The sequence below is a fragment of the Pseudokineococcus sp. 5B2Z-1 genome, assembly GCF_037482305.1.
In the GTDB taxonomy this organism is placed as follows: Bacteria; Actinomycetota; Actinomycetes; order Actinomycetales; family Quadrisphaeraceae; genus Pseudokineococcus.
Map to the genome: position 1 here is coordinate 19,383 of NZ_JBBHZG010000001.1, position 115,343 is coordinate 134,725.

Here is a 115,343-nt window from a genome sequence, read left to right on the forward strand (position 1 = left end):
CGCGGCTCGAGGCGGTAGGGCCGCTCGTCGAGGACCTCGACGCCGAGGTTGGCGAGCACGGGCAGCACGCTCGTCAGCGGCAGCGGCGAGCGGCGCAGGAGCGACAGGCGGTGCTCGTCCGGCCCCGCGTCCGGGGGCGTGCGCAGGTGCAGGACGGTGTCGGCCTCCCCCGCCTCGACGCGCTCGAGCCGGGCGAGGTCGGCGACGGCGTCGGCCGCGGTGAAGTCCTCCTTGTACGCCTCGGGGAACGCGCTGCCCCAGCGGCGCAGCCGTCGCCCGGCGGCCTCCTGGCCGACCTCGGCGGCCAGCGCCACGGCCAGGTCGTCCTCCCACGTGCGCACGACGCGGGCGAGGTCGTCGACCAGGCGCGCCTCGTCGACGTCGGCGAGGCCGCCCTCCCCCTCCGGGGCGCGGACGACGAAGTGGATGCGGGAGAGGACCGAGCTCGCGACCCAGACGTAGTACTCGACCTGCTCGGCGCGGAAGGCGCGGCGCAGCAGCTCGGAGACCCGCAGGCGCACGGCCGTCGTGTAGCGGTCGCGCGGCATGTAGACGAGCACGGAGACGTACCGGCCCCACGGGTCGGCCCGCAGGAAGGCGCTCGGCGCCCGGCGGTTCTGCAGGCCGAGGACGGCGAGGGCCGTGCTCGCCAGCTCCTCGACCCCCGCGAGGCGCAGCTCCTCGCGGGGGAAGGTGTCGAGGACGGCGAGCAGGTCGCGCCCGGTGTGGCTGTCGGCGGGGACGTCGGCGAGGCGGAGCACCTCGGCGGCGCGGCGGTCGAGCAGCGGCACCGTGAGCAGGGACTGGGTCGAGGACCCGGGCGCGTACAGCCCGATGACGCGCAGCTCCCCCGCCCGCTCGCCCGCCTCGTCGTGGAGGGCCGCCACGACGTGGTCCACGTGGTCGCGCCGGGCCACGCGCGAGCGGACGTCGCCGAGGGCCAGGCGCAGCTCCTCGTCGTCGCGCAGGGGCGCGGCGAGGGCCGGCGGCAGGGCGTCGACGGGCCGGCCGCCCGCCGCACCGGGGGCGTCGGCCCGCTCGGGGCGCAGGAGGCCGAGGCCCCGGGGCTCCGCGCCCGGGCGCAGGACGCGCGCGCCGAGGACGACGAGGTTGCCGTCCGCGACCCAGCGCAGGTAGCGCGCGGCCTCCTGCGCCGCGTCCCCGGCGGGCATGGCGTCGGCGGCGGCCCTCAGCAGCCCGAGCACCTCGCCCGTGTCGGCGGCGGCGGCCCGGACGTCGGCCACGACGCCGCGGACGCCGGCCACGACGGCGTCGAGGCGCTCCTCGTCGACCGGGTCGACCTCGACGTGGATCCACGAGACCGGGTCGGCGCCCTCGCCGGGGCGCAGCACCGGGTGCACGACGGCGCGGACGCCGAGGCCCTGCCGCTCGAGCTCGGCGAGCACGGAGTCGACGAGGTGGGCCACGTCGTCGGTGACGACCTCGACGACGGCGTGCAGGCCGCGCCACTGCGACCCGGCCGGCAGCGCGCGCACGCGGGTGGTGCCCGGCTCGAGCCCGGCGGCCAGCTCGGCGTGGCTGCGGGCGGCCCCGACGAGCTCCTCCGGCGAGCGCTCGGCGAGGTCGGCCAGCGGCGCGCGGCCCCAGTAGGCCAGGAGCAGCTCGCGCAGGTCACCACCGGCGCTCCCCGGCCCGACGCCGCCCGAGGAGCCGACGGCCTGCGCCGCCACGTCCGAGAGGAGCTCCTCGACCCGCCCGTCAACCCCGCCGCGCAGCATGCCCGCGACCCTACCGACGGGCGCCCGGCGCGCCCGGTCGCCACCCGTGGCCCCCCTGCGGGCCCCGCCGGTACCGTCCGGCCATGCGCCTCTCCGCCGACGTCCGCTACCCCGCCAGCGCCGCCGAGGTGGGGCGGATGCTCGCCGACCCGGGCTTCGTCGACGCCCGCGACGAGGCGACGCACCCCCTGTCCCACTCCGCGCGGGTCGAGGGCTCGCCCGAGGGCGCCTTCGTCGTCCGCAGCACCCGGGTGATGCCGACCGACGACGTGCCGCAGGTCGCCCGCCGCCTCGTCGGCGACAGCCTCGAGCTGCACCAGACGGACAGCTGGACGGCCCCCGCGGCCGACGGCGCGCGCACCGGGACGATGACGATCGAGGTCGTCGGGGCGCCCGTCGTCCTGCGCGCCGACCTGCGCCTGGAGCCCGACGGCGACGGCGCGTGCACCGAGCGCATGGCGGGCGACCTCAAGGCCTCGGTGCCCCTCGTCGGCGGCGCGCTGGAGAAGGCCGCCGAGCCGGCCGTGCGCGCGGCGATCCGCAGCGAGGAGGCCGTGGGCCGCCGCTGGCTGGCCGAGCGCGCCGGCTGAGCGCGTCCGGCTGAGCGGGTCCGGCCCGCAGGACCGGTCCCGCGGCGCCTCAGCCCCCGGCGACGAGGTCGCGCAGCTCGGCGGCGTCGTACCAGAGCAGGTCGCCGTCCTCGGCGCCGTCGACGACGAAGGCGGCGTCCTCGTCGCCCGCACGGGCGGCGGGCAGCGCCTCCGCGGCCGCCCGCACGGCCCCCTCCGCGGCGGCCTCGTCGCAGTGGGCGCTGACCACCGCGCGCAGCGGCACGGGGGCGCCGAGCTCGACGGCCGAGGGCGGCTCGTCGTCGCCGGGCCCGCCGAGGGCCCGCGCGTCGCCGTCCGGGACGTCGGCGGCGAGCACGAGGCGACGGCGCGGCGCCGCGACGTCCTCGGCGAGGAGCGCGAGGGAGTCGGTGGCCGCGTCGAGCAGGGCCGAGAACTCGAGCTCCTCGTCGTCGCCCTCGACGTACCACTCGCGCAGCGCGGGCGTGGCGGCGCGGGCCCGGCCGGGCGGCACCTCGCCGGCCTCGAGCCAGGCGGCGAGCAGCGGGAGGGTCGCGGGGACGTAGACGCGCACGGGGCCATCCTGCCGCCCCGGGCGGGCGCGACGGCGCCGCGGCGGGGGCGGGCGGCTCAGCGGCTCAGCGGTTCAACGACCGGGCGAGGCGGTGGCGTCGACGAGCTCGGCGAGCGCGTCGGTGACGCACGCGGCGAGGACGTCGAGGTCGGGGACGCCGTCCCGGTCGGCGTTGAGGCCGTAGGAGACGACGCCGTCGTAGCTGGTGACGCCGACGGCCAGGCCCTGCCCCGCCGCGAGCGGGATGACGGGGTACGCGGCCCGCAGGAGCACCGGTCCGACGTAGAGCGGGTGCTGGGGGCCCGGGGCGTTCGTCACGACGAGGTTGAAGACGCGGTGGCTCAGCGAGCCGGCGACGCGCACACCGAGGGAGTGCAGCGTGGGCGGCGCGAAGCCCGCGAGGCCGGCGAGCTGGCGCGCGCCGACGCGGCGGCCGCCGGCTCCGTCGCGCATGGCGAAGGACAGCTGCTGCAGCCGGACGACCGGGTCGGGCTCGCCGACGGGGAGGTCGACGAGGTGGCCGACGACGCTCGTGGCGGGCAGGACGGCGCCCGTGGGCGCCTCCCCCGGCTCCCTCGTCGCTCCGCCGGCGTCCCCGTCGGCGGACCGCACGCTCACCGGGACGAGGGTGCGCACCACGGTCGAGGGGCCCACCGGCAGGCCGCGCGCGAGCATCCAGCCGCGCAGGGCGCCCGCGAGGACGCCGAGGACGACGTCGTGCAGGTCGGTGCGGGTGGACAGGCGCGGCGGCTCGGCCTGGCCGCCGGCCCCCCGCTGCTCCCCGGGCCTCCCGGTGCGGGCGGCGGCCCGGCGGCGGGGCCGCGCCTCGAGGGCGCTCCGCACGGCGCGGTAGTCGTCGAGGTCGGTGTCGACGGCGGCGAAGCGGCGCTGCTCGCCGACGACGACGTCGAGGGGGCTGCCCTGCGGGCCCGTCGCGGTCGTCGCGGCCCGCGCCAGCCCGCCGGCCGTGCCCGCCGCGCGGTGCAGCGACGCCCGCAGCCCCGCCGCTCCGGAGCGCAGCGCCTCGAGCACCTCCGGCGGTCGCCGCACCGCGTCGACGACGGCGCCCGCCACGAGCTCGACGGGCGTGGGCTCCGGCGCGGGGCGCCACGTCGTCCCCGGGACGGCGCCGCTGCCGGGCGCGTCGTCCCACAGCACGTGGCCGAGGTCGACGGCCGCGACGCCGTCGACCATCGCCTGGTGGGTCTTCGTGATGACGGCGAGACCGCCGCCCTCGAGGCCCTCGACGAGGTAGACCTCCCACAGCGGGCGCGTGCGGTCCAGGCGCCGGGGCTGGACGCGCGCGACGAGCTCCGCGAGCTGGTCGCGCGAGCCGGGACGCGGCAGGGCCGTGCGACGGACGTGGTGGGCGAGGTCGAAGCGCTCGTCGTCGACCCACACCGGGTTGGCGAGGTGGCCCGGCACCGAGCGCAGCCGCTGGCGGTAGCGGGGGATGTAGGCGATGCGCGCGCCCACCCAGCGGGCGAGGTCCTCGACGTCGAAGCCCTCCGGCGGCGGCTCGAGCACCATCACCGAGCCGATGTGCATGACGGTGGAGGCGTCCTCGAGGTAGAGGAAGGACGCGTCCAGGGCGCTCAGCCGCTCGGGCACCGCCGCTCCTCTCCCCGCCCGGCGGGTCGCCCGGGACGCCCGACAGCCTGCCCCACCCGGACGACCGCCGGTGCGCGACCGCGGCGGCGCTCAGCCCGCGCGACGCCGGGAGCGGGCCCGGCGCACCGCCGCGCGGGCGCGCCGCGCGGCTCGCGCCCCGCGGCCCGTGGCGCGGCGCTCGGCCGCACGGCCCCGGTCCGGGCCACCACGGTCCCCGGGGACGGACCCCTCCGGCCGCGCGCCGCGCAGCGCCGCGGCGAGCGCGGCCACGGCCAGGCGCGAGGGCGAGCGCGGCGCCGTCTCCACCAGCGTGCGCCCGGCGAGCAGCGCCGCGTCGTGGGCCGCCCGGTCGTCCGGCACGAGGGTGACGTCGTGGGCGCCCGCGAAGCGCGCGAGGGCGTCGCGGACGCGGCGCTCCGGCGGCGACCCCACCGCGGACGCGCGCACCCGGGTGACGACCACGCGCGGCGGCGGCGCCGCGGGCACCGCCTCGGCGAGGTCGGCCAGCCCGCGGACGAGGCGCTGCAGGCCCACGGCGTCGGCGGCGCCGACGACGAGCACCTCGTCCGCGGCCGCCAGGGCGCTGAGCGCGGCGCCGTTGCGCCGGGGCGCGGCCGTGTCGTAGCTGAGCTCCTCGTCGGCCTCGAGCGGTGAGCCGAGGTCGACCACCACCCAGTCCGCCTGCGCGCGCGCCACCTCCCAGACGCGCTCGAGGGAGGCGGGCGCGAGCTCCGGCCAGCGCGAGCTGCGGCTGACGCCCCCGAGCAGGCGCAGGCCGGGCGAGACCTGCACGGCGGCCCGCGCCAGCGCCCGACCGTCGAGGGCGCCGGAGGCGGCGGACCGGCACGCTGCCGCGAGGCCGGGCGACTCGTCGAGCAGCCCGAGGACCTGCGCGGCGCTCGCCGCGTGGGTGTCGGCGTCCGCGAGGAGCACCTGGTCGCCCGCGGCGGCCAGCTCGGCCGCGAGGCCCGTCGCCACCGTCGTGCGCCCCGGCGCTCCCGGAGGCCCCCACACGGCCACGAACCGCCCGGCCCGGCCCTGGCCCTCGGGAGGCGCGACGGCGAGGTGGAGCTCCGCCGCGTCGTCGGGTGCCGAGGGCAGGGCGTCGGCCGGGTCGGACGTGCCCGCCCGGTCTGCGGTCCGCAGCACGGCCGGGGCGGGCTCCGGGCGCGCGCCCGCAGCACCGGCGGCGCGGGCGCCCTCCGAGGGGTGGGGGCCGGCGTCGGCGTCGGAGGGATCGACCGGGCCGGCGCCGTGACGGCCCGCACCGCTCGCCGCCGTCGGGGAGCCCTCGTCGGCCGCGCGCCGCCGCGCCCCCTCGACGAGCTCCTCGAGACGCGCCGCGGGCACGTCCGCCGGCACGACGACGTCCACGCCAAGGGCGCGCAGCCGCGGCTCCTGCTCGCGCAGGGCGGCCGGGGCGGCGAGCCCGACGACGACGAGCCCGCACTCGCGCAGCCGCACCACGGCGGGGCGGTCGAGGCGGTGCAGGTCGGCGGAGACGAGGGCGGCGCCGGCGCGACCGGTGGCCGCCACGGCCAGCAGCTCGGGGAGGTCGGCGCAGCGACGGAGCACGACGAGGGAGCGGCTGGCGCCGATGGCCGCGACGAGCGGCGCCTCCCACGCCCCGGTGACGGCCACGAGGACCCCGGTCTCAGCCACCGGTGCTGTCCCCCGGCGTCGCGCCGCCCGCGGTCCCGCCGTCCGTGGCCCCGACACCGGCGTCGCCGTCGGCCGGCGCCGCCCCGGGCGCCGCTCCCCCATCCACCGGCGCACCCGCCGTCGGCTCCGCAGCCGGCCGCGCCGCCCCGTCACCGCTCTCGGAGGCCCCGGGCGCCGCGCCCGTCGGTGACGCGCCCGAGGAGGTCGTCGTGGGAGGCGCGGGCGCACGGGTCGCGGGAGCCGCGGCCGTGGGGGCGTCCGTATGGGCGGGGGCGGCGGCCTGGTCGGCGGCGTCCCGGGACCCGACGGGGTCGAGGTCGTCGGCCCCGTCGTCGCCGCCCCCGGGGGACAGCACGAGCTGCACCTCGGCGTCCGCGGCGAGCGCGGCGAGGACGTCGGGCAGCTCGTCGGTGCCCACGAGGACCTGCACGGTCGTCGTGGCGGCGGAGCCGAGGGCGCCGGGACCGGCGTCGACCTCGGACACGGGGGCGGCGACGACGACCCGTCGCGGCTCGAGCAGCGCCCCCGGCGAGCCCAGGTCGACGGCCGTGACCCACACGTCGACGAGCGCGCCGGGCACGAGGTCGGCGGGCAGCGCCCCCTCGACGGGGACGCCGACGGGCCGCACGTCGAGCACGCCGGGGTCGCCCAGGGCCGCCGCGGGCACCAGCTCGCCGGCGCCGACGCCGCGCAGGGCGACGAGCTCGCCCTCCGGCGGGCGGGCGGCCGACAGGTAGGCCGCCGCCCCGCCCCCGCCGTCGAGGCGCAGGCGCACGACCTGGAGCTGGTCGGCCCCGACGCGCTCGCCCGGGGTGAGGGCCTCGGCGGCCGCGAAGACCGGGACGGTGCGGTCCGCCGACGCGACGAGCCGGGCGCCGGCGACGACGGCCGCGAGCACGAGCAGGACGCCGACCACCAGCCGCGGGTCCCGCCACGACGGCAGCGCCACCCTCCGGGCGGGTCCGCCCCCGACCTCCGCCGCCCTCGTGACCGCCGCCACCCGTCCTCCTGCGCGTCGCGTCGCCCGGCCCCCGCGGCCGCCCGCCGGGGCGCCGTCGTGGCGGGCCGGCGAGCGCGACCCGGCGATCGTGCCAGCGCCGACGCCGCGCCCCGCCCCGTCGTCCACAGGGTCACCCGACCGGGCCGCAGGGTCCTCCGACCGCGTGCCAGACTCCGGCCGCGGCGCCCCCTCCGGGGCCCGCCGGCCGCCGCGGGGCAGCCCGCCGGCGCCGCGCCCGACCCGAGGAGGACGCGTGCCCGCCCGATTCCTGCCGCTGGCGGACGTCGCCGAGATCCTCTCCATCTCCTCGGCGCAGGCCTACGCCCTCGTGCGCTCCGGCGACCTCCCGGCCATCAAGGTGGGCGGCCGCGGCCAGTGGCGGGTCGAGACCACCGAGCTCGAGTCCTACATCCAGCGCATGTACTCCCAGACGCGAGCCCTGGTCGAGCGCGGCGGGCTGGACGAGGCGGCCGAGGCCGCCGCCGCGGACGGGCTCGAGCGCGGTTGATCGGGCTCTGAGCCGCCCGGTCGGTCGGCTCGCGCCGGGCACCCCCGGGCTCGGCGCCCCGCGCTCGACCTCCCGGCTGCGGAGCCGGGGCGGCGTCAGGCGCTGCGGACCGCGAGCAGCGCCCCGATCGCGACCGCCCGCACCTCGAGGACGGCACCCGCCCGCCGCGGCTCCCCCGGGGCGTGCAGGGCCAGGTCGACGTGGTCGCCCGCGACCCGGTCGATCGTGCCCGCGAGCTCCGCGCCCGCGACCGCCACGCGCACGGCGGCGCGGTCGCGGGCGAGCGCCCTCAGCGCGGTCCGCAGGGAGGTGCGCCGCAGCACCTCGCCCGCCGGCGGGGCGACACGGCGCGGCAGGCCGGCGACGGACGCCACCGAGGCCAGCGGGACGAGGGCCTGACCGCGGGCCTCCGCCAGGACGACCCACTCCGGGGCCGCGTCGTCCACGCGCCCCGCCACCACGGCGCCGTCGCGCAGGTGCAGCGCGACCTCCAGGGCGCCCGCGGCCCGCAGGCGGTCGGCGAGCCAGACGTCCGCCTGCTCGGCCCGCGTGCGGTCGGCCACCTCGGCGCGCAGCTCGGCCGCGGCCTCCTGCTCGAGCTGGGCCTCGAGGTCCTCGAACAGCCGCTGCCAGCGCACCACCGCACCGTACCGGCGAGTGCCACCGACGACCGAAGGGCCCTGCACCACACTGAAGAGTGGTCGTCGACACCAAACGACACCAAACGATGGTCATCGACGGGTCGGTCGAGGTAGGACTGCTCCCACCACGCCGGAGGTGCGGGCTCGCTCGACGCCCGCGCACCACCCGGTCGGCCCAGCGGCCGGCCCCTCCGGCCGACGACGTCCTCGAGGAGCTGCCGTGAGCACCACCCGCCCCGACCCCCGCGACGCCCGGGGACCGGCGTCCCCCACGGCGTCCGGCCGCACCCCGTCCGGCCGTGGCCGGGCGCTGCTCGTCCTGCTCGCCGCCGCGGCCCTCGCGGTCGCGGGGGTGGCAGCCCTGGCGACCGCCGTCGCGGGCCCGGGCACGGGCACGGGGACGTGGACGGCGACGGGGCAGGTGCCGTGGCCCCTCGCCCCCGCCACCACGGCGCAGGACCTCCTCGTCGCGGCCGCGACCGGCGCGGCCGGCGCACTGGCGACGGCGTGGGGCCTGGCGGCCGGAGCGGTGGCGACGGCGCGGCTCGCGCCCGGGGCCGGCGCTGCGGACGCCGTGGCCGGCGCCGCGTCCCGCCTCCTGCCGGCCGTGCTCCGCGGCGCGCTCGTCGCGGCCCTCGGCGCGGGGCCGCTCCTCGCCGCGGGCCCGGCGAGCGCCGCCCCGGCCGCCGTCACCCCCGCCGCCGTCGCCCCTGCCCTCGTCGCCCCTGCCCTCGTCGCCGCAGCCCCCCTGGACGTCGCTCCGGTCGCCGCGCCGCTCGTCGCCGCCGGGCCGGCGACGACGTCGGCGCTCGACGGCACGACCACGGCGGTGACGGCGACGTCCGGTGCGTCGTCCGCGGGCGCGGACGGCGCGCCCGACGTCACCTGGAGGCCGGCAGCGCCGCCCCGCCCGGTCGCCCCGCACGTCGAGGCGTCCGGCGGCCTGCTCGTGCCGTCGCCGCGGGAGTCCGCCACCGCGGACGAGGCGGGCGCCGTCGTCGTCGTGCGCGGGGACACGCTGTGGGACATCGCCCGTCGGCACCTGCCCCCCGGGGCCGACGACGCCGAGGTGGCGGCCGCGTGGCCCGCCTGGTACGCGACGAACCGCGCCGTCGTGGGCGACGACCCCGACCGGCTCCTGCCGGGACAGCGCCTCGTGCCGCCCGCGGCGACGACCGGCGGCCTCCGGTGACCGCGGTGCCGGTGGACGTCGCGGCGACGAGGAGGGCCCCCGCTCCGCCGACGCCCCCGCGCCCCCGCACGTCGCCCGTCAGGCGGCGTCACGCCCCCGCCGGGGCGCCCCGGCCGACGGCCGACGACGCCGCCGCACGGACGGGCGCAGCGGCCGGGACGTCGCGCGTGCGGCTCGCCCCCGCGCCGCGGACCGAGCCGGAGCCGCTGCCCGGCACGGGCCCCGACGCCCTCGCCGCCCGCCGGGCGTGCACCGCCCCTCCCGGCCAGCAGGTGCTCGTCCTCGCGCCTCCCCGCCGCTGCGCCGGCGCCGCGCCCGACGTCGACCCCCTCGTGGCGCCGCGCCCGAGCGCGGACGACGAGCTGAGCGACCCGGGGCCGACGTGCGCCGCCCTCGCGAGCGCCGTCGTCGAGGTGCTGTCCGGGCACCGCCCGGCGGCCCAGCTCGTCCGCTGGACCACCCTCGAGGTGCACGAGGGGCTCGTGCGGCGGGCCGCCCTGGCCGCTCGGCTGCGCCGCCCTCGCCCGGGCGCACCCGGGCCGACGCGCTCGGGCCGGCCCGCCGTCGTCCGTCGCGTCCGGGTGTGCCGGCCCGCGGAGGGCGTCGTCGAGGCCTCGGCGGTCGTCGTCGACGGCGACCGGGTCCGTGCGGTCGCCCTGCGGCTGGAGGGCTGGGACCGCCGGTGGCGGGCGACCGCCGTCGAGGTGGGCTGACAGCCGCCCCGCTGTCCCGTACGGCACCACCGTGGACGGCAGCGCCGCGAGCGGCGCCGCACGGACGACGACGGCCGGGCCCCCTGCGGGGACCCGGCCGTCGTCGCCGCGCGTGCGCGGGTGCTCAGCCCTGGCGGCGCGCCTGCCGGCGCTGGGCGCGGTTGCCGTCGCCCGAGACGCGGGTGCCGTCGGCGTTCTCGACCTTCTGCTCGACGCCGCCCTCCTCGTCGACCGACCCGGCGCTGTAGGCCAGGCGCTGCGGCGTCGTCGGCTCGTCGAGGCCCTTGGCCTTGAGCTGCGGCGCGGCGGCGGCGATGCCGGCGGCCAGGGCGCCGGAGGCGGCCCCGGACGGCGCGGCCTGCTCGGGCGCGGGCGGCGCCACCTGCACCTCGAGGTTGAAGAGGTAGCCGACCGACTCCTCCTTGATGGCGTCCATCATCGCCGTGAAGAGCAGGTAGCCCTCGCGCTGGTACTCCACGAGCGGGTCGCGCTGGGCCATCGAGCGCAGCGAGATGCCCTCCTGCAGGTAGTCCATCTCGTAGAGGTGCTCACGCCACTTGCGGTCGAGCACCGACAGGACGACGCGGCGCTCGAGCTGGCGCACCGCCTCCTCGCCGAGCTGCTCCTCGCGGCGCTCGTAGGCGAGCCGCACGTCGCTGAGCACCTCCTCGAGCAGCATCTCCTTGGTGATCCGGTTCCGGCCGCCGGCCTCCTCCTCGAGGTCGGCCACGGTGAGGCTGATCGGGTAGAGGGTGCCGAGGGCCGTGACGAGCTGGTCGAGGTCCCAGTCCTCGGCGAAGCCGTCGGCCGTCGCCGCCGTGATGTACCCGGTGACGACGTCGGTGACGAAGTGCGAGACCTGCTCCTGCAGGTCCTCGCCCTCGAGCACGCGCCGCCGCTCGTCGTAGATGACCTGGCGCTGGCGGTTGAGCACGTCGTCGTACTTGAGGACGTTCTTGCGGATCTCGAAGTTGCGGGCCTCCACCTGGCCCTGCGCGCTCTGGATGGCGCGGCTGACGACCTTGCTCTCCAGCGGCATGTCGTCGGGGAACCCGGTGCGGGCCATGAGCGACTCGGCGGCGCCGGAGTTGAACAGCCGCATGAGGTCGTCGCGCAGGGAGAGGTAGAAGCGCGACTCCCCCGGGTCGCCCTGGCGGCCCGAGCGCCCCCGCAGCTGGTTGTCGATGCGCCGCGACTCGTGCCGCTCCGTGCCGAGCACGTAGAGGCCGCCGAGCTCGGTGACCTCGTCGTGGCCGGACTTGACGGCGTCCTCGGCCTCGGCGAGCACCTCGGGCCACAGGGCCTCGTACTCCTCGGGCTTCTCGGCCGGGTCGAGGCCGCGCTCGTGCATGCGGCTGACGGCGAGGAACTCGGCGTTGCCGCCGAGCATGATGTCGGTGCCGCGGCCGGCCATGTTCGTGGCGACCGTGACGGCGCCCTTTCGCCCGGCCATCGCCACGATGGCCGCCTCCCGCGCGTGCTGCTTGGCGTTGAGCACCTCGTGGCGCACGCCCCGCTTCGCCAGCTGGTTGGACAGGCGCTCGCTCTTGCTCACGCTCGTCGTGCCGACGAGGACGGGCTGGCCCTTCTCGTGGCGCTCGGCGATGTCCTCGACGACCGCGTCGAGCTTGGCCTCCTCGGTCTTGAAGACGAGGTCGCTCTGGTCCACGCGCTGCATCGGGCGGTTCGTCGGGATGGGGATGACGCCGAGGGAGTAGGTGCCGTTGAACTCGGCCGCCTCGGTCGTGGCGGTGCCCGTCATCCCGGACAGCTTGTCGTACATGCGGAAGTAGTTCTGCAGCGTGATGGTGGCGAGGGTCTGGTTCTCGGCCTTGACCTCCACGCCCTCCTTGGCCTCGATGGCCTGGTGCATGCCCTCGTTGTAGCGGCGCCCCGCGAGGATGCGGCCGGTGTGCTCGTCGACGATGAGGACCTCGCCGTCGGTGACGACGTAGTCCTTGTCGCGCGTGAACAGCTCCTTCGCCTTCACCGCGTTGTTGAGGTAGCCGACGTACGGGGTGTTCACCGAGTCGTAGAGGTTGGAGATGCCGAGCCGGTCCTCGACCTTCTCGATGCCGCTCTCGAGGACGCCGACGGTGCGCTTCTTCTCGTCGACCTCGTAGTCGACGTCGAGCTTGAGGGTCCTCGCGACCTTCGCGAACTCGGCGTACCAGCGTGTCGCGTCGCCCTGCGCGGGGCCCGAGATGATGAGCGGCGTGCGGGCCTCGTCGATGAGGATCGAGTCGACCTCGTCGACGATGGCGAAGGCGTGGCCGCGCTGGACCATCTCCGCCGTCTGCCACGCCATGTTGTCGCGCAGGTAGTCGAAGCCGAACTGGGTGTTCGTGCCGTAGGTGATGTCGTTGGCGTACTGCTCGCGCCGCTGCTCCGGGCGCATGCCGTCGGTGATGCAGCCGGACGTCACCCCGAGGAAGCGGAAGACGCGCCCCATGAGCTCGCTCTGGTAGGACGCGAGGAAGTCGTTCACGGTGATGACGTGGACGCCCTTGCCCGTGAGCGCGTTGAGGTACGCCGGCAGCGTCGCGACGAGGGTCTTGCCCTCGCCGGTCTTCATCTCGGCGATGTTGCCGAGGTGCAGCGCGGCCCCGCCCATGACCTGGACGTCGAAGTGCCGCTGCCCCAGGCTGCGGCGGGAGGCCTCCCGGCAGTTGGCGAAGGCCTCGGGCAGGAGGTGGTCGAGCGACTCGCCGTCGGCCACGCGCTCGCGGAAGCGGTCGGTCTCCTCGCGGATCTCCGCGTCGGAGAGCTTCTCGAAGTCCTCCTCGAGGGCGTTGACCTGGTCGGCCAGGCCCTGCAGCCGCCGCACGGCGCGGCCCTCGCCGGCCCTCAGCAGCTTCTCGAGCATCCCCACGTCGCGAACTCCCTCGTCGTCCGCGCGCACGGGCTCCCCCGGAGGGCTCCCGCGGCGCTGGTCAGGTCGGCCGTCATGCTACGCACGCAGCGCTCACCGGCCGTCGCGCCGCGACGGTCCCGCCCGGGTCGGACGCGCCTCAGCCCGCGACGAGGTCCTGCTGGTCGGGGTGGCGCTCCAGCCACGCGGCCACGTAGGGGCAGTCCGGGCGCACGCGCAGGCCGCGCTGCCGCAGGTCGTCCATCGCGGCGCCGACGAGCCGCCCCGCGAGCCCCTCGCCCTGCCGGTCGGGGTCGGTCTCCGTGCTCACCAGGGCGACGACGCCGTCGTCCACCGGCCGGCCCACGAGCTGCACGAGCTCGCGCCCCTCCTCCAGCAGGACGTAGCCGTCCCCGCGCCGCTCCACCGTCGTCGTCTCGTCCGCCATGCGGCCAGCGTGCCGCGGCGCGCCCGCCCCCGCCCGCGGGAGGCGGTGCGTCGACGGGAACGTCGTTGCCCGGGGCCGTCGACGGCGGCAGGGTCGACCCCATGTCGTCCTCCGCACCGATCGACGCCGTGCCGCCGCGCCCGGTGGCCGCCGCCCTCCCGACCGCGGCGCCCCACCTCGGGGCCGGCGGGGGCGTGCGGCTGCGCGCCTACCGGGAGGACGACGTCGACGCCGTGCTGGCGATGGCGTCGGAGGCGGAGTTCGCCCGCTGGACGACCGTGCCGGTGCCCTACGGGCGCGGGGACGCCGAGGCCTTCGTCCGCGAGGTCGTGCCGGCGGGATGGGCCTCCGGCGAGGCGATGACGTGGGCGCTGGACGTCGACGGCGAGCACGCGGGCAACGTGGCACTGCGCCCGACGGGCACCGACGGCGTGCTGTCGGTCGGTTACGGCCTCGACGTCCGCTACCGCGGCCGCGGCGCGGTCTCGGCGGCGCTGCGGGTGCTCCTGCCGTGGGCGGCCGAGCACGGGGCCGCCGCCGTCCGCTGGAGCGCCCAGCTCGGCAACTGGCCGAGCCGCCGCGCCGCCTGGGCCGCAGGCTTCCGCGTCGAGGGCGCCGTCCGGCGGGCGGAGCTCCAGCGCGGCGAGCTGCGCGACTGCTGGGTCGGCACCTGGGCGGCGGGCGACCCGACCGCGCCGGCCGCCCCGTGGCTCGACGTCCCGCGCGTCGACCTCGGCGACGTCGTCCTGCGGCCGTGGCACGACGACGACGCGGGCCGCGTCGTCGAGGCCTGCACCGACCCCCTCACGCGACGCTGGCTGCCGCGGCTGCCGGAGCACTACGGGCTGCAGGACGCGCGGGACTTCGTCGAGGGGATGCGGCGGGACGCGGCCGAGGGGCACGCCGTGGCCTGGTGCGCGGCCGACGCCCGCGACGACCGGTGCCTGGCGTCCGTGACCCTCTTCGCCCTGGGCCAGGGCGGCCGTCCGGCGGAGATCGGCTACTGGGCGCACCCCGACGCGCGCGGGCGCGGCGTCGTGACGGCGGGCGTGCGGGCCGTCGCGCGCCACGCGCTGCTGCCCGCGGAGGTCGGCGGGCTCGGCCTGCCGGCCGTGCTCGTGCGCGCCGAGCCGGGGAACGCCGCCAGCCGCGCCGTCGCGCTGCGCGCCGGCTTCGCCCCGGCGGGCTGGGACCTCGCCGGGGGCGGGGAGCCGGACGACCCGCCGACGCCGCTGGACCGCTTCGTGCTGCGGGCGCAGGACCTACCCGACGCCTGAGCACCCGACGGACGAGGGCCACGACGTCCGGCCCGGGTCCCCTCCGCGGACGGGAGCCGTGAGGGCCACACCCTCCGGGCGGCCGGGATCGGTCAGGTCGCGCGCAGGGCCTCGAGCAGGGCGGGCGCCAGGTCGCCGGGGCCCGTCACGGCGACGTCGTCGAGGCCGAGCCACGCGGCCATCGACCGCAGCTCCCCCGCGAGCTCCTCGGCGGCGTGCGCGGGCGCCCACGGCTCGGCCCAGGCGGCCTGGACGCGCAGGACGCCGTCGGCCCGGTCGGCCTTGAGGTCGACGCGCGCCACGAGCTCGCCGTCGAGGAGGAGCGGCAGCACGTAGTAGCCGTGCACGCGCCGGGCGGCGGGCACGTAGATCTCCAGCCGGAGGCGGACGCCGAAGAGTGACTCGGTGCGCGAGCGCTCGAAGACGAGCGAGTCGAACGGCGAGAGCAGGGCCCGGCCGGCGACGCGCCGCGGGAAGGCGGCGTCGCGGTGCAGCAGCGCCGGGCGCGCCCACCCCCGCACCGTGACGGGTGCGAGGACGCCGTCCTCGACCAGCTCGTCGACGGCGCGGCGCGAGGCGCCCGGGCGCAGGCGGAAGTAGTCGCGCAGGTGCGCCTCGGTGGCGACGCCGAGCGAGCGCCCGGCGATCTCGACGAGGCCGCGGACGGCGTCCGCCTCGTCCGGGTCCGGGGCGCCGGCCACCTCGGGCGGCAGCACCCGCTCGGGCAGGTCGTAGCGCCGCTCGAACTGCGCGGTGCGCCCGGCGGCCGTGAGCTCGCCCGACCAGAAGAGCTGCTCGGCGGCGGCCTTGACGTCGCGCGCCGGCCCCGCGAGCACGGCCTCGGTCGGCGGGACCATCCACGAGCCGGCCGAGCTGCGCGGTGCGCCCGGGTGCAGGTGCGCCGTCAGCTGCGCGGCCGTCATGGCCCCGCCCTCGCGGACGGCGCCGAGGACCTCCTCGAGCAGCCGCGGCCGCTCCGCGAGGATGCGCCGGTAGCGCCCCCAGGCCTCGTCGGCCGCCCGGGCCATGCGCCAGCGCAGGAGCCGGTGGGTGGCCGGGGGCACGAGGCTCGCCTCGTGGGCCCAGTACTCCACGAGCCGCCGCGGCGGCCGCTCGGCGGCGCGGCGCAGCAGGTCGTCGTCGTAGGGCCCCAGCCGGCTGAACAGCGGCAGCCGGTGGCTGCGCGCGACGACGTTGACCGAGTCCAGCTGGAGCAGGCCCACGCGGTCGAGGACGCGCTGGACGTGCCGCATCGTCGGCGCCCCCGGCGGCCGCCGGTCGGCGAACCCCTGCGCCGCGAGCGCCGTCCGCCGCGCCTGCGCCGCGGTGAGCACCTCCCGGCCCCGCGTGCGGCCGGGCCCTCCCCCTCGCCCGTCCGCCACGGCCGCCGATGCTGCCACCCCCGGACGGGAGCGGGGCGCAGCGGTCCCGCCGGCCGGTCCTCGGGCGGTCAGGGGCTCGGGCGGTCAGGGACTCGGGCGGTCAGGGACTCGGGTCGAGCAGCTTCTCCTTGACGGCGTACATGGCCGCCTCCATGCGCGAGTGCAGCTGGAGCTTCTCGAGCAGGTTCCGCACGTGGTTCTTCACCGTGTTCTCGGAGATCCAGAGCTCGCCGGCGATGTCGCGGTTGGAGCGGCCGCGCGCGACGAGCCGCAGCACCTCGAGCTCGCGGGCGGTCAGCCGCGGGGCGGGCACCGCGGGCGCGTCCTCGCGGGTGGCGCCCCTCCGGCTGAGCGCGGCGAACTCGGCGAGCAGGTGGCTCGCCATGGACGGGCTGATGAGCGACTGCCCGCCGTGCACGGCGCGCAGGCTCGCCGCGATCTCCTCGCCCGGCACGTCCTTGAGCAGGTACCCGTTGGCCCCGGCCTGGACGGCGCTGAAGAGGTCGGACTCGTCCTCGCTCATCGTCAGCATGAGGATGCGCGCGCTCGGGGCCACCTCGCGGATGGCGGCGCACGCCTCGATGCCGCTGCGCCGCGGCATCCGCACGTCCATGAGGACGACGTCGGGCAGCAGCTCCTCGGCGCGCGCGATGGCCTCGGTGCCGTCGGCGGCCTCCCCGACGATGACGATGTCGTCGTCGAGCTCGAGGACCCGCTCGAGCCCGCGGCGGTAGAGCACGTGGTCGTCGACGACGAGGACCCTGATGCGCTCTGGCGCAGCGGGTCCGACCGGCCCCGCCGCGGCGTCCAGCACCGCTCCGGGGACGGCGACCGTCCCGTCGGCACCGACCGTCCCGTCGACACCGCTCTGGGATCCCGCCCGCACCGCTCCGGCGTCCGCGCTCGGCACGTCCATCGCCCTCCCGTCCACCCCGGCGGGTCTTCGCCCGTCCGGGGGCCGGCGCGAGCATGCCAGCGGCTGCCCTCGCCCGTCTCGACCGGCCCCGTCACGATCGGGCCACGCCACGAGGGCCGCGAGGGCCACCGGCGCGCCGACCGGGGACCGCTTCCCCGTCCGAGGTCTTCGGAGCCCGTCGCCCACCGGTTGGGCCGCACCCCCCGGGCGCGACGCCGGCCCACCCGGGAGGGCCGGCCGCCGGCCCCGGGCGCACGCCCGGGGCCGGCGGCCCCCGTCCGGCTAGGCGCTCACCGCCGCGGGGGTCTGCGCCCCGTCGGCGCCGGCCGCCTCCGCGGGCGCCTCCTCGAGCCGGATGACGCCGTAGCTCCAGCCGCGGCGGCGGTAGACCAGGCTGACCGCGCCCGTGCTGCGGCACAGGAAGAGGTAGAAGTCGTGGCCCAGCGCCTCCATCTGGGCGAGGGCCTCGTCCACGCTCATGGGGTGCGCCAGGTGCGTCTTCTCCCGGATCCGCACCGGGGAGGCGCCCACGGCGTCCGCCAGCCCGTGCTCGTCCTCCCCCGGGCCCAGCGCGCTCACCGTCGCGTCGGGCTCGTCCTCCTCGCCGGACGCGCCGTCGTCGCCGGCCGCGGGCGGGGCGAGGCCGAGCGGCGGCACGGACGACGCCTCGGGCACCGAGCCGCGGCGCACCGACGGCGGCGTCTGGCGGCCGTGGTGGACCTTGCGGCGGTCACGCAGCCGGCGCAGCCGCTCGAGCAGCTTCTCCTCCGCGAGGTCGAGGGCGCCGTGCGCGTCGTCGGCGCAGGCCTCGGCGCGCACGACCTCCCGGCGGTGGCGCAGCGTCAGCTCGACGCGCTCGCAGCTCTGCGGCTGGCGCGGGTTCATCTCGTGGCTGATCACGACGTCGAGGCGGTCGGCCCGGGGGGCGACCTGCTCGACCTTGGCGAGCTTGTCCTCGAGGTGTCGGCGGAAGCGCTCCGGCACGGTGGTGTGGCGGGTGGTGAGCGTGATCTCCATGGGTCCTCCAGCGATGGGGGGTGGGTCTCGACGCGCCGGCCCGGGAGCTGTCCCGGCGGGCGGTCCTCGGTGCTCAGGCACCACCTCCCCGCGGCAGGAGGGCGGGGGGCCGGCCGCCGGCCCCGGTGACGACCGGGGCGGCGGCGGGCGGGGCGGGGCGGCGCAGACCGGCCCGCGGGAGCGCTCCGCGCAGCCCCGCCCCGACGCCGTCAGGCACCGGGCGAGACCGCCGGGCGAGCTCCATGTCGGGACGCTAGCGGCCCCGGGGGCCGCGCGACAGCCCGGCCCGCCGACCGGGCGAGCGGGCGTCCGCGCTCGGCGGACGCGTCCCGGACCCGGCCGGTGGTCGCGGCGACGCCGTCGCGTCGCCGACGACGGCTCGAGCTGCCGCACAGGCGCTCTCGCCGCGCCGGAGCGCGAGCACGCTCGACCGCCCCGGTGGCCTGCGGTGGTCGACGCTCACAGCGCGTCACGACCCCGGTCGCCCTCGTCCGGCCGCCCGTCCCGGGGGCCGGTGCGGTCCGACCGGCGGCGCCCCGCCCCCGGCGGCGGCGCGGCGAGGACGACCACCGCCCCCTCGACCCGGCAGCCGGCGAGCGCGAGGACGCGGGCGGCCTCGGCGAGGGTCGAGCCGGTGGTGACGACGTCGTCGACGAGCAGGCACCGCCGCGGCGGGGCCGCGCGGACCACCAGCGCCCCGCGGCGCGCCGCCGTCCGCTGCGCCGCGGTGCGGCCCACCTGGTCGCCCGCCCCCCGCCGCATCGCGAGGACGCGCCGGACGGGCACCACCCGCCCCCCGCGGGCGAGCGAGGTCGACCAGCGCCGGGCGAGGTCGGCGACGAGGTCGTCGCCGCGCGCGCGGACGGCGGCGCGGGTGGACGGCGCCGGGACGACGGCGAGCGGGCCGCCCACCGGCCCAGCGTCCGCCGCCGCGTCCAGAGCCGCTGCGCCCGCCCGGCGCAGGGCGTCCGCCAGCAGCGGCGAGAGGTCGTGGCGCCCGCGCTCCTTCCACGCCAGGAGCAGACCGCGGGCGGCGCCGTCGTAGCGCGCCGCGGCGCGCACGGGGGGCGCGGTGGCGACGGGCAGCTCGACGAGGCCCAGCGGGGGCGCGGCGAGGACGGCCCGGCACGGCGCGCACCACGGCACGTCGGGCGCCCCGCACCCGGGGCAGGCGACCGGCCAGACGAGGCGGCCCAGAGCCGCCCATGCCGCCCGCGAGGGCCCGGGAGGGGCCGCGTGCCGCGCCGGTGAGCCCACGGGAGGAGGCTGCGGGCCCCACGGGTCCGGTGGCGGGCCGGCGGTGCGGTCGGTGGACGGCCGCCACGGCGGCGCCCCTGTGCGCGGGAGCCGGACAGCCCGCCGCCGGGCTCAGCCCGGGTAGGACGGGTCGGTCGAGGTCTCCGAGCCGGGCCGCACGACCCAGGCCAGCCCGGCGGGCTGCAGCACCCCACCGCCGGGGGCGTCGAGGAGCACGCGCCCGGCCGCCTCGGCCGACGTCAGCCGCTCGACGCCCTCGGGCACCTCGACGGCGCGCACGTCCGATCCGTCGACGGCCACCCGCAGCAGCTGCGCCGGGCCCTCCTCGCGGGATCCGACGGCCACGACCGTCGTCGCGTCCTGCCACCCGGCGTCGGTGACGGACACGAGCCCGGGGACGGGCGGGGCGTCGGGCACGTCCAGACGCACCGGCGCGCCCTCGTCGTCGCGCACGACGCCGGCGACGTCGAGGTGGGCCCCACCGTCGGCGTCGGTCGAGGCGACGACGACGCGGGCGCCGTCGCGGGAGACCTGCAGCGCTCGCACGCGCCGCCCGTCCAGCCAGGGCGCCTCGACCGTGCGCACGTCCCCCGCCGCGTCGACGGCGAGGACGGCCCCCCCGGCGTCGGCCGGCGTCGTCCAGACCCACCCCCGGACGTCGACGCTCGGGGCCACGAGGTCCTCGCCGGCCACGACGCCCCGCAGCCCCGGCCCCTCGTCCGACTCGTCGGGCACGCCCACGAGCAGGCGCCCGCGCTGCTGCACGAGCACGGCGAAGAGCCCGTCCACCCCCACCGCCGGGTCGCTCGGCAGCAGGGAGGACACGTCGAGCAGGCCGGGCACCAGCTCCGCCCCGTCGCCGTCGAGCCGGGCGATCCGTCCCCCGGACAGGACGACGGGCGGGCCGGCGGGAGCCAGCGGGTCCAGCAGCCCGAGCTGGGCGTCCGGCAGCCCGAGGGCGCTGCCCGCCGAGCTCAGCTGCACCTCGCGCACCCCGGGGACGGGGCTCAGCGTGGCGCGCAGCTGCGCCTGCATGAGCAGGCGCGTGCCCGGGTCGGCGGCCCGCGCCTCGTCGGAGAGGTCCACCACCGCGGTGCCGCCGGGGTCCAGGGGCACGGCGGGCGGGGAGCTCAGCAGCCGCGTGCCCTCCGGGAAGGCGGTGGTGACCGCCCCCGCGAGCCACTCCGAGGGGCCGGCGAGCAGCTCGGAGACGAGCAGGGTGGCGCTCGGCGAACGCCCCGGGAACCAGAGCAGCTCGGGCACGAGCGCGGTGCGCGTCGGGTCGAGGAAGGTGAGCGGGTAGGCGCGGTAGACCTGCCGGAAGACGTCGCGGCTGACGACGACCTCGTCCGGCGGGTCGCTGAGGCGCCAGACGCCGTCCGCCCGGACGACGTCGAGGTCGACGGAGTACGAGGCCCGGGGCGGCGCCGTCGTCCACCGGCCGCGCCGGTCGACCTCCCCGACGAGGGGTGCGGTGACCTGGACGGTCTGCACGGTGCCCTGCGTCACCGTCGACGTCGGGCGCCCCGGGTCGGCGGCGGGCGGCGACACCCCCGTGCCGCCGACGACCAGGCCGCTCGCCGCGATGACGACGACCCGCTCGGAGGGGCGCCAGGACCGCGCCGCGCGCGGGGTGAGGAAGAGGCGTGCCGTCGCGGAGTCGTCGTCGAAGGCGGCCGAGGCGCGGAGGAAGCCCTCGACGACCGTCTCGGGCGAGGCCCCCGGCGGCGGGCCCTCGGCGAGGAAGCCCAGGGCCGGGCCGGGCGCCGCCGGGGCCGGGCCGCCCTCGACGGGCCCGCGGCGGGGCAGGTCCACGCAGCCGGTGAGCAGGGCGAGGACGGCGACCAGCAGCAGCGCGACGGCGGCCCGCGACCACCGCGCCCCGGGGCGGGGCTCAGCCACGGCCGGCCGGCGGCGGCAGGACGGGCAGGGACGCCGTCGCGATGGTGTCGGCGGCCGCCTCGGTGCCGGCGTCGCCCCACGCGCCGGGCGAGCCGGCGGCGCTGGGGACGAGGACGACGCCGGGCAGCCCCTCGACGAGGACGCTCGGCGCGGTCGGGTCGTCCGGCGGGGCGGCGGGAGCCAGGTCCACCGGCATGGGCAGCGGCGACATGCCCACCGCGCCGCCGGCCACCCGCGGCAGCAGCAGGCGGAAGGCGGCGCCGAGACCGAGCTGGCCGACGACCTCGAGGCGGCCGCCGTGGAGGACGGCGTCCTCGGTGGAGATGGCGAGGCCCAGCCCGCTGCCGCCCGTGGTGCGGGCGCGGGCCGGGTCGGCGCGCCAGAAGCGGTCGAAGACCCGCTCGGCGTCCTCGGGCCGCAGGCCGATGCCGTGGTCGCGCACGAGGACGGCGACCGCCGACGCGTCGGCCGCCAGCTCGACCTCCACCGGGCGGCCCTCGGCGTGCTCGACCGCGTTGAGGACGAGGTTCCGGACGACCCGCTCGACCCGCCGCGGCTCGACCTCCGCCGTCACCGGGCCCTCCGGCACGACCACCGCCACGGCCACGCCCTGCGCGGAGGCCACCGGCTCGGCGTGCTCGACGACGCGGGCCACCAGCGCCGCGAGGTCGACGACCTCGGGGTCCAGCGCCGCCGCTCCCGCGTCGAAGCGGCTCATCTCCAGCAGGTCGGCGAGCAGGGCCTCGAAGCGGTCGAGCTGGGTCATGAGCAGCTCGGCGGAGCGGGAGGCCGCCGGCTCGAGGTCACCGCGCGCCTCGTGGAGCACCTCCCCCGCCATCCGCATCGTCGTCAGCGGGGTCCTCAGCTCGTGGGAGACGTCGGAGACGAAGCGCTGCTGCAGGCGGGAGAGCTCGGCCAGCTGCGTGATCTGGCGCTGCAGGGACGCAGCCATGTCGTTGAAGGTCCGGCCGAGGGCGGCGAGGTCGTCCTCGCCGCGGACGTCGACGCGCTGGTCGAGGTCGCCGGCCGACAGCCGCGCGGCCGCGGCGGCCGCCTCGCGCACGGGGCGCACGACGAGCCGGGTGACGACCGAGACGACGCCGCCGAGCAGCAGGACGAGCAGGAGGCCGCCGACGACGAGGACGCGCTGGACGGCGTCGAGGGTCTCCTGCTCGCGCCCGAGGTCGATGACGAAGTAGAGCTCGTACTGCCCCGCGAGCGCGAGGTCGACCCGCTGGCCGACCGCGAGGCCCGGCGTCGTGCCGCCGTCGCTGCTCGGGAGGGCGACCGGCGCGGCCTGCTGCTTCGACTGGTCCCGCACCGCCTCGCGCAGCGCGTCGGGCAGCAGGCCGGGCGTCAGCCCGCTGCTGTAGAGGCTGTTGATCGTGACGGTCGCGTCGCTCTCCGGCACCCGCAGCAGGAGGAAGCCTGCCGCCCCCTCGCCGCCGACGTCGCTGAGCTGCTCCTGGTTGTCGAAGACGAACTGCTGCAGCTCGACACCGGTGGGGACGTCGGCCTGGTCCAGGCGGTCCTGGAAGGCGCGCGCCCCCGCGGCCGCCTCGTCGAACGCCTGGTCCCGGCGGGCCTCGAAGAGCCGCTCGCTGATGGCGTCGGCGAGGAAGCCCCCGACGACCGCCATCGTCAGCACGCACAGGACGACGGTCAGACCGACCACCCGGACGGTCAGCGAGCGGCGCCACCGCCGCGCCGCCCGGCCCCCCGCCGCCCGCAGGCGGCGCCCCAGGCGCCCCGGCACGGCGTCAGCCGGCGTCCGCGCCGGCCCGACCGGGCTCGTCGGACGACGGGGAGCCCGGCGCGCCCTCCCGGACGGCGCCGTCCCCCGCCGGGCCGCCCTGGGCGACGGCGCCGGCGCGGTAGCCGACGCCGCGGACGGTGAGCACGACCTCGGGGTGCTCGGGGTCGTGCTCGATCTTGCTGCGCAGGCGCTGGACGTGGACGTTGACCAGGCGCGTGTCGGCCTGGTGGCGGTAGCCCCAGACCTGCTCGAGCAGCACCTCGCGCGTGAAGACCTGCCACGGCTTGCGGGCCAGCGCCGCGAGGAGGTCGAACTCCAGCGGCGTCAGGGCGATGTGCTGGCCGCCGCGGGTGACGGTGTGCCCGGCGACGTCGATGACGAGGTCGCCGGCGCGCAGCGTCTCGGGCACCTCGTCCTCGCGACGGCGCAGCCGGGCGCGGACGCGGGCGACGAGCTCCTTCGGCTTGAAGGGCTTGGGCACGTAGTCGTCGGCGCCCGACTCGAGCCCGGCGACGACGTCGGAGGTGTCGCTGCGCGCGGTGAGCATGACGATCGGCACGTCGGACTCCGCGCGGATGCGCCGGCACACCTCGATGCCGTCCACCCCCGGCAGCATGAGGTCGAGCAGCACGAGGTCGGGCTTGGACTCCCGGAAGGCGGCCAGCGCCCCGGAGCCGTCCGCGCAGAAGGACGGCGTGATGCCCTCCCCCCGGAGCACGATGCCGATCATCTCGGCGAGCGCGGTGTCGTCGTCGACCACGAGCACGCGGTTCGTCATGGGGCCATGGTCGCACCCGGAGGACGGCACGGCGGTGAAGCCCTGCCCGGGCGCGCGTCCCACGGGGGCGCGCGCCCCGCTCAGTCCGAGGCCCTCCCGGCCGCCGCCCCCAGCAGCTCCTCCAGCTGCTCGGCGGACCGGTCGACGTCGTGCAGGCGCCGCACGTCCCGGGCGCCCTGCGAGCCCATGCGCGCCAGCTCCTCCGGTGAGGCGGCGAGCACCCGGCGCAGCGCTCCCGCGAGGGCCACCGGGTCGCCCGGCGGGACGAGCCAGCCGTTCTCCCCGTCGCGCACGAGCTCGGGCACGCCCGCGACGGCGGAGACGACCGCGGGACGTCCCACCGCGAGGCTCTCCATGAGGGCGATGGGCAGGCCCTCGGCGAGGCTGGGGAGCACGAGCGCACGGGCGTCGCGCAGCATGCGCGCGACGTCGTCCGCGCTCCGCCATCCCTCCAGCACGACGACGTCCTCGAGCCCCAGCCGACGCACCAGGCGCTCCAGGTCCGCCCGGTCGGGGCCGTCGCCCACGAGGCGCACCCGCAGGTCCTCCGGTCGGGCCTCCCCGGACGCGAGCAGCGCGTGCACGCCTTGGACGAGGAGCCGCTGGCCCTTCTCCGGCGCCAGGCGCCCCACGCACAGCAGGTCCACCGGTCCGCCCGCCGTGGGCGGTGCGGCGAGGGCCTCGGCGTCGCCCACGAGGAAGGCCGGGGCCACGCCGCAGCGGACGACGTGCACCTTCGCCCAGGTCTCCGGCGGGACCCAGCGGTACAGCTGGCCCCGCGTGTACTCGCTGATGGCCACCACGTGCGACGCCGAGGCGGTCTTGAGGTCCAGGTGCAGCGACGGCGCCCGGTCCCACTCGTACGGCCCGTGCACGGTCATGCTCCAGGAGCCCCCCGACAGGGCGGCGCCGAGCATGGCCACCGCCGCGGGGCCCTCGCTCGTGTGCGCGTGGACGTGGCGGACGTCCGCCCGCTCGCAGGCCTCCGCCAGGCGCAGCGCCTCGGCGAGGTAGACGAAGGGCCAGACCGCGCCCTTGGCGCCGGGCGCGCGCAGCCGCGCCGCCAGCGCGAGGGCCCTGGCGAGCCTCCGGGGCCGGCGCAGGGCCCAGCGGGCGAGACCGGGCGCGGCGGACGGCAGGCCCGGCACGAGGTAGCCGGTGGCGCGCTGCTCGTCGGCCGTCCCGGACGCCTCCACCTCGGCGGGGTCGGGCGAGCGCATCGAGAAGGGCCGCACGTCGTGGCCCCGGCGGCGCAGCGCTGCGACCTCCTCCCGCACGTACGTGTCGCTGGCGCGCGGGTAGATGTTCGCGAGGTACCCGGTCCTCACGCGGCGCTCCCCGAGGAGGCGTGCTCCGGGCCTGCCTCCGACCCCGCGAAGGCGCTGTCGCGCGCCTGGTCCCAGGTGAGGACCGGCGTCCACCCCAGCTGGCGGCGCGCCACGTCGGCCGGGAAGCGCAGCGGCTTGAACATGGCCTGGAACTTCACGGGGTCCAGGACGCTCGGCAGCTTGCCCCCCGTCCGGGGGAAGAGGACGCGGCCGGACAGCCGGGCGACCCGGGCGAGGAGGAGGGCGGCCGCGTAGGGCACGACGACGCGGCGGTGCACGCCCGTCGCCGCGGCGGACGCGGCCGCGTACTCGGGCGAGGTGACGACGTCCGGGTCGACGACGTTCGCGGTGGTGCCCGAGGGCACGTCCGCCGACACCGCGGCGGCGAAGGCCTCGGCGCAGTTCTCGACGTGCGTCAGCGGCAGGCGCGTCCGCACGACGAGCTGCAGCCCGCCGACGCGCTGCCCGACGCCCGGGACGTCGGGCCGCTCGGCTCCCCAGATGAAGCCGGGACGCAGGACGACGAGGCTCCACGGCGCCCCCTCGGCCGCCTCGCGCAGGAGCCGCTCCTGCCAGACCTTGGCGCGGGCGTACCCGTCGCGGCGCCAGGGGCGCTCCTCCAGCGGCGAGGACTCCGTCAGCGTCCCTCGCGCCGCCGACCAGTCGTAGACGGAGAAGCTGCTCGCCAGCACCAGGCGCCGGACCGCTGCGCCCGCCGGGCTCCGCAGCCCCTCGAGGAGGCGCTCGGTCCCGCCGACCGTGCTGGCGAACTGCTCGCTGGGCGAGCCCTGCACCTGGGCCGCCAGGTGGACGACGACGTCGCAGCCGGCCAGCGCGCGGTCGACGGCCTCGGGCGAGCGCACGTCCCCCACGACGACGTCGACGTCCGCGTCGCCCCAGGCGCCCGGTCGGAGCGAGCCGTCGCGCACCAGCGCCCGCACGGCGTGCCCGTGCCGCGCGAGCGCCGCGACGACGGCGGCGCCGAGGAAGCCGGAGGCACCCGTCACCAGCACCGTGCTCATCGGGGGGCGCTCCTCTCGATCTCGGACACCAGGGCGTTCACCTCGGCCACGTCCTGCAGGCTCACCGGTGGCGGCGTCCCGTCCCTCAGCGCCGCGTGGAAAGCGCCCACGAGGCCCCAGAGTCCCTCGTAGGCCCCGGGACCACCGCTGATCTTGCGGAGCAGCCCGCCCACGGCGCCGACCGCCTCGCGGCGTCCGCTGTCGAGCCCGTTGAGCAGGGGCACCAGCGGGCCGGGGGCGCCGCGGAGCTCGCTGCGGACGACACCCGTGCCGTACAGGTCCGCCCGGGCCCGCATCCGCGTGCCCTCGACGACGACGGAGAAGACGTCGGGCTGCGCGGAGGCCGAGAAGGCGAGGCTCGCGGTCGCCGACGACCCGGTGACGAGGCTCCGCATCTCGTCGACGGCGAGACGGGACGGGTGCCGCTTGGCCCAGGCGGTCGCGACGCCGGTCGCCGGGCCGGTGAAGGCGTGCGCCAGCGACGCGAGGTGCGGGAGGAAGTCCGAGACGAGCCCCGCCGGCAGCCCGAGGGCGAAGTGGGGCGCCGTCCCCTGCACGAGCGGGCCGCCGCCCGTGAGGACGTCCAGCGCCACGGTGACGTCGACGTGGACGACGTCGCCCAGCCGCCCCTCGTCGCGCCAGGCCAGCAGCGTCCGGACCTGGCTGTTGAAGAGGTAGTTGTAGTCCTCCAGCAGGTGGACGCCGTTCGCGCGGGCGAGGCCGAGGAGCTCCTCGAGCTCCTCCGGCGACGCCGCCAGCGGCTTCTCCACGAGGACGTGGACCCCGCGGCGCAGCGCCTCGCGGGCGAGGGGGACGTGCGAGGCGGGCGGCGTCGTCACGTGCACGACGTCGAGGTCCGCGGTCTCGAGCATCGCCACGGCGTCGCGGAAGACCTCGGGGCGCGGCCCGCGGTCGGCCGCCTCGTCGGCGGCGGCGCGCGCCGCGCCCTCGGAGGAGTCGCAGACCGCCACGAGCGCCCCGCCCGCACCGGCGGCGAGGGCGCGCAGGTGCTCCGAGCCGATGCCACCGGCGCCGATGACGGCGACCCGCGGCGGACGTCCGAGCGCGGAGGGAGACGCTCCTGACACGGCGACCGGCGCGGTCACCGGGTGGTCGAGGCCCTGGGGACCTGCCTGCATCGCGTCCTCCCGTCGGGTCCGCACCGGGCCGGCGCGGGCGGCGGCCACGCTAGGGCACGCCTCGACTCCTCGGGCACGAGGCCGCGGCTCTCGACGGGGTGGAGCCGGCGGAGTCGTCCGTACGCTCCGGAGTGGCATGCTGCCCCCCGCGCGAGGGCGCGCACGCCTGTCCGTCGACCCCCGTGAGGACCCGCCATGACCGAGCAGACCGCCTCGACCGAGGACACCACCCCCGACAGCGCCCGCGGCCCCCGCATCAGCGTCGTCGGCACCGGCTACCTCGGCGCCACCCACGCCGCCGCGATGGCCGAGCTCGGCTTCGACGTCATCGGCGTCGACGTCGACCCCGCCAAGGTCGAGGCCCTGTCCGCCGGCAAGGTGCCCTTCTACGAGCCCGGGCTGCCCGAGCTGCTCGTGCGCGGCGTCGAGTCCGGGCGCCTGCGCTTCACCACCGACCTCGCCGAGGCCGCCGCCTTCGCCGACGTCCACTTCGTCTGCGTCGGCACGCCCCAGCGCCCCGGCTCCAACGGCGCCGACCTGCGCTACGTCGAGGCCGCCTTCGAGGGCCTGGCCCAGCACCTGACCCACGACGCCCTGCTCGTCGGCAAGTCCACCGTCCCGGTCGGCACCGGCGCCCGCATGGCCGCCCGCGTCCGCGAGGTCGCCCCCGCCGGGCTGCGCGTCGAGCTCGCCTGGAACCCCGAGTTCCTCCGCGAGGGCAAGGCCGTCCACGACACCCTCTCCCCCGACCGCGTCGTCGTCGGCGGCGCCTCGGAGTGGGGCGACGACCTCCTGCGCCAGGTCTACGCGCGCCCCCTGTCGGAGGGCACCCCCTTCATCGCGACCGACCTGCCGACGGCCGAGCTCGTCAAGGTCTCCGCCAACGCCTTCCTCGCCACCAAGATCAGCTTCATCAACGCGATCTCCCAGGTCTGCGACAAGGCCGGCGCCGACGTCACCGTCCTGTCCGACGCCCTCGGGCACGACGTCCGCATCGGCCGGCAGTTCCTCAACGCCGGACTCGGCTTCGGCGGCGGCTGCCTGCCCAAGGACATCCGCGCCCTCATGCACCGCGCCGGCGAGCTCGGCGCCGACTCCCTCGTCGCCCTCATGCAGGACGTCGACGAGATCAACATGTGGCAGCGCCAGCGCGTCATCGACATGGCCGTCCAGGCCTGTGGCGGCAGCGTGCTCAACCGCCGCGTCGGCGTCCTCGGCGCGGCCTTCAAGCCCGACACCGACGACGTGCGCGACTCCCCCGCCCTCAACGTCGCCGCCGGCCTGCACCTGCGCGGCGCCCAGGTCGTCGTCTACGACCCCGAGGCCGGCGAGACGGGCCGCAGGATGTTCCCGACGCTCTCCTACGGCACCTCGACCGAGGAGGCCGTCACCGACGCCGACGTCGTCCTCGTCCTCACCGAGTGGCCGGTCTTCCGCCAGGCCGACCCCGCGAAGCTGCTGGGCCTGACCCGACCCGGCGCCACCGTCATCGACGCCCGCAACTGCCTGCCCGCCGACGCGTGGCGCCAGGCGGGCTGGACCTACCGCGGGCTCGGCGCCGCCCGCTGATCTCCGCCTGCGGGCGGAGCGACCGGTCGTCGCGGTCCTCCGCCCGCAGGCCGGTCGGCCGTCGGCCTCAGCCCTCGCTCAGACGGAGGCCCGGCGGGCGGGCAGCCGGTAGATCGACTCCAGCGGGGTCCTACGGACCAGGGTGCCGATGCCGACGGACCCGGCCACTGCTGCGGCGACCATCACGGGCAGGGCGACCACGCCGAGCACGGGGTGCGGCTGGGCCCCGCCGAAGGGGCCGACGACCAGCGCCAGGAGGCTCGTCATGGCCGACAGCAGGATGAAGTGCGTCACGTAGACGACGAGCGTCAGCCGGCCGAGGACGTCCAGACGCAGGGCGCTCGTGAGGCGCGGGGCGTGGCGCAGGACCAGGACGCCCGCGGCGACGGCGAGGGCGCTGAGGACCACGGGGACGATCGGTAGCCACTGCAGGACGAAGAGCCTCACGACGACGACGGCGCCGAGGAAGGCGACGACGGCGAGGACGGGGGCCACCCGCGTCGACCCCTGGACGGCCCCGACCAGGCGCGGTCCGAAGTGGGCGCCCACGAGGAAGAAGAGCAGGTAGTGGGCGACCCCCTCGTAGCCGATGCTGCCGCTGTCGAGGGGCCCGAAGAAGGCCGCGGACAGGAGCGTCGCCCCGACGAGCTGGACCGCCAGGGGCACCCTCCCGGCCATGAGCTTCGTGACGACGAGGACCACGGCGAGCGCATGCAGGTACCACAGGCCCGACGTCGGCCAGACCGGCGACACCAGCAGGCGGACGAGGTCGGTCTCGTCAGGTCGGGTGGCCAGCGGGACGAGCGAGAACCAGGCGAAGCGCACGAGCGTCCACACGACGTAGAGCCAGAGGAGCGGCGCCAGCCGGTAGCGCCACAGGTGCCCCCAGGAGCCCGTCAGCGCCGATCGGGACAGGACGCCCGAGACGAGGAAGAACAGCGGCATGGGGAAGGTCGCGAGCAGGTCGCGGGCGACCACGTAGTCCGGGTGCACGAGGCCGAGCGGCGCCAGGAGGATGACCGCGTGGTGGATGACGATCATCACGATGGCGACACCACGCGCCCCGTCCAACCACTGCACACGCTCTGTCATCGTCACCCCTGTCGACCACGGACGTCGGTGACCACGATGGCAGACGGTGAGGTGACCCAGAGCACACTTCGGCCTGTCGTCACCCGGACGAGCACTCAGGCTCCGAGGCACCCGAGCCCGCCGGCGCGGTGGCGCCGGCGGGCTCGGGTGCAGGTCGTACGGGCGGTCAGCTGGGCGCGCCCCAGTCCTCCCGGACGACCTGGAGGTCGCCCCACGGGAAGCCGGCCATCACGGCGTACTGCGGCGTGCCGTCGAGGATGCCGTTCCAGGGGTTGCTACCAGTGCGCGTCCTGATCCCCTCACCGCTCTCGGCCTGCACGGACACGGCGCCGGCGGTGTCGGTCACGACGAAGCCGTAGCGCTGGGCCGCCCGGGCGACGGCCTCGGCGACCGGGTGGAGGCCGAGCCGCTCGACGTCGACCGACGGGTCGAGGCGGAAGCGCGTGCCCATAGGGATGGCCGAGGAGCTGCGGTCCCAGCCGTCGCTCCTCGTGGCGGGGTAGTTCACGTCGCTGTAGTGCGCGATACGCGGCAGGAGCAGCGAGACGGCGTGGTCGACGTCCCCCCTCGCCGCCTCCCCCATCTGGACGGCTCCCAGGGACGACGCCAGGCCGCTGGCGCTGGCGCCGAAGGTCTTCGGGAAGGCGCCGTCGCTCTGCGATATGCCGTCGATCCGGCCACCCCAGCAGGCTGACCAGCCCGAGGACGTCTTCCGGGCCTTCCAGAACTCCCAGAGCTGGTCGGTGCTGGGCGAGTAGACCGTCAGGTGCCCGTCGGTGCCCTTGGCGGGGATGGCGTCGGCGGGGATCGGCACGTCCTCGAACTGGCCGCCGGGCCCGTACAGCGCGGGAGGCGTCCACCCCTTGCCCTGGCAGTCGTCGAAGCGCACGTCGACGCGCCGCTGACCAGTTGAGGCCATGTTGAGAGAGGCACCGAAGGAGAAAGCGTTGAAGGCGGCGACGCCGCCGTAGCGCGACGTCACCTGGTGCTCGAGGTTCGCCACCATCGCCCGGCTGCTCGAGTCGAGGGGCGCGCGGGAGACGTCCTTGGCGAAAGCGTTGCTCGGCGGCAGCGCGGGGTACTCGGCGACGGAGGCGCTCGTCCGGGTCGTGTCTGCGAGAGCGCCCGAGGACGCTCCTCCCGTCACGGCGACGGCCAGTGCGATCGCGGCGGCCGTGCGTCGGAGATGGCGGGACGTAGCAGGCATGCAAGGACTCCTGTGGTCGGAAGCGGGGGCTACCACCCCATCGGGTGAACCGGGGCGGAGCCTAAGCGCCCTGACGAACCTGTGGGGCCGGCGGCGCTCGGCATCTCCCGCGTCCCCGCCCGCCGACCGGGGAGCTCGGCGCTCGGCTAGGCCGCCCGCCCGTTGAGAGCGGTGCTGCGTCGAGCGCTCCTGGCGAAGAGACCGGCCGCGTAGGGGAGGTCGTCGACGAGGTAACGCCGCGCCATGCGCCGCGGCTCCATCGCCAGGCGGTGGAGCCACTCGAACCCGCTCTTCTGGATCCCCTCGGGCGCCCGGGAGACGCGTCCGGAGAGAAAGGTGAGCGCCCCGCCGCACCCGATGAACCACGCCCGCGGGAGGGTGGAGCGCAGCACGCCGATCAGGCGCTCCTGCTTGGGGAAGCCGAGGCCCACGAGCACCAGGTCGGGCTGCGTGCGCTGCAGGTCCTCGACGATGGCCCCCATCTGGTCCTCGTCCCGCTCGAAGCCGTGGGGCGGGCAGTGCCACCCGGCGACGCGGAGCCCCTCGTGGTCCGACGCCAGGTTCTCGGCGGCCGCCTCCGCGACGCCCTCCTCCCCGCCGAGGAGGTAGACCGACCGCCCCGCGGACGCAGCGGCGGCCGGCAAGGAGCCAGCCAGGGAGGCCCCCGTCACGCGCTCCGGCAGGGGGCTTCCTTGGATCCGAGACGCCCACACGATCGGCATGCCGTCGGCGACGACGATGTCGGCCTGCGCGGCGATGCCCTGCAGGTCGGGACGACGCAGCTGGCGGAGGATGTCGACGTTGGGCGTCAGGAGCATGCCTCCGCGACCAGCGGACATCTCGCGGAGGACGTGGTCGACGACCTCCGTCTCGGTGACGGCGTCGAAGGCCACGCCGTCGACGACCACCTTCTGCGGCGCCGCGGCGTCGACGGTGTGGTCATGGGTCTGCTGAGGGACCAGGACCGGCGACGCTGCCAGCTCCTCGGGGGTCAGAGCCGGTCGGGTGGTCATGACCACAGTCAAGGGCATGATGCGGCCTGGCCCAAATCGTGCGCACCGAGTTCACGAGATGTTCACAGGTCGACGAGCCTCGTCATCACGGCGTCATCACGGCCGGCGGGTCAGCGCGTCGTCTCGTCCCGGTGCCACGTCGCGGGGCCACGTCGCGCTCGCAGCCGCGCCAGCGCAACGACCATGACGTAGACGGACGTGGACGGCAGGGTCCGCGGGTCTCGGCGCACGTCCGACAGGAGCGAGCGCACCGTCTCCCCCGTGCTCGTGGCGTGGGCGACCTCGCCGCTGCCGGCGAGCTCGGCGTTGCCCTGGGCCGTCCGGGTACGCACGGCGAGGAGGCTCCGAAGGGTCCGCGGCGTCTCCACCTCGAAGACGTGGTCGGTGAGCACGACGCGCTCCTCCGGGGCGAACGTCCGCTGGACGAAGAGGTCGTCGCTCGTCACGGGGGGGAACGCGCCGAAGCGTCGGCGACCCGACTCGCTGACGCCGTAGAGGCCGAGGCCGACGAGCCCGTCGGTCGTGTACGGGATGCGGGCGTAGGCGGCGTAGAAGGCGCGGACAGCCCACGGCCTCCCCCCGACGCGGAACCGCACCCGGGGCGCCGCGACGCGCGGTCGGGCACCCGACAGGGCGTCCGCGACAGCCCGTAGCGCCGGCGCGCCCACGACGACGTCAGCGTCGAGGTAGATGCGCGGGAAAGTCGTCGAAGCGGCGTCCCCGGCGTCCAGGGCGAGCCGCTTCGACCCCTCCTCCAGCTCGAGGACCCTCACCCCGGGGCGCTCGCGCGCCACCGCGGCGGTGCGATCGGTGCAGCCGTTGGCCACGACGACGACCTCCGCCGCGTCGCCGAGGTCGTGGACGAAGCCGTCGAGGCAGCGCCCCACGACCCGCTCCTCCTGATGGGCGGGGATGACGACGGAGAAGCGCACCACGTCGCTCACCGGATCTCCCGGACGACCTTCGCCGGGACCCCGGCGACGAGGACCCCCCCGGGCACCTCGCCACGGACGACGGCCCCGGCGGCCACGACGCTGCCCGACCCGATGCGCGAGCCGCGGAGGACGACCGCGTTCGCCCCCACCCAGACGTCGTCGCCGATGGACACGGGCGAGGTCCGGTAACGGGGGGCCCCCGGCGCGACGGGTCCGACGACGTGGTCTTCGTCGTGGATGGAGACGCGCTCGCCGAACATGACGCGCGAGCCGATGGTGAGGCCCTCGAAGACGCAGACGTAGGCGCCGACGTTGAAGAAGACGTCGTCCCCCCACGTCGTCGGCGCGTCGATGACGCCGTGGAAGTCGCCCGCGACCACGCAGCGCTCCCCACGGTCGAGACGCCCGCCCGGCCCGATCCGGACGTCGACCCTGGGCCCGAAGGACATGGGCCGACCGGACAACGCGGGTCGGCGCGCCAGCGCCGCGTAGTACCGGAGCTTCCGCTCGGCGTCGTGCGCCCGCTGGCGGGGCGTGCGCCCCTCCTGCGGCGTCGGGACGTCTCGGCCAGCCGTCATCTCCCGGAGCACAGCGCGACCCTAGCGAGGAGGACGCGGTGCCGGTCGGCCCCGAGGTCGACGGCTACGTTGACCACAGAGCCACCACCCGGGGTGGCCGTCCGGGACGTCGTCGGAGGCCACGCCATGACAGCGAGCACGGAGCCCGCCGCGCAGGAGGGACCGGTGACCGCGGACGTGACCGTGGTCATGCCCGCCATGAACCGTGCCCACCTCATCGAGAGGGCGTTGGAGAGCGTGCGGCGCCAGACGCTCGCACCACGGCGGGTGGTCGTCATCGACGACGCCTCGGACGACGGCACGGCCGACGTCGCACGCCACGCCGGCGCCGAGGTGCTCGAGATGCCTCGGCGGTCGGGCAGCGGTCCCGCGCGGAACGCGGGCATCAGCTCCGCCGACACCGAGTGGATCGCCTTCCTCGACAGTGACGACGAGTGGCTCCCCCACCACCTGCAGACGGTCCTGGGGCTGGCGCAGGGGCACGTCCTCGCCTCGACGGCGGCGACGTCCACGAGCGGGCGGTGGCTGGGAAGCCCGCGCCCCTCGCCCGAGCCGGTGACACCCAGGAGGGTGCTGGTCCCGAGCGACCTCGTGGTGACGAGCGCCACGGTGGTGCGACGTGACGCCCTCGAGGCGGTGGGCCTCTTCCGGCCCCTCCCACGCGCCCAGGACATGGACGCCTGGATCCGGGTGCTCGAGCTCGGCACCGGCGTGGTCGCGGGCGAGGCGACGGTCTTCTACCACGAGCACGACACGCAGGCGGTAAGGGACGTCGGCATGATGAGGTCCGCCTTCGAGCGCATCATCGAGGACCACTCCCAGAAGTCGTGGATGGACCAGGCGCTCCGTGACGGCGCGCTCGCCAGAGTGGTCTGGGACGACCTGCGAGCCGCGCAGCGCTCGTCCCGTTGGCGCGACGCAGCCGGCTCTGCGTGGTGGCTCGTCAGGCGACCGGCGGCGGTCGGCGCGGTCGGCTCGGTCCTGGCGCAGCGCCGCCGCGCACGCCGCAGAGCGGCGCGCGCGGCGGGCTGACGCGTCAGGAGGCGCAGGCGGGGACGGTCGGTGCGGTGGTGGCGCTCGGGGCGGACGGCGTGCCCGGCTTGCCGTAGTCCATGGGCAGCGCCTGCAGCTTGTGCCAGGGGAAGCCCTTCATGACCGCGTACTGAGGGGTCCCGCCGAGCACAGAGCTCCAAGGGTCGACGCCCGTCGTAGCCTTGAGCCCGGCACCCGTCTCGCCCACGACCGCCACCGCACCGGCCGCGTCGGTGACGACGAAGCCGTACTTCTGAGCCGCCTTGGCGACCGCCTTGGCGACCGGGTGGAGGCCCAGTGCGTCGACGTTCACCGAGGGGTCGAGACGCAGTCGCTGGCCCTCCGCGACGGCCGAGGACGAGGTGCTCGTGCCGTCGCTGCGGACCGCCGGCCAGCTGACGGTCTTCCAGTGCTTCGGGCTGATGAGCTGCAGTGACATGGCGTGGTTGATGTTGCCGGCCTTCACCTCGTCGGCGCGGACAGACCCCGGCGCGATGGCGATACCGCTGGCAGCGGCACCGAAGGTGCCTTTGAAGTTCCCCTCGCTCGTCGAGAAGTCGTCGATGCGACCGCCCCAGCAGGCGTACCAGCCGTCCGAGCGCTTCTGCGCCTTCCAGAACTCCCAGAGGGTGTCTGAAGAAGGCTGGTAGATGCTGAGGTGCATGTCCGTCCCACCGGCCACCACGGCGTTGGTCGGCACGGGGACCGAGGTGAACTGGCCGCCCTCGCCGTAAAGACCGTCGGGTGTCCTCGACTTGTTCTGGCAGTTCCAGAACTTGATGTCCACGCGCTTCTGCGTGGCGGGCACGGTGTAGACGCTCGTCCCGAACTTGCTCGCGTTGAAAGCGGCGACGCCGCCCCAGTGGTCGGCGACCTGCTTGGCCACGTCTGCAGCCATGGCCTTGGAGTTGGGGTGCAGCGGCGCCTTGCTGACGTCTTGGCGCCAGAACTGGTTCGAGCTCGCGACACCGGTCGACGGGCTGCTGGCGACGACCGAGGTGACCGAGGTCGTCGAGCTGGGCGCAGCAGTGGCCACCCCGCCCCCGGTGAGGGCGACGAGGCCGAGCGCAGCCGCGCAGGCGAGGGGTCGATGCAGGGCGCGACGGATGAGGGGAGCGATCAACGGAGGTTCCTTCCCTAATGGCTCCCCATCCGTGGGGTGCCGTACGGGAGACATCGCGCGCATGGCTTTCCTCCTTGACGTCAGGGAGCGCCGGCGACTGGTGCCGTCCTTCGGCAGGGCGAACGACGCTGGGCCGATACGGGGAAAAGCTCCGTGCATCGGCGCGGCCTGCGAAGACGCCGTTCAAGGGCGGTCAGTCGACCGAAGCGGGTCTCCTCCTCAGACGAAAGTCGCCTCCCCGCGCGAACGCCACGAGCCGAGGCTGCAGGACGAGCCCCGCGAGGAGGAAGAGGAGGTAGTTGGGCAAGGGGTATGGCACAGGACTCAAGAGGACGGCGACGCCCCAAGCGGCGGCGCCGCCCGTGAGGACGAGACGCCACCCCACGAGGTCGGAGTCGTCCGGGCTGCGGGACGCCACCCTGCCGACGACGGCGGACACCGGACCGAGCACCACGGCGGCGAGCCACAGGAGGGCCCCCGGCAGACCCAGCTCAGCGGCGCGCCCGAGCGGCACGTTGTGGACCTCGATGGCGATGTTGGTGATGGGGTAGTCGTCCGCCTGCCGGACGTACTCGTCGCTCACGTCGATGAAGCGGGCCCAGCCGACCCCTGTCAGCGGTTCCCGTTCGACGATGCGCAGAGCGGCCTCGTTCACGTTCCTGCGGTCGTCCAGCGAACGGGTGGTCGTGGCCCGCTCGTTGACGGCCGCCTGCAGGGCCGGAACCGCGGCGAGCAGGGCCACCACGACCACCGTCCCACCGACGAGGAAGACCGGTAGGAGGCGACGCAGCCTGCGCTGCTGCAGGCAGACCACGACCACGCCGACGAGAGCGCCGAGCCAGACGGAACGGGTCAGCGTGAGGAGCACACCGATGGAGCACAGGACCGTCGTCGTGAGAGCGACCCTGCGCCACCGTCGCCCGCACCGGGAGGACAGGAAAGCGGCGGCGAAGGCGCACTGGACGAGGACGAGCCCCATGGCCTCGCTGGCGAGGAAGGGCCCGCGCGATCTCCCGGCCTGGATGCCGAGGGAGGGGTCAGCGATGTACTGCGGGAAGACCAGGGGCGGGGCGACGCGCTCGAGCACGGCCGTGACGGCGAGGTAGAGGCCGAGCAACGTCAGGGTCTTGAGGAGGAGGTCCCGACGCTGCGGGGTGCAGAACACGACGGGCGCGAGGGTGAAGAGGAGGAAGGGGACGACGAGGCGGTCGGCGAGCGCGAAGAGCCCGTACCCGGTCAGCAGCGTGCCGGTGACGAAGGCCGACCAGGTGGCGAGCAGGACGAGCGCCACCATGGCGACGTGCACGGGCCGGACCCTCAACCTCGTGCGCCGCCACGCCCACGGGTCGAGGACGAGGAGACCCAGCGCCGCCGCGAGGGTCAGCCGGTCAGGACTGATGGGGAGGCCGAGGGCGTCGGACCCCGTCCCCGAGACGACGTTGAGGACGAGGGTCGCAAGCAACAGCCACAGGTACGCCGGCCGCTCAGGGCCCCAGCGCCTCATGAGCGCCCGCGCGCCCGCGCCTCCGGGGCTCCTGCGGCGTCGGCGGTCGCCGGGTCGCTCTCGTGGTCACCGTCAGGACCCTCGGAGGGCGCGTGCGCCTGACGGCCACGCCGCCGCTCGAGGAGGACCGCCGCGAGCAGCCCGACGAGAAGGCCGGCGACGAGACCGAGGAGCCCGTACCGCTGCACCTGCGTGGTGGCGGTGTCGAACGACGGTTCCGCCGCGGCGACCGTCACGAGCTGGTAGGAGAGGTCCTCGGTCGTGACGGCGTCCTCGTACCTCGCCTCGAGGGCGTTCTGGCGTGCCGTGAGGACCGACAGCTGCGCCTCGAGGTCCACCAGCTGCGCCTGGACCTCTGCCGACGGCGGCGCGATGGCCGAGGCGCTCTGGATGTCGGCCGAGAGGCGGTCGCGCTCCGCCGTCACTTGCGCGACCTCCCGGGAGAGGTCCGCGTACTGCGCGAGAAGCTCGTCGGCGTCGCTGTTCGTGTTGACCCGGGCGGACTGCTCGAGCAGGTAGTCGGTGATGGCGGCCGTCCCGCGGGTCGCGACCTCCTGCGTCGCCGCGGACACCTCCACCCGGATGATGTTCGACTCGGGGATGGGCGACGCGGACACCTCGTCCACCTCGTCCGCGTCCGCGCCGAGCACCGGCTCCAGCGCGCCGAGGGCTTGGGAGTTGTCGACGTACCGCGCGGTGCTCTCCGCGAGCTGGCTCGCGGCGTAGGCGTACCCCGGCACGGACAGGGCCAGGAGGTCGTTGCTGCCCACCGCGACGCGGGACTCCGACGTGTAGGTCGCGGGGGTGGCCGCGCCGACGGCGGCGCCGACCAGGGCGCCGGCGATCGTGAGGACGGCTCCGACCACCCAGTGCCGCCGCAAGGCGGTCAGGGGGCTGACGGGCTCGTGGTCCACCGGGACCACCTCGACGGGCACCTCGGACGGGCCGGTGCTCGGCTCGGTGCTCGACACCTGCTGCTCCCCACGGTCGACGACCTGACCGGTGGAGGGTACGGGCCCGCGCTGGGGGCCCACGGACGCGCGGGAAGGGCCGTCACCCGGGAGGGTGGCGCGGCCGGGCCCGCTCGCGGCGCTCAGTACGCCCCCTTGCCCTTGACGACCGAGCCCACCGTCTTCCACAGGATCATCGCGTCGGTGGCCGGCGACCAGCTCTCGACGTAGCGCACGTCGAGGCGCTCGGACTCCTCCGCCGACAGGTGCGAACGACCGCTGACCTGCCACAGGCCCGTGATGCCGGGCTTCACGGCGAAGCGGCGGTGCATGTCCTGGCCGTAGCGCTCGACCTCGGACGCCAGCGGCGGGCGGGGCCCGACGAGGGACATCTCGCCCTTGAGCACGTTGAAGAGCTGGGGCAGCTCGTCGAGGGAGTAGCGGCGCAGGACCCGCCCGATCGGAGTGACGCGCGGGTCGCCCTTCATCTTGAACAGGACGCCGTTGCCCTCGTTGCCCGCCATGAGCTCGCCGAGCCGCTCGTCGGCGCGGTCGACCATGCTGCGGAACTTCAGCATGTCGAAGGGCCGGCCGTCCTCCCCCACCCGCTCCTGGCGGAAGAAGACGGGACCGGGGCCGGACCGGTGCACGAGCAGGGCGAGCACGGCGAGGACCGGGGAGAGGGCGATCACGCCGAGGCCGGCACCGCCGACGTCGACGACCCGCTTCACCAGTGCGCGGACCCCGCGCAGCTCGGGGCGCTCCAGGTGCAGCAGCGGCAGGCCGGCGACGGGGCGGATGGCCACCCGGGGGCCGGCCACCTCGGCGATGCCGGGGGCGACGACGAGGTCGGCGGTCGTCTCCTCGAGCCGCCAGCCGAGGCGACGCAGCCGCAGGCTGTCCATCTCCGCGCACGGCAGGACGACGACGGTCTGGATGCCGTCGCGGCGCACGACGTCGACGACGTCGTCGAAACCGCCGAGGACGGGCGCCGGCAGCTCCTCGACGACGCCGCCGGGGCCCACGAGGGACGCCGACGTCGTGCAGCAGCCCACCACCTGCAGGCCCTGCTGGGGCGCGTGCTCCAGCTGGCCCACCATGTCGCGGATCCCCTCGGCGCGACCGACGACGAGGGTGGTCGCCGTCCGGCGACCGGCGCGGCGCAGGCGGTGGGTGCGCTTCCGCAGCGCGTAGCGCGCGGCCAGCGTGAGCAGCAGGGCCGTCGGGAGCGCCACGACGACGTAGCCGCGCGCGACCTGCAGGTCGAAGGCGTACGCGGTCGTCGAGACGGCCGCGACGACGCTCACGCCGGCGAAGGCGACCCGTCGCGCCTCCTCCGGCCCGGTGAAGAGGAAGCGCGTCTCGTAGCCGCGCATGACGGCGACGGCGGCGACCCACAGCACCGGCAGGAGCAGGACCGACCAGGCGGGCTGGTGGGTGATCTCCCACCACCAGGCGCCGGACCCGAGCGAGCCGAAGCGCACCGCGTAGGCGACGAGCGCCGCCACCAGGGCCGCCGCGCCGTCGACGAGGGGCAGCCGGCGGGCGTAGCGGCCCTCCCAGCCGGCGTCGCGCGGGTCCTGCGTGCGCGGCGCAGGGGCCGCCGCGACGGGCGCAGCGGCGGCGGTGGCCAGCGGCGCGACCGCACCGTCCTCGACGACCGGCCCGTCCGCGGGGGTCGTGCGAGCGGGCCTCGGCACGCGGGCGAGCGCAGCGGCGCTCTGTCGTCCGTCCATGGGGCGCGTCCTCCGTACCAGCGCCCCGGAGGACGCCGTCGACACCTGTCGGTCAGGAGCGGACGCCGCTGTCTCGCCCGCCCAGGCTAGGGGCCGGAGGGCCATCCGTCACGCAGTGACGGCACATCGGGACGACCTCACTCCGACGGGTGAGGACGGTCACGGAGCGTCGATGCCGGCGTCGCACCCGGGCCGCGACGATCCTGCGGCGCGCCGCTCGCCGTCGGCCCCTCGTGCGAAGATCCGCCCACGGGGAGAGGGGACGCGCGCGAGACGCCCGCGGGCCCCCACGACGACGGCGAAGACAGGGGCGCGGCGGGCATGACGGAGCAGCAGGGCTGGGCGCGCCCGGGCGACCCCGACGGCCGCCGCGACGACGCGGCACCGGGAGGAGCGGCGAGCGAGGGCTGGTCCGTGGGCGCCCCCGGCGCCCACGACGCGTCCGCACCGCCGCCCGCCCCCGCCGGCGGCTGGGGCCCGCCCCCCGGCGCCGGCGCCGCGTGGTCGGCGCCGCAGCGACCGGGCATCGTGCCGTTGCGGCCGCTGGGCGCGCTGGAGCTGCTCGAGGGCGGCTTCCGCGCCATCAGCGCCAACCCGCGCGTCATGCTCGGCGTGAGCGCCGTCGTCTTCGGCGCCGTCGCGGTCATCTCCCTGCTGCTGACCCCGCTGTTCGGCGGCGCGCTGGCCTCCTTCGTCAACGACTCGCTGCCCGCGGAGGCCACCGCTGGTCCGGGCGGCGAGTTCGGCGCCCTGGACTTCGCCGGGGTCGACCCGGTCACCGGCGTCGTCTCCCTCGTGGCGACGACGGTCCTCACCGGGCTCCTCGTCCTGTCGGTCAGCGGGTCCGTCATCGGGCGCACGGTGCCGGCGGGCGAGCTGTGGCGGCGTGTGCGCGGCCGGGTCCTCGCCCTCGTCGGGCTCGCCCTGCTCACGAACGTCGTGCCCGCCGTCCTCGTCCTGCTGGGGGCGGGCCTCGGAGCTCTCCTGCTCCTCACGGGCAGCACGTCGGCCGGGGTGGTCGGCATCGTCCTGGGGACGCTGCTCGGCGTCGCCGCGGCCGTCTGGCTGACGGTGTCGTGGTCGCTGGCCGCCGTGGCGCTCCTGCTCGAGGGACGCGGCGTCGTCTCCGCCCTCGGACGCAGCACCCGGCTGGTCCGCGGCACCTTCTGGCGCGTCCTCGGCGTGCTGCTGCTCACCTTCGTCCTGTCGTCGATCGCCACGAGCGTGCTCGTCGTCCCGGCGGGCCTCGTGGCCGGCGTCATCCAGGTGGCCGCCAGCGGCGGCGCCGCCGACGCCGCGGCCCTCTTCATCACCCTCCTGCTCTCGACCGTCGCCAGCGTCCTCGTCCAGCCCTTCGTCTCGGCCGTGCGGGCGCTGCTCTACACCGACCTGCGCATCCGTCAGGAGGGCCTCGACGTCGAGCTGGCCCGGGCCGCCGCGGAGCCGACGTCCTGAACGGCGCCCTGGACGCCGCGCCGGCGGCCGTCCCGGCCCCCGTCGATCTCGGCCGGGACGAGGCGCAGGACCTCCTCGTCCGCGAGTTGAGCGGCTCGGTGTACGCCGAGGCGCGTCCCGGGCTGCTGCAGCGGGCCCTCACGTGGCTGCGCGACCGCGTGCTCGAGCTGCTCCCCGACGACCTGGACGCCGGCCCGGCCGTCGACGCCCTCGTGGTCGCGGCCCTCGTCGTGCTCGTCCTCGTGGCGCTCCGGGTGGGCGCCCAGGTCGTGCGACGCCGGCGCACCCCGGAGCCCGCCGCCGCCGAGGTCTTCGCCGGCGCCCGCCGCAGCGCCGAGGACCACCGCGCCCGCGCCGACGCCCTCGCCCGCGCGGGCGACTGGCCGGGGGCGGTCGCCGAGCGCTTCCGCGCCGTCGTGCGCGGCGCCGAGGAGCGGGTGCTGCTCGACGAGCGCCCGGGCCGCACGGCCTCCGAGGCCGCCGCCGAGCTGGGGGCCGCCCTGCCGCCCGTCGCCGCCGACCTGCGCGCCGGGGCGCGGGTGTTCGACGACGTCGTCTACGGCTCCGCCCCCGGCAGCGCGGAGGACGACGCCCGCCTGCGCCGTCTCGACGACGCGGTCCGCGCGAGCCGGCCGTCCCCCGCCAGCACCGGGGCGCCGACGTGAGCACCGCCGCTCCGGTCGCCGCCGGCGCACCGCCCGAGAGCGCCGGGGACCGGCCCCGCGCCCGTCGCCGACCGCGCCGGGGGCCGGTCGCCCTGGCCGTGCTCGCCGTGCTCGTCCTCGTGGCCCTCGTGGTCGGCTCCCGCGGCACGGGCCGCGGGGCGCTGGACCCCGCGAGCCCCGAGCCGGACGGCGCCCGCGCCGTCGCGCAGGTGCTCGGCGACCTCGGCGTCGAGGTGACCCGCACGACGAGCGCCGCCGCCACGCTGGACGCCGTGCGCGCCGCCGGACCGGGTGGCGCCGCCGTGCTCGTCGTCCCCACCGCCCCCCTCGGCACCGCCCAGCTCGAGGACCTCGCGGCCTCGGGCGCCGACCTCCTCCTCGTGCAGCCGACGGCCGATGACCTCGCGGTGGTGGCCCCGTCGCTGCGGCTCGGCGAGGACGTCGAGGCGGCGAGCGCCGTGCCGCCGCAGTGCGACCTGCCGGCCGCCACGGCCGCCGGGCCGGCGACCGGCGGCGGCGCGCTCGTCGAGCCCCGCGACGACGAGGACCCGGACGTCACGCTCTGCTACGGACTCCCCTTCGGCGGAGCGCCGTACGCCGTCGTCGAGGCCTCCGGCGGCGACGGCACGGGCGAGGGTGGGAGCAGGCGCGTCGTCGTGCTCGGCCAGCCGGACGTGCTGCGCAACGAGAGCGTCGCCGACGAGGGCAACGCCGCCCTGGCACTGGCCACGCTCGGCGCCCGTGGCTCCCTCGTCTGGTACCTGCCCGACCCGCTGGACCCCGCGCTGTCCGACGAGCCGCTGCCCCTGTCCGCCCTCGTGCCGCCCGGGCTCGTGCGCGCCGCCCAGGTGCTCGGCGTCGCCGCCCTCCTGCTCCTGCTCTGGCGCGGGCGCCGGCTGGGCCGGCTGGTGCCGGAGCGCCTGCCCGTCGTCGTGCGCGCCGCCGAGGCGGTCGAGGGCCGCGGGCGCCTGTACCGCGCCTCGGGCGACCGCGCCCACGCCGCCGCCGTCCTGCGCTCCGCCTGCCTCGGCCGTCTGGCCGGACGGCTCGGTGTCCCGCCCTCCGCGGGCGCTGCGGCCGTCGTCGCCGCCACCGCCGCCGCGACGGGACGGCCCGCCGCCGAGGTGGACGCCCTGCTCCGCTCCCCCGCCCCGGGCGACGACGAGGGCCTCGTGGCCCTCGCGCACGCCCTCGACGCCCTCGAGAGAGAGGTCCGCCGATCGTGACCGACCCCGACCTGCCGCCCGACCAGCCGCCCGCGCCCGTCCTCGACGCCGGCCCCGGTACCGCGCCGGACCTCGCCGCCGACCTGCCGGCCGAACAGGAGCTGCCCTCGGCCGAGGAGGCCCGCGAGGCGCTGACGGCGGTGCGCGCCGAGGTCGCCAAGGCGGTCGTGGGCCAGGAGGTCGCCGTCACCGGGCTCGTCGTCGCCCTCCTCTCCCGCGGCCACGTGCTCCTCGAGGGCGTGCCGGGGACGGCGAAGACGCTCCTCGTGCGCGCGCTGGCGGCCTCGCTGCGCCTCGACACGGCGCGGGTGCAGTTCACGCCCGACCTCATGCCCGGTGACGTCACCGGGTCGCTCGTCTACGACGCCGGGGTCTCCGACCTCGTGTTCCGCGAGGGCCCCGTCTTCACCAACCTCCTGCTGGCCGACGAGATCAACCGGACGCCGCCGAAGACGCAGGCCTCCCTGCTGGAGGCGATGGAGGAGCGGCAGGTCACCGTGGACGGCCGACCGCGCCCCCTCCCCCGGCCCTTCGTCGTCGCGGCGACGCAGAACCCCGTCGAGCAGGAGGGCACCTACCCCCTGCCCGAGGCGCAGCTCGACCGGTTCCTCCTCAAGCTGCGGCTCCCGCTGCCGCCCCGGGAGGCGGAGCTCGAGGTGCTGCAGCGCCACGCGACCGGCTTCGACCCGCGTGACCTCGCCGCCGCCGGGCTCCGCGCCGTGGCCGGCCCCGAGCACCTGGCCGCCGGCGCCCGGGCCGTCGGCGGGGTGCGCGTGGCCCCCGACGTCCTGGGCTACGTCGTCGACGTCGTCCGGGCCACCCGCGAGGCGCCGTCGCTGTCCCTGGGCGTCTCGCCCCGCGGCGCGACGATGCTCCTCGCGGCGAGCCGGGCGTGGGCGTGGCTGCAGGGGCGCGACTACGTCACGCCCGACGACGTCAAGGCCCTCGCCCCCGCGACGCTGGGCCACCGCGTCCAGCTGCGCCCCGAGGCCGAGCTCGAGGGCGTGACCGTGGACGCGGTCCTCACCAGCGTCCTCGGCGGCGTCGCCGTCCCGCGCTGAGCCCGGCGTGCACGTCACCGGACGCCTCGTCCTCCTCGTCGCCCTCGGCGCCGTGCCCGTCGGCCTCCTGCCGGGGTGGGCGCCGCCCGTCACGTGGGCCGCGCTCGTGCTCGTCGCCGTGGGCGTCGACCTCGCGCTCGCGGCCTCCCCCCGGCGGCTCGGGCTCGAGCGGCAGGTGCCCGCGGGCGTCCGCCTCGGCGAGCCGGCCGAGAGCGCCCTCCTCGTCACCAACCCCGGGCCGCGCCGCCTGCGCGGCGTCGTCCGCGACGCCTGGGGCCCGTCGGCGGGGCCGTCCGGGGACCGGCACCGCGTCGACGTCCCCGCCGGCGAGCGCCGCCGGCTGGTGACACCGCTGCTGCCCACGCGCCGCGGCGACCGGGTGGGCGACCGCGTGACCGTCCGCGCCGTCGGGCCGCTGGGACTTGCGGCCCGGCAGCGCTCGCGCGAGGTCCCGGCGTCCCTGCGGGTGCTCCCGCACTTCCGCTCCCGCCGCCACCTGCCGAGCCGCCTCGCCCGCCTGCGCGACCTCGAGGGCCGCTCCGCCGTGCAGGTGCGCGGGCAGGGCACCGAGTTCGACAGCCTGCGCGACTACGTCGAGGGCGACGACGTGCGCTCGATCGACTGGCGCGCCACCGCCCGCCGCCAGGAGCTCGTCGTGCGCACGTGGCGGCCCGAGCGCGACCGGCGGGTCCTCCTCGTCCTCGACACCTCGCGCACGGCGGCCGGGCGGGTCGCGGACGCACCGCGGCTCGACGCGGCCATGGACGCGGCCCTGCTGCTCGCGGCGCTGGCCTCCCGGGCCGGGGACCGCGTGGACCTCGTCGCCGCCGACCGCCGCGTCCGCGCCCGCGTCGAGCGGACGACGGGCGCGGCCCTGCTCCCCGCCCTGGTCCAGGCGATGGCCCCGCTGGAGGCCCGCCTCGTCGAGGCCGACTGGACGCTCGTGGCCCGCACGGTGCGGACGGCGCTGACCCGCCGGGCGCTCGTCGTGCTCCTCACGCCGCTGGAGCCGGCGGCCGTCGAGGAGGGCCTGCTGCCGGTGCTCGGGCAGCTGACGTCACGCCACCAGGTCGTCGTGGCCTCCGTCACCGACCCGCGGGTCGAGGAGATGCGTGACCGGCGCGCCGACGCCGTCGAGGTCTACGACGCCGCCGCCGCGGAGCGGGTGCTGCTCGAGACCGACCGTCTCGTCGAGCGCCTGGGCCGGGCCGGCGTCCACGTCGTGCGCGGGACGCCGGAGGAGCTGCCCCCGCGCCTGGCTGACGCCTACCTGGCCCTCAAGGCCGCGGGGCGGCTGTAGGTTTCACCGGCGACCACCCGCTCTCTACCCCTGGGGGGGACCTCGGCATGCCGGACGACGCCAGCGTCCCGCGCGACGTGCTCGTCTCGGTCGTCGTTCCCGTGCACGGGGACCGGGGCGGGCTGCGCTCCACCCTCGAGCACCTCGCGGCCCAGCGGACCCGTCGTCCCTTCGAGGTCGTCGTCGTCGACAACGGCGACAACGGTGACGTCCGCGCCGTCGCGGCCATGGTGCCCGGGCTCGACGTCCGGGTCGTAAGGGAGCCGCAGCGCGGCTCCTACGCCGCTCGCAACGCCGGGGTCCGCGTCGCTCGTGGTGCCGTGCTCGCCTTCACCGATGCCGACTGCCTGCCCCGGCCGACCTGGCTCGAGGCGGCCGTCGAGGTGCTGGAGCGCGAGGGCCCCGGCGTCTTCCTCGGTGGGGCGGTCAGCATGCGGGCATTCGACCCCTCCCGTCTGACGCTGGCCGAGGTGTGGCAGTTCGGGAACGATCTCCGCCAGGACATCTACGTACGAGAACTGGGCTGGGCCGTCACCGCCAACCTGGTCGTGCGCCGCTCCGACTTCGAGCACGCGGGGCTCTTCGACGCGCACCTCGCGAGCAGCGGCGACCGTGAGTGGGGTCAACGCGCTTCGCGCGCCGGCCTGCGCGCCGTCTACGCCCCGGAGAGCGTGGTCGACCACCCGACGAGGCCGACGATGCGGCCCCTCCTCGCCAAGATGAGGCGGGTGGCGCGGGGTGGTGTCGCCCTCGAGCGCACCTCAGGGCGCCCGATGCACCCTGACGGGTGGCGCCGAGCACTGGTGCCTCCTCTGCGCTCGACGTGGCGGCGGGCCGAGCGCCTCCGAGCGCGACCCGTGGACAGGGCTCGGCTGGTGCTGGCCACTGCGCTGGTCCACGCCTACCGCCTGGGCTACGAGGTCGTGCACCGCGTGAGCAGCCGCGGATGAGGCGCGCCCCAGCACGCCCTTCCTCCCGCCCGGAGCTGGTGGAGGGAGCCCGTTCTCGCCACCACACGTCTAAGGAGTGCGTCCATGCCAGGCCTTGAGCCCGTGCACGACGAGGAGGCCCCGGAGGTCTCGGTCGTCATCCCCACCCTGGACGCCGTCCGGACGCTGGGCCAGCAGCTCGACGCCCTGGCGCGGCAGCGGACGCAGCGGACGTTCGAGGTGCTGGTCGCCGACAACGGGTCGACCGACGGCACCCGTGAGGTCGTCGCCGCCTACGCCGACCGACTGCCGGGCCTGCGATGGGTCGACGCCAGCGCGCGCACCGGCTCGAACGTCGCCCGCAACATCGGCACCCGGGCAGCGCGAGCCGACCTCGTGCTCCTCTGCGACTCGGACGACGAGGTGGACGACGACTGGCTGGAGGCGATGGCCTCCGCTCTCGAGGGAGCCGGCGGGGTCGGTGGTCGCCTCGAGCGCGAGCAGCTCAACAGCGACTACGCGAAGTTGTGGGGACGACCGGCCGGTGAGGCGGGCATCCAGGTGCACCTGGGTTTCCTCCCCCGACCCATCGGCGCCAACGCCGGCTTCCGACGGACCATCTGGGAAGAGCTCGGCGGCTTCGACGAGGACTACGTCCGGGGCGGCACCGAGACGGAGTTCTTCTGGAGGCTCCAGCTCGCCGGTCACACGCTCGCGGACGTGCCCACGTCGATCGTCCACTACCGCATGCGCACCTCGTTCAAGAAGTCCGTCAAGCAGATGTACATCTGGGGCCGCCAGCACCCCATGCTGTACCGCGACTTCCGCGCGCACGGCATGCGGTACACCCCTCGCGACACGGTGAGGAGCCTCCGGTCGATCCCCCACCTCGTCCGTCTCGCCGCCAGGGACCGCACCGGGAGGCTCTGGCTGTGCCGTGAGGTCGCCTACCGGGCGGGACGCGTCGTGGGCAGCTACCGGTACCGCGTCGTCTACCTGTGATGGACCGAGCACCGGTGGGAGGCGGAGACCGGTGAGGGGACGCACGGGCTCCTCGCGCGCGCTGCGGCGGGAACGGCGCGCGAGCGCCAACGAAGCCGCCATCGCGAGGCGGGGCCTCACGGGGCTGGGCGGCCACAGCGCCCGGGGCGTCTTCTGGACGGTGTCGGGGCAGTGGGGGTCGCAGGTCCTGCGCCTGCTCAGCATCGTCGTGCTCGCCCGGCTGCTGACGCCGGACGACTACGGCCTCATGGCGATGGTGTGGGCCATCACCGGCTTCGTGGCGACGGTGGGCTCGCTCGGCCTCAGCGAGGCCGTGGTGCAGAAGCAGCAGCTCACCCACGCCCAGACCAGCGCCCTCTTCTGGCTCAACACGGCGCTCGGCCTGCTCCTGACCGGGCTCGTCGCCGCGTGCGCCCCCCTCATCGCGGCCTTCTACGGCCGGTCGGAGCTCGTCGAGATCACCATCGCCCTGTCGGCCACCTTCCTGCTGGGCGGGCTGATGGTGCAGCACCAGGCGCTCATGCTCCGTCGGCTCGACTTCCGATCGCTCGCCGTCCGCACCTTCGCGGCGAACGTCGTCACCACGGCCGTCTCCATCGTGGCCGCCGTGGCCGGGGCGGGGTACTGGGCGCTCGTGCTGGGGCAGCTGGCCGGGTCGACGGCCACGCTCGTCCTCACCTGGCGGGCCGTGCCGTGGCGACCGAGCCGCCCGGCCCGAGCGGCCGGCGTCCGCGAGCTCGTCTCCTTCGGGGGCGGCATCTCGACCTTCCGCATCCTCGACTACGCGGCACGGAACGCGGACAACATCCTCATCGGACGCTTCATCGGCGCCGACCCCCTCGGTCTCTACACGCGCGCCTACGGCCTCCTCATGCTGCCGCTGACGCAGATCCACGGGCCCGTCGCCAACGTCGTTCGTCCGACCATGGCCGCCCTGTGGCCTGAGCCCGAGCGCTACCGGCGCTACTACCTCACGGCGCTGACCGGTCTCACCTACCTCGTCATGCCCCTCGTCGTCGTCCTGGCCGTCCTGGCCACGCCCGTCGTGGAGGTGCTGCTGGGGCGGCAGTGGCTGGAGTCCGCCGAGGTCTTCCGCTGGCTGGCCGTGGCCGGCCTCCTGCAGACCGTCGGCTTCACGAACGGGTGGCTCTACGCCACGTCGGGTCGAGCCTGGGCCATGGCGCGATGGGCCCTCATCAGCCGCCCCGTCATCATCGTGGCCTTCGTCGCCGGCCTGCCCTTCGGCATCACGGGCGTCGCCATCGCCTACGCCGCCGCGCAGCTCGTGCTCACGCCCCTCGGCATCGCCCGGGCCGGCCGGGGCACCCCCGTCTCCCTGCCCGACGTCCTGCGCATCTGCGTCCGGCCGGCGGTGGTCTCGGCGCTCGCCGGGGTGGTGGCGGGCGTCACCTGGTTCCTCGTGCCGGACGCCGGCGCCGTGCTGGCGCTCGTCGTCCGCCTCGGGCTCGCCGTGGTCGCCGCGGGCCTGCTCGTGCTGGCCTGGCCGTCCGCGCGGCGCGAGGTCTGGGGCATCGCGACGAAGTTCCTGGGGGCCCGGCGCAAGAAGGCGGCGGCGACCCCCTGACCCACCACCCCTCGTCAGCCGGACGGGTGAGGAGGGGCGCAGCGGCGTCCGCGAGCGGTTCGACACAGCAGGTCCCGCTCCCTACAGTCGGGCGGCCGCGCGAGGGAGCCCGGTGCGCCGTGGGCGCTGGTGCGAGCGGGGGGCCGGTGGAGGTCGTGGCAGGGGCGATGAGGTCTCGAGCAGTTCGAACCCTGCAGGCGGTCGAACGGCGCGTCCAGCCCTTCGACCTCGAGCCCCCTCCCCCGTCCTTCGTCGCCCATCGGGCGGCCCTGCGGCGGATCCGCGTGCAGGGTCACGTCCGAGGCGTGCGCGACCCCGTCTTCGACGTCAACAGCAAGACGGACTCGGCCGCCTGGGCGGACCGCATGGGCGTCCGGCGCCCCGCGGTCCACGCCCGGGTGCCGCGGGCGCAGGACCTGCCGTGGGCCGAGCTGCCCGAGCGCTTCGTCGTCAAGCCGGTGCACGGTGCGGCCAGCCGTGGCGTGCACCTGCTCGAGCGCCGCGGGGCGGCCCTGGTGGACGTCCGCGACGGCGCGTCGCTGACGGAGGACGCTGTGGTCGAGCGGCTGTCGGGCCTGGCCGCCGACGGCCTCGTCTCCGCCGAGACCCTCGTCGAGGAGCTCGTCCTCGACCCGCTCTTCCCCGGCGCTGCTCCGGCGGACTGGAAGTTCACGACCTTCTTCGGCGACGTCGGCCTCATCGAGGGGAAGGTCGGGACGTCCGGCGGACCGCGCTGGCGCGCCTTCGACGACGCGTGGCGACCGGTCGGCCCCGGCTACGCCTTCAACCGGTCCTGGGACGAGTCGATCCGGCCGCCGCTGCACGCCGACGACCTGCTCACCCTGGCGCGGCGGATCTCCGCGGCGGTGCCGCGCCCCTTCGTCCGTGTCGACCTCTACGACAGCCTCGAGGGCCCCGTCTTCGGCGAGATCACGCCCGAGCCCGGAGGCCCGGGGGCGTACCGGCCCGACCTCGACCGCCGCCTCGGGGAGGCCTGGGAGGCGGCCGAAGGGCGACTCCTCGCCCGTGCGGCCCGCGCGGGCTGGCTGGACCCGGCCGACCACCCCCTCCCCGGCTCGGCGGTGGAGCCGGACGGGCGTGGCCCCACGACGGGCGGCGAGCGCGTGAGGCGTCCGGCAGACTGACGCCGTCACCCTCGGTGCGTCGCGGAGCAGCAGCGGCTCCCCGGAGCGGCCGCGGCCGTGACGGCGGGTGACACCGGCACCTCGTCGACGTCCCCCGGAGCGCCACCCCTCATGCGCAGTCACCTCCGCCGCCTGCCCGCCCTGGTCCGGCGGCGGCTCTCGCCCTCGGCGCCGGTCCCCCGGCCGTCCTTCCTGGCCCAGCGGGAGGCGCTGCGCCGGACGCGCGCTCTCGGCCACGAGCTGGGCGTGCGCGACCCGGTCTTCGAGGTCAACAGCAAGCTCGAGTCCCGCGCGTGGGCCGACCGTCTGGGAGTGCGCCAGGCCGAGCTCCTCGCGCACGTTAACGACGTCGACCAGGTGCCCTGGTCGAGGCTGCCCGGACGCTTCGTCGTCAAGCCCGTGCACGGCGCCGGGAGCCGCGGCGTCCACCTCCTCGAGCGTGCGGGCGACGGGCTGCGCGACGTCCGGCGCGACCGCCCGACCTCGGTGGAGGAGGTCGTCGCCGACCTGCGGCGGTCGGCCGCCGAGGGCGTCGTCTCCGCCGAGGTGCTCGTCGAGGAGCTGGTCGCCGACCCGCAGCGGCCCGGCGCGGGACCCGTGGACTGGAAGTGCTCGACCTTCTTCGGGGTGGTCGGCGTCGTGGAGGCCAAGGTCGCCGGACGCGACGGCGAGCCGCGATGGCGTCTCTTCGACGCCGACTGGCGCGACCTCGGGCGCGGGTGGCGCGACGAGCAGCCCCTGGCCGCGGGCCTGCGTCCGCCCGCGCACGCCGCCGCGGTCGTCGACCTCGCCCGACGCGTCTCGGCGTGCGTGCCGCGGCCCTTCGTCCGCATCGACCTCTACGACGGCGAGGACGGCCCGGTGTTCGGGGAGATCACGCCCGAGCCCGGAGGTCCCACGGGCTTCCGCGCCGACGTGGACGAGCACCTCGGCCGGCTGTGGGAGGAGGCGGAGGCGCGGCTCATGGTGCGCGGCGCCGCCGCGGGCCTGCTCTCGCCGGCCGACGCGCCGCTGCCCGAGTCGGCTCTGCTGCTCGAGCGCCGCCCGGTCGCCACGACGACTGGCGCCCTGGCGCGCTGAGGGCCCGCGCGCCCCTCCGACAGGGCGCGTCGCCGGACGCGCCTCACGGCGCCTCGGCCGCCTCCACCACGTCGGCGCGCTGCTCCTGCGGCCGCGTCCCGCGCAGCCGCTGGACGGCTCGCATCCCGTGGAAGACGCCGATCGCCGCGGCCGTGCCGAGGGCGATGCCGCCGAAGGTGAGGTCGCCGACGACGAGCGTGTAATCGGCGATGCCGATGACGAGCGCCGTCCCGGCCGTCATGAGGTTCACCGGGTCGCCGAAGTCGACGCGGTGCTGCACCCAGATCCGCGCCCCCAGCACGCCGATGAGGCCGTAGAGCACGGTGGCGGCGCCGCCGAGCACGCCCGGCGGCACGGTGGCGATGAGGGCTCCGACCTTCGGCGAAAGGCTCAGGGCCAGCGCGGCGAGGCCGGCGACGAGGTACGCGGCCGTCGAGTAGACGCGCGTCGCGGCCATGACCCCGATGTTCTCGGCGTACGTCGTCGTGCCCGAGCCGCCGCCGAGGCCGGCGAGCGCCGTCGCCGCGCCGTCGGCGACGAGCGCGCGGCCGGTGAGGCGCTCGACGTCGGTGCCCGTCATGGCGGCCACCGAGGTGACGTGGCCGACGTTCTCGGCGACGAGGACGAGGACGACCGGTAGGAACAGCCCGAGCACCGCGACGTCGAAGGCGGGGGCGGTGAAGGGCGGCAGCCCGGCCCAGCCGGCGTCCCCGACGGGGGCGAGGTCGACCTCCCCGCGGGCGAGCGCCACGACGTAGCCGGCGACGACGCCGACGAGCACCCCGAGGCGCGCCAGCAGGCCGCGGAAGAGCACGGTCGCCAGGAGGATCGCTCCCAGGGTCACGACGGCGGTCACCGGGCTCTGCTCGACGTTGGCGAGCGCGCTGGGGGCCAGGTTGAGGCCGATGAGCGCAACGATCGTCCCGGTGACCGGCGGCGGCATGACCGCCGAGATCCACCGCGGCCCGGCGACGTGGACGACGACCCCGACGAGCGCGAGCGCCACACCGGTGACGAGGACGCCGCCGAGGGCCACCGCGACGCCGCCCTGCGCCGTCGCGGCCGCGAGTGGGGCGATGAAGGCGAAGCTCGACCCGAGGTAGCTCGGCAGCCGCCCGCCCGTCACGACGAGGAAGAGCAGCGTGCCGACGGCGGAGAAGAAGAGCGTCGTCGCCGGCGGCAGGCCCGTGATGAGCGGCACGAGGAAGGTCGCGCCGAACATGGCGACGACGTGCTGGACGCCGATGACGCCGGTCCGCCACCACGCGAGCCGCTCCCCGGGGCCGACCACCTCGCCGGGGCCGACGGTGCGCCCGTCGCCGTGGAGGGTCCAGCCGAGGGTCGTCCGGGGTGCCGTCACGGACCGCCAGCGTAGGGGCGCGGCGGCGGGTCGCGATGCCGCCGGGGCGGTCCCGGGGCACCGGTCAGGGGCACCGGTCAGGGGTCACCGGTCAGGGGTCAGCCGCGGACGGGCGCCACGTCGCCGACGTCACCGGCGCGCAGGTCGCCCGTCTCCCCCAGCGCCGCCGCGCGGCGGCCGAGGACGCCGACGTAGGTGCAGAAGCCCGCGAAGACGAGGAAGCCGACGCCGACGCGCACGGGCGTGGGCCACGGCGCCGGCGTGACGAAGCCCTCGACCACCCCGCTGACCGCCAAGACGCCGACGAGGCCCAGGGCGATGGTGAACAGCGCCCGCCCCTCGGCGGCCAGGGCGTCCGCGCGCGTGCGGGCGCCCGGGGAGACCCAGGCCCAGAACAGCGCGAGCCCGGCCGCCGCCGCGACGAAGACGGCCGTGAGCTCGAGGAAGCCGTGCGGGAGGATGAAGGCGAAGAAGACGTCGCCGCGGTCGTAGGCGAAGAGCAGCCCGGCGGCCTGCCCCACGCCCACCGCGTTGGCGGCGACGATGTAGACGACGAAGACGCCCGTGATGCCGAAGGCGACGCACAGCGCGGCGATGCGCGCGTTGTTGGACCACACCTGGCCGGCGAAGGACGCCGCCGTGTTCTGGGAGTAGTAGTCGACGAAGTCGCGCTCGACGTACTGCCGCAGGTCCTGCTCGCCGCCCATGGACGCCAGCACGGCCGGGTCGGTCGCCGTCCAGACCGCCACCGCGGTGGCCATGACGAGGAAGGCCGCCGCGACGCCGACGACGACCCAGCGGATCCGGTAGACCGCCACGGGGAAGGACACGAGCAGGAAGCGGGCGACCTCGCGCCACGCCGGCTCGCGCACCCCGCCGATGCGGCTGCGGGCGCGCGCCACGAGCCGGGAGAGCCGTGAGACGAGCACCGGGTCCGGGCTCGAGGCCTGCAGGACCGACAGGTGCGTGGCGGTGCGCTGGTAGAGCCGCAGCAGCTCGTCGGCGTCCTCGCCGCGCAGCCGCCCCGGGCGCAGCAGCCGCTCGAGGCGCTGCCAGGTCGGCTCGTGCACCTGCACGAACGCGTCGACGTCCACCGGCGCTCTCCCTTCCTCACGAGGCCAGTCCCCTCGAGGAGCATGTCACCCCTGACGTGATGGTCCTCCGCCCTCCTCCGCTCTCTCGCCGGTCCAGCCCAGCCCCGTCGGAGCGGCGACGGGCGCCCGCGGCCGCCAGACGCGGTCGAAGAGGGCGAGCAACGCGCTCGGTGTCGCGAAGAGCCAGCGCTGGCGGCTCAGCCGCGACAGGTAGGAGACGAGGAGGGCCACGAGGACGAGCCCCGGGACGAGCACGAACGCGGTGACGTAGGGCCGCTCGACCACTGACCATCCCCAGCCGAGGTCCAGGGCCCTGAACGCCAGGAGCGCGAGCGGGTAGTGGACGAGGTACACCGGCAGCGTCCGTCGTCCGATGAAGGCCGCGGGTCGGCCCAGCGGCGACGCCGCCAGCAGACGTCCCGCACCGACGATGCTGGGGAGCCCGACGAGGGCGACGAGAGCGCTAGCCGCCGCGGACGGGAGGACGCCGGTCACGCCGAGCGACCGGAGCACGCCGAACGGCACGAAGAGGAGGACGAGCAGGACCGCGACGTGCAGGCTGATCCGGCGGCCGTGGACGAGCACCAGACGACTGGCCAAGACACCCACGAGGAAGAAGGGGGCCTTGGCGACGTAGAGCCCCGTGAGCGGCCCCAGGGGCAGCGTCGGGAGGCACCCCGAGACGAGGACGAGGACGAGCACGACCAGGACCCACCGCACCCGGGCCAGGAGTCGCGCGATGACGCACATGAGCAGGACGCCGGAGATGAACCACAAGTTGTGGTCGGGGAAGAGGAACCACCGGCCGACGTAGGCGCCGAGGTCTGCGAGGCTGGGCGGGTCCGCCCGCATCAGGGCGACGTCGACCAACCGCTCCACGACGAGCCAGAGCACGAGGAGCCAGCTGAAGAGGAGCACCCGGTTGCGGACGACGAGCCTCCACGACCGCTCCAGGTAGGGCGCGAAGAGGACACCCGCGAGGAAGAAGAGAGCCGGGATCCGCATCGTCTGGATGACGTGCAGCGGCGGCTCGAGCATCTCCGCACGAGTGCCCCGCATGGACACGAAGTCGACGACGTGCGCGGCGACGACGAGGAGGACGGCCAGCCCTCGCGCCGCGTCCAGCCACGTCTGCCGCGCGGCGACGCCGCCCGGCGCCCCACCCGAGGAGGACCCTCCCGCTGCGAGAGCGCTCACGCGCCTCCCCCCACGACGCCTCCCCGTCCATGCCAGGCCTCTCCGACAGCCCTCTCCCGTCGCGGCGACGACCTTGCCACGTCGGACGACGGGAGCCGGTCAGCGGGGCCCGCGACGCGCCGCCGCCGGGCCTCGAGCCGAGTGCGACCCGGACGGGCGGGCGTCTGCCACCATCGCGCCGTGGGCGCACCGCGCGAGGACCCAGCCGACGGGCACGGTCACCGGGAGGACGAGGCCCTGGCCCACGCCCTCGGGACGGGCGTCGTCACCGGCGACGCGGTGGTCCTGGAACTGCCGCGCGCGTCGGCGGTCCTGCGGATCGCCTCGGGCCTGCTCGACGCGCTCGTCGTGCTCGTCGTCGGCTTCGTGGTCCTCGTCGTCGCGCTCCCCCGCCTGGGCGGGGCCAACACCTCGTCGGTGGCGACGGTCGTCTCGGTGCTGCTCGTGCTGCTCGTCGTCGGCATCCCCACGGCCGTCGAGACGCTGACGCGCGGGCGCTCGTTCGGGCGCCTCGTCATGGGCACCCGGGTCGTGCGCGACGACGGCGGCCCGGTGCGCTTCCGCCACGCGGTCGTCCGGGCGCTCACCGGCGTCGGCGAGCTGTGGCTGCTGACGGGCGCGCCCGCGCTCATCACGGCGCTGGCGAACCGGCGCGGCAAGCGCATCGGCGACCTGCTGGCGGGGACCGTCGTCGTCCGCGAGCGCGCCGCCCGCCAGGAGGTCCGCGAGGTCCTCATGCCGCCCGAGCTGGCGCGCTGGGCGTCCACCGCCGACGTCGGCGCGCTGCCCGCCGGGCTGGCCCTCGCCTGCCGGCAGCTGCTCGCGCGCTCGCACCGCCTCAACCCGACCTCGCGGGAGCAGCTCGGCGCGCAGCTGCGGGCCGACGTCGTCGCGCGGGTGTTCCCGCCCCCGCCGCCGTCGGCGTCCCCCGAGCGCGTGCTCGCCGCCGTGCTGGCCGAGCGCCGCCGCCGCGACCTCGAGCGGCTGCGCGCCCAGGAGGAGCGCCGTCGCCAGGACGCGGACGAGCTGCAGCGCCTGCCCTTCTCCTGACCCTCCTGCCGAGCGAGCGCGCTCACTTCGGCACTTCGTCGTCACATCGCCGCGCCAGTGCCCCTCTCTGCGGCGAAGTGACGACGAAGTGCGCCTCAGAAGGCCCCGACGAGGCGATGTGACGACGAAGTGCGGGGTCGTGGGCGCCACAGGAGCGGGACGCCGCGGGTCCCGGACGACGACGGGCGGCCGCCCCCGCGGGGACGACCGCCCGTCGGGCGCTCAGCTGCCGGAGCTCAGTAGCGGTAGGCCTCGGGCTTGAACGGCCCCTCGACGGGCACGCCGAGGTAGGAGGCCTGCGACGGCGAGAGCTCGGTGAGCCGCACGCCGAGCGCGTCGAGGTGCAGGCGGGCGACCTTCTCGTCGAGGTGCTTGGGCAGCACGTGGACGGCCGTCGCGTACTCGTCGGTGCGCGCGAAGAGCTCCACCTGGGCGATGACCTGGTTGGAGAACGAGCAGCTCATGACGAACGACGGGTGGCCCGTCGCGTTGCCGAGGTTCATGAGCCGGCCCTCGGACAGCACGATGACGCTGTGCTCGGGGCGCTTCCCCGAGCCGGGGAAGACCCACTCGTGGACCTGCGGCTTGATCTCCGTGCGCCGCACGCCCTCGACCCGGGCGAGGCCGGCCATGTCGATCTCGTTGTCGAAGTGGCCGATGTTGGCGACGATCGCCTTGTCCTTCATCGCGGCCATGTGGTCGGCGGTGACGACGTCCTTGCAGCCGGTCGTCGTCACCACGATGTCGGCCGTGGGCAGCACGTCCTCGAGGGTCGTCACCTGGTAGCCCTCCATCGCGGCCTGCAGCGCGCAGATGGGGTCGACCTCGGTGACGACGACGCGGGCGCCCTGGCCGCGCAGCGACTCGGCGCAGCCCTTGCCGACGTCGCCGTAGCCGCAGACGACCGCGACCTTGCCGCCGATGAGGACGTCGGTGGCGCGGTTGAGGCCGTCGACGAGGCTGTGGCGGCAGCCGTAGGTGTTGTCGAACTTCGACTTGGTGACCGAGTCGTTGACGTTGATCGCCGGGAAGAGCAGGCGGCCGTCGCGGGCCATCTCGACGAGGCGGTGCACGCCCGTCGTCGTCTCCTCGGTGACGCCCTTGAGGCCCTGCGCGAGCCTCGTGAAGCGCTGCCCGTCCGCGGCGAGGCTGCGGCGCAGCGTCTCGAGGACGACGGCGTGCTCGGCGTTCTCGGCCGCCTCGGGGCCGGCGACCTCGCCCGCGGCCTCGGCGGAGACGCCGTTGTGGACGAGCAGGGTGGCGTCGCCGCCGTCGTCGAGGAGCATGTTGGGGCCGTCGTGGCCCTCGCGGCTCCAGTCGAGCGCGGTGTCGGTGCACCACCAGTACTCGGCGAGGGTCTCGCCCTTCCACGCGAAGACCGGCACGCCGGCGGGCGCCTCGGGCGTCCCGGTGCCGACGACGACGGCGGCCGCCGCCTCGTCCTGCGTGGAGAAGATGTTGCAGCTGGCCCAGCGGACCTCGGCGCCGAGCGCCGTGAGGGTCTCGATGAGCACGGCCGTCTGCACCGTCATGTGCAGCGAGCCGGTGATGCGGGCGCCGCGCAGCGGCTGGGCGGGGCCCATCTCGGCGCGCAGGGCCATGAGGCCGGGCATCTCGTGCTCGGCGAGGCGGATCTGGTGGCGGCCCGCCTCGGCCAGGCCGAGGTCGGCGACGAGGTGCTGGACGCCGCCGACGACGGCCGCGGCGGGCAGGTCCTCGGGGGCCGTCGAGCCGGTGGGGGCGGTGGTGTCGGGTGCGGCGGGCGCGGTGAGCGTCACGGGGAGTCCTCCGGGAGGGGCGGTCAGGTCACCGGCGCAGCCCCTCTGGGCCTGCGGTCTCCACCGACGCCGGGCGCGCGACAGCCTACTCCGGGGGACGGGGCACGGACCCGGCAGCGGGCCCGGCGGCTCTCCGGGGACGGTCAGACGACGCGGGCGAGGAGGGTGAGCGCCCCGCCCCAGCAGACCGCCCCGAGCACGAGGGCCGCGCCCCAGCCGGCCAGCGCCTGCAGGGGCGTGCCACGGTCCGGGACGTCGGCGACCGGCGCCGCGCCGTCCTGGTCGGCGACGCCGCGGCGCTCGTCCACCCACGCCGCCGGGGCGGGCGCACCGGCGGTCGCGGGCCGCTCGAAGACGGGCTCGACGGCGACGTGCTGGCGCGGGACGCGGGGCGCGGCGACCACGGCCCCCGCCGGCGCACCGGCAGCGGCCGTCGTCGGGGTCGTCACCGTCACCGGGGAGGTCGTCTCGCTCGCAGCCATGGTCCCGGCCTCGGCAGGGGTGCCCGGCTCCTGGAGGGGTTCGGGCCCCGCAAGGCCCGTGCTCACCCGACCGGCGGAGGACCGGTGACCCGAGCGGGTGACGACGGCCCGCTCACGTCCTCGTGTGGGGGCTCAGCCCAGGGCGTCCCGCAGCTCGGCGACGTGCGGGGACGTCGCCGGGTCCAGCCCCGTGGCGAGGGCGAGGTAGGCCGCGGCGAAGTCGGTGCGCGCGACGAGCTGGGCGAAGCGGGCGAGCGGGCCCCCGGCGTCGGCGACGACCTCGCTCGTGCGCACCCCCGAGCGCTCGGCGAGGCGGAGCACGGCCGCGGACGCCCCGGCCGTCCCCTCCCGCAGCAGCACCAGGCGCAGGCGGCTGCGCGAGGGCCCGTCGAGGAAGGGGTCGTCGAAGAGGTCGTCCTCCGCGGCCGCGGCGAAGGGGCCGCCGAAGGTGGCCACCACGTCCCCCGCGTCGTCGGGCAGGCGTCCGTGGACCGCGGGCACCCGCGCGGTGCGGGCGAGCACCGAGGCGGCCCGCCGCGCCGCGACGCCCGCGAGGTCGCCGTCGCCGAGGAGGACGGGCACGTCGGCGGCCAGGTCGAGCGCCAGGGCCTTGGCGGGGTTGACGAAGGTCTCCGAGCCCGGCCGGCAGGCCTCCGCCTCGGCGTCGAGGGCGGTGGCCACCTCCGCGAGGGCCTCCGCCGCGGACGCGTCCCCGAGCGGCGCGAGGACGCCGAGGGAGGACGTGACGCACAGGGCCGGCGTCAGCAGGGACCACAGCGCCGTGCGGGAGGTGGGCGCCGACGTGGCCTCCCGGCCCGGCTCGGGCAGCGGCACGTGGACGCCGCGGCCCATCGCGCAGGCGGCCTCGAGCGGGGAGCCGGCGGCGCCGACCGTCAGCAGGCGCGCGCCGCGGCGGCCCGCCTCCGCGGCGAGGGCCACGGTCGCCTCCGCGCGCCCGGACAGGGAGACCGCGACGACGAGGTCGAGCGCACCCACCCAGGCCGGCAGCGCGGCTCCCGTGCGGGCGACGACGGGCACGGCGGCCCGCTGGCCGGCCAGCGCCTCGAGGGCACCGGCCACGACCGTCGCGCCCCCGCGCGCCGCCACGACGACCGCGCGCGGGCGGTCCTCCCGGCCCCAGCGGGCGGCGGGCGACTCCTCGACGAGCTCGAGCGCGCGGCGCACCTGGGCGCCGGCGCCGGCGAGGGCCCGGAGCACCGAGGAGGGGTCGGCCGCCGCGAGCCGGTCGGCGTCGTCGAGCAGCGCCTCGTCGAGGTCAGCCACCGGCGGACTCGCCCCGCACCCCGGACGGCGCACCCCCGGACGACGAGCCCTCGGACGACGAGTCCTCTGACGACGGCGCGGCCGGCGGCTGGGGGACGCCCTCGTCGACGAGCAGCACGGGCACGCCGTCGACGACGGGGTACAGCAGCGGCGGCTCGGCGCTCGTGCTGAGCAGGCCCACGAGCCGGCCGTCGGCGTCGCGGCGGTCCTCCAGCGGCCCCCCGGTCGCCGGGCAGCGCAGCACCTCGCGCAGCCAGGCGGGCGGCTCGGGCGGCGCTCCGGGGCGGCCCGCTCCCCCGCGCGCCCCCGGGCCGCTCACGCGTCCGCCCGCACGAGCGCGAGGACCTCGTCGCGCACGGCCGCCGTGGTCGCGGCGTCCACGCCCTCGACGTTGAGCCGCAGCAGGGGCTCGGTGTTGCTGGCCCGCAGGTTGAACCACCACGCCCGGCCGCCGGGGCCCCGCGCCGGGTCCTCCTGCTCCTCGTCGCCGGAGCCGACCGGCGCCGTCACCGTCATCCCGTCGAGGTCGTCGACGCCCGCGCCCCGGGCGACGTAGGCCTGCCGGACGCGCTCGACCGCCGCTGGCACGTCGTCGACCACGCTGTTGACCTCCCCGCTCGCGGCGTAGGGGGCGTAGTCGGCGACGAGCGCCGACAGGGGCCGCTCGTCCTCCCCGCAGGCGGCGAGGACGTGCATCGCCGCGAGCAGCCCGGTGTCGGCGCCCCAGAAGGCGCGGAAGTAGTAGTGCGCCGAGTGCTCGCCGCCGAAGACGGCGCCGGTGCGCGCCATCTCCTCCTTGATGTAGGAGTGCCCGACGCGCGTCCGCACGGGCGTGGCCCCCGCGCCCGCGACGAGCTCGGGCACGACGCGCGAGGTGATGAGGTTGTGGATGACGACGACCTCGGCGCCCGGGTCCTCCGCCCGCTCCCGGGCGATCTCGCGCAGCGCGACGAGGGCCGTGACGGCGCTGGGGCTCACCGCGTCGCCGCGCTCGTCGACGACGAAGCAGCGGTCGGCGTCGCCGTCGAAGGCGAGCCCGAGGTCGGCCCCCTGCTCGACGACCGCACGCTGCAGGTCGACGAGGTTGGCGGGCTCCAGCGGGTTCGCCTCGTGGTTCGGGAAGGTGCCGTCGAGCTCGAAGTAGAGCGGCCGCACGTCAACCGGCGAGGCCGGGAGGCCGGCGGCCTCCCCCAGCACCGCCGGCACCGTCAGCCCGGCCATCCCGTTGCCGGCGTCGACGACGACGGTCAGCGGCCGCGACCCGGACAGGTCGACGAGCGAGCGCAGGTGCTCGCCGTAGCCGCGCAGGACGTCCTGCTCGGTGCGGCTCCCCCGCTCGTCGACGACCTCCGGGCCGCCGGCGTCCAGGGACGCCGCGGCGTGGTCGCGCACCGCGGCCAGGCCCGTGTCGAGGCTGACGGGGCGCGCGCCGGCGCGGCAGAGCTTGACGCCGTTGTACTGCGCCGGGTTGTGGCTCGCCGTGAACATCGCGCCGGGCGCGTCCAGGGCGCCGCTCGCGTAGTAGAGGCCGTCGGTCGAGCAGAGCCCGACGAGGACGACGTCGACGCCCCGGTCCTGCGCGCCCGCGGCGAAGGCGTCGACGAGGCCGGGCGAGCTCGGGCGCATGTCGTGGCCCACGACGAGCCGGCGGCCGCGGGGCGCGGCCCGGTCGGCGCCGCCCGCGGGGTGTGCGGCCTCGAGCACGAGCACGTCGGCCACCGCGGCGCCGAGCGCGCGCGCCGTCCGCTCGTCCCACTGCTCGGGGACCAGGCCCCGGACGTCGTAGGCCTTGACGATCGCGCGCAAGTCGACCGACGGACCGGTCGACGGCGGGTCGGTGGAGGGGGCGCCCGGGGTGCTCACGTCGGCGGAATCTACCCGCCGGGGCCCGCCGCCGGGCCTGCCGCCGGGACCGCCGCCGGGACCGCCGACGGCGGCGAGCGGGCGGTCGGCGGTGCCGGTCAGGAGCGGCCCCCGGAGGCGGCGGTCAGGGGCGGCGGGTGCGGTCGACGACGTCGTCGATGGACAGCACGGCGCCGTCGGCCTCCCAGCCGCGGTGCTCGCAGCGGGTGCAGGAGGTGAAGACGGCCGGCGTGCCGTCGGTGAGGGTCATCGCCAGGCGCGTGACCCGCCCCGCCCCGCAGCTGCTGCACGACGCCGTGACGGCGTCGGCCTGCGTGAGGGAGCCCAGGGGCGGCGGGGGCTCGGCGCGGCGGCGCTGGCGGGGGGCGGACGAGGCGGCGCGGCTGCTGGGCACGACTGCTCCTGGAGGACGATCGGGCCGCCGGCGGCGGCGTGACCCCCCTGCCATCGGCCGACCGGGTGAGGACCTTGAGCCCTCCGTGCAGATCGGTCCGGAACGGCTCAGGTCGGGCCGAGGGCGGTCGACGCCGCCCGCGTCGACGGCGCCCCTCGCCTCCAGGCCCCGTCGTCCGGGCTCGTCGTCCGGCCCCGTCGTCCGGGGCCGCTGCCCGGGCTCAGCCCCGGGGGCCTCCGGCGTCGCGGAGCACCCGCAGGTGGCCGCGGCGCGCGGTCTCCTGGGCGGGCGGCTCGACCGGCCCCCGCGCCGTCCCCGAGGAGCCCTGCGCGTCGGAGGAGCGCGGGCGAGCGGCGTCGCGGACGGCGTCGGCGAGCGCGAGGAGGTCGTCGTCGCTGCGGCGCTCGTGCGAGACGTCCGGCGCGAGGCGCACGACCTCCCAGCCGCGCGGCGCGGTCAGCCGCTCGGCGTGCGGGGCGCACAGGTCGTAGGTGTGCGGCTCGGGGCTGGCCGACAGCGAGCCGAGGACGGCCGTCGAGTCGGCGTAGACGTAGGTGAGCGTCGCGACGGCGGGGCGCGGGCACGCGCTGCGGCAGCACCGCCGGGCGCCGGGCGGGGGGCCGGGGCGCGCGCCGGCCGAGGAGCTCACGGCCGGACCCCGCGCGCGGGGCCGCCGCCGGCGTGCGGGGAGGACGTCACGGTCGGCGACGCTACCTCCCCGCGCCCGGCGCCAGGCGCCCCCACGCCGCCCGCCGCTCGGCGCCCCTCCCCCCATCCCCGCGGGCGCGGGACCGGACGGCCGGCGCCGTCGCTCGCCGTAGCCTGGGCGCGTGCCGGAGGACCAGGCGCCGCGCGCGGCGCACGAGCGAGCCGACGCCGCACCCGCGGCGGGCGCCCCCGGGGTGTCCGCCGTGCCGTCCCCCGCTGCTGCCACCGCGACCCCGGGGCGCCGCCCGGCACGTCGCCGTCGGGACCGGCGCGGGCGCGGGCTCCGCGGCCCCCTCCTGCCGGCGGCCCTGCCGGCGTCCCGCACCCGCAGCGAGCGCTTCGACGACCTCGTCCTCGACGCCGTGGAGGACGTCGAGCAGGTGCTCGACGCGCCGCTGCAGGAGATCGAGTTCGCCGTCGAGGACGTGCCGCCCGCCCCCACCGGCGCGGACGACGACGCCGTGCCGCTCGGCCGCTTCTCCGCCGCCGACCGGGGCCGTCCCGCGCGCGTCGTCGTCTACCGGCGCCCCGTGGAGACGCGCGCGAGCGAGGCCGGCGACCTCGAGGACCTCGTGCACCACGTCGTCGTCGAGCAGATCGCCCACGCCCTCGGCACCGAGCCCGAGCGCCTCGACCCGCACTACCGGGACGACTGAGGACGACGGCCGGGCCGGCGGCGCACCTCCCGGCCACCGCCCGCACCGCGGCCAGCTGCCGCTAGGGCCAGCGGCCGGGCGCCGCGACGAGCACCGGCGTGCTCCCCGCGGCGGCCGGCACCGCCGAGGGGACCGCCACGGCGACGGCGCCCGCCGGCTCGGCGGCGGACAGCACCAGCGCGGCGTGCACGCCGCCCGAGGGCTCCCCCTCCGTGCCCTCGGCGGCCGCGGTCGCCCCGGGGGCGTCCACGGCGGTGACGAGCAGCCCGGCCGCCCCGTCGAGCAGCCCCGCGGGCGCCCGGGCCGTCGAGCGCGGCGCGAGGTCGACCTCCACGGCGTCGGCGCGGGCGCCGTCCGGCGCCACCGCTGCCAGGGACAGGGTCGCCGGCTCCTCGGAGGCGTTGGTGAGGAGGACCGCGGAGGTGAGCCCCGCTGCGGTGGCGGGCAGCGCCAGCGCCGCCCCGTCCGACAGCGGGTCGGTGGCGGGCGCCACCGCGAGGTCGGCCGGCCCGGCCTCGTCGGCGCCCGACAGGCGCTCGAGGACGACGGACGCCACGACCGGCACGTCCGAGCGGACCGCGACGGCCGCCGACCCGGCGGGCAGCCCGCCCAGCGGCACGTCGACGACGGTGCCCGCGGGCACGGCCGCCCCGGCGGAGAGGTCCGCGGCCGCCGCGGCGCCCGCGTCGTCGGCCAGGACGTCCCACGCGACGTCGGCGGGCTCGGAGCCCGGGACGGCGAGCCGCAGCACCGCCGTGCTGCGGCCCTCGGTCGCCACGCCCGGCACCACCTGGGCGAGCGCGGGGGCCGCCGCGGGGGCGACGACCTCGACGCCGCGCGGCACGAGCCCCGCGAGCCGGGTGACGACGAGCGAGGGCGCCACCGAGCCGCCCGTGCTCGTCACGTGCACCGCCAGGGCCTCCGCCCCGCCGACGAGCCCCTCCACGAGCAGCTCGGTCCGCTGGCCGGCCGGGACGACGACGCCCTGGCCGGCGGCGGGCTGCTCGACACCGTCCTCGGTGAGCACCTCGACGCCCACCTCGGCGGCCGTCGACCCGGCGTTCACGAGGACCAGCCGCGTGCTCGTGCCCGCGTCGGTGGCCCCGCCCACGAGCCAGGCGTCCGACGTCGGCGCCGGGCAGGTCGCCGCCGCGACGCCCTGCAGGTCGCCGTCGGGCGTCACCGTCGTCGCGAGCGCCGCCAGGGAGGGCGCGGCCTCGCCCTCGACGCCGGTGGCCGAGACGGCAGCGGCCCCGCCCGGGCCGGCCCCGGCGACGGTCCCGTCCACCGAGGGCGTCTCGCCCCCCGGTGCCGGGTCCGCCCCCGTGGTCGTCGACGACGCGGCCGCGGTCACCGGCGCGAGCACCAGCGGCCCCTCCAGCCCCCCGGCCACGGCCGTCAGGCGCGCGTCCGGCGGGGTGACGACGGCGGCGAAGTCGCCGTCGGTGCCGGCCGGCGCGGCCGCCGGCACGGGCCCCCCGGGGCAGCCGAGCGAGGACGTCGCCACGCCGCTGCCGACGCTGACGACGCCGCCGTCCGGGGCCGCGCGCCGCACCTCGTCCCCGCGCAGGGCCGTGCCCGCCGCCGCGGCGCCGGCGGCGGCGAGCACCAGCGCGACGGCGACGACGGCCGCCGCGACCCGGCGGCCGCTCGGACGCGCGCGGGAGCGCGTCCCAGCAGGACGCCCCTCGTCGTCGCCCGCTGCGTCACCGGCGGCCCCGTCGGCACCGGCCCCGTCCCCGGCCGCGGCGTCAGCAGCGGGCGCGGCGGCGGCCCCGGCGGTCGTCGCGGGCTCGTCGCCGGCGGCCGGGGGCGGCGGGGTCCACCCGCCGCGCGCCGCGCCGTCGCGCTCCTCGGCCACCGCGTCTCCCTCCCGCCGGCCCACCGGCGCCCCGTGGTCCTGCTCCTGCTCGACCTGCTCCTGCTGGACCTGCTCCTGCTGGCCTCCCCGGTGCCCCTGCTCCGGCTCCGGCTCCCGAGGGGCGGCGTCCCCGGCCGCCGGCGACGCCTCGCCGCGCCCGGGGCGGCCCCGGAACGGCCAGCGCGGGCTCACGCGCGCCTCCGCCCGGGCAGCGGGACGGCCAGCAGCGCCGCGAGCAGCAGCCCGGCGCCCGCGACCCACGGCCACGGGCCGCTCGGGGACCACCACGGGCCCTCGTGCCGGACCGCGAGGGCCCCGCCCTCCGCGGGCAGGGCGAAGGCCTGCGCCCAGGGCGCGCCGGGGTCGGGGCTCTCGCTGGGCACGAGCCCGACGCCGTCCACCGCGGCCGTCCACCCGTCGTCGGCCTGCTCGGCGAGCACGACGACGCGCCCCGCGCCCCCCGCGGGGACGGGCGCCGAGCCGGTGAGCGCGGCGACGTCGACGACCTCCTCGACCCGGCCGTCGCCGTCGAGCACCCGCAGGACCCCGAGGTCGGAGGGCGCACCCGCCCCCTCGTCGTCGGTGGCGGCGCCGGAGGCGTCGTCGGAGGAGCCGCCGTCGGCGGGGGGCGCGAGGCGCCAGAGCACCGCCCCCTCGACCTCGGCGGCGCGCTGGAGGCCGGCGACGGCGTCGACCGCCGAGGCGGTGTCGGTGCCGGCCGCCGTGCTGCCGCCCGAGGGCGGGAGCAGGACGACGAAGCCCGCGCCGAGCGACGCGAGGCGCTGGCGGGCGTCGGCGTCCCCGCCCACGAGGGCGGCGGCCGCCTCGGCGACCGGGAGGGCCGCCGCGTCGGCGTCCTGGGCGCTGGGCGCCGCCGGGGCGGCGGCGACCAGGGAGGAGAGGTCGGACAGGTCGACGCCGCCGCGGGCGAGCGTGGCGGAGACCGGGCGCGGCGCGCCGCCGGCGGCGTCCCCGACCTCCACGTCGGCGACCTCCTCGGCGACCGCGGCCTCGGGCGAGGCGCCGCCGGCCTCGTCGTCCCCGGCCGCCGCGGGCCGCAGCACGAGCGTGCGCAGCGCCTGCGGCGTCTCGGCGCTGCTCGAGCTGACCTCGGGGAGCACCGGACCGCCGCCCCGGGCCACGAGGCCGGCGGCGGTGGCCGCGTCGGCGCCGGTCGAGCCCTGCGCCAGCGCCCAGGCCCCCGTCGTCGCGGCGCCGAGGACGGCGACGAGGGCGGCGGCGGCGAGCCGGGCGCCCCGGCCGACCCCGCGGTCCGGCGCCACGGTCCGCAGGCCCGTGGCACCGATCGGCCCGGCGAGCAGCGGCAGCGCCGCGACGAGCAGCCCGAGGAGGGCGAGGCTGGCGCCGGGGCCGGCCCACGCCGCCGCCACGACGGCCCGGCCGCCGGCGCGGACGACGCCCGTGCCGACGAGCGCGGCAGCGGCGGCGAGGAGGACGCCGGCGAGCACGAGGGCCCAGCCGCCCGTGGCGCGGGGCCGCAGCACGGCCGCGGCCAGCGCCACGAGGGCCACCGCGGCCGGCACGAGCAGGGGCAGGACGAGGAGCAGCCACCCCGGCCACCCCTCGGGCAGCCCGAGCCCGCGCACCGCCCACGCCGAGGCCTCGAGGGGCTGGCCGAGCGCCAGCTGCCACGTCGGGGCGGGCACGGCGGCCACGGGGGGCAGCGGCCCGCCGAGGAGCGCGCCGAGCGCCTGGTCGGCGGAGCCGTCGACGGCGCGCCGCACGAGCCCCACGGCCCAGGGGCCGACGACCGCGGTGACGGGCACGAGCGCGGCGAGCAGGGGCAGCCGGCGCCGCCGGCTGACGCCCACGACGAGGACGGCGAGGAGGGAGGGCACGAGCAGGACGGGAGCGCCCGCGCCGACGACGACGAGCGCCAGCGCCAGCGCGCCCGTCACGGCCCAGGCCCGGCGCGCCGAGCGCACCCGCCAGCCGGAGGTGAGGCTGCGCGCCAGCCACGGGAGGGCGGCGTGGGCGAGCACGGGGCCGAGCCGACCGGTGGCGACGCCCGCGAGCAGCGGAGCCCCGGCCGTCCAGGCGAGGGCGGCGGCCAGGCGCGCCAGGCGGCCGCGCACGACGACCCCCGCGCCCCACCAGGCGGACACCGCCGAGACCGGCAGGGCCAGGACGAGCAGGAGGACGACGAGGACCCCCGGCGAGCCCGCGACGACGAGGCTCGCGGCGCCGAGGACGCCGACCAGCGGGTCCGGCGGCGTGGCCGAGCCCGTGGCCAGCTGGGCCCAGGACGACGTCGCGGCGTCCCAGAGGTCGCGCCAGCCCGACGGCGCCGCCGGCAGGGCGGGGGCCTGCACCGACCCGCTGCCGAGGAGCCGGTGCAGGGCCAGGAGCGAGACGACGAGGAGGGCGGCGGCGAGCAGCAGCGCCGGCAGCGGGTCGCGCCGCGGGGGCAGGCCGCCCGGCCCCTGCGGCCCCCGCAGGCGGGCGGCCTCGGCGGCGTCCTCGGCGTCGGCGTCCTCCGCGGCGCGGCGCAGCGACCACCGGTCGCGGTGGTGGCGCAGCACCTCCGTGCGCGAGGCCATGAGGGGGACGAGGGAGGAGCGGCCCCGCACCTGCGCCCGCGAGGCACGGCGGCGCGCGGCGAGGACCCGGTCGGGCCTCAGCACGACGCCGGCGACGCGACCGAGCTCGGCGGGCGCGTGCGCCGGGTCCTTGACGAGCACCCGCCACAGCGCGCGGAGCACCCCGGCGACGAGGACCCCGACGAGGGCGAAGGGCAGCCCGAGCGGCGAGGCGGAGACCAGGCGCGTGTACGCGGCGGCCCCCGGCGCGCCGCCCACCCGCTCGGCGCGCCGCCCGGGGCGCTCGACGACGGCGGCGGGGACGACGACGACGCTGTGCCCGGCCATCCGCACCCGGCGGCACAGGTCGAGGTCGGCGCCGTCGACCGGCAGGGCGGGGTCGAAGCCGCCGACCTCGTCGAGGACGTCTCGCCGCACGAGCATCCCGGGGACCCCGACGGCGAGGACGTCCTCGCGGTCGTCGGCCTGGCCCTGGTCGAGCTCGTCCGCGCCGACGCGGGTCAGGGGGGTGCCGCGGCGGCTCGTGGTGAAGCCGACCTGCAGGAGGCGGCCCGGCCGGTCGAGGTCGCGGACCTTGGGGCCGGCGACCGCGACGCCCGGCCGCAGCTCGACGGCCTCGAGGAGGCGCTGCAGCGCGTCCGGGGCCGGGACGACGTCGTCGGTGAGGAACCACAGCCACGGGACCGGCGCGTCGGCGGGGGCGGCCTCGGGGCCGGTGGTCGTGGCCCCCACGGCGGTGCCGGTGGGGCGACGGCGCCCGTCGGCCCCGCGCGGACGGCGGCGTCCGGAGGCGGGGGTGCCCGGGAGGGCGCGCACGAGCTCGGCGGGGGTGGACCGGCGGCGCAGGTAGGGCTCGAGGCCGTGGTCGCGCAGCACCTGCAGCGAGGCGGCGCCGCACCCGGCCGCCACGGCGACGACGGTGGCCGGCGCCACCGACTGCGCGCGCAGCCGCTCCAGCACGCGCCGCAGCCGCTCCGGGGCCTCGGGCGAGGGGTCTGTGCACAGCAGCAGCGCGGTGACCTGCACCGCACCGGGGGCGACGACGTCGAGGGCGCCCGTCGCGTCGCCGGCGACGCCTCCGGCGGCCGCCCCGGCGGGGGGCGCGGGCTCGGGCTGGTCGTCCACGGCGCTCAACCGTACGGGAGCCGCGGGAGTGCCCCTGCCATCTCGGCGCTCCCCTCGCGGCGGTCCCGCCGCCGCGGGTCGTCGCGGGGGCGGGCCGCCGCTCAGACGGCGCGGCGCTTGAGCTTGCGGCGCTCGCGCTCGGAGAGGCCGCCCCAGATGCCGAAGCGCTCGTCGTGGAGGAGGGCGTACTCGAGGCACTCGGCGCGCACGTCGCAGGAGACGCACACGCGCTTGGCCTCGCGCGTCGAGCCGCCCTTCTCGGGGAAGAAGGCCTCGGGGTCGGTCTGGGCGCACAGGGCGCGCTCCTGCCAGCCGAGGACCCCCTCGTCGCCGTCGTCCTCGAGGCCCGCGAGGAGCTCCAGCCCGCGCCGGCCGCCCGGCTCGCCGTCCGTCGCGGGCCGGGAGCGCGGCGCTGCGGGCTCGAGGGCGCCCTCGTCGGGCGCGGCCGCCGGCCAGGGGCCGACGACGACGTCGAGCTCGGCGGCCCGGGCGTCGAGGACGCGCGCCTCGAGGGCGTGGTCCGCGCGGTCGTGCCGGTCGGAGCCGTCGACGTCGTGGTGGGCGTGCGGTGCGTGCGTCCGGTCGAGCACAGGGACCCCCTCTGGATCGCGTGCGGAGCGCGATGACTCCCTTGCCGCCCGGTCAAGCCGTGGCGCGTGACCGAATTACACGCGTGTCGTGCGCGGGCCGTCAAGCCCGTCCGGTGTAGGCGGCGCGACACGCCGAGGGGCCAGCGGCGATGACGCGTCGTGACGCCCACTCACGCGGCGTGGGCGGACGGCGGGGAGGACGGCGCCGGCACGACGCACCCGCCGGGGCGGCCAGGATGGGGCCATGCGCATCACAGCCCTGTCCGGCGGCGTGGGCGGGGCGCGCTTCCTGCGCGGGCTGCTCGACGCCCTCGCCGAGCGCCGCCCCACGGGCCCCGCCGACGAGGTGGTCGTCATCGGCAACACCGCCGACGACGTCACCCTCCACGGCCTGCGGGTCTGCCCCGATCTCGACAGCGTCATGTACACCCTCGGGGGCGGCGCGGACGACGAGCGCGGCTGGGGCCGCGCCGGGGAGACCTTCGCCGTCGCCCGGGAGCTCGCCGCGCACGGCGACCCGCCCGGCTGGTTCTCGCTCGGCGACCGCGACCTCGCGACGCACGTCCTGCGCAGCCGGCTGCTCGCCGAGGGCGCTCCCCTGTCGGCGGTCACGCGGCGGTTGTGCGAGCGGTGGCGACCCGGCGTGGAGCTCCTGCCCATGACCGACGACCGGGTGGAGACCCACGTCGTCGTCGACGCCGCCGGCCTGCCCGAGGACGGCTCGGTCCGCTCCCCCCTGGCCGAGGGCCTCGCGGGGCCCGGCGAGCGGGCGCTGCACTTCCAGGAGTGGTGGGTGCGCCACCACGCGGCCCCGGCCGCCCGCCGCATCGCCGTGGCCGGGGCGCGGGCGGCGCGACCGGGCCCCGGCGTGCTCGAGGCGCTGGCCGGCGCCGACGTCGTGCTGCTGCCGCCGAGCAACCCCGTCGTCTCCCTCGGCGCCGTCCTCGCGGTACCGGGCCTGCGCGAGGCGCTGCGGACGACCTCCGCGCCCGTCGTCGGGGTCTCCCCCGTCGTCGGTGGCGCACCCGTGCGCGGCATGGCCGACGCCTGCCTGCGCGCCGTCGGCGTCCCGACGACGGCGGCCGCCGTCGCCGGCCTCTACGCCGACGTCCTCGACGGGTGGCTCGTGCACCCCTCCGACGCCCTCCAGGACGACCCCCTGACCGACGGGCCGGGGGCGGAGGAGTCGACCTCCCCCGCGGGGCCCCTCGTGCGCGCCGAGCCGCTGCTCATGACGACGCCGGCGGACGCGGCGCGCATCGCCGCGGCCGCCCTCGACGTCGCCGAGTCCGTGCGCGGCCTCGACCTGAGGTCGAGGTCGAGGGCCGGCGCCCCGGCCGCGCACGCCGGGCTCGCCGCGTGAGCTCCTCCGTCGAGAGCCAGGGCACCGGCAGCCGGGGCGCCGACAGCCGGGGCGCCGGGGGCGAGGACGCCGGGAGCGGACGCCCGCGGCGGGCCGCTCCCCCGCCCCCGCCCGACGGCTTCGCCGTGCGGGCCGTGGCCTTGCCCGGCGTCCCCGAGGTGCGGCCGGGCCACGACCTGGGTGCCCTGCTCGTCGACGCCGTGGCGCGGGCGGGCCTCGCCCTGCGCGACGACGACGTCCTCGTCGTCGCGAGCAAGGTCGTCGCCAAGGCCGAGGGCCGGTCCGTGCGGGCGCGCGGGCGCGCCGCGGCCGTGGACACCCAGACGGTGCGCGTCGTCGCCGAGCGCGGCCTGCCGGGCGGGGCGACCACCCGCGTCGTCCAGGCGCGCAGCGGCCCCGTCCTCGCCGCCGCGGGCGTGGACGCCTCCGACGTGGAGCCGGGGACGGTGCTGCTCCTGCCGGCCGACCCCGACGCCTCGGCCCGCGCCCTGCGCGCGCGCGTCACCGAGCTGACGGGCGCCTCTCCCGCGGTCCTCGTCTCCGACACGACCGGGCGTCCGTGGCGCGTCGGCGTCACGGACCTCGCGCTCGGCGTCGCGGGCCTCACCGCCCTCGACGACGTGCGCGGGGAGGTCGACCGCTTCGGACGGCCGATGGAGGTGACCGTGCGGGCGGTCGCCGACGAGGTGGCCGCCCTGGGCGACCTCGTCAAGGGCAAGGCGGCCGGGACGCCGGTGGCGCTCGTCCGCGGCCTCGGTGGCCGCAGCGGGTCGATGCCCTCGACCTCCACCTCAGATCGAGCGGCAGCTCCCCTGGCCGAGGTCGGTGGTCCCGACGGCGACGGGGCCGCCGCCTGCACGCGGACGGGACCGAGCGACTGGTTCGCCTACGGGCACGTCGAGGCGGTGCGCGCGGCGCTGGGCTCCCCCCCGGGCGCCGTGGAGCCGCCGCCCGTGGACCCGGCGGCCGACACCGACCGGGCGCGGCTGCGGCGCGCCCTGGCCGTGGCGACGGGCCCGGGCGCCCCCGACGGCGCCCGCGCCGACCTCGACGGGCCGACCGGCGGCCCGACCGGCGGCGCAGACTCGGCGGCCGGCGTGGTCGTCGTCGTCAGCGGGGCCCCGCTCGCCGTCGGCGCCCTGGCCGAGCGGGTGCGGCTCGCCCTGTGGGCCGAGGGGCTGGACGCGGAGACCAGCACGACGGACGCGCGCACCGACGACGCACCGGCCGCGGCCGCGCACGTCGTCGTCACGGGGCCCGGCGGGGCGACGCCGCGCTGACGACCGCGGCGGGGCCGTCCCCCGAGGTCCACCACCGCCGTGGCGGTGGAGCCCGTGGGCCGGGCGGCGGCGCGTCGCCCACGAGGTCGAGCACCGCCGTGGGGTGACCGGACGTCGACGCCTCAGCGGCCGCCGGCGGTGGCGGGCGTGTGCGTGGGCAGCGTCATGCGCGGCCCCCGCCGGGGGCGGCGGGCGCCGGACATCTCGAGCAGGCGCTGCACGCGGTAGCGGTGGCCGCGGTAGGGCTCGACGACCTCGGCGCAGGCGTCGTCGTCGAGCACCTCGCCCGTGAGGGCCCAGGTGACGTCCTTGGCCACGTGGTAGTCGGCGAAGGAGAACGCGTCGGCGTCGCCGTGGGCGCGCTGGCGCACCTCGGCGGCCGTCCAGACCCCGACCCCGGGCAGGCTCCGCAGCGCCGCCTCGACCCGCTCGGGCGGCAGCAGCAGCGTCCGCTCGAGCCCCTCGGCCGAGCGCGCGGCCGTCTGCACGACGCGGCTGCGGCGCTGCTCGACGCCGGCTCGCAGCCACTCCCAGCTCGGGACCGCGCGCCACGCCGCCGCGGAGGGCGGGACGCGCATGCCCGCCGCCGGGCCGCCGGGGGCCGCGGCGGGGCCGGGCGCCGGGTCGCCGAAGCGCTCGAGGAGCCGCCGCCAGCCGCGGTGCGCCTCGACGCCGGTGACGACCTGCTCGATCGCCGCGCCGGCCGTCGCCTCGAGGACGGCGCCGGTCCGCGGCACCCGCCACCCGCGGTGGCGGCGGTGCGCCTCGACGAGGCGGGCGTGCTGCGGCAGCGGGACGAACCCGGCGTCGTCGTCGCCGTCCCCGAGGAGCGCCGGGACGCCGTCGAGCACGTGCGCGGCGCCGTCGCCCCACGCGCTGGCCCGGACGACGCCCTCGGCGGGGACGGGCAGCAGGTGCAGCAGGGCCGTGCCGGCGGGCGTGCGGGTGGCCCACCAGTGCTCGCCCGCGGCGGCGCCCCGGCGGACGGCCGGGTCGCCGGCACCGCGCCGCAGCGGTGAGAGGACGGCCGTGACGTCGAGGGCCCGCCCCGGCCGCCACGTGCGCTCCCGCGGGGTGGCGGCCGCGGTCGACCGCCCGGGAGGGCTGCCGGACGGCGCCCGTCGCGCCGGCGCGACGGCGCCCCGGCCCCCGAGGAGCCCTCGGGCGCCGGGCGGCAGGTGGTCGTGCTCGGTCACGCGGCCAGTGTGCCCCGCTCCCCCGACAGCTCGGCCTCCGCCACGGCGAGGCCGACCCGACCTCGCGGTACCAGCTCCCCACCGCGAAGGTGACGCCTCCTCCACGGGTCGCTCGGTCCGGGGAGGCGGGGACCGGCGCCCCGTGCGCAGCAGCGGCGGGTCTGCGGGCGGGGCCGCGGCGACCGTAGGGTCGAGAGCACCGGGTGGTCCCCCGGACCACCGCCCCCGCCGCCCCGCCCGGAGGAGAGCCGCCGTGCCCCAGCCCCCGCAGGACGACCCGTCCCACGCCGCCGTGCCGCCCGCCGTCGCCCGCGCGCGCGACGTGCCGACGCTCCTCGAGGCGCTCGTCGACGCCGACCCGGGGCGCCCCCGCCTCACCTGGTACGGCGCCGGCGGCGAGCGCGTCGAGCTGTCCGCGCGGGTGCTCGTCAACTGGGTCGCCAAGACCGCCGACCTCCTCGCCAACGAGTGCGACGTCGAGCCCGGCGACGTCGTCTCCCTGGCGCTGCCGCCGTCGTGGCGGGCGACGGTCATCGCCCTGGCCGCCTGGTGCGTCGGCGCCGAGCCGTCGTGGGACGGCGACGAGGGCGAGGTCCTCGACGACCTCGAGCCTCAGCCCCCCGCCGTCCTCGTGACGACCGCCGACGGCCCCGTGGGCCCGGCCGGGCGCGTCGTCGTCGTCGACCTCCCCGCCCTCTCCCGCTCCGCGGCGGGCGGCCCTCCCGGGGCGCTGGACTACAACGCCGAGGTGACCGGCCGCGACGACGTCCTCGCCGTCGACGAGCAGGTGCAGGACCGCCGCGTGCTCGAGCTGGCCGACGACCTGGCCCGCATCAGCGAGTTCCGCCCCGGCGAGCGCGTCCTCGGCGCGGCCGAGGACCTCGACCCGGACCTCGTGCTCGGGGCGCTGCGGCGCGACGGGTCCGTCGTCGCCGTCGCGGCCGACGCCGGGCTCGACCTCGACGACCTCGCGGCGCAGGAGCAGGCGACCGCCCGCGCCTGAGCGTCGCGGCCCCTTCTGCGGCAGCCCCGCCCCCGGCGTCCGCCGGGGTCGGGGCGTCAGCGCGGGACGGCCGCCACCCAGGCGACGCCGTCGCCCGCGACCCGCAGCGGTCCGTCGTCGTCGCGCACGAGCGCGGCGCCGCCGCGGCCGAGGCGCAGCGCGCCGCCCGCGCCCACCGCCAGGTCGACCTCGCCCGCGGTGCACAGGACGACGCGCGGGCCGTCGACCGGCCCGGCGACGTCGCCCCTCGCGGGCTCCAGGCGCCACAGCTCGACCTCGTCGGGGCCGGGCCGCCACACGAGGGACCCCTCGCCGGCCACCGGCTCCACCCGCGGCACGGCCACGGGGCGCGCGTCGACGACGCGCTGCAGCTCGGCGACGTCGACGTGCTTGGTCGTGAGCCCGCCGCGCAGCACGTTGTCCGAGGCCGCCATGAGCTCCACGCCCGTGCCCGACAGGTAGGCGTGGACGTTGCCGGCGGGCAGCCAGAGCGCCTCGCCCGGCTCGAGGCGCACGCGGTGCAGCAGCAGCGCGACGAGCACGCCCGGGTCGCCGGGGTGGTGGGCGGCCAGCTCCGCGACGGTGCGGCGGTCGGGGTCCACGGCGCCGTCCACGGGCTCGTCCGGCACCTCCTCCATGCGCCCGCGCTCCCCCGCGGCCCCGGCGACGCCGCCGGCCGGACCGCCGAGCTCGTCCGGCAGGGGCGCCGGACCGCCGGGCACGGCCGCTCCGGCCGCCTCGACGGCGTCGCCCGTGCCGTCCTCCGCCGGGCCGTCCTCCGCGCAGGCCGCGGACACGTCCTCGACGAGCTGGGCCACCTCCTCGGTGCCGGACAGCAGGTAGGACAGCGCCTCGCGGATCGCGGCGGGGGCGTCGTCGCCGGAGAGCACCTCGACGAGCCGGGCCGCCGCGGGCACGTCCATCCGCCGCAGCGCGGCCGCCGCGACCGCAGGGTCCCGGAACCCGCACAGCGCCTCGAAGGGCGTGAGCGCGACGACCATCTCGGGCTTGTGGTGCGGGTCCTTGTAGCTGCGGTGCGGCGCGTCGGCCGGGACGCCGGCCTCCTCCTCGCGCGCGAAGCCCTCGCGGGCCTGCTCCTCGCTCGGGTGCACCTGGACCGACAGGGGCGCGCCGGCGGCGAGCACCTTGAGCAGGTACGGCAGCCGGTCGCCGAACCGCTCGCGCACGCGCGGGCCGAGGACGCCCGCGGGGTCGCGCCCGACGGCGGCGTCCATCGGCTCCCCCGCCACGGACGCCGGGGCGCCGGGGTGGGCCCCGAGCCACAGCTCGGCCTGGGGGCGGCCGTCGGCCGCCAGCCCCAGCAGCTCGGGCAGCGCGGTGCGCGACCCCCACGCGTAGTCCCGGACGACGCCCGTCAGCAGCTCCACGCGGGCGAGGCTACGCAGGGGCACCGCGCGGGGTGCGGCGCCGACGCGCTCGATCGCGCGGGTCCGCCGGTGGCGCGCACCGTCATCGGGTCGGAGGACCCCGCGGGTGGGCGCGACCTGGCCGGGAAGACGGTCGACGGCGACAGGCCGCACCGGGCGACGAGCGCCTCCGCCAGGAGGGAGCGGTGGTCCGTCGTCACGGCGAGGTCCCCGCCGACGCGAGCCTCGGGCGCCAGGCCCGGCCAGCGGCCGTGGACCCGGCCCGCCCACGACGCCGCCGCCGAGCACCAGCACGGCGTTGCCGTGGCCGTGGTCGGTGCCGCCTGAGCCGTCCTGCTCCGCCGTGCGGCCGATCTCCGACAGCGTGACGAGCACGACCCTCTGGAGGTGCGGGCCGAGGCCAGCCGCGAAGGCGACCCACGCCGCGGCCGGGTCGGCGAGCTCGCGGTGCATCCACCCGGCGGCGCCCGTCGGGGGCCCCATGCCGACGTGCACGTCCCGGTCCCCCACGTCGACAGCGGCGGCTCGCAGGCCCGCGCCCCCGCGGACGAGGGTGGCCACGTCCTGCAGCGACCGGCCGGGGTCGGCGTCCGGGTACGCCACGGCGGGCGGCGGGCGGGCGGCCACGAGCGCGCCGGCGCCGCTCGCTCCGTCTCCTCCATCGCCGAGGAGTGCGAGCGGTCGGCCTGCGCCATGCCGGGGGCGTGCAGGACCGCCAGGGAGCCGGCAGGGCAGCAGCGGACCCGGCGCGGGGTGCAGGCCGAGGACAGCTCCAGGCGGTGCGCCGCGACGGCGGGCACGGCGATGTCCGGACGCAGCGCGGCGTAGTGGTGGTCGCCGACCGGCGCGACGGCCGAGAGCCCGTCGAGGCCGCCGCGGAGGGACAGCACGACCAGCGCGTCACCGTCGTAGCCCGGCTCGGCGAGGGCCACCTGCGTCGAGGCGTCCCCCCGGTGAGGGCGACGCCTCCGGCCAGCGCGCCGGCGAGGACCGCTCGACGGCTGCCCCCCTCGCGCCGACCCTCGTCGCAGTCGCAGTCGCAGTCGCAGCCGCAGTCGCAGCCGCCGACGCCCGTCGGGGCAGCCGTGGATCGGGGCGGCGGTGGCACCGCGCGACGACGGCGCGGCAGGAGCGACCGGGCGTCCAGGAGGCTCTGCGGGGGGCCTTCCGTGTCACCGTGCAGCGGCGGAGGGGGAGTCGAGGACGAGGCGGACCAGGGAGGTGAGGCGCCACCCGAGCCACTCGTCCCCGCTGCGCAGCGGGGCGAGCTCGCTGTTTCCGGTGGAGGCCACGAGCGCAGCGCGCTCGGGCGGCGGGACCGGCGTGTCGAGGGGCTGCAGCGCCAGGGCGTCGACGAGGGCGCCGACCGTCCCGGGCGGTGCCACCGGCAGGAGCTCCCGAGCCGCGGCGAAGCGCAGCCCGGGCAGCCACCACCCGGAGGACCGCTCGAGGTGGTGGCCGACGCGGCGAGCACCGACGACGCCCACGCCCACGCCACAGCGACGACGGGGCAGCCGTTCGGCGGCGCACATCCGGCCGGCGCATGGCCGCGTGCCCGAAGCACCCAGGACAGCGCGACGACCCCTGGCGTGCCGCTGGCGTCCGGCCGGCGCCCGAGGGGGCGCAGCGTCGAGAGCAGGTCCTCGCGGGCCGTTCGAGCTTCGGGGCGGAGGCGGCCAGGACGTCCCGGGGGGGCAGCAGCTCGCGCACCACGGGGGCCAGGGCGGGTGCCGCCGTCGAGGTGGACCTGCGCGAGGCGGTCGCCGAGCTCGCGCGGCGGTTCGCCTCCGACGAGCCGCCGCGCGAGCTCGGTGACCACGTGCCGCGCCGTCGCCGGGTGCCGGGCCAGGTGGCGCAGGAGAGAGACCTGCAGAGCGGCGCCGTCCGCCGCCGCGTGGACGGGTGCTCTCCGGTCGAGGAGCCGCACCGCCGAGGTGTCGTGCTGGTCGGGGCGGAACACGTGGAGCCCGGTCGTCCGGTCGACCGACCTCCCCGTCGTCGAGCGCGCGCACGCGACGACGTCCGCCTCGGTGCAGCCCCCCTCGACGCCGACGGTGCGGAGCTCGAGCAGCTCGCGGCCGTGGTCCTCGTTCGGCGCCCGCTCCGTGCTCCGCGAGCCGTCGAGGGACCACAGCATCGCCGGGTGCCGGGTGCCGGGTGCCGGGCGGAGGCGACGAGGGCGTCCTCGGAGCGGCCCAGCGCGTGGCGACGCAGGACCGCCTCGTCCTCCATGCGGCAGCACCAGACGTCGCCGGAGGGGTTCGCGACGTGGAGGTGGTCGGCGAGCACGTCGGCGACCACCTCGAGCAGCTGCCGGCGGCTCCACGCCTGGCGCGCCAGCACCGCCTGGCCAGCATCCCGTCCCAGGAGTACCGGGGCAGCGCGCCGCTGCACGCCGCCGCTGCGCTCAGCGACGAGGCCGGGGACCGGGCGACGAGCGCCCCGCACTCGGCGTCCTCGACGCGGTCAGGAGCCAGCCGGGCGTCGACCCACGCCCCACGACCGGTCGAGCGCACCTCGGCCAGCAGCTCGGGGGTCGGGGGTCGGGCCCCACGTCCCACGGCGCAGGAGGTGGAGGTCGGCCGCCGCACTGCCCGCGGGACCGCCGTCGGGCACGCTCACGGGCGCCGCGACGGGGACAGCGGCGTCCCATGCCGCGTCCGCCCCGGCGTCGTGAGGTCGGGCTAGCGCTGGAGGACCCGCTGCCCGCTGGCCGCGTAGCGCGCCTCGGTCGCCGCCTTGCGCGGGCGCCACCAGGCCTCGTGACCGCGGTACCAGTCGACGGTGGCCGCGAGCCCGTCCTCGAAGGTCGTGTACCGGGGGCGCCAGCCCAGCTCGTCGCGCAGCTTCGACGAGTCGATGGCGTAGCGGAGGTCGTGCCCGGCCCGGTCGGTGACGTGGTCGTAGTCGTCCGCCGGGCGCCCGAAGGCCTCGAGGACGAGCTCGACGACCCGCTTGTTGCTCAGCTCGCCGTCGGCGCCGATGAGGTAGGTCTCCCCCAGCCTGCCGCGCTCGAGGATGTCCCACACCGCTCGGTTGTGGTCGTCGACGTGGATCCAGTCGCGGACGTTCTCGCCGGCTCCGTACAGCTTGGGTCGCACGCCGTCGACGAGGTTGGTGATCTGCCGCGGGATGAACTTCTCGACGTGCTGGTACGGCCCGTAGTTGTTGGAGCAGTTGGAGATCGTGGCGCGGACGCCGAAGGAGCGCGCCCATGCGCGGACGAGGAGGTCGCTGCCGGCCTTCGTCGAGCTGTACGGGCTCGAGGGGTTGTAGGGCGTCTGCTCCGTGAAGCGCTGGGGGTCGTCGAGCTCCAGGTCGCCGTACACCTCGTCCGTCGAGATGTGGTGGTAGCGGACGTCGTGGGCCCGCACCGCCTCGAGCAGCGCGTAGGTGCCCAGGAGGTTCGTGCGCAGGAAGGGGCTCGGGTCGTGCAGCGAGTTGTCGTTGTGGCTCTCGGCCGCGAAGTGGACGACGGCGTCCGCGCCCGCCACCAGGCGCTGCACGAGCTCGGCGTCGGCGACGTCGCCCTCGACGAAGGACACCCGGTCGGCCACCTCGGCCAGCGAGGCCCGGTCGCCCGCGTACGTGAGGGCGTCGAGGACGGTGACCTCGACGTCCGGACGCTCCCGGACCGTCTGGTGGACGAAGTTGGCGCCGATGAAGCCGGCGCCTCCGGTGACGAGAAGGCGCATGGGTGTCCTCGTGGGCTCGGGGCGGTCGTCGGGCGGTCGGGTGACGCTGACCCTACGGCAGCCCGGGATGCAGACCGGGGAGACGACGCGCGCGGACCGCGGCGGACGGGCGGCACCCCGCCACCCCCGCGGTCAGCAGCGGTGGCGGGGCGTCGAGGACGACCGCGGGTCGCGCGCTCACGCCCGGACGCTCACGCCCGGACGGTCGGCGACGTGCGGGAGAAGATCTGGTAGGTCTCGTAGGTCGTGACCCGGTAGGTGGCAGCGACGGGGGCCGCCACATCGAGGACCGCGCACCCGCGGGCGTTGGTCCCCACGGTCTTGACGTACTCCCACGTGCGGCCATCGGCCCCGAGCCTCTGGATCGTCGCCCGGTGCGCCGACCACGGCACGAAGGCGTCGCGGCGGCCGTTGTAGTAGGACGCGCAGGCGGTCAGGGTGACGCGCGAGCCGGTGCGGGCCGCCGTGAGCCCGGCCTTGGAGCCGAACTTGGCGACGGCGCGGCCGTCCGTCGTCGTCAGCCCCTCCGGTGAGAGGTCGTCGGGACCCTGGTAGAGCTCGATCTCCTCGGTCCGGTACGTGCCGGGGACGGTGCTGTCGCCGTAGGCCTCCCACAGATAGGTGGACCCGTCCAGCGGCGCCTCCCAGAACGGGACGTCGTAGTCGCCGTCGGGGCCCGCCAGGAAGGCGTCGGCGTAGTCGGCGGAGCAGGTCGTCCTGAGGGTGATCGGCACCTGCTGCACGGCTCGGTCGATGCTCACCCGGGTGGGGAGGCTCGTGGAGGCGGTGCAGCCGGCGGCCTGCGCCACGGCGGCCGTGGCTGGTGCAGCGGTGACCCCCACGCCGATGGCCGCGACGGCAGAGGCGACGAGGGCGGTGAGGGCGCGGGTCGGGATGGGCATGGTCGGGTCCTCCAGGGATGGTGGTGCCGGCCGTGGCCGGCGGGGGCGCGCCACCGGGGAGCGGGGCGCGCGTGGTCGGACGCTAGGGCGGTGCCCACCGCGCCGTCCGGCACGTGACAGGACCGTGACCGCCGCTGCGCCGCCCGGGTGACGCGGCGGTCACCAGGACAGGTAGACGCCCTGGCTCGTGCGCCCGTAGTAGCGCGCCTTCCAGTAGGCGGGCTGCACGGAGCAGCCACGGCCCCTCATCTGCGCGTCCGGGCGCACGGCCATGTCGCCGGCCACCCTGACCTTGCCGTACGGGTCCCGGAGAGCCATGTCGGCGCCGAAGACGTAGTTGTTGCCGACGGTGTTGCCGGAGCCGCCCACCATGAGCGCGTACAGGCCGGTCGTGCGGCGGTCGGTCGCCGTGAAGGGCTCGCGGGAGAGGCCGAGCAGGTTCCCGGTGACCGAGTTGCCACGGACGTCATGGCTCATGAGGACCTGGCGCCCGCCGTCGACGATCGTGTTCCGCACGACCTGGACCCCCCAGGGGCCGGGCGCCCCGGGGTCCCCGCCGTCCCCCAGCTTGATGCCCGCGCCGTTGGGGTGCCCCAGGACGGTGTTCTGGCTGATGACCCCGCCCGAGCCCGGAGCGCCGCGGAACTTCACGTAGATGTTGTGGTCGGTCTTGGACCGCGTCGTCGTCGCGGCGTCGTGGACGCAGTTCTGGGCGAAGGTGAAGCGGCGCGGGTACCCGCCGGAGCCGTCGATCGCCACGTTCGCGTAGGCCTGGGTGTCGCGCGCGCCCCAGAACTCACCCGCCGTCACGCGCCAGCCCGACCCGCCCCGCAGGTGGAGGGCGGGAGCGCGGTCGGCGGCGGCCCGCACGCGGAGGCGCTCGAGGCTCCAGAAGTCGGGGCTCCTCAGCTCGATGCCCCCGACGAGCACGGGCGGTGAGCCCCACACCTGCGGCTTGACCGTGATGGGCGCCGAGGGGGTGCCGCGCGCGAGCACCGGACGGATGTAGCCGATCTCGTACGTGCCGGGCTCCAGCAGCAGCGTGTCGCCCGGGCGGAGCTGCTCGAACGCGCGCCTCATGTCGTCGCCGGCGCCCGCCGTGTACGTCTGCGGGGAGGCGGCCTCCTCGGCGGACGCCGGGGCGATCGGCGCGACGGCTGCGGCGGCGGCGAGCACGGCCACGATGGCGCGGCGGGTGAGTCGGCGGCACGTCGGCATGGGTCTCCTCCGGAGGTCTGCGGTCGCCTGTGCATCGGGCGACGACCCCCGCGGGTGGAGCCGGGTCACCCGGTCGGCGGTCCCTCGAGGGGCGCCTCGCCCCGCAGGCCGAGGACGTGCGTCAGCAGCGTCCGGGCCCGCGCCTCGAAGGAGTGCTGCACCCGCACCTGGTCGGCGATGACCGCCCGCTCGTCCGACTGCGGGAAGACCTGGTCGCGGGGGAGGTCCACGAGCGTCCGCAGGTGGTCCGCGTCCCGGACGGGCACGGCGCAGCCCTGGAAGAGCTCCTCCAGGCCCGGCACCGGGTCGGTGAGGACCCTGGCGCCCGAGGCCACCGCGTCGAACAGGCGGTTGGAGACGAAGCCGTCCCGCTGCATGTCGTCCCAGTGGTCGTTGAGCACCACCCCCGCGGCGCGGTAGGCCGCGGCCAGCCCCTCGTTGGGCAGGTACTGGCCCCGGACCCAGGAGGGCGGCACCAGACCGTCCCAGCCCTGGCCGACGACGTCGGTCCGGACGTCCGCGTCCGCCGCCCAGCCGACGATCCTGCGCCGGATGTTCCGGGAGTTGCCGACGAAGAGCACCTTGTAGCCGGTGTCGGCCACGGCCGCGTCGGGGTGGAAGCGCGCCGGGTCGGTGCACTGGAGCAGCGGGTGCACCGGCACGCCCCAGGTACGCGTGGCCTGCTCCGCCCACGTCTCGCTCGCGGCGAAGACGCCGTCGTAGCCGAGCACCTCCTCGCGCCGGACGTCCTCGGGGTGGCTGATGACCCAGGCGAGGTTCACGGCCCCCGGCTGGGGCGGCAGGGGCATGAGGCCGCGGAGCTGGAGGACGACGTCGTCGAGGTGGGCGCTCGGGCGCACGCGCGTGTCGCGGGTGTCGACGACGACGTGCTGGCCGAGGCGCCTCAGCCCCTGCGCGAGGCTCTCGGCGAAGTGCTCGTCACCCCAGCGCTGGGCCCCCCTGAAGGGCGCAGCGATCTTGATCGCCCAGTGCAGTCGCGGGACCTCGTGCCCCTCCACCCGCGCCTGGACGGGCCGGAGACGCCGCACGAGCGGAGTGGCCGGTCGCCGCGGCGCCCCCTGCTCCCCGACCGGCGGCGGCTGCCAGCCGACGACCTCGAGCCCGCGGCCGGCGTACGTCGGCGCGGGGTCGGGGCGGGACCCGCCGTAGCGGCTGACGAAGTGGCGGAAGTTGTGGTGCGCCTGGGGGTCGTCACGGCTCAGCGACCGGCCGACGTGCACCGCGTGCACCCGGGGGTCCACGAGGACGGTGCCTCCGGCGGCTCGCAGGCGCAGGCCGAGGTCGGTGTCGTGCAGGCCGTTCCGGAAGCGCGTGTCGAAGCCGCCGACCGCGGCGTGCTGGACGGCGTCCAGGGCCAGCAGCGACGCCGCCGGCGCAGGGACCTCGAAGGGCTCCTCACCGACGTCGTCGGGGTGGTGGCCGGCGAGGAACGGCACGGGCAGCGCCGTAGAGGTCTCCAGGACGGCGCCGGCGTGCTGGACGAGACCGTGGCGGGTGACCAGGACGGGCTGCACGGCAGCGGCGCCGCGCGCGCGGACGACGGCTGCGAGGCGGCCGACGTCGCCCGGGCGGACCGTGACGTCGTCGTCGGCGAGGACGACCACGTCACCGTGCGTCGAGGCGAAGCCCGTGTCGGCCCCGAGGGCGTAGAACTCCTGCACCGGGCGGCGCAGGACGCGCAGCGAGGGGTGCAGCAGCTCCGCGCACGCCGTGGCCAGCGAGGCCGACAGCCGCGAGCCGTCGTCGACGACGACGACCTCGTCCGGCGCCCCCTCCCCGGCGCACAGGCCCTGCAGCGCGGTGTGGAGCGCCTTCGGGCTGTCGCGGGTGACGACGACGAGCGACGTCGTGCCCGCCGTGCGCGGCGCCGAGGCGACCGCGTCCCAGTCGAGGACGCGACGCTTCTTGACGACCTCGCCCCAGCTGTCGCCGTGGGTGACGGTGATCCGGCGGACGTCGGAGTCGTCGGCGTGGTAGTCCACGCCGACGACGGGCACGAAGTGCAGCGGGCCCGCCGCGGCCAGCTTCCACACGAGGTCGTAGTCGACGGCGCGCCGCAGATCGGTGTCGAAGCCCCCGGCGGCCCTCACCGCGTCGGCCCGCGCCACCAGCACGTTGAGGTCGACGTGGTTGATGACCTCGAGGTGGTCGCGCCCGGCGTCGAGGGCGCGGTAGACCGTCCGGTCGCCGGTGTCCATGGCGACGACCCCGTACCCCGCGTGGCGTCCGCTGCGGCTCAGCTCGGTGACCATCCGCGCGAGGAAGCCCGGCCGCCAGGTGTTGTCGGAGTCGAGGAAGGCGACGTACTCGCCGCGGGCCACGGCCAGGCCGGCGTTGCGAGCCGCGGAGACGCCCTCGTGCGGGCGCTCGACGACGACCACGCGGGGGTCGCGCGCCGCGACGGCGCGGGCGACCGCCACCGAGGAGTCCGTCGAGCCGTCGTCGACGACGACGACCTCGAGGTCGAGCCCCTCCTGCGCCAGCGCGGAGGTGAGCGCCGTCTCGACGAGGTCCTCGCGCTCCCACACGGGCACGACGACGGAGACCGACGTGGTGGCGAGGCGCGCGGCCTCCTCCGTCGTCAGCGTCCGGGCCCCCGAGGGCTCGGAGAAGCGCTCGGTCTTCCGCGGCGCCGTGCGGAGCTCCTCCTGCCACGCCCACCGGTCGAGGTGCTCGTCCAGCAGCCGCTCGACCGCGCCCCGCGTGATGACCACGGGCCCGGCGGCGCCCGTCACGTCGAGCGGCGTCTCGGGACCCCGCTCGAGGAGGTCACCGAGGGGACCCATCGGGTGGCGCTCGGCAGCCGGGTGCCGCGCCACGTGCGCGGCTGGGTCGAAGCAGGGGTGCGGCGAGGCCGTCCGCCGGACCGAGGGCCGACGGACGTAGGTGACGAGCGGGTCCTCGTCGGCGGTCGCCCAGGCGCGGGGGTCGATCCACTCGGGCAGGAACCAGCGGTGCGGCGTGCGCCCGGCGCGGCGGCCCTTCGCGAGGTAGTGGCGCAGCGCGGCGAGCTCGTCCACGTCGCCGAGCGAGGCCGCCTGCGAGAGGTACCAGCGTGCGTCGAAGAGGCCCGACGCGAGGACGCGGGCCTCGTCGCGGGTCGCCGTGGGGTGCCGCGGCGCGAGAGCCGCGGTCGCGCGGACGCGCTGCGACGTGCGGCGCGCGACGCGCCCCGCCATCCGTCGCGCCCCGCCCAGGGCCCCGGCGCTCAGCGGGGCACCCGCTGCGCCACGGCGGCCACGGCCGCGTCGAGCTCGCCGCCGAGGCCGCGCGGCGGCGCGAAGGCGTGCTCCTGGGGGCGCGTGCGCCACGCCTCGAGGAGGGCGGCGCCCAGCGCGTCCGGGTCGGCCTCGGCGCGCACGAGGCGGTCGTGCCAGTCGCCGCGGAAGCCGCCGAGGCTGTTGGTCACCGTCGGCACGCCGCTGCAGGCCAGCTCGAGCGGCATGTGGCTCGGGTGCGGGCTCTGCATGAGGCACAGCGCCAGGTCGGTGCGCCCCACGAGCCCGTAGTAGTCGGCCATCGACAGCTTGCCCGCGCTGCGGGCCACGGTCGTGGGCGTGAGCGCGACGTCGCGGTGGAGGTCGCCGGCCGTCACGACGTCCGGCCGCAGCCCCTCCGCCTCGGCGAGGACGGCGAACCGCTGCACGCCCTCGATGCCGATGCGGAAGAGGTTCCGCGGGTGGCGCGGCCGCGCGTAGAAGAAGAGGCGCGGGCGCTCGGGGTCCCCCGCCCGCCAGGCCGCTGCCGCGCCCCGCAGGGCCGGCAGGTCCAGGTGCGGGGCGAAGACGACCTCGGGGTCGACCCGGAGGTCCACCGCCCAGGCCAGGTAGTCGGCCAGCGAGCGCGAGTTGACCATGGGCGTGAAGCCGGCGCGGTAGGTGCTCTCCGCGATGGCGTACTGGTCGCTCCAGCCGGTGAAGGACGGCTCGAAGTCCTGCACGAGGTAGACGACCCGCGCGCGGTCGACGGCGCCGCGGCGGCAGGCGAGGTCGAGGGCGTGGGCGGTCGTCCAGTAGGTCGCCACCCAGACGTCGCCCGTGCCGAACGTCGCCGAGGGCACCTGGGCCCGCTCGACGAGGTCGACGGTCGCCGCCCGGGCGGGGTCGAAGCCGTTGTCGACGAACCAGCGGCGGAGCGTGCGGGTGGAGGTCGCGCCGACGGCCTCGCTCGTCAGCACCACGCGCAGCGGCAGCCCGCGCGCCTCCGCGAGGCGCCAGCCCACCGTCATCGCCGTCAGCAGGCCCGCGTAGATGCGGTCGACGTCGAGCCCGGGCAGGACGAGGTTCACGTGCGGCGAGGCGTCGACGAGCGACGTCCGCTCGAACGTCGAGCCACCGCGGGCGATCTCCCCCAGCCGCACCCTGGGGACGGGGACGGCCGGTGTGCCCTCGTCCCCCCCGGGCAGGGCGACCCGTGGGGCGCCCGTGGCGGACGGCGCCGTCGGGGTGACCGTGCGCGTCCAGGAAGCGGCAGCGCCGGGCCAGCGGCCCTCCCGCGCGTGGAAGGCGATGCCGCTCCGCACGTCCTTGTCGGTCAGGTAGCTCCGGACGGCGGCCAGAGCCACCCGACCGCTGCGGGTCAGTCGCACGGTGGTACCTCTCCTGAGTGTCGGCCATGGAGGGGGCGGGCGCCGCGGCTGGGCGCACCCGGTCGACGGGTCGTCGCCGACACTAACGGAGGGTGCGCGCTGCCCCGCCGCGGCACACGGGCCGGGCACCTCCCTGCGGCGCGCCCGGCGTCGTCCAGACTGTCCCGGTGCAGATCTCCGACACCGCCCGCGCGAGCGCTCCCGCCCCCGCCGCGCCGGTGGGTCCCCGACTGGACGCGGGCCGCCGGTTCCGGCCCGACATCGAGGGCATGCGCGCGGTCGCCGTGACCCTCGTCGTGCTGTACCACGCGGGAGTGCCCTTCCTCCCGGGCGGCTACGTCGGGGTGGACGTCTTCTTCGTCCTCTCCGGCTTCTTGATCACCGGGCTGCTGCTCGACGAGGTCCGGCGCACGGGCACCATCTCGCTGCGCCGCTTCTACGCCCGGCGGGCCCGGCGGCTGCTGCCGCTGGCGTCCCTGGTCGTCGTCCTGAGCGCCGTCGCCGCGCTCCTCCTCGTGCCACCGCTCGACCGGTCCCGGATCGGTGTCGACGCCCTCGGCGCGGCCCTCTACGCGGCGAACTGGCGGTACGCGGTCGGAGCCACCGACTACCTCGGCGCCGACTCGCACGACAGCCCGTTCCTCCACTTCTGGTCGCTCGCCGTGGAGGAGCAGTACTACGTCGTCTGGCCGCTCCTCATCCTCCTCGTCGTGGCGCTCGGGCCGAGGAGCTGGCGCAGCGTGCGCCGCCGCATCACCGCCGGCCTCGTGCTCCTGGGCGGCGGCTCCCTCGTGCTCTCCGTCCTCCTCACCCCGACGAGCGGCTCCTGGGCCTACTTCGGCCTGCACACCCGCGCGTGGGAGCTCGCCGCCGGGGCGGCCGTCGCGCTGGCGCTGCCGGCGTGCGAGCGCCTGCCCCGAGCCGTCGCCCTCGTCGCCGCCCCTGCCGGCCTGGCCCTGGTGGTGTGCTCCGCCGTCGCCTACGACGACACCACGCTCTTCCCGGGCGTGGCGGCGGCCGCCCCCGTGGGCGGTGCCGTGCTGCTGCTCGCGGCCGGCGCCGCAGCGGGTGGCGCCGGCGCCAGCGCCCTCCTGTCCCGACCCGGCCCCCGCTACGTCGGGCGCATCTCCTACGCCTGGTACCTGTGGCACTGGCCGTGCCTCGTGGTCGTGGCCCTGCTCACGGACGGGTCGCCCTCGGCCGGGCAGGTGGTGCTGGCCGTCGTCGCCTCGCTCGTCCTGTCGGTGCTGTCGCACGTCCTCGTGGAGGACCCCGTCCGCCGCAACCGGTGGCTCTCGGCCGCGCCGGGGCGCTCCCTGGCCCTCGGCGCCGGTCTCACGGCCCTCGCCGTCTGCGCTGCCCTCCTCCTGCAGCCCTTCGGCGCCCGCACCGCGGACGTCGGGGCCCTGCCCGACCTCGAGGTGTCAGCCGCGGGGGCGGGCGTCCCCGAGGGCGTCCCCGAGCTCACCGCGCCGGCGATGACGCCCGAGGAGGCCCGTGACGACCAGGAGCGGCCGGAGGGCTGCTACGTGAGCTACCCCGGCACCGAGCCGCCCCCCGTGGAGGACTGCGTCTTCGGCGAGCCCGGTGGCAGCACGACCGTCGCGCTGATCGGCGACAGCCACGCCGTCCACTGGCTCCCGGCCTTCGACGCGCTGGCCCGGGAGCGCGGGTGGCGCCTCCTCGTGTGGGCCAAGACGGCCTGCCCCTCGGTCGACATCGACGTGTGGGTGGCGCGGCAGACGCGCGCCTACGACGAGTGCGGGCAGTGGCGCGCAGCCGTAGAGGACCGCCTGGCCGAGGTCGAGGACCTGTCGACCGTCTTCGTCGCGCGCTCCAAGGGCTACACGACCGCCACGCTGGGGGACGGCGGAGAGGTGCTCGACGAGGCCGGCACCGGTCCCGTGTGGGAGGCCGCGGCCGAGCGCACGCTGGGCCGCCTGGGGCAGGTCGCCGACCGGGTCGTCGTCGTCGAGGACACGCCGTGGTCGCCGCGCGACGTCCCGTCCTGCCTCTCCGAGCGGGACCCGTCCGCCTGGCGCGAGTGCGACTTCCCGCGGGAGGGCAACGTCCACCTGGACCAGGTGCTCGTGGAGGCGGAGCGGACGGCGGCGGCGGCGGCGACGACGACACCCGTGGGGTGGCTCGACATGACCGACGCCGTCTGCCCCGGCGAGGACGAGTGCACGGTGGTCGCCGCCAACGGGGCGGTGGTGTACGCCGACGACAGCCACTTCACCAACACCTTCAGCCGGTCGGCGTGGCAGCTGCTCGCCCAGCAGGTGGACGCGCTGGCCCGCTGAGCCGAGGGCGAGCCGCGGAGCCTCGTCCCGCACCGCCCGCCGTCGCGCGGGGGCACCGGTTCGCCGCCGCTCCTCGGACCCGCCGCGCGAGGTGACGGCCGGAGCCGGGCGACCGCGGGCGAGCGCTCCGACCGTCGTGGTCGGAGGACGGCGGAGGCCGGGTCCCCCCTGGGGACCCGGCCTCCGCCGCCGCCGCGCCGGCGGCTCAGGGGGTCAGGACGACCGAGCCCTGGGCCGCACCACCGTTCGTGTCGTGGCGCCAGAGGACGGTGGCGCCGGAGCGGACGCCCCAGCCGTCGCGGGCATCACCGTCCAGATCACCCGCGAAGCCCTGCATGCCGGCCCGCCCGAAGAACGTGGGGGACGGCGAGGCGGGCCACAGGGAGTCGAGGCGGAACCGCTGGGCGCCGCGCTGCAGGCCGGGCGTGTCGGCACCGTCACCGTCCCAGTCGCCCGGGACCGGCCGGTCGGTCGGCCGGCCGAAGTCCACCGAGACGTCCACGGGGCCCGCGCCGACGGAGGTGCGGAGCATCCAGCGGCCCTGCCGGTAGATGCCCACGCCGAGCCGTCGACCGTCCCAGGAGCCCACGACGGGCACGTCGTCCGCCCCTCCCATCCAGAACGCCCTGTCCGCGGAGCCGCCGGAGAGGTCGTCCTTGAGCAGCCACCGACCCCGGCGGTAGACGCCGACGGTCTCGCGGCCGTCGCCGTCCCAGTCGCCCACGACGGCGACGTCGCCGGCCTGGCCGTACCGGTAGCGGAGGGTCGAGCCGTCGTCCTGGCGCAGGGAGACGGCGCCGTCGACGTAGAGACCCACCTCGTCGGCCCCGTCCCCGTCCCAGTCGCCCGCGACCGTCTGGGCGCCCGCGGGGACGGGCGTCGGTGCGGCGGGCACCGGGCGCGGGCCCGGGGTCGGGCACGGCGAGGGGTTGCGGCTGCCGGAGTACGCCGGTGCCGCCTCGCCGGTGTACGGGACGCACGGTCCGTAGTCGGTCCCGGTGAGGGTCGTCCCCGTCCAGAAGGAGGTCCGCGCCATGGCCCCGTCCCAGCTGAGCGAGATGTGGATGTGGTCGGTGTGCGGGCTCGCACCGCTGTAGACCTTCCACGTCCGGTTGTACGAGCCCCAGATCTTGCGGTCCCAGATGACGTACATGATCCCCAGCCGACGGGCGTTGCCGGAGGGGCGGCCCTGGGCGTCGGGGCCGATGAGCCATGTGAGGAAGGCGTCGGCCTGGGCGGCGTCCGCGGGGTCGCGGGCGTCGAGCATCCAGTCGTACGCCCGACCGTCCGAGTGCTCGCTGCGGCCGGCGCAGGACCTGGTCGTGCCGCCCCGGGTCCCGCCGTACGTGGTGTGGATCAGGTCGCGCAGGCGGAGGGTCCCGGCCCGCTCGACGGGGTCGCAGGCGACCTGCGGCACGTAGGGGGCGAAGCCCTCCGGCTCACCCGTGTAGCGCTGCACCGGCCTGGGCGTGGGCACCGTCCCCGCCGTCCGCAGGCGGCCGGCCGCGTCGGGGGCCGTTGCGGGGCCGCTCCAGCCGGTGGCACCCGGCCCGGCGACGACCCTCCCGTCGAAGGAGGGCTCGTGGTCGTGCCCGTCGGACGCGCGGTGCCCTCCGCTCGGCTCGGCGTCGCGGGCAGGCGTGACGGGCGCCGGCGCCGCCGCGGCGGGCAGGGCGCCCGCCACGGCGCCGACGCACAGCACGGACGTCGTGACCAGCCGGCGGAGGGCGCTGCCCCGTGTCGAGGTGTCGTTCATCGGGCGATCATGACCGAGCCCTGGGCGACCCCGGCGCGGACGTCGTCGCGGTAGAGGAAGGTCGCGCCCTGGCGTGCGCCCCAGCCGTCCCGGCCCTTCCCGGCGAGGTCGCCGGCGAAGCCGACCATGCCGGCACGGCCGAAGTAGACCGGGGCGGGCGACCCCGGGTAGAGGGAGGGCAGCCAGAAGCGCTGCGCCCCCCGCTGCAGGCCCGGGGTGTCCGCGCCGTCGCCGTCCCAGTCGCCGACGATGGGGCGGTCGGAGCTGCGCCCGAAGTTGAGCGAGACGTGGACCGGGCCCGCCGACGCGTACTTGCGCAGGAGCCAGCGGCCGTCGCGGTAGACGCCGACGCCCTGGGTCCGCCCGCTCCACCAACCGGCGACGGGGACGTCGCCGTCCTGCCCCAGCCAGAAGGCCCGGTCAGCGCTCCCACCCGACAGCGAGTCCTTGATGAGCCACTGCCCGCGGCGGAAGACGGACACGGTCTCGCGACCGTCGCCGTCCCAGTCGCCGACGACGGCCAGGTCGCCCGGGCCCCCGTAGCGGTAGCGGAGCGTGCTGCCGTCGGCCCGGCGGAGGGAGACGTCGCCGTCGGCGTAGAGACCGGCCTGGTCGGTCCCGTCGCCGTCCCAGTCGCCCACCAGCGTCTGGGCGCCGGCGGGGACGGTCATCGCGACCGGCGTGGGCGCGGGCGTCGGCGTGGGCGTGGGCGTCGGCGTCGGCGTGGACGACGCCTGGAGCTGCGCCGCCTTCGAGCGGATGGTGTCCATCTGCGCGGAGAGGCGGACGCCCGGGCAGGCCGTCTGGCCGACGTCCATGTGCCGCAGGACGGTCGGCATCGTGACCACCCGGCCCCTGGAGTAGCGGGAGGTGCTGCCACCGGCCGACGTGAGCGTCGTCGTGGCGGTCGGCGAGACGCCGTACTGGCCGAGCTTCCACGCGATGACGGCGGCGAGGCTCTTGACGAGCGCCGACGAGGGCGCCGCGTCCTCGTAGTTGCCCATCGCCGAGACGCCCATGGTGTCGGTGTTGAAGCCCGAGGCGTGGGCGCCCTGGACGGTCTCCGTGATGCTGCCGCGGCGACCCTCGTAGACGGTGCCGAACTTGTCGACGACGAAGTTGTAGCCGATGTCGGCCCAGCCGAGGGACTGGGTGTGGTAAGCGTAGATCCCCCGCAGCTGGCTCATCGACTGGCTGGCCGTCGAGTAGCTGTTCGACGACGCGGTGTGGTGGACGACCATCGCCTTCACGGTCGTGTTGCGGCCGGTCGCGCGCGAGAGGGTCTCGTCGGCACCCCACTGCGCCCGCGTGACGATGGCGGGCCTCGGCGCCCCCGTGGCGGTGGCGGCGGCGGACATCGTGGCCATGGGCACGGCCTCCCCCCGCGCCTGCGCGGCGGCGGCCGCGGCGGCCGGCCCCGCGGAGGCGTCGGCGGCTGCGACGTCGCCGTCACCTCCGTCGACGACACGGAGGCGCAGGTCGACCGGAGCCCTCCCGCTGGTGGTGTCCACGCGGAGCTGGTACCCGCGGGAGCCGTCCGTGGCGAGCGGTGTCGTGCCGACGACGGGCGCCGCGGTGCGCGCCTCGCCGGACCCCGCGTCGGGGCCGGCGTCCTCGACGGCGAGCGTCTCCCACGTCGACCAGGCACCGTCCTCCAGGACGCGCACGCTGACGGTGACGGCGCCGACGGCCGTGTCCTCAGCGGACCAGGTGACGCCCAGCACGTCGAAGTCGGCGCGGGTCCGCACCTCGTCCGTGAGGACCGCGGGGCGTGCCCCCGGATCACCGGCCGCGCGCAGCTGCGCCAGCGCGCCGGCGTCCACGCCCGACTCGGGCACGACGTCGGTGCTGGTAGGGACGGGTGCGTCCTCGACGGCGGACACGGCCGAGGGCTGGGGCGCGGCGTGCGCGGGCGCCGCGACCAGTCCGACCGGGGCCGCGACGGCGGCAGCGCAGGTGAGCGCTCCGCAGAGGCGGAAGAGGGTGTGCGGCACGGTTCGAGCTCCTGTCCGGCGAGGGTGCGAGGTCATGACCTCTAGGTCGTCACGGCCCTCGGCGACCTGTAGCCGCCCGGCCGCGCCGGCCCGCGCCGGCGCGGCTCCTGACGGCCGGAGCCGACGGGAGCGCGCGGGCGTCGGCCGGTGCCCCGTGCGCGACCGGCCTGTCGCGCACGGCCGGTGACCAGGAGCCCGCCGGCGCGGTTCTCGCGCGGTGGGGGCGCGTCGAGCCGCAGAGCGGTGCGGAGCGCACGACGCCCGCTCGGTGGAGGTCGTTGACCACCGGTCCGGCACCGGCCGCCGCGCCACACCCCTCGACGGCGGGTGCGGGGTGCTCGTCGGGCGGGCGCCCCGCGCGACCGGTGGGCGACGAGCGGAGCCGCAGCCCGTCACCCGATCAGCGCAGCACCTGCCAGGCGGCGGCGTGACGACCGTCGTCGAGGCGCGTGGCGACGTGCACGACGCCCGCACGACCGACGCCCGGGAGGTCGCTCCCCCGCCCGTCCCAGTCGCCGGACACGCCGCGCATCCCCGGGCGCCCGAGCGCCAGTGGCGGGATCGCACGGCGCGCCGACGACCCGAAGGTCCACCGCGCACCCTCGAGGGCCCCGGGGTCGTCCACGCCGTCGCCGTCCCAGTCCCCCGGCACGGCGGTCGAGGCGGGTCCGCCGAAGGTCCAGGTCCGCGAGGCCCTCCCCGGTCCCACGGCGTCCCGGAGGTGCCAGGTCCCGCGGACGACGACGCCGACGCCGGTGGGCCGTCCGGGCGCCCAGACGCCTGTGACGGGCTGCTGTCCGGGTCGTCCGTACGCGAAGGACCGCTCCGCGGGGCCCGGGCCCGCCTGCTCGCGCAGGTGCCACACCGCGGCGCGGACGACGCCGACGCCGTCCCGTCCGTCCCCGTCCCAGTCACCCGTCACGGGCAGGTCGCCGGCGCGTCCGTAGACGAAGGACCGCGTGCTGCCGTCCCGGGCCCGGAGCGTCCACGTCCCGGCCGAGAACCAGCCGACCTCGTCGGCTCCGTCGCCGTCCGCGTCGAGGGACACGGGCACCCCGCCGACCGGGCGCACCGCGGGAGCGGGCGGTCGCACCGTGAAGCCGGAGGAGCGGACCGAGGGCGAGACGGCGCGCAGGGCGTCGCGCGCGCGCTGGCCGGTCACGCGCAGCGTCACCGGCGCCCCGGCGCGCGTGCCCACGACGACGACCTCCGTGCGGTCGGCCGTGCCGCGCGGCGCCACCCTCAGGTCCGTCGCGGTGGAGAGCCCGAAGGCTCGAGCCACCTCCGCCCAGCTGAGCCCGACCGACCAGGACGCGTTGGGGTCCCCCGACGCGAGCTCCCACCGGCTGTCGTCGACCTGCCGCAGGTGCGCGACGGGCGCGGAGCCCCACACGTACGTGTTGGTCTCCGACCAGCCGCCGTGCGCGGACGCGTACAGGAGGTCGCGCGCGAGCGCGCCCGAGGACGTCGTCATCACCGTCCCCCCCGACGGGGAGGACGTCGCCGCCACCGCCCGGGCGAGCCCGCCTCCGTGGCGCGCGTCCTCGGCGCGGCGCTCGGCTCCGGTCCACACCTGGTCGGCGGTGGTGGGGCGGACGACGTAGGCGTCCTCGGCCGCCACGTACTTCCCGAGCAGGAACGTGCGGGCGGCGACGACCTGAGCCTCCTGCGCGGCCTGGGGCCAGGAGACGGGCATCTCGGCGAGGCCGCGGAGGTAGGTGTCGACGGCGGAGCCCCGCGCACCGTCGAGGAGGACGGCGCGGACCTCGAGGCCGCTGCGACGCGGGGCGAAGCGGGTGAGGTCGGCGTCGGAGCGGCGCACCAGCGGCGTCGCCCCGGACGACGCCCACGTCGAGACACGGACCTCGCGGCCGCCGTTCTCGGCGCGGACGAGGGCACCGGCGGCCGGCGCGAAGCCGGGCGGCGCCACGGCGCCGGCGGCCGCACCGGCGAGGACCTCGAGCCGGTCCCCCGCGGCCCGGCGCACCGTCCACGTCGCCCCCTGCGGCTGCACGACCTCCTGGGTGCCGCTGCTCCAGCGGACGGGGCCGGCGTCGGCGCGGACCTCGGCGCGCGAGCTCGTCCCACCACCCGTCAGGAGGTCGACGAGGACGGTCGGGCGCACGGACCGCCGAGCCGGCAGGAGGCCCGGGTAGTAGGTGGTGAGGATGGTGGTGGACGAGCAGCCGAGCAGCGCCGCGCCCCGCGCGCCGTACTGGCTCATGCCCATCCCGTGGCCCCATCCGTGGCCGTCGAGCACCACGTCGGGCGCACCGGGGGGAGCCGCGGCGTCCGGGACGACGGCGCCGCCGGGGGCCGGGCAGCCGTCCGCGGTCGACGTCGCGGTGGCGGCGACCGCGCCGGACGCAGGTCCGAGCAGACCGCCCAGCCCCGTCACCGTGACGGCGACGAGGGCGGCGAGAGCCCGACGGGTGGTGGAGGTGGGTGGTCGCGTCGTCATGGGTGCGCTCTCGACGGCGGAGCGGGCGCACTGGAGGGGTCCCGGCGCGCGCCACCCGGGCGGCGTCGGCTCGACGAGCGTGGGCGGGAGGTCGTTAGCCTCCTGGTCGGGGGCGCCCGCCTCCGACCGAGGAGGAGCCCCATGCCGCGCAGGTCCGCACCCCGCGCCCTCGCCGTCGCCCTCGCCCGCGCCACGGGCGCCGGCCCCGCGTGGCGCCGGCTCAGCGCCGAGGTCGTCGAGGCCAGGCGCGAGGCCAGAGCAGCCCGGGCCGAGGCGCTGGGCGCCCGGCGCCGGCTCGAGGAGCTGCTCGCCGAGCTCCACGCCCGGCGGGAGGAGGACGTGCGGCGGGACGAGGCGCTCCGCGCGCAGCTCGACGCCGCCGCCTCGGCCCGCTCCTCCACCGATGCGGCGCTGGACCGCCTCGCCGGGCTGGTGCGGGACGTCGACGCGCGCGTCGCCTCCCGGGTGGCCACCCACCAGGTGGCGCCCGCCGTCTGGCGAGGGGTCCGGGCCTCCGAGGTGGGCACGTGGTCGCTCCTGGCGCTGCGCGACCTGCTCCCCGGGTCGACCCGCCTGCCCCCTCCCGGCGGAGCGGCGGGGTGGGCGGCCACGCCCGAGACCGTCCTGCTGCTCGTCCGCGAGGTCCTCGGGCGCGACCGCCACCCCGCCGTGGTCGAGCTCGGGAGCGGCACGTCCACGGCGTGGGTCGCCGCCGCGCTCCGCGAGCGCGGCGGCGGCCGCGTCGTCTCCGTCGAGCACGAAGAGCGCTTCGCCGAGGCCACGCGCCGGACGCTGCGGGCGGCGGAGCTCGACGACCTGGGCGAGGTCGTCGTGGGGCCGCTCGCCCCACTGCCCGAGCCGACCTCGCCCACGGGCCACACGACCGACTGGTACTCGCAGGCGCTCCTCGAGCGCCTGCCGCCGGTCGTCGACCTGCTCTTCGTCGACGGTCCGCCCGGCGGCACGGGGCCGATGGCCCGTCGCCCGGCGCTCCCCCTCCTCGTCGACAGGCTCGCGCCCGGTGCGGCCGTCGTCCTCGACGACACCGACCGCCCCGAGGAGAAGGACGTCCTGGCGCGCTGGCTCGAGGACGTCCCCGGCCTCCGGGTCGAGGTGACGACCGACCGGGCGACGCTCCTTCGGGTCCCCGACGACGTCCAGCACCACCACGCCCTCGACGCGCAGGCGGACGACCGCGCGTCCACGGCTGCCGGCCGGGCGGCGGCCGAGGACGACGACGCCCGGGGCGGTCGGCGCTAGCGCCCCGGCCGCCCGGCGCGGACGGCGAGCGCCGCGTCCAGCAGGACCTGCGCCCGTGCGGCGAAGGAGTGCTCGGCGCCGACGAGGCGGCCGAGACGGGCCCTCTCGTCGTCCGGCGGGAAGCCGGCCGGCCCCTCGTCGACGAGGTCGAGGAGCTCCTGCCGGTCGCGGTAGGTGCGCACGAGCGGGCCGAAGACCTCCTCGAGGCCCTCGACGTGGTCGCTGATGACGCGCGCCCCCGAGGCCGCGGCGTCGAAGAGCCGGTTGGACGCGAAGCCGGCCCGCCTCATGTCGTCCCAGTGGTCGTTGAGGACGACCCCGGCGCCCCGGTAGGCCGCTGAGAGGGCGGTGTTGTCGATCCCGGCGCCGCGGAGCACGCCCGGCGGCAGGAAGCGCTCCCAGCCGCCGCCGTAGACGGCGACGTCCCGGCCCGCCTCGACGAGCACCCGGACGACCGGGCGGTACACCGAGCGCGAGCTCCCGACGAAGAGGACCTCGTGCTGCTCGACGTCCTCGTGCTCGGCGGCGGGGTGGAACAGCGCCGGGTCGGTGGCCTGCAGGAGCGTGCCGACGTGGCGCCCGCGCACCGGGTCGGAGGCCCAGGCCGCCGACGCCGCCCAGACCCGGTCGTAGGCGGCCAGCTCGTCCGCGCCGACGAGGTCCGGGTGGCTGATGACCCAGGCCAGCCGCACCGCGCCGTCGGCCGGCGCGAGCGGCACCTTGCCCCGGACGGCGAGGACGACGTCGTCGAGCTCGGCCGTGCTCCGCCCCAGGGAGTGGCGCGTGTCGACCACCACCTCCTGGCCGAGGGCGGCGAGGGCGTCGGCGACGGCGCGGCCGAAGTGGCGGTCGCCCCAGGCGTCCCCGAGGGGCCCGGCGAGCGCGGCGGTCCGCACGGCCCAGCGCAGCCGCGGCGGTGACTCGGCGACGACGGTGGCGGTCGGCCGGTACCGCGGGTCCGCCCGCCGGCGCAGCACCGTGGTCGCCTCCGCCCACGCCGGCGCCGCGTCCCCCCACCGGCGACCGTTCTCGGCCGCGTCGGCGGCGACCTCCGCGGGGTCGGCGACCTGGGCCGGGGCGGCTCGACGGGAGGTGCCGACGGCGGCGCCGACGCGCACGACCGCGCCGGTGAGCAGGAGGGGGGACGCGCCCCGGCGCTCCTCCAGGCGTCGGCACAGGTCGAGGTCCCACCCGCCGCCGGCGAGCAGGGGGTCGGCGCCGCGCACGGCGACGAGGTCCTCGGTGCGCGCCGCGAGCGCCTCGCCCCGGAGGGCGGGCACCGGCACGACGTCCCCGAGGCGACGGGCGTCGTCGGCGGGCAGTCCCGCGAGGAGCGGCTCGGGCCCGCCGGGGGTGCCCCCCGTCCCCGCCGCCACGACGAGGTCCCGGTGGTCCAGGAGCAGGGCGCCCGCTGCGGGCGCGCCACCGTCGACCGCCGCCCGCAGCGCGCTCAGCGCCCCGGGCGCCGGCTCGGCGTCCTCGGCGAGCAGCACGGCGACGTCGCCCTCGGCCGCCGCCAGGGCGAGGTCGATCCCCAGCGGGACGCCGACGTCGTCCGGGGCCCGCAGGACGACGACCCGGTGGTCGACCAGCGCGAGAGCGCCGAGCAGGCGTGCGACGGACAGCCGGAGGCCCGCGTCGAGCACGACCACCTGGTCGACGTCCCGGCCCCTGCCCGGGACGTCGGCGAGCACCCCTGTCGCCGCCCGCCACGCCCCCTGCCACCCGCGGCGGGCGACCAGCAGCGCGCTCGTGACGCCCTCCGGCCGCGGCGCGGCGTCGAGGGCGTCCCAGTCCACGAGGTGGCGACGACGGACCACCTCCTTCCACGAGCGGCGCTCGGTGGTCGACAACCGGTCTCCTGCCCGGTCGTCGTCGTAGACGACCCCGACGAGCGGCACGTGCACGAGCCGGGAGCGGCGGGCGAGCCGCCACACGAGGTCGTAGTCGACCGTCCGGCGCAGCTCCTCGTCGAAGCCGCCCACCTCGGCGAGCAGGTCGGAGCGGACGACGAGCACGTTGAGGTCGACGTGGTTGCGGACCGCGAGGTGCTCGACCTGCGCGTCCAGGTCGCGCACGAGGTCGCCGCCCGGACGGACGACGCGGGCCGCCGCATGGACGACAGGGGCGTCCTGGGCGTGCATGACGGCGACGGCCGTGCGCAGGAAGGCGGGCTCCCAGGTGTTGTCGGAGTCGAGGAAGGCGGTGCACCACCCCCGCGCTCGGGGCAGGGCGACGTTGCGGGCCGCGGCGACGCCGCGGGCGGGGCCGTCCAGCAGGTGCACGCGCGGGTCGCCGTCGGCGGCGGCGAGGACGGCGGCCCGCGTGCCGTCCCGCGAGCCGTCGTCGACGACGAGCAGCTCCCAGGAGGTCAGCGTCTGCGCCAGCACGGAGCGCACCGCACGGCCGACGACCGACTCGCGGTCGCGGACGGGCATGACGACCGTGACGAGCGGCCCGTCGTGCGGCGGCAGGGGGACGTCGCCCCAGGCCCGCGCGGTGGCGGCGTCCTGCCGGGGGTCGCGGGCCGCTGCGGGGGTCAGCCGAGGGTCCCGCCGGAGCCGCTCCTGCTCGTGGTGGCGACGGACCGCCTCGTCCTGGGCAGCCGTGAGCTCGCCCCACGAGGGGCGTCGGACGCCCGCGGGCAGCCGGAGGCCGAGTGCGGGCGCCGTGGCGGGCGAGGGGCCTCCCGGGCGACCGTCGTCCGGCGGCAGCGGCAACGGCGACGAGGGCGAGACCGCCGCCAGGTGCTCCCGCAGCACCTCGTGCACCGGCCGGCGCCCACCCCCGGCGCCGAAGGGGTCGAAGAAGGGGTGCGGCTGGGCGTCGGGCCGGCCTCGCAGCAGCAGGTGGGCGAAGGGGTCGAGGGGCGCGGTGCGCCACCGCGCCGGTTGGTACCACTCCGCCTCGAAGAGGCGGCACGGGCTGAGGCCCGCCCGGGACCCGTGCCGGACGTAGTGCAGGACCGCTGCCGTGCGCCCCGGCAGCCGCCGCCCCACCTGCGCCTCGTACCAGGACCGGTCGAAGAGCGGAGAGCGCCAGACGACGGGCACGGACACCGCACGCCCCGCTGCCAGCAGCAGCCGGCTCGCCCCGGTCCTGCGCCGCAGCGCCGAACGGAGGCGCGCCGGCGTCAGCACGGCCGGAGCCCGGCGCTGCCGCCTGGGCGGTGGGGACGGGGGCGCTGCAGGGCCACTGGGTGTGCTCCTCGGGCCGATGGGCAGGGCGGGGTCGACGGGTCGGCATGCTAGGTGCCGCGACCGGGCGGCCCGGCGTGCACGGCCCCCAGGGCGTCGGGTGGCACACTTCCCGACTGCCCGGGAGGGCGAGCGCGACCACCGCCTGCCGGGCCCCGCCGCCGAGAGGACTGCCGTGACCTTCGACCTGGCCGTCATCGGCCTCGGCTACGTGGGGCTCCCCCTCGTGCGCGAGGCCGCGCACAGCGGTCTGCGCGTGCTCGGCCTCGACGTCGACGAGGCGGTGGTCCGCGGCCTCGCCGCCGGGCGCTCCCACGTCGACGACGTCTCGGACGCGGACGTCGCCGCCGCACTGGCCGCCGGCCTCGAGCCCACGACGGACGCCGCCCGTCTCGGCGACGCGGACGCCGTCGTCGTCTGCGTCCCCACGCCGCTGTCGGACGAGGGCGGGCCCGACCTCCGGGCGGTGCGCGGCGCCGTCGACGCCGTGGCGGCCGCGCTGCGGCCCGGCCAGCTCGTGGTCCTCGAGTCCACCGTCTCTCCGGGGACGACGGAGGAGCTGGTGCGGCCGGCCCTCGAGGCGGGTGGCCTGGTCGTCGGCGAGGACGTCCACCTGGCCTTCTCCCCCGAGCGGATCGACCCGGGCAACGCCGTCCACGGCTTCCGCAACACCCCCAAGGTCGTCGGGGGCGCCACCCCCGCTTGCGCCCGCCGCGCCGAGGCCCTCTACGCCCGCCTCGTCGACGAGGTGGTGACCGCGCGCTCCACCCGCGAGGCGGAGATGTCCAAGCTGCTGGAGAACACCTACCGGCACGTCAACATCGCGCTCGTCAACGAGACGGCGAAGTTCTGCCACGACCTCGGCATCGACATCTGGGACGTCGTCCGCTGCGCCGCCACCAAGCCCTTCGGCTTCCAGGCCTTCCGGCCGGGGCCGGGCGTCGGCGGGCACTGCATCCCCATCGACCCCACGTACCTCAGCCACACGGTGCGGGCGCGGCTCGGGTACCCGTTCCGCTCCGTCGAGCTGGCCCAGGAGATCAACCAGTCCATGCCCGCCTACGTGGCCCGCCGGGTGCAGGACCTGCTCAACGACCGCTCCCTGGCCGTCCGCGGGGCACGCGTCCTCCTCGTCGGGACGACGTACAAGGCGGGCGTCAGCGACCAGCGCGAGTCCCCCGCCTTCGGCGTCGCGAGAGCTCTCCGCGACCTCGGGGCGGACCTCGAGCAGCACGACGCCCTGGCACCGCGCTTCGTCGTCGACGGCGTCGAGGTCCCCCGTCGCGAGGCGCTCGGCGGACCGCCGGCCGACGTCACCGTGCTCCTGCAGGCCCACCGCGACCTCGACGTCGCCGCCCTGCGGTCGAGCGCTGCGGTCGTGCTCGACACCCGCGGGCTCCTCGAGCCGGCCGAGGGCGTGGTGCGGCTGTGAGCGCGGCGGAGGCGTCGCCGAGCCCGGCGGCACGGCTGGCGGCCGATGCGGGGCTCGAACGGCTGGGTCGCCGCCCGGCGCTGGGCCAGTACGGGCGTGAGCTCTGGCAGCGGAGGCACTTCCTCCTCGAGCTCAGCCGCTCCCGCTTCCGCGGCCAGAACGAGGAGAACCGCCTGGGCCTCGGCTGGGTCCTCGTGCGGCCCCTGCTCAACGCGGTCGTCTACGGCGTCGTCTTCGGTCTGCTGCTGGCCAGCAGCACGCGGCCGGACAACTTCGTGCCCTTCCTCGTCATCGGCATCTTCGTCTTCCAGTACTTCGCCGGGTGCCTCAACGACGGCTCCAAGGCCATCACGAGCAACCTCGGCCTCGTCCGGACGATGCACTTCCCGCGTGCGGTGCTCCCGATCTCGGTGGTGCTGCAGCAGGTCTTCGCGCTCGCGCCGATGATGGGCATGGCCGCCGTCGTGGCGCTCGTCTTCGGCGAGCCGCTGACGTGGCGGTGGCTGCTCGTCGTCCCCGCGCTCGTCCTCATGACGATGTTCTGCCAGGGCGTCGCCTTCGTCGCCGCCCGCGTGACGCTGCACGTGCGCGACGTCGCGCAGCTGCTGCCCTTCGTGACGCGGCTGCTCTTCTACATCAGCGGGCTCTTCTACTCCATCGAGCGCGTGGGGCTCCCCCCGGCCGCCGAGGCCGTCGCCGAGGTCAACCCCGTGCAGGTCTACATCACGCTCGTCCGCACCGGGCTGCTCACGGAGGTCGACGCCGGGTGGCACGTGTGGGCGCTGGGCATCGGCTGGGCCGTCGTCGCTCTCGTAGGGGGCGCCGTCTTCTTCTGGCGCGCAGAGGAGGCGTACGGGCGTGAGTGAGCCGCAGACCTCCCCCGCCGCCCCGGCCGAGGCGCGGCCGACCGTCGTCGTCGACGACGTCCACGTCGACTACACCGTCTACGCCGCGGGCAAGCGCGCGACGTCGGAGCGCAAGCTGCTGCGGCGCGCCCCCTCGCTGCGCCAGGCGCGGACGGTCCACGCGCTCAAGGGCGTCTCCTTCACCGCCCACGAGGGCGAGAGCATCGGCGTCATCGGCCACAACGGGTCCGGCAAGAGCACGCTGCTCCGCGCCATCGCCGGGCTGACGACGCCGACCCGCGGCACCGTCTACGCGGACGGGCGCCCCGCCCTCCTCGGCGTCAACGCCGCCCTCATCAACGAGCTCTCGGGTGAGCGCAACGTCATCCTCGGCGGTCTCGCGCTGGGGATGTCCCCCGAGGAGATCCGCAGCCGGTACCAGGAGATCGTCGACTTCGCCGGGATCGGCGAGGCCGTCGACCTGCCGATGAAGACCTACTCGGCCGGCATGGGCGCCCGGCTGCGCTTCGCCATCGCCGCCTCCGCCACCCACCGCGTGCTGCTCGTCGACGAGGCGCTCGCGGTCGGCGACGCGGCCTTCCGCCGCCGGAGCGAGGAGCGGATCCGCGAGCTCCGCGCCGAGGCCGGCACCGTCTTCCTCGTCAGCCACTCCATGGGGACCATCAAGGAGACGTGCACGCGCGGCATCTGGATCGACCACGGCGAGCTGCGCGCGGACGGCCCGGTGCTCGACGTGGTCGCGGCCTACGAGGCGTCCGTCAAGTGAGCGCCTCGCTTCCGGCGGACGGGTTGCGCGTCCTCGTCGTCACGGTCGTGCACGACCCGGAGGACGCCCGGATCCGGCACCGCCAGCTCCTCTCCCTGCTCGACGCGGGGTGCACGGTCACCTACGCAGCGCCCTTCACCGCCTACCACCGCACGCCGCCGCCCGGCGTGCGCCCGCTCGACCTGCCGCGGGCGGTCGGCCGCCGCCGGCTGGCCGCCCTGCGCGCCGCGACGGCGCTCCTGCGCCGGGAGGCGCCGCGCCACGACGTCGTGCTCGTCCACGACCCCGAGCTGCTCGCGGCTGTCGCAGGCGCCCGGGCCACCCGCTCGGCCGCCGTGGTCTGGGACGTCCACGAGGACACCGCGGCCGCCCTGTCGATGAAGACGTGGCTGCCCGGTCCGGCGCGGCGGGTGCTGCCCGCCGCCGTGCGGGCGGCCGAGCGCGCGGCGGAGCGGCACCTGCACCTCACGCTCGCGGAGACCGGGTACGCCGACCGCTTCCGCCGGCCGCACCCGGTCGTCCCCAACAGCGTCCTCGTGCCGCTGGACGACGTGCCCCCACCCGGCGCGGACCGCGTCGTCTACCTCGGTCGGGTCACCCGGGCTCGCGGCGGCCTGGAGCTCGTGGCCCTCGGCCGCGAGCTCGCGGGCGAGGTCGAGGTCGAGGTGGTGGGCCCGGCCGACGGCGACGTCCGCGACGCGCTGCGTGCGGCGCACGAGGCCGGTCACGTCCGCTGGCGGGGGTTCGTGCCGAACGACGAGGCCCTCGCCGGCCTCGCCGGTGCTCTCGCCGGCCTCTCGCTGCTGCACGACGAGCCGAACTACGCGCACTCGCGACCCACGAAGCTCATGGAGTACATGGCGCACGGGCTCCCCGTCGTCACGACGCCCAACCGAGCGGCGGTCGAGCTCGTCGAGGCGGCCGGCGCTGGCCTTGTCGTGCCCTTCGAGGACGTCCCCGCCGCCGCGGCCGCGGTGCGCGCGCTCCGGGACGACGCAGGTCGGCGGCGCGCTCTCGCGACCGCGGGACGTCGGTACGCGCTCGAGGAGCTCGACTGGCGACGCGACGGGCGCCGGCTCGCGGAGCAGCTCCGGGTCTGGGCGGACACCCGTCGCGGAGGGAGCCCGAGCGACGTCAGCCGGTCGGCGCGTCCGGACGGGCGAGCGCACGAGGGCTCGTGAGGAACCCGAGCCCCCACGCCCCGTGCATGAGCCCGTAGACGCCGGCCAGGGCGAGCCGGCCGCGCAGCCCGAGGCCGGCCCCGAAGGCGGCCCCGCCGGCCAGGAGCAGGGCGGCGTACCCGCCCGGGAGGAGCAGCGCCGGACGCCACCGCAGCCCGACGAGCGCACCGGCCCCCGCTCCGAGGACGGCGGCGGGCGGGGCGAGGTAGCGCGGCGACACGGTGCTGGCGTCACGCCGCACGATGGCGCGGCGCCACCGGCCGTAGTGGAAGTACTGCCGCGCCAGGGCCTCGGGCGTCGACCGGGGGCGGTAGGCCACCTCGAGCCGCGGGTCGAACCACACGAGGCCGCCCGTGGCGCGCAGCCGGTGGTTGAGCTCCCAGTCCTGGGCGCGCAGGTAGTGCTCGTCGTAGCCGCCGACGCGCTCGAGCGCGTCCCGGCGGAAGACGCCCAGGTAGACCGAGTCGGCCGGTCCGGCGGACCCCCCCGTGTGGAACGGGGCGCTGCCGACGCCGAGCTTCGTCGTCATGGCGCGGGCGACGACGCGCTCGAAGGGGGTGCTCCCCTCAGCGGCCATCAGGCCGCCGACGTTGTCGGCCCCCGTGGCCACCAGCGCCTCGACAGCCGTGGCCACGTACCCCGGCGGCAGCATCGAGTGGCCGTCGACGCGGACGAGGACGTCGTGCCGCGCGGCCGCCACGGCGGCGTTCAGCCCGGCGGGCGTCGCGCCGCGCGGGTCCGGGTTGTCGACGACGACGACACGGCCCCCGGAGGAGGCCGCTAGCCGGTCGGCCACCTCGCGGGTCCCGTCGGCGCTGCGGCCGACGGCGACGACGACCTCGAGCTCGCCGTCGTACTCCTGGCCGAGCGAGCAGCGCACGCTCTCCTCGAGGTGGCGCGCCTCGTCGAGGACCGTCATGACGACGGAGACCGGGGGCGCGGGGGTGCCGGGCGCGGCGGCGGTGTCGTCCTGGCTCATGGCGGGCGCCACGGTAGCGTCCGCGACCATGCGAGGGATCATCCTGGCCGGCGGCACCGGCACGCGCCTGTGGCCCATCACCCGCGCCATCAGCAAGCAGCTGATGCCGGTGTTCGACAAGCCGATGATCTACTACCCGCTGTCCACGCTGATGATGGCGGGGATCCGCGAGGTGCTCGTCATCACGACGCCGGAGGACTCCGACTCCTTCCGCCGCCTCCTCGGGGACGGCTCGGAGCTCGGCATGGAGATCTCCTACGCGGTCCAGCCGAGGCCGGAGGGCCTCGCCCAGGCCTTCCTCATCGGCGCCGACTTCATCGGCGACCAGCCCGTGGCCCTCGTCCTGGGCGACAACATCTTCTACGGCACGGGCCTCGGCACGGCGCTCAAGCGCCTCACCGACGTCCGCGGCGGGCACGTCTTCGCCTACCACGTGAGCAACCCTCGGGCCTACGGCGTCGTCGAGTTCGCCGAGGACGGGCGCGTCCTGTCGCTGGAGGAGAAGCCGCAGGAGCCCAAGAGCTCGTTCGCGGTCCCCGGCCTGTACTTCTACGACGCGGACGTCGTGGGCATCGCCGGCGGCATCCGGCCGAGCGCCCGCGGCGAGCTGGAGATCACCGCCGTCAACGACGCCTACCTGCGGCGCGGCGACCTCACCGTCTCCGTGCTGGAGCGGGGGACGGCGTGGCTCGACACCGGGACGGTCGACGACATGATGGCGGCATCGGAGTTCGTCCAGGTCGTCGAGGCGCGCCAGGGCTACAAGATCGGGTGCATCGAGGAGATCGCCTGGCGCGAGGGCTGGATCGACGACGACCAGCTGGCCGCGCTGGCGGAGCCGCTGCGCAAGAGCGGGTACGGGGAGTACCTCCTGCGACTGCTGGAGGACCGCCGCTGAGGTCCGTCCGCCCGGGCGGCGGGCCGCCCTCTCAGGGCAGCAGCCGCTCCACGGCGCGAGCGGCGCGCCGGACGGCGGCCACCGGCCCCGACGGGACCGGGGGCACCGCGTCCAGCAGCCGCTCGACCAGGTGCGCGGAGCTCTCGAGGTCGCGCGGCGAGACCTCGACCACGGCCGCGGCGGCGTAGGTCCTCACCGCCTCCTCGCGCGCGGCGGCCACCCCCGGGGGGCCGACGAGCTCGACGGCGTACCCCGCCCTCCGGTACGGCGCCAGCACCGGGCGCTCGAGCAGCAGCACGGGCGTGAAGGTCTCGCCCGCGCGACGCGCCGCGGTCACGGCCGCGAGCACGCCGTCGGCGTCCTCCTCGACGCCCGCGCGCAGGTGCACGACGACGACCGGCACGTCCGCCGGAGCCGCCCCGGCACCCCGGCGGAGGCCGGGCGGTGCTCCGCCGCCGAGCCGGGCGAGGGCGGCGACGACGGGGTCCAGCGCGCGACCGACCTGGGCGCGGACGACCGCGAGCGCGGTCACGCCACTCCCTCCGCCGGCACGGCCCGGGCCGCGTCGCGCACGGCCGCCAGCTCCCCGACAGCCGCACCGGCGCCCAGCGCCTCCACGACGGCCATCGCCTCCGCGGCGCCGTTGCCGGGCCAGAGCTCGCGGCACCGTCCCTCGGCGCTCGTGCGCGCCTCCGGGTCGGCGAGCAGCCTCGCAGCGCGCTCGAGGGACGCCGGCTCCTGCGGGTGGAGGTCCACGCCCACGCCCTCCTCCTCGGCCCACCTGGCCCGACGGGGCTGGTCGTCGAGCTGGGCCCGCACCCCGACGAAGGCGCCGGCCCGGGCGAAGGCCACCGTCTCGTGGAAGGTGTTGTAGCCGGCGGCGGTCACGACGAGGTCGAAGGCCCGCAGGTACCGGCTCAGCGGGTAGGCGCTCACCGAGCGCACGCCCCTCCCCGGGTCGGCGTCCGACCGGGCGATGGAGGGTCGGACGAGGCACAGCTGGACGTCGGGGACCCGCCGGCGCAGGCCGCTGACGACCCTCCCCAGGTCGGTGTCGACGTCCTGCCAGCCGCCCGCGCCCAGCGTCACGAGAGCCGTCGGGACGTCCTGCTCGAGGTCGAGCGCCCGCCTCGCCGCTCGGGCGTCGAGGAGGTCCGGCGGGTCCAGGAGGGTGATCGGGCGCACCGGCAGGGCGTCGCCGCGCGACGCGGTGAGCCCGCCGTCCAGGCGCGCGGCCAGCTCCCCCGGCTCGAGCACGAGGTCGAAGCGACGGGAGAGGCGCAGCTGGGGCGCCCCGAGCCCGGGCCTCCACATGGGCCGGCGCGACCACACGCGCCGCACGTCCGGGTACCGGTCCCCCATCTCGGCGACCGCTCGGTACGGGTAGGTGCCGTCGAAGACGAGCACCGACGGCCGCAGGCGCTCCACCGCCTCACCGAGGCGCCTGCGCAGCACCGCGTTCCAGCGCCGCGGCCGGATGCCGAGGTCGTCCGCGCTCGGGACGTACTGGTAGGGGAGGTCACCCGCGGCCAGCGGGACCGCGGAGGACATCGAGAGCACGTGGACGTCCGTCCCGGGGGAGGCCCGACGTCCCATGGCGACGAGGCGGGTGAGGTGTCCCATGCCGGAGCCGTTCGAGCTCACGAGCAGCACGCGGGAGGACACGGCGCGAGAGTAGGCGGTGCCGCCGCGGGGCCGCGCCCGACGTCCGCCCCCATGACCACCGGTCGGGGTGCCTCGGGTCACGGGACCGTGACGACCAGGACGTCGACGGCACCTCGGTGCGCGCGCGCTCCTGAGGTGCGAGCGCCGCCGGGCGTGTCGTCCGAGGCCGGGGCGCGGCTCGCCCGTCCCGAGAGCACCGCCAGCCGAGAGGAGGTCCCGTGCGCTCTGCCCTCCGGCGCGTCGCCGCCACCCTGTCCGCCACCGCCCTCGTCGCCGCGGGCGCCGCCACCGCCGCCCCCCCCGCGTCGGCGAGCACGAGCACCGACGCCTGCACGACCCAGCTCGACCTCCCGGGCCGCGTGAGCACCGACCGCCCGCTGCACCAGGCCCGCATCGCGACCGACGACCGGTGCGGCGTCGAGGCGGCCTCCTTCGACGTCCTCGGCCCCAGGGGGTACTCCACGACCTTCGACGTCGACCGCCCGACGGGCGACCCGTACGCGATCTGGGACATCCCCAGCTCCCTGCGCCCGGGGACGTGCACCGCGCGCAGCGGGACCCCTGGCTACGTCCCCACCTCGGCCGTCCTCGAGTACTGCTCGAAGATCGACCTGCGCGCGGGTCGATGGTTCGACGACCCGCGCGTGGACCCGGCGTGGGTGGACATGGAGGTCTGCGCCTCCTGCTACACCGCCAGTCGCGGTGCGCACCTGCCGTGGCGCGACCACCGCGTGGTCCTCCAGAACACGGACGCGTACGGCCGGTACCAGTACCTCACGACCGTTCGCACCGGGGCGGACGGGTGCTTCGTCGGGCCTGTCACCAACACGTACGACGGCCAGTACCGGGCCGTCGCCTACGAGACCTACAAGATCTTCAGCCGGACGTCGCCGGGGCAGCGCGTCGGCGGCATCGTCTGACGACACCGGGAGCGTCCCTCCGGCGGACGAGCGCGAGCGGCCGACGGGGTCTCGGCAGCGTGGCTGCCGAGACCCCGCCGCCGCCTCGTCGTCTCACGCCAGGCCCTCCCGGGCCTTGAGCGCCAGGACCCTCGCCGCCGAGGCGCGCACGAGGCCCTGGAAGGTGCTGCTGCGGCGAGCGAGGGACAGCACCGCGTCGACCATGACGGGGACCTGCTGCGGCGCCAGCGTGAGCACGAGGTCTCCGCCGGCTTCGATGTGCTGCACGGCACGAGCGCCGACGGGGACGTACTTCACCGCGGCGGCGTTCCCGACGTCGTCGGTCATGACGACGCCCTGGAAGCCCAGGTCGCCGCGCAGGAAGCCGCTGACGACGACGCGCGAGCGGAAGGCTTGCCGCGAGGGGTCGATGAGGTCGTAGATCGCGCTCGAGACCATGACGGCCCCGGCTCCCGCCAGCACCGGCGCGCGCCAGGGCGTCAGCGTCGCGGAGATGCGGGGGGTCCCCGTGTCGCGCACCAGGTAGGTCGTGTCGGTGTTCGCCGTCACCCGGCCGAGGCCGGGGAAGTGCTTGAGCACCGGTTGGACCCGCGCGCTGAGCGAGCCCTGCACCCAGGCGGCCGTCGCGGTCGCGACCGAGTCCCCGGTGTAGCCGAACTGCCGGTCGTGGCGCCCGATCGGCGCGTTGGCGGAGCGCAGCGCGTAGGGGACGACGTCGGTCACCGGCGCGAGGTTCATCGTGAAGCCCGCCTGGCGCAGCTGCCGGCTCCAGGTGGCTGCCCGCTCCTCGATGACGGCTGCCGAGGAGCGGCCCTGCACGAGCGCGCTGGGGATGTCGGAGATGCCGGGCCCGCGCAGCGCCTGCACCTGCCCGCCCTCCTGGTCCAGGGCGGTGAAGGACAGCACTCCACCCGTGGTCGCCGCGGTGTTGCGGCGTTGGACCGCGGCGTTGTCCGCCGCCAGCGCCCTCAAGCCGGCCGAGCTGCGCCCGGCCCAGAAGATCGTGCCGACGCGGTGGTCGTCGACCATCGCCGTCGCTGTGCTCCTGCGCCCGAAGGGCACTCCGACGGCGAAGAGCTGACCGACCTGCTGCTCGAGGGTGAGCGCGTCCGCCGAGCGCAGCGACGCCTCGACCGCGGTCGCCTCCTCCGCCCCTCGGCCGGCGGCGACGCCGAGTGCCCCGGAGGCGAGTGCGGTGAGGGCGGCGCGGCGCGTCAGGTCCACGCACCGGACGCTAGGCCTCCGCCCCGCACGACGACGTCGCGACTCGCCCAGCTCTGCGCGCCGGACGTCCTCGCCGTCCGGGTCGGGACGGCGCGCCCGTGGTGGCCGTGGACGCCCGGGCCCGGCAGAGGCTGCCGGGCCCGGGCCGGCACGGAGCTAGGCGCGCCCGACGGTCACGCTGGTCGAGGTCCGCGGGAAGACGGCGTCCGTCTCCCAGTTCACCACCCGGTAGGTCGCCGCGTACTTGTTGTCCAGCGTGAAGGTGGCGAAACCCCCCCGCCCGATCTCCACGGTGCGCAGGTACTGCCAGGTGCGGCCGTCCTCGCCCAGGATCTGGATGGTCGCCCGCTGCCCCTCACGCGACTCGTACTGGTGGCGGCGCCCGTTGTAGTACAGGGAGTACACCGTCAGGCGCACCTCGGCGCGGTCGACGCCGTCCCGCCGTCCGTAGAGCGCCGCCTTCGACCCGTACTTGACCTCGGTCACGGCCGTGGTGAACGGCTGGCTCACGCCGCTCGGCGGGAGGTCGAACACGTACTGCCCGGGCTGCGCCTGGTCGGTCACCGTCCACAGGTCGAGGTCCTCCCCGACCGGGTAGGACAGGCTGTCCACGAGTCCGCGCGGCCCGAGGACGTCCACCACGAGCTCCTCGTCGCGGTCGCAGCTCTCGAGGAGCACGACCGGGACCTCCTGGACGGGTCGGTCGAGGGAGACGTACCTCTTCAGCACCGGTTCGGGAGCGCAGCCCGGGACCGGCGACGCCGCGGCGGCGGGCGCCGCCAGGGTGGCGGCGGCCAGCAGCGCGGCCGTCCCGGCGGTGGCCAGCCGTCGAGCCGCCTCCCTCGGGCTCCGGGCTGCTCTCGTCACAGCGGTCGACGTCATCGGTGGTCCTCCCCCTCCGGGTGCCGCGGTGGCACCGCCAGTCGTATCCAAGCGACGCCGACCGCCTCGCGCACGGCCCCCGCTCCGCCGTGACCGGATCGTCACGTCGACGGCCGGCCAGGAGCGCGGAAGGGCTCGACGGCTGCTGCCGACGAGCCCTTCCTGCTGCGGGAGAGCGAGTGTCAGCGGACGGTGACCGCCGCGGACGTCCGGGAGAAGATGTTGTCCGTCTCCCAGGTGACCACCCGGTAGGTGGCGGCGTAGCGGTTGTTGAACGTGTAGAAGACCCGGCCGTCGCGCGGCAGGGTCACCGAGCGCAGGTACTGCCAGGTCTTGCCGTCCTTGCCGAGGATCTGGACGGTCGCGCGCCGGTCCCGCAGGGGCACGTACCGGTCCTGCACCCCGTTGAAGTACTGCCCGGCCACGAGGAGCTGCACCTGGTCGCCCCGGCGCTCCCCGCGCAGGCCGGCCTTGGCCCCGTACTTCACGACGCTGGTCGCGAGGAGCACGTCCGCGGTGTTGACCTCGGGGTCGCCCGCGAAGACGTAGGTGCCCGGGCGCATGTCGGAGACGACGGGCCAGGCGTCGACCGGCGTGGCGGCGTCGTACTCGAGCACCCAGTCGATCTCCCCGCGCGGGTCGACGACGTCGACGAGCACGCTCACGTCACGCTCGCAGTCCCCGACGACCGGGACGGGCACCTCCTTGAAGGGCGTGTCCATCGAGACCCGGGTGGGCGGGAGCGGCTGGACGGTGCACTCCGGCGCCGTCCCCGCGGCCGCCGCGGGCGAGACGCCCAGGCCCAGCGCGAGCGCTCCCGCAGCGGCGATGACGGCTGCCCGACGTGCCATGTCCTTGCTTCGCATGGATGTCCCCTCGTCCTGCCCCGGCACCGCGCCGGCGCACACCCATCCAAGCGCGCCACGAGGACGTCCTGGGGCGGACGGCACGACGCTGGTCCGAACGGGTGACGCGCTGCGGCGCCGCTCCCGGGCGCCGGGATCAGCCGACCGCCGACGGCCCGAGGACGGAGGGCGCGGCCACCTCCCAGCGGTCCGCCCAGCTCCCCACGGGATCGACGCCGACGGCGAGCAGGCGCTCGTGCCCCAGGACGCTCCAGGTCGGGCGCGGCGCAGGGCGCTGGTACGCGGCGGAGGTGGTCGCCTCCACGCGCTCGGGGTCGAGGCCGGACGACGTGGCCACGGCGCGGGCCAGGTCCCGCCAGGTGGCCGTGCCGCTGGAGGTGCCGTGGTAGGTCCCGCCCGGCGCTGCGGCGTCGACGAGCCGGAGGACGAGGTCCGCCACGTCGCGGGCCCACGTCGGCTGGCCCCGCTGGTCGTCGACGACGGCGATGCGGTCCCGCTCGGACAGCAGCCGGGCGATGGTGCGCGGGAAGCACGGCGCCGCGCCGTAGAGCCAGGCCGTGCGCACGACGAGGTGGTCCGGGCTCGCGGCCGCGACCGCCCACTCGCCCGCGAGCTTGGTGCGGCCGTACGCCGAGCGGGGAGCCGTCACGGCGTCCTCGGCGTAGGGGGTCGACGCCTCGCCGTCGAAGACGTAGTCCGTGGAGACGTGCACGAGCCGGGCCCCCGCTCCGGAGGCCGCGACCGCGAGGTTCCGGGCGCCCGTGGCGTTGACCGCGAAGGCGGCGGCCTCGGACGCCTCGGCGTCGTCCACGGCCGTCCAGGCGCTGGCGTTGACGACCACGTCGACCCCGGACAGGCGAGACCGGCACGCCGCGGCGTCCGTGACGTCCAGCTCGTCGCGCGAGAGCGCCACCACGTCCGCCCCCTTGCCGCGGAGCGCCGACACCACCTCCGCCCCGAGCATCCCCCTGGCGCCCACCACGGCCCACCTCGTCGTCATCGGGCCATCGTGGCAGCGGCACGCCCCCGAGCGCGCGACGGTCGCCCCCGCACCGTCGGCCGGTCGTCCGCCGGGCGGGTGAGGTGCGCGCCTCGGCACGGGAGGTCGCTCACCCCTGCGGCCTGCGGGCCGATGGCGCTGAGGACGAACAGCGCCGTACCGGAGGAGCAGACCATGAGCCATCGCCATCGCCATCACCACCGGAGCACGCTCGCGGCCGCGCTGGCGGCCGTCCTGCTCGTCGGCGGCGGTGCGGCGGCAGCAGCGACCGCCGACCCGCGGGCCGGTGAGTCCGCAGCAGCGACGACGGCGGAGGCGACGGCATCCTCCACGACGCGCTTCGTGCGCACCGACGCCCCGCCGGTGCTCCGGGTGGGCGCTCCGCGCCAGAGGATGCAGATCGCCGTCCAGTCCAGCGCGCCCCTCGACGTCGCCACCGTCTCCCTCGTCGGCGCCGGAGGACGCGTCGGAGCGAGCGGGACGAGCACCGCTCCGATGGCCGGTCGGCCCACCACGCACCGGGCCGACCTGGTGCTCGACGTGGCGCACCTCCCTGGCTGGGGCCGGCTCGGCTGGAAGCTCTCCGGCTGGAGGACGTCCGACGGCGGCTGCGTCCTCGCCGACGCCACCGTGCGCGTCGACGTGAGGGCCCACTCGCAGGCGGCGCTCAGGGGCGTCAAGCGGCGCGGCGACTCCCTGCGACTGACGGGGTCGCTCCGCGCGTACCACACCGTGCAGCAGCGCATGGTCCCGTGGACAGGACGGCCCGTCGCCGTCCAGCGCCACGACGGGAGCACGTGGAGGACCGTGGCCACCGCCACGACGGACCGCTCGGGCGACGTGGACGTCACCACGTCCGTGCCGCGGGGGAGCTACCTCCGCCTCGTCGCCGCCGACACGAGCCGCATCTGGGGGGTCACGAGCGCCACGGTCCGGCTCTGAGCGACGGGCGAGGGCCGACGTCTCCCCGAGCGGCAGCGGACGCCACCACCTCGACCGCGGCGGTGGCCGCCAGGCCTCCGTGGCCCAGCGCACGCGCTGCGTCCGGTGCGACGAGGCCCGGGGGCACCCGGCCGGACCCCCGCCTCTCGCCACGGAGACCGGCCCCTGCCTCGGACGGACCACCTCCCGCCCGCCCCCGGCTCCTCCAGGACCCGAGGCGCCGGCGGGGAGTCGTCCCCGCCGGTCGGCACGGTCTCGAGGAGGCGGCGGCCCGGGGCCACGGCACCTGAGCACGCGCAGCAGCGCGGGCGGCGGCACCCGAGGGCACCTCGGGCGCCGCGCTGACGTCTCCTATGGTGCTCCCATGGCGGTCGAACCCCTGGACATCGAGGGCGCCTTCGTCGTGCGCCCGACCCAGCACCGCGACGCCCGAGGCGTCTTCATGGAGTGGTTCACCGAGACCGCCTTCGCCGAGCAGACGGGGCACCCGCTGCGGCTCGCGCAGGCGAACTGCAGCGTCTCGGCCGCCGGCGTCGTCCGGGGGATCCACTTCGCGGACGTCCCCCCGGGACAGGCCAAGTACGTCTTCTGCCCCGCGGGGGCGGTGCTCGACGTCGTCGTCGACATCCGCGTCGGGTCGCCCACCTTCGGGCAGTGGCGCTCGGTGCTCCTCGACGACGTCGACCGCTGCGCCGTCTACCTCGCGGAGGGGCTCGGCCACGCCTTCATGTCGCTGGCCGAGGGCAGCACGGTCGTCTACCTGTGCTCGGAGGGCTACTCCCCCGGTCGCGAGCACGGCGTCGACCCGCGCGACCCCGACCTGGCCGTCGCGTGGCCGACGCAGGACCGCGACGGCCGCCCGCTCGAGCCGCTGCTGTCGGAGAAGGACACCGCGGCGCCGACGCTCGCCGAGGCCCGCGAGCAGGGCCTGCTGCCCACCGTCGAGCAGGTCGCCGAGCACCTGGAGGCCCTGCGCTCCCGGTGACGACCGTGATCGCGTGACGCTCGGTCACCTCCCGCGTCGGGTGGTGGCCGAGCCCGCGACGCGCCGTGCGCGCGCTCAGGGAGCCCCCGGCCGGCGCCCGTATCCTCGCGCGCATGCCCAGCCAGCCCGACCGTCGGCGGGGCCCCGCCGCGGAGACCGAGGAGCCGCGCTGGGGCCCGTCGACGACCTACCGCGCCCGGCCCCGCCTGCGGCGGCCCGACGTCGGTGAGCGGCGCCAGCAGCTGCCCCCGCCCTCCTCGCCCCGCCCGGCCGGCGCCGTGCGTGACCGCGCGCCCGAGCCGCCGCTGCCGCCCGTCGCGGAGGCCGACCGCGCGGGGCGCCACCCCGTCGGCCGGGCCGCGGCTCCGACCGGGACGACGTACGGCCGCCGCCGGCCCTCCTCCCGCGTCCGTCGACGCCGCGCCGGCGTCCTGCTCGCCGTCCTCGTGGCGGCCGCGCTCGTCGCCTACCCGGTGGCGCTGGGGCTGACGGCCCTGGGAGCCCTGCAGCGCGTCGACGCCCTCGGTGCGTCCGCCGTGGAGGACACGCCCGGGGACACGTACCTGCTCGTGGGGTCCGACAGCCGCGAGGGCACGACGATCGGCGGGGACGCACCGGGCGCCCGGACCGACTCCATCCTGCTGCTGCACGTCCCGGACGGGGGCGGCCCCAGCGTCCTCGTCAGCATCCCCCGCGACTCCTACGTCGAGGTCCCCGGCTACTACGAGACGAAGATCAACGCCGCCTTCTCGCTCGGCGGCGCTCCCCTGCTCGTCGACACCGTCGAGCTGGCCACCGGCCTGCACGTCGACGACTACGTCGAGACGGGCTTCACGGGCTTCGCCGACATCGTCGACGCCGTCGGCGGGGTCGAGATGTGCCCCGAGACCGCGATCGAGGACCCGAAGGCGCGCCTGGACATCGCGGCGGGGTGCCAGGTCATGGACGGCGACACGGCCCTGGGCTACGCCCGCACCCGGTACGAGGACCCCCGCGGCGACCTCGGGCGCGGTGACCGCCAGCGCCAGCTCATGGCGGCCATCGCCGCCGAGGGCACCTCGCCGGGGCTCCTGCTCAACCCCTTCCGCGCCTTCCCCACCGCAGCGGCCGGCGGCTCCGCCCTCACGGTCGACGAGTCCACGGGCCTGGGCGACCTCGTCACCTTCGCCCGCGGCATGCGGGCCGCCTCGTCGGCGGACGGCGTGTCGATGACCGTGCCCGTGGCGGCGACGGACCGGGTCACCAACTCCGGGCAGGTCGTGGACTGGGACGAGGAGCAGGCGGACGCCCTGTGGTCGGCGCTGCGCGCGGACGACACCGAGGCGGTCCGGGCCATCGCGGACGCCCAGGCGGCTGCGCTCGGCGGCTGAGCCGTGCCGGGGCCGTCAGCGCTCCAGCGTCGTCAGCCGCGCGTCGACGGCCCCGAGCGACGCGCGCACCGCCGTCATCTGCTCCTCGACGCCCCCCACGCGCTCCTCCAGCCGCTCGACGCGACGGTCGACGCCGTCGAAGCGGCGGTCCACGCCGTCGAAGCGCCCGGTCATGTCGGCACGCAGGTCCGTCAGCCGGCTCCCGAGCACCCCGACGACGGCGAGCACGGCGGTCAGCGCGACGGCGAAGCCGCCGATCATCGCGGTGAC

91 protein-coding genes and 5 pseudogenes (1 of these 96 only partly in view) are annotated in these 115,343 nt (G+C 77.2%); 33 read left to right on the plus strand and 63 right to left on the minus strand.

Annotated features, from left to right (window positions below):
* Positions 1 to 1,739, minus strand: a pseudogene (locus tag WDV85_RS00085) (NAD-glutamate dehydrogenase); the annotation flags it as partial.
* Between the two features lie 83 nt (positions 1,740 to 1,822).
* Here WDV85_RS00085 and WDV85_RS00090 point away from each other — a divergent pair.
* Positions 1,823 to 2,329, plus strand: a complete 507-nt coding sequence (locus WDV85_RS00090) for a DUF2505 domain-containing protein (protein ID WP_339568691.1) — start codon at positions 1,823 to 1,825, stop codon at positions 2,327 to 2,329.
* Between the two features lie 49 nt (positions 2,330 to 2,378).
* Here WDV85_RS00090 and WDV85_RS00095 read toward each other — a convergent pair whose 3' ends face one another.
* From WDV85_RS00095 to WDV85_RS00110, 4 genes are all read right to left on the minus strand, one after another.
* Positions 2,379 to 2,882, minus strand: coding sequence for a DUF6912 family protein (locus WDV85_RS00095; RefSeq protein WP_339568692.1), 504 nt, complete (start codon positions 2,880 to 2,882; stop codon positions 2,379 to 2,381).
* A gap of 72 nt (positions 2,883 to 2,954) precedes the next feature.
* Entirely contained in the window at positions 2,955 to 4,493 is a 1,539-nt protein-coding gene (locus WDV85_RS00100; RefSeq protein WP_339568693.1) for a wax ester/triacylglycerol synthase domain-containing protein, read from the minus strand.
* Between the two features lie 90 nt (positions 4,494 to 4,583).
* On the minus strand, positions 4,584 to 6,155 hold the full coding sequence (locus WDV85_RS00105; protein WP_339568694.1) for an AAA family ATPase: 1,572 nt from the start codon (positions 6,153 to 6,155) through the stop codon (positions 4,584 to 4,586).
* Positions 6,148 to 7,155, minus strand: coding sequence for a hypothetical protein (locus WDV85_RS00110; RefSeq protein WP_339568695.1), 1,008 nt, complete (start codon positions 7,153 to 7,155; stop codon positions 6,148 to 6,150). The genes WDV85_RS00105 and WDV85_RS00110 overlap by 8 nt, the downstream gene beginning before the upstream one ends.
* Positions 7,156 to 7,408: 253 nt before the next feature.
* Here WDV85_RS00110 and WDV85_RS00115 point away from each other — a divergent pair, with 253 nt between their 5' ends.
* Entirely contained in the window at positions 7,409 to 7,663 is a 255-nt protein-coding gene (locus WDV85_RS00115; RefSeq protein ID WP_339568696.1) for a helix-turn-helix domain-containing protein, read from the plus strand.
* Positions 7,664 to 7,758: 95 nt separating this feature from the next.
* On the opposite strand, the gene WDV85_RS00120 is transcribed toward WDV85_RS00115, so the two are convergent.
* Entirely contained in the window at positions 7,759 to 8,301 is a 543-nt protein-coding gene (locus WDV85_RS00120) for a hypothetical protein (RefSeq protein ID WP_339568697.1), read from the minus strand.
* 223 nt (positions 8,302 to 8,524) lie between these two features.
* On the opposite strand from WDV85_RS00120, the gene WDV85_RS00125 reads away from it, so the two are divergent.
* The gene (locus WDV85_RS00125) at positions 8,525 to 9,496 is read left to right on the plus strand and encodes a LysM peptidoglycan-binding domain-containing protein (protein ID WP_339568698.1); all 972 of its coding nucleotides are present in this window, start codon (positions 8,525 to 8,527) and stop codon (positions 9,494 to 9,496) included.
* A gap of 167 nt (positions 9,497 to 9,663) precedes the next feature.
* On the plus strand, positions 9,664 to 10,209 hold the full coding sequence (locus WDV85_RS00130) for an Rv3235 family protein (protein ID WP_339568699.1): 546 nt from the start codon (positions 9,664 to 9,666) through the stop codon (positions 10,207 to 10,209).
* A 124-nt stretch (positions 10,210 to 10,333) separates the two neighbouring features.
* Here WDV85_RS00130 and secA read toward each other — a convergent pair whose 3' ends face one another.
* Complete coding sequence (gene secA / locus WDV85_RS00135; RefSeq protein ID WP_445263149.1) at positions 10,334 to 13,075, minus strand: preprotein translocase subunit SecA; 2,742 nt, start codon at positions 13,073 to 13,075, stop codon at positions 10,334 to 10,336.
* 145 nt (positions 13,076 to 13,220) lie between these two features.
* Complete coding sequence (locus WDV85_RS00140; protein ID WP_298992086.1) at positions 13,221 to 13,508, minus strand: GNAT family N-acetyltransferase; 288 nt, start codon at positions 13,506 to 13,508, stop codon at positions 13,221 to 13,223.
* A 101-nt stretch (positions 13,509 to 13,609) separates the two neighbouring features.
* Here WDV85_RS00140 and WDV85_RS00145 point away from each other — a divergent pair, with 101 nt between their 5' ends.
* Positions 13,610 to 14,785 (plus strand): GNAT family N-acetyltransferase, encoded by a 1,176-nt coding sequence (locus WDV85_RS00145; protein WP_339568701.1) that lies wholly within the window; start codon positions 13,610 to 13,612, stop codon positions 14,783 to 14,785.
* 92 nt (positions 14,786 to 14,877) lie between these two features.
* On the opposite strand, the gene WDV85_RS00150 is transcribed toward WDV85_RS00145, so the two are convergent.
* The 10 genes and pseudogenes from WDV85_RS00150 to WDV85_RS00195 form a co-directional block, all read right to left on the minus strand.
* Positions 14,878 to 16,167 (minus strand): winged helix-turn-helix domain-containing protein, encoded by a 1,290-nt coding sequence (locus tag WDV85_RS00150; protein ID WP_339568702.1) that lies wholly within the window; start codon positions 16,165 to 16,167, stop codon positions 14,878 to 14,880.
* A gap of 100 nt (positions 16,168 to 16,267) precedes the next feature.
* A complete protein-coding gene (locus tag WDV85_RS00155; protein WP_339568703.1) occupies positions 16,268 to 17,083 on the minus strand; it encodes a response regulator transcription factor in 816 nt (271 codons plus the stop codon).
* Positions 17,084 to 17,365: 282 nt separating this feature from the next.
* Positions 17,366 to 18,100: a ribosome hibernation-promoting factor, HPF/YfiA family gene (hpf, locus tag WDV85_RS00160; RefSeq protein ID WP_339568704.1), complete on the minus strand. Its 735-nt coding sequence runs from the start codon at positions 18,098 to 18,100 to the stop codon at positions 17,366 to 17,368.
* Positions 18,101 to 18,559: 459 nt separating this feature from the next.
* The gene (locus WDV85_RS00165) at positions 18,560 to 19,357 is read right to left on the minus strand and encodes a ComF family protein (protein WP_339568705.1); all 798 of its coding nucleotides are present in this window, start codon (positions 19,355 to 19,357) and stop codon (positions 18,560 to 18,562) included.
* A 111-nt stretch (positions 19,358 to 19,468) separates the two neighbouring features.
* Positions 19,469 to 21,259 carry an LpqB family beta-propeller domain-containing protein gene (locus tag WDV85_RS00170; RefSeq protein WP_339568706.1) on the minus strand — a complete coding sequence of 597 codons (1,791 nt, stop codon included), beginning with the start codon at positions 21,257 to 21,259 and terminating at the stop codon, positions 19,469 to 19,471.
* Positions 21,252 to 23,015, minus strand: a complete 1,764-nt coding sequence (mtrB, locus tag WDV85_RS00175; RefSeq protein WP_339568707.1) for an MtrAB system histidine kinase MtrB — start codon at positions 23,013 to 23,015, stop codon at positions 21,252 to 21,254. Before mtrB ends, WDV85_RS00170 begins: the two co-directional genes overlap by 8 nt.
* Before the next feature lie 109 nt (positions 23,016 to 23,124).
* A pseudogene (gene mtrA, locus WDV85_RS00180) lies at positions 23,125 to 23,793 on the minus strand (MtrAB system response regulator MtrA); the annotation flags it as partial.
* 80 nt (positions 23,794 to 23,873) lie between these two features.
* Positions 23,874 to 25,121 carry a glycosyltransferase family 4 protein gene (locus tag WDV85_RS00185; protein ID WP_339568708.1) on the minus strand — a complete coding sequence of 416 codons (1,248 nt, stop codon included), beginning with the start codon at positions 25,119 to 25,121 and terminating at the stop codon, positions 23,874 to 23,876.
* Positions 25,118 to 26,143 (minus strand): NAD-dependent epimerase/dehydratase family protein, encoded by a 1,026-nt coding sequence (locus WDV85_RS00190; RefSeq protein ID WP_339568709.1) that lies wholly within the window; start codon positions 26,141 to 26,143, stop codon positions 25,118 to 25,120. Before WDV85_RS00190 ends, WDV85_RS00185 begins: the two co-directional genes overlap by 4 nt.
* Positions 26,140 to 27,282, minus strand: a complete 1,143-nt coding sequence (locus WDV85_RS00195) for a Gfo/Idh/MocA family protein (protein ID WP_339568710.1) — start codon at positions 27,280 to 27,282, stop codon at positions 26,140 to 26,142. The genes WDV85_RS00190 and WDV85_RS00195 overlap by 4 nt, the downstream gene beginning before the upstream one ends.
* Before the next feature lie 195 nt (positions 27,283 to 27,477).
* Here WDV85_RS00195 and WDV85_RS00200 point away from each other — a divergent pair, with 195 nt between their 5' ends.
* Complete coding sequence (locus WDV85_RS00200; protein ID WP_339568711.1) at positions 27,478 to 28,851, plus strand: UDP-glucose dehydrogenase family protein; 1,374 nt, start codon at positions 27,478 to 27,480, stop codon at positions 28,849 to 28,851.
* A gap of 78 nt (positions 28,852 to 28,929) precedes the next feature.
* On the opposite strand, the gene WDV85_RS00205 is transcribed toward WDV85_RS00200, so the two are convergent.
* From WDV85_RS00205 to WDV85_RS00225, 5 genes are all read right to left on the minus strand, one after another.
* Entirely contained in the window at positions 28,930 to 29,943 is a 1,014-nt protein-coding gene (locus WDV85_RS00205; protein ID WP_339568712.1) for an acyltransferase family protein, read from the minus strand.
* 166 nt (positions 29,944 to 30,109) lie between these two features.
* Complete coding sequence (locus WDV85_RS00210; RefSeq protein WP_339568713.1) at positions 30,110 to 31,150, minus strand: hypothetical protein; 1,041 nt, start codon at positions 31,148 to 31,150, stop codon at positions 30,110 to 30,112.
* Between the two features lie 146 nt (positions 31,151 to 31,296).
* Complete coding sequence (locus tag WDV85_RS00215; protein ID WP_339568714.1) at positions 31,297 to 32,163, minus strand: WecB/TagA/CpsF family glycosyltransferase; 867 nt, start codon at positions 32,161 to 32,163, stop codon at positions 31,297 to 31,299.
* A 110-nt stretch (positions 32,164 to 32,273) separates the two neighbouring features.
* The gene (locus WDV85_RS00220) at positions 32,274 to 33,107 is read right to left on the minus strand and encodes a glycosyltransferase (RefSeq protein ID WP_339568715.1); all 834 of its coding nucleotides are present in this window, start codon (positions 33,105 to 33,107) and stop codon (positions 32,274 to 32,276) included.
* Entirely contained in the window at positions 33,104 to 33,676 is a 573-nt protein-coding gene (locus WDV85_RS00225) for an acyltransferase (protein WP_339568716.1), read from the minus strand. Before WDV85_RS00225 ends, WDV85_RS00220 begins: the two co-directional genes overlap by 4 nt.
* A gap of 165 nt (positions 33,677 to 33,841) precedes the next feature.
* Between WDV85_RS00225 and WDV85_RS00230 the strand changes: the two genes are divergently transcribed.
* Positions 33,842 to 34,708, plus strand: coding sequence for a glycosyltransferase family 2 protein (locus WDV85_RS00230; RefSeq protein ID WP_339568717.1), 867 nt, complete (start codon positions 33,842 to 33,844; stop codon positions 34,706 to 34,708).
* A gap of 4 nt (positions 34,709 to 34,712) precedes the next feature.
* Here WDV85_RS00230 and WDV85_RS00235 read toward each other — a convergent pair whose 3' ends face one another.
* The 4 genes from WDV85_RS00235 to WDV85_RS00250 all read right to left on the minus strand — a co-directional run bounded on the left by WDV85_RS00235 (position 34,713) and on the right by WDV85_RS00250 (position 40,021).
* Positions 34,713 to 35,831 (minus strand): hypothetical protein, encoded by a 1,119-nt coding sequence (locus tag WDV85_RS00235; protein WP_339568718.1) that lies wholly within the window; start codon positions 35,829 to 35,831, stop codon positions 34,713 to 34,715.
* A 193-nt stretch (positions 35,832 to 36,024) separates the two neighbouring features.
* Positions 36,025 to 37,293 (minus strand): O-antigen ligase family protein, encoded by a 1,269-nt coding sequence (locus WDV85_RS00240; RefSeq protein ID WP_339568719.1) that lies wholly within the window; start codon positions 37,291 to 37,293, stop codon positions 36,025 to 36,027.
* Positions 37,294 to 37,331: 38 nt separating this feature from the next.
* Complete coding sequence (locus WDV85_RS00245) at positions 37,332 to 38,306, minus strand: hypothetical protein (RefSeq protein ID WP_339568720.1); 975 nt, start codon at positions 38,304 to 38,306, stop codon at positions 37,332 to 37,334.
* 122 nt (positions 38,307 to 38,428) lie between these two features.
* Positions 38,429 to 40,021, minus strand: coding sequence for a sugar transferase (locus WDV85_RS00250; protein ID WP_339568721.1), 1,593 nt, complete (start codon positions 40,019 to 40,021; stop codon positions 38,429 to 38,431).
* 321 nt (positions 40,022 to 40,342) lie between these two features.
* Here WDV85_RS00250 and WDV85_RS00255 point away from each other — a divergent pair, with 321 nt between their 5' ends.
* The 10 genes from WDV85_RS00255 (at position 40,343) to WDV85_RS00300 (ending at position 51,469) form a co-directional block, all read left to right on the plus strand.
* Positions 40,343 to 41,476, plus strand: coding sequence for a hypothetical protein (locus WDV85_RS00255; protein WP_339568722.1), 1,134 nt, complete (start codon positions 40,343 to 40,345; stop codon positions 41,474 to 41,476).
* Positions 41,477 to 41,562: 86 nt separating this feature from the next.
* On the plus strand, positions 41,563 to 42,141 hold the full coding sequence (locus tag WDV85_RS00260; RefSeq protein WP_339568723.1) for a DUF4129 domain-containing protein: 579 nt from the start codon (positions 41,563 to 41,565) through the stop codon (positions 42,139 to 42,141).
* Positions 42,138 to 43,367: a DUF4350 domain-containing protein gene (locus WDV85_RS00265; RefSeq protein ID WP_339568724.1), complete on the plus strand. Its 1,230-nt coding sequence runs from the start codon at positions 42,138 to 42,140 to the stop codon at positions 43,365 to 43,367. The genes WDV85_RS00260 and WDV85_RS00265 overlap by 4 nt, the downstream gene beginning before the upstream one ends.
* Entirely contained in the window at positions 43,364 to 44,428 is a 1,065-nt protein-coding gene (locus WDV85_RS00270) for an AAA family ATPase (RefSeq protein ID WP_339568725.1), read from the plus strand. The genes WDV85_RS00265 and WDV85_RS00270 overlap by 4 nt, the downstream gene beginning before the upstream one ends.
* Before the next feature lie 7 nt (positions 44,429 to 44,435).
* Entirely contained in the window at positions 44,436 to 45,728 is a 1,293-nt protein-coding gene (locus WDV85_RS00275) for a DUF58 domain-containing protein (protein WP_339568726.1), read from the plus strand.
* Between the two features lie 47 nt (positions 45,729 to 45,775).
* Positions 45,776 to 46,678: a glycosyltransferase family 2 protein gene (locus WDV85_RS00280; protein ID WP_339568727.1), complete on the plus strand. Its 903-nt coding sequence runs from the start codon at positions 45,776 to 45,778 to the stop codon at positions 46,676 to 46,678.
* Between the two features lie 84 nt (positions 46,679 to 46,762).
* Positions 46,763 to 47,659: a glycosyltransferase gene (locus WDV85_RS00285; protein ID WP_339568728.1), complete on the plus strand. Its 897-nt coding sequence runs from the start codon at positions 46,763 to 46,765 to the stop codon at positions 47,657 to 47,659.
* A 31-nt stretch (positions 47,660 to 47,690) separates the two neighbouring features.
* On the plus strand, positions 47,691 to 49,244 hold the full coding sequence (locus WDV85_RS00290) for a lipopolysaccharide biosynthesis protein (RefSeq protein WP_339568729.1): 1,554 nt from the start codon (positions 47,691 to 47,693) through the stop codon (positions 49,242 to 49,244).
* A gap of 305 nt (positions 49,245 to 49,549) precedes the next feature.
* Positions 49,550 to 50,389 carry an ATP-grasp fold amidoligase family protein gene (locus WDV85_RS00295; RefSeq protein WP_339568730.1) on the plus strand — a complete coding sequence of 280 codons (840 nt, stop codon included), beginning with the start codon at positions 49,550 to 49,552 and terminating at the stop codon, positions 50,387 to 50,389.
* Between the two features lie 111 nt (positions 50,390 to 50,500).
* Positions 50,501 to 51,469: an ATP-grasp fold amidoligase family protein gene (locus tag WDV85_RS00300; protein WP_339568731.1), complete on the plus strand. Its 969-nt coding sequence runs from the start codon at positions 50,501 to 50,503 to the stop codon at positions 51,467 to 51,469.
* A gap of 43 nt (positions 51,470 to 51,512) precedes the next feature.
* Here the strand turns inward: WDV85_RS00300 and WDV85_RS00305 are convergent, their stop codons facing one another.
* The 3 genes from WDV85_RS00305 to WDV85_RS00315 all read right to left on the minus strand — a co-directional run bounded on the left by WDV85_RS00305 (position 51,513) and on the right by WDV85_RS00315 (position 55,120).
* On the minus strand, positions 51,513 to 52,829 hold the full coding sequence (locus WDV85_RS00305; protein ID WP_339568732.1) for a uracil-xanthine permease family protein: 1,317 nt from the start codon (positions 52,827 to 52,829) through the stop codon (positions 51,513 to 51,515).
* 98 nt (positions 52,830 to 52,927) lie between these two features.
* Complete coding sequence (locus tag WDV85_RS00310) at positions 52,928 to 53,923, minus strand: stage II sporulation protein M (RefSeq protein WP_339568733.1); 996 nt, start codon at positions 53,921 to 53,923, stop codon at positions 52,928 to 52,930.
* Between the two features lie 45 nt (positions 53,924 to 53,968).
* The gene (locus tag WDV85_RS00315) at positions 53,969 to 55,120 is read right to left on the minus strand and encodes an acyltransferase family protein (RefSeq protein ID WP_339568734.1); all 1,152 of its coding nucleotides are present in this window, start codon (positions 55,118 to 55,120) and stop codon (positions 53,969 to 53,971) included.
* A gap of 180 nt (positions 55,121 to 55,300) precedes the next feature.
* Between WDV85_RS00315 and WDV85_RS00320 the strand changes: the two genes are divergently transcribed.
* Complete coding sequence (locus tag WDV85_RS00320) at positions 55,301 to 56,170, plus strand: RDD family protein (protein WP_339568735.1); 870 nt, start codon at positions 55,301 to 55,303, stop codon at positions 56,168 to 56,170.
* 236 nt (positions 56,171 to 56,406) lie between these two features.
* On the opposite strand, the gene ahcY is transcribed toward WDV85_RS00320, so the two are convergent.
* The 7 genes from ahcY to WDV85_RS00355 all read right to left on the minus strand — a co-directional run bounded on the left by ahcY (position 56,407) and on the right by WDV85_RS00355 (position 62,620).
* Positions 56,407 to 57,948, minus strand: a complete 1,542-nt coding sequence (ahcY, locus tag WDV85_RS00325; RefSeq protein WP_445263136.1) for an adenosylhomocysteinase — start codon at positions 57,946 to 57,948, stop codon at positions 56,407 to 56,409.
* 143 nt (positions 57,949 to 58,091) lie between these two features.
* Complete coding sequence (locus tag WDV85_RS00330) at positions 58,092 to 58,430, minus strand: hypothetical protein (protein WP_339568736.1); 339 nt, start codon at positions 58,428 to 58,430, stop codon at positions 58,092 to 58,094.
* A gap of 132 nt (positions 58,431 to 58,562) precedes the next feature.
* Entirely contained in the window at positions 58,563 to 59,714 is a 1,152-nt protein-coding gene (locus WDV85_RS00335; protein WP_339568737.1) for an SIS domain-containing protein, read from the minus strand.
* A complete protein-coding gene (locus WDV85_RS00340; RefSeq protein WP_339568738.1) occupies positions 59,707 to 60,033 on the minus strand; it encodes a Trm112 family protein in 327 nt (108 codons plus the stop codon). Before WDV85_RS00340 ends, WDV85_RS00335 begins: the two co-directional genes overlap by 8 nt.
* The gene (locus tag WDV85_RS00345; RefSeq protein WP_339568739.1) at positions 60,030 to 61,577 is read right to left on the minus strand and encodes a phosphomannomutase/phosphoglucomutase; all 1,548 of its coding nucleotides are present in this window, start codon (positions 61,575 to 61,577) and stop codon (positions 60,030 to 60,032) included. The genes WDV85_RS00340 and WDV85_RS00345 overlap by 4 nt, the downstream gene beginning before the upstream one ends.
* 124 nt (positions 61,578 to 61,701) lie before the next feature.
* Positions 61,702 to 61,971 carry a hypothetical protein gene (locus WDV85_RS00350; RefSeq protein ID WP_171204121.1) on the minus strand — a complete coding sequence of 90 codons (270 nt, stop codon included), beginning with the start codon at positions 61,969 to 61,971 and terminating at the stop codon, positions 61,702 to 61,704.
* Positions 61,972 to 62,191: 220 nt separating this feature from the next.
* Complete coding sequence (locus WDV85_RS00355; protein ID WP_339568740.1) at positions 62,192 to 62,620, minus strand: DUF3499 domain-containing protein; 429 nt, start codon at positions 62,618 to 62,620, stop codon at positions 62,192 to 62,194.
* A gap of 181 nt (positions 62,621 to 62,801) precedes the next feature.
* Here WDV85_RS00355 and WDV85_RS00360 point away from each other — a divergent pair, with 181 nt between their 5' ends.
* Positions 62,802 to 63,335, plus strand: coding sequence for a metallopeptidase family protein (locus tag WDV85_RS00360; protein WP_339568741.1), 534 nt, complete (start codon positions 62,802 to 62,804; stop codon positions 63,333 to 63,335).
* A 61-nt stretch (positions 63,336 to 63,396) separates the two neighbouring features.
* On the opposite strand, the gene WDV85_RS00365 is transcribed toward WDV85_RS00360, so the two are convergent.
* From WDV85_RS00365 to WDV85_RS00375, 3 genes are all read right to left on the minus strand, one after another.
* Positions 63,397 to 65,388, minus strand: coding sequence for a DUF5719 family protein (locus tag WDV85_RS00365; RefSeq protein WP_339568742.1), 1,992 nt, complete (start codon positions 65,386 to 65,388; stop codon positions 63,397 to 63,399).
* A complete protein-coding gene (locus tag WDV85_RS00370) occupies positions 65,385 to 68,882 on the minus strand; it encodes a glycosyltransferase (RefSeq protein ID WP_339568743.1) in 3,498 nt (1,165 codons plus the stop codon). The genes WDV85_RS00365 and WDV85_RS00370 overlap by 4 nt, the downstream gene beginning before the upstream one ends.
* Positions 68,883 to 68,983: 101 nt before the next feature.
* Positions 68,984 to 69,244 (minus strand): WhiB family transcriptional regulator, encoded by a 261-nt coding sequence (locus WDV85_RS00375; protein WP_171204245.1) that lies wholly within the window; start codon positions 69,242 to 69,244, stop codon positions 68,984 to 68,986.
* Positions 69,245 to 69,716: 472 nt separating this feature from the next.
* Between WDV85_RS00375 and cofD the strand changes: the two genes are divergently transcribed.
* Positions 69,717 to 70,835, plus strand: coding sequence for a 2-phospho-L-lactate transferase (gene cofD / locus WDV85_RS00380; protein ID WP_339568744.1), 1,119 nt, complete (start codon positions 69,717 to 69,719; stop codon positions 70,833 to 70,835).
* A complete protein-coding gene (gene cofE, locus WDV85_RS00385) occupies positions 70,832 to 72,115 on the plus strand; it encodes a coenzyme F420-0:L-glutamate ligase (protein WP_339568745.1) in 1,284 nt (427 codons plus the stop codon). Before cofD ends, cofE begins: the two co-directional genes overlap by 4 nt.
* A gap of 122 nt (positions 72,116 to 72,237) precedes the next feature.
* Here the strand turns inward: cofE and WDV85_RS00390 are convergent, their stop codons facing one another.
* The gene (locus tag WDV85_RS00390; protein WP_339568746.1) at positions 72,238 to 73,311 is read right to left on the minus strand and encodes a DNA-3-methyladenine glycosylase family protein; all 1,074 of its coding nucleotides are present in this window, start codon (positions 73,309 to 73,311) and stop codon (positions 72,238 to 72,240) included.
* Positions 73,312 to 73,564: 253 nt separating this feature from the next.
* On the opposite strand from WDV85_RS00390, the gene WDV85_RS00395 reads away from it, so the two are divergent.
* Entirely contained in the window at positions 73,565 to 74,314 is a 750-nt protein-coding gene (locus WDV85_RS00395) for a TIGR03089 family protein (protein WP_339568747.1), read from the plus strand.
* A 56-nt stretch (positions 74,315 to 74,370) separates the two neighbouring features.
* On the opposite strand, the gene manA is transcribed toward WDV85_RS00395, so the two are convergent.
* From manA to WDV85_RS00430, 10 genes and pseudogenes are all read right to left on the minus strand, one after another.
* Positions 74,371 to 75,702, minus strand: coding sequence for a mannose-6-phosphate isomerase, class I (manA, locus tag WDV85_RS00400; RefSeq protein ID WP_339568748.1), 1,332 nt, complete (start codon positions 75,700 to 75,702; stop codon positions 74,371 to 74,373).
* A gap of 273 nt (positions 75,703 to 75,975) precedes the next feature.
* A pseudogene (locus tag WDV85_RS17025) lies at positions 75,976 to 76,329 on the minus strand (DUF1501 domain-containing protein); the annotation flags it as partial.
* Positions 76,330 to 76,874: 545 nt separating this feature from the next.
* Positions 76,875 to 77,189, minus strand: a complete 315-nt coding sequence (locus tag WDV85_RS00405; protein WP_339568749.1) for a hypothetical protein — start codon at positions 77,187 to 77,189, stop codon at positions 76,875 to 76,877.
* 35 nt (positions 77,190 to 77,224) lie between these two features.
* A pseudogene (locus WDV85_RS17030) lies at positions 77,225 to 77,839 on the minus strand (DUF1800 family protein); the annotation flags it as partial.
* Between the two features lie 26 nt (positions 77,840 to 77,865).
* Positions 77,866 to 78,150, minus strand: a pseudogene (locus tag WDV85_RS17035) (DUF1800 family protein); the annotation flags it as partial.
* 236 nt (positions 78,151 to 78,386) lie between these two features.
* Positions 78,387 to 79,397: a dTDP-glucose 4,6-dehydratase gene (rfbB, locus tag WDV85_RS00410; RefSeq protein WP_339568750.1), complete on the minus strand. Its 1,011-nt coding sequence runs from the start codon at positions 79,395 to 79,397 to the stop codon at positions 78,387 to 78,389.
* A gap of 191 nt (positions 79,398 to 79,588) precedes the next feature.
* Entirely contained in the window at positions 79,589 to 80,299 is a 711-nt protein-coding gene (locus WDV85_RS00415) for a hypothetical protein (protein ID WP_339568751.1), read from the minus strand.
* 159 nt (positions 80,300 to 80,458) lie between these two features.
* Positions 80,459 to 81,517, minus strand: a complete 1,059-nt coding sequence (locus WDV85_RS00420) for a hypothetical protein (RefSeq protein ID WP_339568752.1) — start codon at positions 81,515 to 81,517, stop codon at positions 80,459 to 80,461.
* A gap of 65 nt (positions 81,518 to 81,582) precedes the next feature.
* Positions 81,583 to 84,717, minus strand: coding sequence for a glycosyltransferase (locus WDV85_RS00425; protein WP_339568753.1), 3,135 nt, complete (start codon positions 84,715 to 84,717; stop codon positions 81,583 to 81,585).
* 29 nt (positions 84,718 to 84,746) lie between these two features.
* Positions 84,747 to 86,126, minus strand: coding sequence for a rhamnosyltransferase WsaF family glycosyltransferase (locus WDV85_RS00430; RefSeq protein ID WP_339568754.1), 1,380 nt, complete (start codon positions 86,124 to 86,126; stop codon positions 84,747 to 84,749).
* A 167-nt stretch (positions 86,127 to 86,293) separates the two neighbouring features.
* Between WDV85_RS00430 and WDV85_RS00435 the strand changes: the two genes are divergently transcribed.
* A complete protein-coding gene (locus tag WDV85_RS00435) occupies positions 86,294 to 88,429 on the plus strand; it encodes an acyltransferase family protein (protein WP_339568755.1) in 2,136 nt (711 codons plus the stop codon).
* Positions 88,430 to 88,634: 205 nt separating this feature from the next.
* On the opposite strand, the gene WDV85_RS00440 is transcribed toward WDV85_RS00435, so the two are convergent.
* The 3 genes from WDV85_RS00440 to WDV85_RS00450 form a co-directional block, all read right to left on the minus strand.
* On the minus strand, positions 88,635 to 90,185 hold the full coding sequence (locus WDV85_RS00440) for a hypothetical protein (protein ID WP_339568756.1): 1,551 nt from the start codon (positions 90,183 to 90,185) through the stop codon (positions 88,635 to 88,637).
* Positions 90,182 to 92,179: a peptidoglycan recognition protein family protein gene (locus WDV85_RS00445; RefSeq protein WP_339568757.1), complete on the minus strand. Its 1,998-nt coding sequence runs from the start codon at positions 92,177 to 92,179 to the stop codon at positions 90,182 to 90,184. The genes WDV85_RS00440 and WDV85_RS00445 overlap by 4 nt, the downstream gene beginning before the upstream one ends.
* A gap of 400 nt (positions 92,180 to 92,579) precedes the next feature.
* Positions 92,580 to 94,640, minus strand: coding sequence for a SpoIID/LytB domain-containing protein (locus tag WDV85_RS00450; RefSeq protein ID WP_339568758.1), 2,061 nt, complete (start codon positions 94,638 to 94,640; stop codon positions 92,580 to 92,582).
* Positions 94,641 to 94,781: 141 nt separating this feature from the next.
* On the opposite strand from WDV85_RS00450, the gene WDV85_RS00455 reads away from it, so the two are divergent.
* Complete coding sequence (locus WDV85_RS00455; protein WP_339568759.1) at positions 94,782 to 95,900, plus strand: class I SAM-dependent methyltransferase; 1,119 nt, start codon at positions 94,782 to 94,784, stop codon at positions 95,898 to 95,900.
* Here the strand turns inward: WDV85_RS00455 and WDV85_RS00460 are convergent.
* On the minus strand, positions 95,897 to 98,959 hold the full coding sequence (locus WDV85_RS00460) for a glycosyltransferase (protein ID WP_339568760.1): 3,063 nt from the start codon (positions 98,957 to 98,959) through the stop codon (positions 95,897 to 95,899). The two genes, WDV85_RS00455 and WDV85_RS00460, sit on opposite strands and share 4 nt — an antisense overlap.
* A gap of 313 nt (positions 98,960 to 99,272) precedes the next feature.
* Here WDV85_RS00460 and WDV85_RS00465 point away from each other — a divergent pair, with 313 nt between their 5' ends.
* From WDV85_RS00465 to WDV85_RS00480, 4 genes are read left to right on the plus strand one after another with little or no spacing between them, the layout of a single operon-like run.
* Positions 99,273 to 100,529 (plus strand): nucleotide sugar dehydrogenase, encoded by a 1,257-nt coding sequence (locus WDV85_RS00465; protein WP_339568761.1) that lies wholly within the window; start codon positions 99,273 to 99,275, stop codon positions 100,527 to 100,529.
* A complete protein-coding gene (locus tag WDV85_RS00470) occupies positions 100,526 to 101,395 on the plus strand; it encodes an ABC transporter permease (RefSeq protein ID WP_339568762.1) in 870 nt (289 codons plus the stop codon). Before WDV85_RS00465 ends, WDV85_RS00470 begins: the two co-directional genes overlap by 4 nt.
* A complete protein-coding gene (locus WDV85_RS00475) occupies positions 101,388 to 102,161 on the plus strand; it encodes an ABC transporter ATP-binding protein (protein WP_339568763.1) in 774 nt (257 codons plus the stop codon). Before WDV85_RS00470 ends, WDV85_RS00475 begins: the two co-directional genes overlap by 8 nt.
* Before the next feature lie 23 nt (positions 102,162 to 102,184).
* Positions 102,185 to 103,342 (plus strand): glycosyltransferase family 4 protein, encoded by a 1,158-nt coding sequence (locus tag WDV85_RS00480; RefSeq protein WP_445263150.1) that lies wholly within the window; start codon positions 102,185 to 102,187, stop codon positions 103,340 to 103,342.
* Here the strand turns inward: WDV85_RS00480 and WDV85_RS00485 are convergent.
* Positions 103,296 to 104,321, minus strand: a complete 1,026-nt coding sequence (locus WDV85_RS00485) for a glycosyltransferase family 2 protein (protein ID WP_339568765.1) — start codon at positions 104,319 to 104,321, stop codon at positions 103,296 to 103,298. The genes WDV85_RS00480 and WDV85_RS00485 overlap by 47 nt on opposite strands.
* Before the next feature lie 28 nt (positions 104,322 to 104,349).
* Here WDV85_RS00485 and rfbA point away from each other — a divergent pair, with 28 nt between their 5' ends.
* On the plus strand, positions 104,350 to 105,219 hold the full coding sequence (gene rfbA, locus WDV85_RS00490) for a glucose-1-phosphate thymidylyltransferase RfbA (protein WP_339568766.1): 870 nt from the start codon (positions 104,350 to 104,352) through the stop codon (positions 105,217 to 105,219).
* Between the two features lie 31 nt (positions 105,220 to 105,250).
* Here the strand turns inward: rfbA and WDV85_RS00495 are convergent, their stop codons facing one another.
* Positions 105,251 to 105,751: a hypothetical protein gene (locus WDV85_RS00495; protein WP_339568767.1), complete on the minus strand. Its 501-nt coding sequence runs from the start codon at positions 105,749 to 105,751 to the stop codon at positions 105,251 to 105,253.
* The gene (locus WDV85_RS00500) at positions 105,748 to 106,884 is read right to left on the minus strand and encodes a hypothetical protein (RefSeq protein ID WP_339568768.1); all 1,137 of its coding nucleotides are present in this window, start codon (positions 106,882 to 106,884) and stop codon (positions 105,748 to 105,750) included. The genes WDV85_RS00495 and WDV85_RS00500 overlap by 4 nt, the downstream gene beginning before the upstream one ends.
* Positions 106,885 to 107,102: 218 nt before the next feature.
* Here WDV85_RS00500 and WDV85_RS00505 point away from each other — a divergent pair, with 218 nt between their 5' ends.
* Entirely contained in the window at positions 107,103 to 107,804 is a 702-nt protein-coding gene (locus WDV85_RS00505) for a hypothetical protein (RefSeq protein ID WP_339568769.1), read from the plus strand.
* A gap of 93 nt (positions 107,805 to 107,897) precedes the next feature.
* Here the strand turns inward: WDV85_RS00505 and WDV85_RS00510 are convergent, their stop codons facing one another.
* The 4 genes from WDV85_RS00510 to rfbD form a co-directional block, all read right to left on the minus strand.
* Complete coding sequence (locus tag WDV85_RS00510; RefSeq protein ID WP_339568770.1) at positions 107,898 to 109,028, minus strand: glycoside hydrolase family 3 N-terminal domain-containing protein; 1,131 nt, start codon at positions 109,026 to 109,028, stop codon at positions 107,898 to 107,900.
* Positions 109,029 to 109,184: 156 nt separating this feature from the next.
* A complete protein-coding gene (locus tag WDV85_RS00515; RefSeq protein ID WP_339568771.1) occupies positions 109,185 to 109,910 on the minus strand; it encodes a hypothetical protein in 726 nt (241 codons plus the stop codon).
* Between the two features lie 182 nt (positions 109,911 to 110,092).
* Positions 110,093 to 110,776, minus strand: coding sequence for a hypothetical protein (locus WDV85_RS00520; protein ID WP_339568772.1), 684 nt, complete (start codon positions 110,774 to 110,776; stop codon positions 110,093 to 110,095).
* 136 nt (positions 110,777 to 110,912) lie between these two features.
* Positions 110,913 to 111,776 carry a dTDP-4-dehydrorhamnose reductase gene (gene rfbD, locus WDV85_RS00525; protein WP_339568773.1) on the minus strand — a complete coding sequence of 288 codons (864 nt, stop codon included), beginning with the start codon at positions 111,774 to 111,776 and terminating at the stop codon, positions 110,913 to 110,915.
* Positions 111,777 to 111,950: 174 nt separating this feature from the next.
* Here rfbD and WDV85_RS00530 point away from each other — a divergent pair, with 174 nt between their 5' ends.
* The 3 genes from WDV85_RS00530 (at position 111,951) to WDV85_RS00540 (ending at position 115,073) form a co-directional block, all read left to right on the plus strand.
* On the plus strand, positions 111,951 to 112,718 hold the full coding sequence (locus tag WDV85_RS00530; RefSeq protein WP_339568774.1) for a hypothetical protein: 768 nt from the start codon (positions 111,951 to 111,953) through the stop codon (positions 112,716 to 112,718).
* 364 nt (positions 112,719 to 113,082) lie between these two features.
* On the plus strand, positions 113,083 to 113,703 hold the full coding sequence (locus tag WDV85_RS00535) for a dTDP-4-dehydrorhamnose 3,5-epimerase family protein (RefSeq protein ID WP_339568775.1): 621 nt from the start codon (positions 113,083 to 113,085) through the stop codon (positions 113,701 to 113,703).
* 113 nt (positions 113,704 to 113,816) lie between these two features.
* Positions 113,817 to 115,073, plus strand: coding sequence for an LCP family protein (locus tag WDV85_RS00540; protein WP_339568776.1), 1,257 nt, complete (start codon positions 113,817 to 113,819; stop codon positions 115,071 to 115,073).
* A gap of 15 nt (positions 115,074 to 115,088) precedes the next feature.
* On the opposite strand, the gene WDV85_RS00545 is transcribed toward WDV85_RS00540, so the two are convergent.
* Positions 115,089 to 115,343 carry the 3' portion of a hypothetical protein gene (locus WDV85_RS00545; RefSeq protein ID WP_298804218.1) on the minus strand. Its footprint extends 21 nt past the window's final position, so only the last 255 of its 276 coding nucleotides appear in the window; the start codon falls outside the window, past its right edge — the gene reads right to left on this strand; the stop codon is at positions 115,089 to 115,091.

Coding starts and splice junctions, on each gene's coding strand:
- WDV85_RS00090 (WP_339568691.1), top strand. CDS start 1,823: ATGCGCCTCTCCGCCGACGTCCGCTACCCCGCCAGCGCCGCCGAGGTG.
- secA (WP_445263149.1), bottom strand. CDS start 13,075: ATGCTCGAGAAGCTGCTGAGGGCCGGCGAGGGCCGCGCCGTGCGGCGG.
- WDV85_RS00140 (WP_298992086.1), bottom strand. CDS start 13,508: ATGGCGGACGAGACGACGACGGTGGAGCGGCGCGGGGACGGCTACGTC.
- WDV85_RS00145 (WP_339568701.1), top strand. CDS start 13,610: ATGTCGTCCTCCGCACCGATCGACGCCGTGCCGCCGCGCCCGGTGGCC.
- WDV85_RS00155 (WP_339568703.1), bottom strand. CDS start 17,083: ATGGACGTGCCGAGCGCGGACGCCGGAGCGGTGCGGGCGGGATCCCAG.
- hpf (WP_339568704.1), bottom strand. CDS start 18,100: ATGGAGATCACGCTCACCACCCGCCACACCACCGTGCCGGAGCGCTTC.
- WDV85_RS00190 (WP_339568709.1), bottom strand. CDS start 26,143: ATGAGCACGGTGCTGGTGACGGGTGCCTCCGGCTTCCTCGGCGCCGCC.
- WDV85_RS00195 (WP_339568710.1), bottom strand. CDS start 27,282: ATGCAGGCAGGTCCCCAGGGCCTCGACCACCCGGTGACCGCGCCGGTC.
- WDV85_RS00200 (WP_339568711.1), top strand. CDS start 27,478: ATGACCGAGCAGACCGCCTCGACCGAGGACACCACCCCCGACAGCGCC.
- WDV85_RS00205 (WP_339568712.1), bottom strand. CDS start 29,943: ATGACAGAGCGTGTGCAGTGGTTGGACGGGGCGCGTGGTGTCGCCATC.
- WDV85_RS00210 (WP_339568713.1), bottom strand. CDS start 31,150: ATGCCTGCTACGTCCCGCCATCTCCGACGCACGGCCGCCGCGATCGCA.
- WDV85_RS00215 (WP_339568714.1), bottom strand. CDS start 32,163: ATGACCACCCGACCGGCTCTGACCCCCGAGGAGCTGGCAGCGTCGCCG.
- WDV85_RS00225 (WP_339568716.1), bottom strand. CDS start 33,676: ATGACGGCTGGCCGAGACGTCCCGACGCCGCAGGAGGGGCGCACGCCC.
- WDV85_RS00250 (WP_339568721.1), bottom strand. CDS start 40,021: ATGGACGGACGACAGAGCGCCGCTGCGCTCGCCCGCGTGCCGAGGCCC.
- WDV85_RS00255 (WP_339568722.1), top strand. CDS start 40,343: ATGACGGAGCAGCAGGGCTGGGCGCGCCCGGGCGACCCCGACGGCCGC.
- WDV85_RS00280 (WP_339568727.1), top strand. CDS start 45,776: ATGCCGGACGACGCCAGCGTCCCGCGCGACGTGCTCGTCTCGGTCGTC.
- WDV85_RS00285 (WP_339568728.1), top strand. CDS start 46,763: ATGCCAGGCCTTGAGCCCGTGCACGACGAGGAGGCCCCGGAGGTCTCG.
- WDV85_RS00300 (WP_339568731.1), top strand. CDS start 50,501: ATGCGCAGTCACCTCCGCCGCCTGCCCGCCCTGGTCCGGCGGCGGCTC.
- WDV85_RS00330 (WP_339568736.1), bottom strand. CDS start 58,430: ATGGCTGCGAGCGAGACGACCTCCCCGGTGACGGTGACGACCCCGACG.
- cofD (WP_339568744.1), top strand. CDS start 69,717: ATGCGCATCACAGCCCTGTCCGGCGGCGTGGGCGGGGCGCGCTTCCTG.
- rfbB (WP_339568750.1), bottom strand. CDS start 79,397: ATGCGCCTTCTCGTCACCGGAGGCGCCGGCTTCATCGGCGCCAACTTC.
- WDV85_RS00415 (WP_339568751.1), bottom strand. CDS start 80,299: ATGCCCATCCCGACCCGCGCCCTCACCGCCCTCGTCGCCTCTGCCGTC.
- WDV85_RS00420 (WP_339568752.1), bottom strand. CDS start 81,517: ATGCCGACGTGCCGCCGACTCACCCGCCGCGCCATCGTGGCCGTGCTC.
- WDV85_RS00425 (WP_339568753.1), bottom strand. CDS start 84,717: ATGGCGGGGCGCGTCGCGCGCCGCACGTCGCAGCGCGTCCGCGCGACC.
- WDV85_RS00440 (WP_339568756.1), bottom strand. CDS start 90,185: ATGAACGACACCTCGACACGGGGCAGCGCCCTCCGCCGGCTGGTCACG.
- WDV85_RS00450 (WP_339568758.1), bottom strand. CDS start 94,640: ATGACGACGCGACCACCCACCTCCACCACCCGTCGGGCTCTCGCCGCC.
- WDV85_RS00455 (WP_339568759.1), top strand. CDS start 94,782: ATGCCGCGCAGGTCCGCACCCCGCGCCCTCGCCGTCGCCCTCGCCCGC.
- WDV85_RS00485 (WP_339568765.1), bottom strand. CDS start 104,321: ATGAGCCAGGACGACACCGCCGCCGCGCCCGGCACCCCCGCGCCCCCG.
- rfbA (WP_339568766.1), top strand. CDS start 104,350: ATGCGAGGGATCATCCTGGCCGGCGGCACCGGCACGCGCCTGTGGCCC.
- WDV85_RS00515 (WP_339568771.1), bottom strand. CDS start 109,910: ATGACGTCGACCGCTGTGACGAGAGCAGCCCGGAGCCCGAGGGAGGCG.
- WDV85_RS00520 (WP_339568772.1), bottom strand. CDS start 110,776: ATGCGAAGCAAGGACATGGCACGTCGGGCAGCCGTCATCGCCGCTGCG.
- rfbD (WP_339568773.1), bottom strand. CDS start 111,776: ATGACGACGAGGTGGGCCGTGGTGGGCGCCAGGGGGATGCTCGGGGCG.
- WDV85_RS00530 (WP_339568774.1), top strand. CDS start 111,951: ATGAGCCATCGCCATCGCCATCACCACCGGAGCACGCTCGCGGCCGCG.
- WDV85_RS00535 (WP_339568775.1), top strand. CDS start 113,083: ATGGCGGTCGAACCCCTGGACATCGAGGGCGCCTTCGTCGTGCGCCCG.
- WDV85_RS00540 (WP_339568776.1), top strand. CDS start 113,817: ATGCCCAGCCAGCCCGACCGTCGGCGGGGCCCCGCCGCGGAGACCGAG.